We start from the raw sequence: 86574 nt of genomic DNA, 5'->3' as shown, positions 1-86574 counted from the left end.
CGGCGGTTGGCGCGAACGGTTTGGCCTGACCCGGCGACGCGATGAACCCACCCCGCCGCTCGGGCTTTATATTTACGGCGAAGTCGGGCGTGGCAAATCAATGTTGATGGATCTGTTTTATGAAACCATCGACATTGAAAAAAAGCGTCGCGTTCATTTCCATGATTTCATGCAGGACGTGCATGAACGCATGCACCGTTATCGTCAGACCAAGAAAAAAGACGATGCCGATCCGATCCCGCCAATTGCCAAGGACCTTGCCGAAGACGCATGGTTGCTGTGCTTTGACGAGATGCAGGTCACAGACATTACCGATGCCATGATCCTTGGCCGCCTGTTCGAACAGCTGTTTGATCATGGGGTGGTGATTGTGACGACATCAAACCGCGTGCCCGATGACCTGTACAAGGATGGCCTGCAACGCCAGAACTTTCTCCCCTTCATTGACATGATCAAGCAGAAGCTCGACGTGCTGGAACTGGCAAGCCCGACCGATTATCGCATGCGCAATCTGACCGCTGCCGAAGTCTTCCTGTACCCGACCACGCCTGAGGAAGCATCCCCGCGCATTACCGAGATGTTTGCCACCCTGACCGAAGGCGCGCGCGTCGCCCCGGACAGTCTGAGCATCAAGGGCCGCAAGATCGAAATCGCCGCAGCGGGTGCCGGGGTTGCTAAATTCAGCTTTGAAGAACTCTGTACCCGACCACTGGGACCGGGGGACTACATCGCGCTGGCGACGCATTTCCATACAATCGTGATTGAATTCATCCCCAAACTGCCCGACTCACGCCGGGACTGGGCAAAGCGGTTCGGCACACTGGTTGATGCGATGTATGAGCATAAAACCAAGCTGATCTGTGCGATTGAATGCGACCCTGCCGAGATCTACACCGATGGCGACTATTCGTTCGAATTCCAGCGCACGGTGTCGCGCATGACCGAGATGCGCAGTCAGGAATATCTCGATATGGCGCATCTGACCTGATGGTGAAGGTCGGGGAATGGCTATTTCCGATCAATCGGCGGGAATTGCCGCTTTCGAAGATGGATGGGAAGTCAAAGACTGACCCATGCGCAACGACTCCGATACGGCGATTTTGAATCCGCCGCAATTATTCGCCATATGGGTGCTTATCTTCACTTGAATCTTGCGTTTAACGCAGGGGAAACGCTCATTCACGCAAAATCCGTCATATTAGAAGTTTTCTCGCCCCCGAGCGGATCGCATGGCTGATAGCTGTTTTGCGCATTGCTGCGTTGGTGTAATCCGGTTCATACGCCCGAATTCGCAGCAAAGGCGCAGACTGCCTTTCATTTAGGCAGGCCTCAATCGTAAACCAGCTTTGGTTTTGCTGGACATTTGCCTGTCTTCGCAGTTGCAGCGTGAATGGTTTTTAAGCGTTTAGACGTTAGTTGCAATAAACCCCGAAGCGGCGGTTTTCCTCGTAAAAACAGTGGGGTTTCCCCTTGTCATTCGTGGCGATTCAGTTTACGACACTCGATGTTTACGAACGATTATTTCGCGTTCGCAGGTTTAAATTTTCAATAGCGCTCCCAAGTTGAGTTTCGACCCCCAGGAAGCGCAATAGGGAAGAAGGTAACGGAATGGCCCGCAACAAGATCGCGCTCGTCGGCGCCGGCAATATTGGTGGCACGCTTGCTCACCTCGTCGGCCTGAAAGAGCTTGGCGACGTCGTCCTTTTCGACATCGTTGATGGCATGCCACAGGGCAAGTCGCTTGACATTGCTGAATCCTCCCCCGTCGACATGTTTGATGCCGACCTCAAGGGTACCAGTGACTACAAAGACATCGCAGGCGCGGATGTCGTCATCGTCACCGCTGGTGTTGCTCGCAAGCCGGGCATGAGCCGCGATGATCTGATTGGTATCAACACCAAAGTCATGACCCAGGTTGGTCAGGGCATCAAGGAACATGCTCCTGACGCTTTCGTCATCGTCATTACCAACCCGCTTGATGCGATGGTCTGGGTAATGCAGCAGGCAACCGGCTTCGATCCGAAGAAAGTTGTCGGCATGGCAGGCGTTCTGGACTCCGCACGTTTCCGTTACTTCCTTGCAGAAGAATTCGACGTCTCGGTCAAAGACGTTACCGCCTTTGTCCTTGGCGGCCACGGCGACACCATGGTCCCGTCCATCCGCTATTCGACCGTTGCCGGTATCCCGGTTCCGGATCTGATCAAAATGGGCTGGACCACGCAGGAAAAAATCGACCAGATCGTTCAGCGCACCCGTGACGGTGGCGCAGAGATCGTCGGCCTGCTGAAAAACGGTTCTGCTTTCTACGCCCCGGCTGCTTCGGCAATCTCGATGGCGGAAAGCTACCTCAAAGACCAGAAGCGCGTCATGCCGGTTGCTGCTTACCTGAGCGGTGAATACGGTGTTGACGGTCTTTATGTTGGTGTCCCGGTTGTTCTGGGTGCCAACGGTGTAGAACGCATCGTCGAGATCAATCTTGACGAGTCCGAAAAGGCAAACTTCGATAATTCCGTGAATGCAGTTCGCGGCCTTGTCGATGCTGCCAAGGGCATGCTCTAAAGAACGCGGAACGGGCTGGTCATCGACCGGCCCGTTTTTCAATCATTGTTGTTTTTCAAACTTCAATGATCGCGGGCCTCTTAACAAAGTCCCTCCCGCTCGTTAAGGGACATTGAAATCCAGATTTCTGACCCACCGGAAATCGTACGGAAGGCAAGAAAGCGACCGAACATGAATATTCATGAGTACCAAGCGAAAGAAATTCTTCGCAAATACGGTGTGACCGTGCCGAACGGCAAGGTTGCATATACCGCTCAGGAAGCCATCGAAGCTGCCCAGTCCCAGGCTGGCCCGGTTTACGTGGTAAAATCCCAGATCCATGCAGGTGGCCGCGGTAAAGGCACCTTCAAGGAAGCCAAAGCAGGTGACAAAGGCGGCGTTCGCGTCGTCAAGAGCCCGGAAGAAGTCGGCGAAAACGCTGAACAGATGCTCGGCTCCACCCTGGTCACCCACCAGACCGGCCCGGACGGCAAAGAAGTCAAACGCGTTTATATCGAAGAAGGCTGCGACATCGCACGCGAACTGTATCTGTCGGTTCTCGTTGATCGCGCATCTTCGCGTGTGATCTTCATGGCGTCGACCGAAGGCGGCATGGACATCGAAGAAGTTGCCGAAGCAACCCCGGAAAAGATCGTCACCGTTGACATCGATCCGGCTGCTGGCTTCTCGGGCTTCCACGGTCGCAAGCTGGCATTTGCCCTTGGCCTCGAAGGCAAGCAGGTTTCCAAAGCTGTCAAATTCATGTCGGCAATGTACCAGTGCTTCCTCGACACCGACGCAGCCATGGTTGAAATCAACCCGCTCGTTGTGACCGGCGAAGGCGACATCATCGCGCTTGATTGCAAAATGAACTTCGACGACAACGCCCTGTTCCGCCATGCGGACATCGAAGAGCTGCGTGACGAAGACGAAGAAAACCCGGCCGAACTCGAAGCTGCAAAACACAGCCTCAACTACATCAAGCTCGATGGCACCATCGGCTGCATGGTCAACGGCGCAGGCCTTGCCATGGCAACCATGGACATCATCAAGCTGTATGGTGGCGAACCGGCTAACTTCCTTGACGTTGGTGGCGGCGCGACCAAAGAACGTGTGACCACTGCTTTCAAACTGATCCTGTCGGATCCGAATGTTGAAGGCATCCTGGTCAACATCTTTGGCGGTATCATGCGTTGTGACGTGATTGCAGACGGCGTTGTGGCAGCAGCCCGCGAAGTCAGCCTGAACGTCCCGCTGGTCGTTCGCCTTGAAGGTACCAATGTCGAACTTGGCAAGAAGATCCTCGAAGAATCGGGTCTGCCGATTGTCTCGGCTGACAACCTTGCCGATGCCGCCGAGAAGGTGGTCAAAGCTGTGAAGGAGGCCGCGTAACTATGGCTGTTCTCGTCGATAAAAACACCAAAGTTATCTGCCAGGGTTTCACTGGTTCGCAGGGCACGTTCCACAGCGAACAGGCACTGGCATACGGCACCAAGATGGTTGGCGGTGTAACCCCGGGCAAAGGCGGCTCCAAGCACCTTGACCTGCCGGTTTTCAACACTGTTGACGAAGCGGTTCACGCGACCGGCGCGAATGCCTCGGTCATCTATGTTCCGCCGCCCTTCGCAGCAGACGCAATCCTTGAAGCCATCGACGCCAAAGTCGAGCTGGCTGTCTGCATCACCGAAGGTATTCCGGTTGCTGACATGGTCCGCGTCAAGCGCGCGCTCGACGGTTCGTCGACCCGCCTGATCGGCCCGAACTGCCCGGGTATCATTACCCCGGACGAATGCAAGATCGGCATCATGCCGGGTCACATTCACCGCCGCGGTAAAATCGGTATCGTTTCACGTTCCGGTACGCTCACCTACGAAGCAGTTGCACAGACCACGGCCGCTGGCCTGGGTCAGTCGACCTGTATCGGTATCGGTGGTGACCCGGTCAACGGCACCAACTTCATCGACTGCCTCGACCTGTTCCTGAAGGATCCGGAAACCGAAGGCATCATCATGATCGGTGAAATCGGTGGTTCGGCAGAAGAAGAAGCATGTGAATTCCTGCAGGCTTCCTCGGTCAAGAAACCGGTTGCTGGCTTCATCGCCGGTGTAACCGCACCTCCGGGTAAACGCATGGGCCATGCCGGTGCGATCATCTCCGGTGGTAAAGGTACCGCGGATGCCAAAATGGAAGCCATGCGCAGCGCTGGCGTTCTTGTTGCCGATTCCCCGGCAAGCCTCGGCTCGACCATGCTGAAGGCTTTGAAGGGCTAATCTGGGTAGTCAGAGGAAAGGCAAGGGGGGGCGTGGTCCTTCTTGGGGACCATGCCTTCCAAGACCACAAATGAAACCTCAAGATCTCGACACGATTCTGAACGAGTCGAACGCAACCTACATCGCTGAACTTTACGCCCGGTATCTGGAAAGCCCGTCTGCGGTTGACCAGAGCTGGGCTGAGTTTTTTGACGGGTTGCAGGACGACGCCTCCGAACTCCTCGCAGAAATGCGTGGGCCGAGCTGGCAGCCACGGGAAACCAAGGTTGTTGGCGGCATGGAGGGATACGACGTCTCACAGGGGCACGCCGAACGCCCGGCTCCGATGGCGGGCTACGCACCGGCACCCCACGCAGCACCCACGGCAGGTCAGGTAAATTCCGACGCCATCCGTGCTGCAGCCAATGATTCCATTCGCGCGCTGATGCTGATCCGCTCCTTCCGGGTACGCGGCCATCTTGAAGCGAATCTGGATCCGCTGGGCCTTGCGCCGCGTGAACCGCATCCGGAACTTGATCCGAAAACCTATGGCTTTACCGAAGCCGACATGGATCGTCCGATCTTCATTGCCAATGTTCTTGGCCTTGAAACCGCGACCATCCGTCAGATCGTCTCGCTGGCACGCAAGACCTATTGCGGATCGATCGGCATCGAGTTCATGCACATTCAGGAACCGGAACAGAAATCCTGGATTCAGCAGCGTATCGAAAGCATCGGCAACCAGACGCAGTTCACCACCCGTGGCAAGGAAGCAATCCTTGAGCGCCTGATCGAAGCCGAAGGTTTCGAAAACTATCTTCACACCAAATATGTCGGTACCAAGCGTTTCGGTATTGATGGTGGCGAAGCCCTGATGCCGGCACTTGAACAGATCCTTAAACGCGGTAGCCAGCTTGGCATCCGCGAGGTTGTGTTCGGCATGCCGCACCGTGGCCGTCTGAACGTTCTTGCCAACGTCATGAGCAAGCCGTTCCAGGCGATCTTCTCGGAATTCATGGGCAACCCGTCCAAACCGGACGACGTGATGGGCTCTGGTGACGTTAAGTATCACCTTGGCACCTCCGCCGACCGTGAATTTGACGGTAATGTTGTTCACCTGTCGCTGACGGCAAACCCGTCGCACCTTGAAGCAGTGAACACGGTTGTTCTTGGTAAGGTCCGCGCCAAGCAGGCCCAGCGCAAAGACACCAATCGCGAGCAGGTTATGGGTATCCTCCTGCACGGTGATGCGGCCTTTGCCGGTCAGGGTCTTGTGGCGGAAACCTTCGATCTGTCGCACCTCAAGGGGTACCGTACCGGTGGTACGATCCACTTTGTGGTCAACAACCAGATCGGTTTCACGACCAAGCCGACCGATTCCCGTTCTTCGCCGTATTGCTCGGACATTGCCAAAGTCGTTCAGGCCCCGATCCTGCACGTCAATGGTGACGATCCCGAAGCTGTCGTTCACGCTGCGCGCATCGCGACCGAATTCCGTCAGGAGTTCAAGCAGGACGTTGTGATCGACATGTTCTGCTATCGCCGCTTTGGCCACAACGAAAGCGACGAGCCGGCATTCACCCAGCCCAAGATGTATGACGTGATCGGCAAACACCCGACCACCAAGGACATCTATGCACAACAGCTGGTCAAGGAAGGTCTTCTGAGCGAAGAACGCATCAAGGAACTGGACAAGTCGTTCCAGGATTACCTTGATGAAGAGTTCAAGGCGTCCGAAAACTACCGTCCGAACAAGGCTGACTGGCTTGAGGGCAAATGGTCGGGTCTGGCATCCTCGCATGGCGAAGATGCTGACTGGATCGGCCAGACGGGTGTTGAAGAAAACCTTCTTCAGGAAGTTGGTCGCGCCCTTTCAACCCCGCCGAGTGACTTTGACATCAACCGCAAGATCCTTCGTCAGCTGAAGGCCAAGGCGAAGATGTTTGAAACCGGCGAAGGCATTGATTGGGCCACAGCAGAAGCTTTGGCCTTCGGGACCCTGATGTGCGAAGGCACACCGGTGCGTCTGTCGGGTCAGGACTGCCAGCGCGGTACCTTCTCGCAGCGTCATGCCAAACTGATCGATCAGACCAACGAGGCAAAATACACCCCGCTCAATAACATCCGTACCGGTCAGGCCGAGCTTGAGGTTCTCAACTCGCCACTGTCCGAAGCTGGTGTTCTTGGCTTTGAATACGGCATCACCCTTGCAGAACCGCATTCGCTGGTTCTCTGGGAAGCTCAGTTCGGTGATTTTGCCAACGGTGCACAGGTCATTATTGACCAGTTCATCAGCTCGGGCGAAGCCAAATGGCTGCGTATGTCCGGTCTGGTGATGCTGTTGCCGCACGGTTACGAAGGCCAGGGTCCGGAACACAGTTCCGCGCGTCTGGAACGTTACCTGCAGCTTTGTGGTGAAAACAACATGCAGGTGGCGAACTGCACGACGCCGGCAAACTATTACCACATCCTGCGCCGTCAGATCCGTCGTTCGTTCCGTAAGCCACTGATCCTGATGACGCCGAAATCGCTTCTGCGTCACAAACAGTGTGTGTCGAACCTGTCCGACTTTGCATCAGGAACCAAATTCCTGACGGTGATCGGCGAAACCGGCAAGCTGGTGGACGACAAAAAGGTCAAGCGCGTCGTTCTGTCGTCGGGCAAGGTCTATTATGATCTGCTTGCCGAACGCGAAAACCGTGGCATCGAAGATGTTGCGCTTGTGCGTGTTGAACAGCTTTATCCGTGGCCGGAACAAGAACTGGCTGCTGAACTGGCCAAATACCCGAATGCTGATGTCGTCTGGTGTCAGGAAGAATCAGAGAACATGGGTTCCTGGTACTTTGTTGATCGCCGGATCGAGGCAACGCTTGCCAGCATCAAGCACAAGACGGGTCGTCCTGTTTATGTCGGTCGCGCAGCATCTGCTTCGCCGGCGACGGGCCTTCTGAAGGCTCACCTGCGTGAGCAGGCCGAATTGGTCGACAAGGCACTGAGCGTCTAACACTTTCATCGAACGGGCGAGAAATCGCCCGTTCGATCCGTTCATTTAGAATTCATTCGTATCTTGGCAGACCCACACTGCCTGATTGAAAAAACGGTCGAGGAAAAAATGGCGACTGAAGTTAAAGTTCCCGCACTGGGCGAGTCTGTTACCGAAGCCACGGTGGCCAAATGGTACAAAAAAGTCGGCGAAGCTGTTGCTGCCGATGAACCGATTGTCGAACTTGAAACCGACAAGGTCACCGTCGAAGTCAACGCCCCGGTCGCGGGTGCGATCGCCGAACTGGTTGTTGAAGAAGGCGACGAAGTTGAAGTTGGCGCACTGATCGCGCACATCGACGAAGGTGCCGAAGGCTCCGCCGAAGCACCGGCTGAAGAAAAATCCGAAGCCAAGGCAGAAGAAGCCCCGGCTGCGAAAAAAGCCGAGAAAAAAGAAGAGCCGAAAGCAGCCCCGGCTGCCGCATCGGCAGAAGCAGCCACCACCAACAGCGATCATCCGCTGGCACCGGCGGTTCGCAAACTCGTCGAAGACAAGAACCTTGACCCGTCGAAAATCCCGGCAACGGGCAAAGACGGCCGCCTGACCAAGGGCGACGTTCTGAACTTCCTTGAAGGTGGCGGATCGGCGTCCCGCGCTGCAGCACCGGCACCGAGCGCACCGGCGGCTCCGAAACCGGAACGCGAACTGCGTGACGGCGAAGAGCGCGTCAAGATGTCCAAGCTGCGCCAGACCATCGCGCGCCGCCTGAAAGAAGCCCAGAACACTGCGGCCATGCTGACCACTTATAACGAAGTGGACATGACCAACCTTCTGGCTTGCCGTAACAAGTACAAGGACGGGTTCGAGAAGAAACACGGTGTGAAGCTTGGCTTCATGTCCTTCTTCATCAAGGCCTGCACCACGGCGCTGAAAGAATGGCCGGCTGTTAACGCCGAGATCGACGGCAACAGCTTCATCTACAAGAACTACTGCGATATCGGCGTTGCCGTTGGTACCCCGCAGGGTCTGGTCGTTCCGGTTATCCGTTCGGCAGAGGAAAAAACCTTTGCTGATCTGGAAAGCACCATTGTCGATTTCGGCAAGCGTGCCCGTGACGGCAAACTTGGCATGGATGAAATGACCGGCGGTTCCTTCACCATCTCGAACGGTGGTGTCTTTGGCTCGCTGCTGTCATCGCCGATCCTGAATGCACCGCAGTCCGGTATTCTTGGCATGCACAAGACCCAGATGCGCCCGGTCGCAATCGACGGCAAAGTCGAAATTCGCCCGATGATGTATCTCGCGCTTTCCTATGACCACCGTATCATTGACGGCCGCGAAGCCGTTTCCTTCCTGGTACGCGTCAAGGAATGCATCGAGAACCCGGAACGCATTCTGCTCGACATCTGATCAGACAAAAGGATCAAAGAACTCATGAGTGAGAACTACGACGTTGTCGTGATCGGTGGCGGTCCTGGCGGTTACGTATGCGCCATCCGCGCCGCACAGCTTGGCCTTAAGGTTGCCTGCGTTGAGAAACGCGGCACACTTGGCGGCACCTGCCTCAATATTGGCTGCATTCCGTCCAAGGCCCTGCTGCATTCCTCGCACCTGTTCGAAGAAGCGACCGAGCATTTCGATACCCACGGCATCGAAGTCTCCAAGCCGAAGGTCAACATCGAAAAGATGATGGCGCGCAAGGACAAGGTCGTTGACAGCAATGTCAAGGGCATCGAATTCCTGTTCAAAAAGAACAAGATTACCTATGTCAAAGGTGCTGGCGAAATCACCTCGCCGACCTCGGTCAAGGTTGCCCTTCTTGATGGTGGCGAAGAAACCCTGAATGCCAAGAACATCGTCATCGCGACGGGTTCGGAAGTTACCCCGCTGCCGGGTGTCGAGATCGACGAAGAGAAAATCGTCTCCTCGACCGGCGCCCTGGTTCTTCCGAAAGTGCCGAAGAAGATGGTCGTGATTGGCGCTGGCGTGATCGGTCTGGAGCTTGGTTCCGTGTGGCGCCGTCTGGGTGCCGAAGTTACCGTTGTTGAATATCTTGACCGTATTCTGCCGGGCATGGATGGCGATCTGGTCAAGCAGACCCAGCGCATCTTCGCCAAGCAGGGCCTTGAATTCAAACTCGGCCACAAGGTTACCGGTGCCAAAACCACCAAGTCCGGCGTGACCCTGACTGTTGAACCGTCCAAGGGCGGCGATGCAGAGGAACTCAAAGCCGACGTGGTTCTGGTGGCCATCGGTCGCCGTCCCTACACCAATGGCCTTGGCCTGGATAATGTCGGTGTTGAACTTGACGACCGTGGTCGTGTCAAAACCGACGAACACTTCCAGACCAATGTTGGCGGCATCTTTGCGATTGGCGATACCATCGTTGGTCCGATGCTGGCCCACAAGGCCGAGGAAGATGGCGTTGCCCTGGCAGAAATGCTTGCCGGCGAAGAAGGCCATGTCGATTACGGCAAGGTCCCGGGTGTTGTTTACACTTGGCCGGAAGTTGCCGCTGTTGGCAAAACCGAAGAGCAGCTGAAGGAAGAAGGCGCAGACTACAAAGTCGGCAAATTCCCCTTCACCGCAAACGGTCGCGCCAAGGCAATGGAAAGCACCGAAGGCTTTGTCAAAATCATCGAAGACAAGAAAACGCACCGTGTTGTCGGCGCGCATATTGTCGGCCCGGCTGCGGGCGATCTGATTGCCGAAGTGGTTCTGGCGATGGAATACGGCGCGTCTGCCGAAGACATCGCACGCACCTGCCATGCCCACCCTGCCCTTGGCGAGTCCGTCAAGGAAGCAGCGCTGGACGCGGACAAACGCGCGATCCACATGTAATCGATCAGTTTCCTGATCTGCAAAAGGCCGCCTCGACTGAGGCGGCCTTTTTGTTTTGTGGTGACGGCATGAGACCGCTAAGCCTTTCAGTTCTATCTGGTTTGCGTAATTGTCGGACTTTTGGCAGGTGACGCTGGGCACGATTGCAGATTAGTATGACAAATCCTGTTTACTGGCCCGGAGAACGAAAATGGTGCTGTCTGTTGGCGTGGTTGCCCACGACCGTCGCAAACGCGAAATGGCTGACTGGCTTGAAAAACACAAGGATGTGTTTGCCAATATGCGCATCTTTGCCACCGGCACCACCGGGCGGGTTTTGCAGGAACGCTTCACCGAACTCGATGTCCAGCCGCTTAAAAGCGGCCCGTTTGGCGGCGATCAGCAATTGGGTTCGATGATTGCGCACGGCGAATTGCAGGCCATGTTCTTTTTCACCGACCCGATGACACCCCAGCCGCACGATGTTGATGTCCGTGCCCTGATCCGGCTGGCCAACATGTATGAAGTGCCGATCGCGTGCAATCAAAGCACGGCGGACCTTTTGATCAGCAATCCCAGGTTCGAGGAAATCTGCGAACAATATCGCGATCATTCCCCGGAACAGGTCTTTGCCGATTACAGCAACCGACAGGTCTAGTCGCCAAACAGCACGGCCAGAGATTCTCGCCACCGGAGCGCCCCACCCACCATGCAGCTCGCTTATGATGTCATCGCCGCGATCTTTCCGATCTTTGCCGCCATTCTGGTCGGCGCGGCGCTGAAACGATATCTGATCAAGGCGGCAGATATCTGGGCCGGGATCGACCGGCTGACCTATTATCTGTTGTTGCCATCGCTTCTGATCGTCGAGATTTACCGTGCAGATTTTTCCAGTGGCGATGCCGGGACTGCGGTTGGCGTTACCTTGGCCGCAACGCTTGGTTTATCAGCTGCGCTGCTTTTGCTGCGACCGCTGATTACGCGTGACACGCCGCTTTTCACATCAATCTTTCAGGGGTCGGTTCGCTACAACAGCTATGTCTTGCTCGCCGTTGCCGATGCGCTTTACGGGGCAGCGGGGCTTGCCCTTGCCATCATCTTTGTTGCGGTAATGGTGATTGCCACCAACATGCTTGGTGTGGTTGTCCTAAGCGCGTTCAGCAGCGGGAAAAGCAACCTTAAGCGCATCATGGGCGGGATTGTCAAAAACCCGATCATTATTGCCGCCGGAGCCGGTGCGATCCTGAATGTGAGTAATATTCACGTTCCACTGCCCATCGAAAATACGGCTGCCCTGTTCAAGACCGCAGCCCTGCCGCTGAGCCTGCTTTCGGTCGGGGCCGGGCTTCGCTTTATCATGGACAAAAAGGCGCTTGGCGCGATTGCGCTTTCGACCACCATCAAGCTTGCAGTGCTGCCGGTTATTACCGGTGTCTGCCTGTACCTTGCTGGTGTCGAGGGCATGGTTCTGGCGATGGGGGTTCTGTATGCCGGGATGCCGTGTGCGGGCAATGCCTATATCCTGGCGCGCCAACTCAATGGCGATGCCGAGGCGATGGCATCGATCATCACGCTGGAAACCTTACTCTCCGCCTTCAGCGTCGCTATCATCGCCGGTGTATTGAGCATCAATTGAGCTTGCATGCGCGGCGTAGTCGCCGTCATAGCCGCAGGCTTCGAGCCCCGGACGCATCAATTCGGGGGGCGGTGCGTCAACAATTACCGGATCACGGTCAGCATGGAACGGCACGACAATCTGACGCGATAGCAGCATCAGGGTCGGTGGCGCGCCAAAGATCGGCGGCTCATCACCACGGCCATAGAACGGATCGCCAATCACTGGATGTCCGATATGATCAAGATGCACACGCAGCTGGTGTGTCCGCCCGGTATGGGGGACAAGCTCAAGCCAGGTGATATCATTACCATCTGCGTCCTTGCCACGGCCCAGCACGGTGTATTCGGTTTTTGACGGCTGCCCATCCTCGTGGACCAGCATGGTCCAGCCGCTTTCATCATTGACCTTGCCAATCGGCGCATCAATGAAACCATGATCCTCTTCCATCGCGCCATGCACCACCGCCCAATAAGTTTTGCCGATTTTCTTTTCGGTGAACAGGCGGGTGATCTTTTTCGATGATTTCGGGTGACGGCACAGCAACAGGCAGCCGGCAGTATCGCGGTCGAGCCGATGCGCCAGCGTCGGTTCGGGCTGAATGCCAAACTTCAGATCGGGCAGATAGGCATCAACGTGAAAATAGGTCTTTGGCCCGCCATGCGATGCCAGTCCCGGCGGCTTGTTCAGCACAATGATGTTGGAATCGCGGTGCAGGACATGCGCAATCAGGTCTTCTGCAATCGGATGGAGCATGGCGTGGCCTTTCATTTCGGGGCGGGCCCGTTGAGCCCCTGCTTACCCCATCGAACGATAGCGGGCAATGATCATGATGTTTGATCCGCAGATCAGTGCAATCCGTAACAAGAAGCACGCATATCTTTTGCAACCCGGATTTGGTCATGATCATGAAGACATATAGCGCAACTCCGGTAACATCCCTGCTTGGCGGATGCACCCTTGTGGGCGGCATTGTTGTTTCTTTGACTGCGTTTGCAGCCAACGCGCAAACCGCAACGCAAGGCGATAACGCGCCCATAGAGCAAGCAAGACTGTCTCAGGCCTTCGAAGGTACTGATACCTGCCGCAAATTTGATCCGATCCAGCGGTATGGTAACGAGCTTCGTTTTCAGATCCGGCGCAACGACGCCCCGGTCGGAAGCCACGTTGTCCAGTTCAATCAGGGCCGCGATGGACTGCAGGTGGTTGCACAAAGTAACATCGATATCAGCTTTTTGGGCTTTAACGCCTATAGCTTTGCCTATCGGTCCGAAAGCCTGTGGCAAAATAACCAACTGGCTGTGCTGTCTGTGCGGGTTGATGACGATGGTGACCAAACAGAAGTTGTCGCCAAGGCTGATGATCAGGGAACACTTGTCGTCAATGGGCCGGATGGTGAGCGGGCTTTGCCAAGGGACATTTTCCCAACCGATCACTGGCATTGCGGCGTACTGGACAGCAATGCGGTCCTTAACACCATCACCGGCAAAGCAAACACAGTTGATATCCGCGCAAACGAGACTGAAATGCTGCGCACAACGGACGGAACGTTGCGGGCGACAAGGTTCACCTATGACGGCGAACTTGAAACCACCGCATGGTATGATGCTGATGGCCGTTGGGTCGGTCTGGCGTTCGATGCGCGTGATGGATCGAAAATCACCTATCGCTGTATGAGTTGCGCGACACAAACCGCGCAAAAGGATGAGGAATGAGCAAGAACTTCCAGACCATCTGGATTATCGGAGCATCGTCGGGTATCGGCGCGGCAGTGGCCCGCAAATTCCATGAAAACCCGACATCCCCGGACCAGAAAATCATCATTTCGGCACGAAATGCTGACAAACTGAACGAACTTGCGACAGAAATGCCCGATTTAACCCCGGTAGCACTCGATATCACCGATCCAAATGCGGTTAATGCCGCCTTTGGCACGGTTGAAGACAAGTTTGGCCTGCCCGATCTGGTGATTTTGGCTGCTGGTATCTATTCACCAATGAAGTTAAGCGCATTTTCGGCCGAAACCATCCGAAGCCATGTCGAGACCAACTATGTCGGTATCGTCAATTGCCTTGAGCCGCTTTTGGCCAAGATGCGGGCACGCAAATCCGGCGAGATTGCCGTAATGGCATCGGTCGCGGGCTATCGCGGCCTGCCCAATGCATCGGCCTATGGCCCGACAAAGGCCGCTTTGATCAACTTGTGTGAATCACTCCATACTGAACTTAGCGGTAGTGGTGTGTTGCTGCGTGTGATCAATCCGGGTTTTGTTAAAACGCGACTGACCGACAAAAACGATTTTGAGATGCCCTATTTGCTTGAACCGGAACAAGCAGCGGATTTCATCTATCGCGGACTAAGCGGCAGTGACAAATTCGAGATTGCCTTCCCACCGCCCTTCGTGCGGCAATTGAAGCTGACCCGAATTTTGCCCTATCCACTTTTCTTCAAACTGATGCGCAAACTGATCCGAGCATGAACGAAATCTCCGACAACAAACGCCAGTTGCTGGCGGCATATGCAGACTATTACGCGACCCTGTCGCTCGAAACGATCGATCAGCTAAACGGTCTGGTGACAGAGGATTTCGTGTTTTGCGATCCGTTCACCACGGTGCAGGGACCAAAGAATGTCTGTGCCTATCTGGCAAAGGCCTTTACCGATGCGGATCATCCGCGATTTGTGGTCACCCATCGCGCGATTGACGGTGATCGCGGTTTTTTGCGTTGGCAATTCAGTGCGCGGGTAAAGGTTATTGGTGATTGGGAATTCACCGGCATGTCGGAAGTCACCTTTAACCAGGACGGTTCGCGCCTGACATCGCATTTTGACCATTGGGATTCCGGTCAAAACTTTTATGCCAAGATTCCCGTGCTGCGCTGGTTCATTCAGCGGCTTGCACGACGGGTTGCTCCTTCGTAAAGAACAGCGTCACTTCGCCGATCTCAAAGCCCCACTTTTTCACGCGTGCCCGGTTAACCAACACACCGTCTGGCTGCAGGAACATCCAGTCATTGAAACCGACGCGCCAGGCGCCATCACCGACCTTGAGATCCATGTCATAGGACCAGTTCAGCGCATTGCCATACTGGCTGCCAATCGCGGTCCCGACAATGTCATCAGCGCGCCCTTCATAGGAGTGCTCACCGGTTTTGGTGATCTCCCACACACGGCGGTCTGTTTCGCCATCGTCATAGATAAAATCTTCTTCAAGTGTCAAAACACCGTCCTCGACCGTTCCCGTTATTTCAACGGTGAACTGACGGCGCAGCGTCCCGAACCGGTCTTCGAAAATTCCCCAAGCCCGGCTGTTGCCTTCGAAGTAATCAAACACATCGAAGCGGGGTTCCTTTTGCGCAAAATCCTGCGGTTTCATTGACCCACATCCGACTAAAAGCACCAAAAAACACAGCGCCAAGGTATTTCGCAGCATCGATTTTCTCCTGTCCTGACATCCCAAGATCAAACGGTGCGGCGTGAAAGGCGCCGACGAATGGCAACCTGATGCGTGCTGTCCAATGGAAAACGCCACATCATCCCGATTGCTCCTGCTTTCAGTACGATGGGGATTACGGCATAGATCAAAACCAGCACAACCAATGCGCCGGTTTTTTCATCCCCGCCCTCGGTCAGGCCAAAGGCCCCCAATATCGGAAGCGCAATCCCGGCCGCCAGGGCCATGGCAAGCTTGTTGGTCATGTTCCAAAGGGCAAACAAAAGGGCGGTGCGCCGTACCCCAAACCGGTATCGATCCCAATCATCCACATCGGCCTGAATGGCAGGCGGCAGGGCAAGATCCGCCCCCAATGCCGCGCCGGTGACAAGGCATATGACGGCAAAAGCGCCAAAATCACCGGCATCCAGAAGCGGGACAAAGACAAAGGCAATGATCGCCATCACCATGGCCAGACACCACACACGATGCTTGCCAATCCGGCCTGCCATGAACACCCAAAGCGGAATGGCGATGATGGCAGCCGCGAAATAAAGCAGGATCAGGATATTCTCGCTATCCTGACCCAGCTCAAGGTAATAGCGGACAAAAAGCGGAAAGCAGACCGCCGGCAAGCCAGCCGCCAGTCCATTGATCATCCATGCCGCCAGCAGGCGCATGAACAGGCGATTGTCGCGCAGGCTGCGGATGCCAAGGCGCAAAGTGACCAGAAGGTTGCCTGATCCCATTCCCGCTGCGCTTGATTTTGTGCGTTTATGCTGCGCTACCGGATCGGGCACCTGCCAGATCAAAAGAGCCACGAAGACAGCCCCCAACGTCAGCGTCACGATGGCCAGGGTTTGAATTTCGGCGGCCCGATCTGGCGCGTTAATCAGAACCGGAATGGCACCCGCCAGCACAATCCCGATCAGCCCCGCACCTTCGCGCAGGGCCGTCAGAGATGTGCGTTTTTTATAATCGCCTGAAAGATCCGCCCCCCAGGCAAGGTAAGGCACCTGAAACATCGTCCAGCCGAGAAACAGCACACTGGCCCAGATAAGAAGATAAAGCGCACTTGGCTGTGCTGGCGGGCTGAACAAATACCAAAGCCCAATCCCGGCAATCACCGCCCCAAGCCCGGTCCACAGCTTGCGATTGCCCGTTTTGTCTGACAACCAGCCGACCACCGGGTCGGTCAGCATATCGATCACACGCACCAGCAACAGGACAATGCCGGTCACCGCCAAACCAAGGCCAAGGTCATCGCCATAGTAACTGGGCAACAACACATAGGCCGGGATGGTTGGCACGGCGGCCGCCATCGCCGGAAGCGCGTAGAAAACGGACGTTCGGGTGGGGTATTCAGACGGACGCATTTTCGCGATGTTCGATCACAAAGAGGCCAACATCAATCGAGCCCTGATCAAACCCGGTTTCGCAATAGGCAAGGTAGTATTCCCACATGCGCTTGAAGCGCATGTCAAAGCCCTGTTTTGTAATACCATCCCAGGCATGCTGGAAACTGCGCTGCCATTCGGCCAGAGTCCGGGCATAGGATTTGCCGAAAAATTCCGAATGCCGCAGATCAAGCCCGGCTCTGCTGACCGCTGCTGACAATGCGGTCGGGGATGGCAACATCCCACCCGGGAAAATGTAGCGCTGAATGAAATCCGCCCCGCGACGATAGGTTTCAAAGCGGTCATCATCAATCGTGATGATCTGCAGAACGGCCTTGCCGCCCGGCTTCAGACGCTTGCGGATCATGTCGAAATAGGTCGGCCAATGTTCTTCGCCGACGGCCTCGAACATCTCGATCGAGACGATCTTGTCGTACTGGCCTTCTTCGTGACGATAGTCGCGCAGAACGATATCAGTCCGGTCATGCAGTCCCTGCAGCAACAGGCGTTCCCGTGCATAGGCATGCTGTTCGTTCGAAAGGGTCAAACCGGTGACGTTGCAGCGATACTTGCCCGCAGCCAGTTCGGCGAAACCGCCCCAGCCGCATCCGACCTCAAGGACCTTTTCACCCGGACTGAGATCAGCCAATTCACAAATGCGTTCGTACTTGGCCGATTGGGCCGCATCAAGTGACATGTCTGGTGATTGATACAAGCCCGAGGAGTAAGTCATGCTGGGGTCAAGCCATGCACGATAGAAAGCGTTGCCAAGATCATAGTGGTAGGCAATGTTGCGCTTTGATCCTTCGAGCGTATTGGCATTGCGCAGATGTCCGATCCGCGCAACCGTACGGGCCAGAAACCCGGCAGCCAGACGGGCGCGCACGATGGTTTCATTGCGCATGGCAAAGTGCATCAGATGGGTCAGATCAGGGCTGCTCCAACTGCCATCCATATAGGCCTCGGCAAAGGCAACGTCACCACCGGTGGCGAGTTTGCGGATCGCCTGCCAGTCATGGATGTGGATGGCAGCCCGCAGGTCGGTTTCCTGATCACCTGTGAAATGCAGGGTGTCGTCGTCGGGCAGGACAATGGTCAAACGTCCGTAATGCAAATGCGCCAAAACCCGCTTGAGCATGGCTTTCAAAAGGCTGCGGCTGCCCGTTACGCTGCCCAGCATCGGCAAGATGCGGTCACGCAGCGGAAGCGCGTCGGCGGATGCATTACGATTGCGGTTTGGCATTGTTTTTATCTCTTTCCTGCTTGGGCCGCTGCTGTCCCGGTTTCCAGCACATAGGTTACCGCCTGCTTTGGCGGTGCTGGTCGTTTGTGGAACGTCATACCCTTGCGCCAAAGATGGAGTGCTTCCCAATGGATGCCTGCGACGACCTTTAACGTCATAAGCGGGTAACGAATGAACGCTCCTAGAAGTTTACGGTCGGAAAGCTCGGTTCGATCACCGACAAAGGCCGCATTCAGAAATGCGCCTTTGTCGTCGGTTTCACGAATGGCGACCGCAACGTTTTGATCGGGCATCCGAATACGGAAATGATAATCTGCAACCATGTCGATAAACGGCGAGACATAAAACCCTTTCGCACAGGACTGGCGCAGCACGTTGTTGTCATCAAGTGAACCATCGGCCACCGGAATCAGATAACTGTGTCGATCCCCGAAGGTATTTGAGACTTCATACAGAACAGCGCCAACCGATCCGTCCGCCCGATGGCAGAAATAGACCGACAGCGGATTGAAAACAAAACCAAGCAAACGCGGGTAGCACAGCAACAGGATTTTGTGCGCGCAATCAGCCAACCCGTGATCGCTGAGTATTGCCTCCAACCGGGTGCGCAAATCGGCGGGACCGCCATCGGCATGATCACGATCATGGAATGAAAACAGGTTAAAGCGGTTGCGACTGAACAGTTTCAGCTTTGCTGCAAGACCATCGATTTCATCAAGATCAAGCAAGAAGGAAAACACCCGATAGCGCAGCTTGTGCTCTTTTGGGCGCAGTCGATGATGCGTGACCACGCCTTCAAACAGGGCAGATGCCGGTTTTATCGGAGAAGGGCTGTTCATGCGGCCTCGCTCGATCGCGGGCGCGCAGTATCGCCCACATGGATGCGGCCACTTTCATTTTCGACATTCCACGGACGACGCACATTGCCAAGCGCCTCGGCCACGGCAAGGCCAGACTGAATGCCGTCTTCATGGAAGCCATAGCCAAAGTAACTGCCGCAATACCAGATGTTATCGACACCCTGTATCGACCAGAGTTCCTTTTGTGCTGCCATCGCCCCGGCATCAAATAGCGGATGATCATATAAAAACGATCTGATCACGCTGCCCTCTTCGGGGTGACGCGGCGGGTTCAGGGTCACAAACAGGGGGTTGTTCTGATCAAGATGCTGAAGACGGTTCATCCAATAGGTGACACAGACTTTTTGTTCGCCGTCATGATCTTCGGCAAGGTAGTTCCAGCTTGACCAAACCTTGTGGTTCTTTGGCATCAGGCTGGCATCATTGTGCAGGATCGCAAGGTTGCGTTCATATTTAAAGGCCGACAGCAATTCCGAAACACGGGCATCAGGCGCTTCCTGCAAGGCCAGCGCCTGATCACCATGACATGCCAGCACGACGTGATCAAATTCTTCGCGCTTGCCATAGCGGTCCTCGACAAAGGCCTTGCCAGACGGCGTTTTGCCGACCTTGGAAATGGCACGATCCAGAACCACACCACCGGAAATACCAGCTGTCATCCGCTTTACATACTCACGCGATCCGCCAACCACAGTGCGCCATTGCGGGCGGTCCTTGATCTGCAAAAGCCCGTGATTCTGACAAAACCGCACGAATGCTGCCAAGGGATAAGCCATCATGGTATCGACTGGCGTGGACCAGATGGCAGCCCCCATCGGCAGCAGGTGATCATTGATAAAGGATTTGGAATACCGCTTGTCGCGCAGGTAGTCCCCCAGGCTGATATGCTCGGCCGTGCCGTCTTCAAGGGCGGCGGGCGCTTCGCGGTAAAAGCGCAGGATATCGCGCACCATCTTCCAGAAGCGCGGCCGGAACAGATTGCGTTTTTGCGCAAACAGGGCGGAAAGATCACCGCCACCATATTCCAGCCCGCCCTCATCCATGGAGGCGGCAAACGACATATCTGTTGCCGTCGTTTCGACGTTGAGGTGATCAAATAGCGCACACAGGTTTGGGTAGCATCGCGTGTTGTAAACAATGAAACCTGTATCGACGGGGGTTTGGCCCGCATCGACCGTATTGGAATGACCGCCCGGGCGGTCATCTTTTTCGTAAAGCGTTACATTGTGCGATTGGCTGAGCAGCCAGGCCGCCGACAGGCCGGATATACCGGACCCGACCACAGCGATATTGAGTTTCCCCGAGGTGACAATGTTCATATCGGCCCGGCCTGCTTGCAGTTAAAGTGTTAATCTACATATGAGTACGCATGGCGAAACCATGCAGATCACTGTGAATTATTTGTGCGGCACGATTGTAAGTATCTGGTCGAAAACATACATTTTTATGTGATCCAAACAAATGCGGCCGGCGTAGGAAGTGCATGATGAACACGATCCTGGCGCGGCCCCAAAGGGGACCTGAAACCAAAATGAGCGGCACCACATCACGACGCACCGGACCAGCAGATCCGGTCGAGGCAAAAAGATGTGCCGATTGGATTGTTTCCGTCGCAGCGTCACGCGACCGGGAAGCATTTGCGCAACTGTTTGCGCACTTTGCCCCACGCGTGAAGGCCTACATGTTCCGGTTTGGCGGCAATTCCGAAACCGCCGAGGAAATGGCACAGGAAGCAATGATGCAGGTCTGGCGCAAGGCGCACCTGTTTGACCCTTCAAAGGCAGCGGCCAGTACGTGGATATTTACCATCGCCAGGAACCTTCGCATTGACCGGTTCCGGCAACGCAAACATATCGAGGTTGATGATTCCGACCCGACTTTGATTGTCGACGAAGACCCGCTGGCAGACGATGTTGTAAATCGTGACCAAGAGGCCGTCCTTGTCAAAGCCGCGATGGCGGAATTACCAGCCGATCAGAAGGTGGTCGTAGAATTGTCGTTTTTCGAAGATTGCTCACACAGCGAAATTGCAGAGCGTCTGGATATCCCGCTAGGGACTGTGAAGTCGCGATTGCGGCTTGCGCTTGGCAAGCTGCGTGGCGGACTGGAAGGTGTCGCATGAACATCAAGCATCATCCAACCGATCAGACACTGATGGACTATGCCAGTGGTACCCTGTCGCAAGCGATGGAACTGCTGGTCGCAACCCACATGACCGTGTGCCCACACTGCCGTGACAAGGTCGATGGCTTTGAAACCATGGGCGGTGCGGCACTGGAAACCACGAACAGCATGGCAATGGCAGATCATTCTCTTGATCACGTCATGGCGATGCTTGAACGTGAAACGGCCAACGAAAACATCGTGACACAGGAACTGCCATCACTGCGCCGGGTCGCGGTCGGCGAAAGTATCACGGGCAGCGCCATGAGCGCACTTCCCCGTCCGCTTGCCGATTTGCTGCCAGACGACGTGATGTCGCTTGAAGACATCCCCTGGAAGACGCTGGCACCCGGTGTGAAGCATTTCCAGCTGAAATCAATCGAAAGCAAGGGCACCGTGCGCCTGATGAAGATCGCACCGGGTGTGTCGATCCCCGATCACGGGCATCATGGCCATGAAATGACGCTGCTGATCAAGGGATCTTACATCGATGAAATCGGCCGTTTCCGGGCGGGTGATGTTGCTGACCTTGATGATGATGTCGATCATCAACCGATTGCCGATACGGCAGAGGAATGCATCTGCCTGATCGCAACCGACGCCCCGATGAAGTTCAATCGCCTGTTGCCTAAATTACTACAGCCATTCTTTGGCATCTGATACCTCCTCCCCAAGCGTCCCAACGCACTAAGGCCCCGTCGGCATCGCGCCTTCGGGGCCTTTTTCTATGCGGCGGCAACCAGCCAGCGCATCTGATGGTTTGCAGGTCCGGGCAGCTTGCAAGTTTTCGCAAGCCAGTCACCGATTTCGCCAAGCTGATGGTCAAATTGCCAGGGCGGATTAACAACCAGAAGCCCCGTCCCGCGCATGCGTCCCTTTGCCCCACCCTGATCGGTGGCAAGCTCAGCGCATAGCACACCGCCCGATGCCCTGATCGCGCCAAATGAAGCACGAAGCTCGGCATCAAATCCGTCTTCGAGGATCGGGTACCACAACATGAAGGTCGCCGTTGGCCATTTCTCCCAGGCTTCGCGCACGGCTTTGGCGGCCTTTTGATAATCCTGTTTCACATCATAGCTTGGGTCCATCAGAACCAGTCCACGCCGAATGGCCGGTGGCATCATGCCGACCACACCTTCATAGCCATCGCGTTTGTGCAGATGAATGCGGCTGTCACGCTTGACCCGATGATGCAGCGTTTCATGTTCGCGCGGATGCAGTTCCATCAGGATCAATTCATCATCATCGCGCAACATATCGCGCACAATAAATGGTGATCCGGGATAAAAGGGTCCGTGATAGTCATCGCCTTCGCGCACGCCATAATCGCGGCCCTTTGCCAAAGGATCAAAGCCCGCGACGTAGGTTAAGAATTGCTGCAGCATTTCGGGCGCCTTGGCGGCTTCCTTGGCGCGCGCATAACCATCTTTCCACTCGCCGGTTTTGGCGGCCTGTTCACTGCCAAGATCATACCAGCCCGACCCAGCATGGGTATCAATCACGCAGAACGGCTTTTTCTTTTTGCGCAAGTGTTCAAGGATCAGCCAAAGGGCAGCATGCTTGTGCATGTCGGCAAAATTCCCGGCGTGAAAGCCGTGCAGGTAACTGAGCATTGCGGCTTATCCTTTCTTCGGGCGCGAACGGTGGCGCGCCGGTTTTGAGCGATCCGGTGTGCGTTTACCAGTACCCGAAACATTGTGCGCAGGATCGCCCGGCGCATTGCGTTGGCGCGCCGATTTATATCCCCCCTTGCGTCGGACTTTGCCGGGTTTTGCACCATCATGCTTGTCAGTGGCTTTGCTGTCGGCATTGGGCGCACTGGTAATATCAGGCAACTGATTGCGGCGCGGCGGCTTGGCCGATCCGGGGGATAGCTTGCGATGGGTGGCGGGCGGTGCATCAACCTCGATCACCTTCCATTCACCAGGAGCCAAACCATCCAGCGTCCAGTCCCCGATGGCATGCCGGATCAGACGCAAGGTCGGGAAGCCAACCGCTGCCGTCATGCGACGCACCTGCCGGTTCTTGCCCTCGGTGATCGTCAGTTCGATCCAGCTTGTCGGTATGGCCTTGCGATAGCGCACCGGTGGATCGCGTTCCCAAAGCCCGTCCGGTTCATCAATGCGCCGGGCCTTGGCAGGCAGGGTCATACCGTCTTTAAGCTCAACCCCAGCCCGCAGGGCTTCAAGCGCCTCATCGGTGGGTTCGCCGTCAACCTGCACCAGATAGGTTTTGGGTTTCTTGAATTTCGGATGGGCGATCTGGGCATTGAGCGGCCCGTTATCGGTCAGAAGCAACAAACCCTCGCTGTCGCGATCAAGACGCCCTGCAGCATAGACACCGGGCAGATCGATATAGTCAGCCAAGGTCGCCCGACCATTTTCACGGTCGGTGAACTGCGTCAAAACGCCATAGGGTTTGTTAAACAGGATCAGTTGCGCCATGGCGCGCATAAAACCAGCTTTGACGAGGCTGTCAACTCAGTTCAGCCCCTATTCGCGGATGAGATATTCCATGGTGGTGACCACCCGCACGGTCTTGTTGATCTGGTTGACCTCCATCATGTTGGGGGCGCCATCGGCGGCCAGTATCTGAAACAGGCCTTGTGTCGCGCGCCGGATACCGCCCAGTTCACCGCCGGAATCGGTGGCAAATTGCTGGGCTGCTTCGCGGGCATTGGCAGTTGCAGCCGCAATCATTTCCGGCTTGATCTCATTAAGGCCGGTGAACAGATAACTCGGCCCGGGGTTATAGCCCTGCCCGCCCAGAACCACACCGCCCTGCAAAAGTTTGCCGATATCCTGTGACGCGGCAACCACTGCATCGACATTATCGGTGCGGACCTGAATGGTCTGATTGACGATATAGCGGCTTTCAATCGGCCCGGACCGATAGGATTGGGCAAGCTGATCGGTTACCTGCAGGTTTTGCAGCTCTGTGGCTTCGCGACCAATGCCGTGGCTTGCGAGGAACTCAAACAACGTGTTGGTATCGGCATCAATCTTGGCCTGTGCATTTTGCAGGACATCATCGGTCGCAACATAAGTAATCGGCCAGACGGCCTTGTCGGCCCTCACATCGCGTTCAGCCAATCCCTTGACCGTGACATAACGATCCAGCGCGCGCATATTTTCAATGCCGGTCCCGACCAGCCAACCAGATGCCGCCAGCCCGACGGCAACAACAGTTGCCGCAACGACGTTTGCAAATCCCGATGATTGCGCCATGGTAGAGTTCCCTGTCAGGTTTCAGGCGATAAGCCAGATATAAGTTCGCACGCTGCGACTTTCACTTAATCTGCATTCTATTGATGGGAAAAACGGCGATTGCAGGGCAATTTGTGCGGGCGTCCTTAGGCAAAAGCGGCAAAAATCAAAATCATTTGAATGCATTCAAAAACTGTCGCATTCACTATCCGGGCGTGGTAAAACCCGGCTAAATCATTCGTGCCAAGCACCACCCACAATGCCACAAGAGGTCACCCATGCTGCGTTCTGAAATCAATGCCTGTATCGAGCATGCCAAGGAACTTTACGCATCCATCGCGTTCAAACTGCCGGAATGGGCCCATTACAGCCCGGCGCAGTGGGAAGCCGAACCCGATCTGGCCAAATGGTGCCGCGACCATCAGATGGGCTGGGACGTCACCGATTACGGCGAAGGCAATTTCGACAAGCGTGGCCTGATCCTGTTTTGCCTGCGCAATGGTATTCTGCGCCAGCCGGGCGAAGTGCCCTATGCTGAAAAAATCATGATCGTTGGCGAAAATCAGGAATGCCCGTGGCATTACCACAAGGTCAAAATGGAAGACATCATCGTGCGCGGTGGCGGCAACCTTGTGATCGAACTTTGCAACCTGACCGAAGATGGCCAGATGGACCGCGAAAACGACGTCCGTGTCCGCACCGATGGCAAACTCAATATCCTGCCAGCCGGTGGCAAGGTTGTTCTGGAGCCGGGTCAAAGCGTGACCCTGCCGCGTACCCTTGTGCATCGCTTCTATGGTGAAGAGGGCAAAGGTCCGGTGATCGTTGGTGAAGTTTCGCAGGTCAATGACGATCTGACCGACAACTATTTCTTTGATTGCGATGCACGCTTTACCGAAATCGAAGAAGATGTCGCGCCGATCCATCCGCTGTGGAACGAACTGCCAAGCAGCTAAGCAAAGCTATCATCCTGCATTGGAAAAGCCCTGCAGCAATGTTGCAGGGCTTTTTTGCATCGCGGGTTTGAACCGTTCCGACGTTACTCTGCTGGTGGCAAGTCTTCCTTGCTGCCAAGGATTTCGGTGAATTCCGGCATATCGCGGAGGGGTTCGAACTCTTCCTCGTTCCAGGCCGGTTGGCGCATGGAATCAGAAAGTTCGACCGCACGGCTGAGATCCGCCAGTGCTGCCTCTTTGAAACCAAGACCGGCATTGGCACAGGCCCGTTGGTAATGGCCATTGGCGCTTTCGGGTTCCTCTGCGAGCAATCGGTTGCAAAGACTTAATGCCCAGTCCCGGTCCCCAAGCTGCAACGCCGCATCGGCCTTGTAAGCCATGACTTCCGGATCGCCCGGGGCCAGTTCAAGAATCTTGTCATAAGTTTCAATCTTTGCGCGCGGATTACTAAGCTGGTTGGCTTGTAGCCAAAGGGCATGAATGGTTTGGGTTCGCTCGATCTCGTGCTGGTGTTCATTGATCAGCTTGGACTTCAGCAGAAGTTCGTTTTCAAGTGACGTCAAGCGTCCTTCGAATTCCTGTGACAGACGTTGCAGTTCCGTATTGGCCAGATTGCGCACACTTGATTTCAACTCACGCAGGGACTGCCACCCCAGCATGGTCAAAAGCGCACCGACCGCCGCCACGAAATAGAAAAAATAAGTCACGGTGTTTGAAGAATAGGAAATCGCCTTGTCGATGGCCTCCAGCTGACGGTTGACCACCTCACGCAGCAATTCGGCACGCATGCCTTGCATTTCAGTGCGGAGATTTTTCAATTCATCAAGAACATAACGTTCCATCAAGGGCGGCATGTTGGAGCGTTCTTCGGCAGATAGCGGGCGGTAATCGATTGCCGGGTTATTGGTCGTGCTGTCGGTGACCTGACCATTTACCGATGTCTGCTCAGACGAATCGCTGCTTTGCGCGACTGCGGTGCCACCATACAGGACAAACCCCAACACCACTGTCAGCGCAGCAACCAAAGCCAGATGTTTCCGCATATTGTCTTCCCGCTTTTTCTTGTCCGATTTCAGACAGTTTCCTCATTATTGAACCTATCGAACATGCTTGAACAAACCAATAAAATTACAACCTGCGCACTCTGTACGCGCATATGGCAAGACTGATATAACGCAGGTGCAAAATACGCGTTCAAGACTTAAAGAAGTGCCTACGTCCCTACGATTATGCTCCTTCAGGTTTCCCGGAATGCCGCAGCAAGAACAATACCGTCAGCGTTCATATGCGCTGTCGCGTCAAGCACTGGAATTGATCCATGAGTTGGGCTTAAGCGCAAACCCGATCAATTTCGCTGTACTCTTTGCCTATTTCGAAAAATCGAACGACGATCTTGTTGCGCTGATTGATATTTTGCGTACGAACAAGCGCGCGCTGGACGATCTGAAATGCCATGAACTGTATCTGCGGTTTATCGAGCCGGACCGGATCGAGCTTCTGCGCGAGACTGTCACAAGCGATGTGCACCAACAGGTATCCGATCTTGTGAATCGTCTGTGTGCGGGCAAAGAACAGATCAGCACCGCCGATTTGCGTCAAGCAACCAGCGACCTTTTGAGCATTGGCAAACCGTCAACCACACAACACGGCAAGACGGCTGGCAACAATGCAGAGCAGCCCCCGGCCGAAGTTACACAGTTGCTCCTTGATCTTGAGGAAATGAAGCGCGAAGCCCACACCGACGGGCTGACAGGCATCGCCAACCGCAAGGCCTTTGATGAAAGCCTGCGCGATGCTGCGATGGCAACAATGGAAGGTGGTGAATGCCTCAGCATCCTTTTGATTGATATTGATCACTTCAAACGGATCAACGACAGGCATGGGCATCAGGCAGGTGACCAGGTCATCCGAACCTTGGCCAAGTCACTGCAGGAGAACGTCAAGGGACGTGACACCACGGCCCGTTATGGTGGCGAAGAATTTGCCGTGATCCTTCCGGCCACAACCATGACGGACGCCATGCGTGTTGCCGAAAATATTCGCGCATCCATTGAATCCCTGCACCTTAAAAGCGTTAACCGCAACGAGGACCTTGGCCAAATCACCGCATCGATTGGTGTCGCGACCTATCAGCTTGGCGAACCCCTGACCCGCGTCATCGAACGCGCTGACCAGGCATTGTATCTTGCCAAAGAAAGCGGTCGAAACTGCGTCATGAACCAGAACGACCTGCAAGACGAGCCGGTCAAGCGAGCAGCAAACGCCTGAGCAAAATGACGCCTGGCCGAACCAATTTGTCGTTATGCGTTAAAATCAACGAATTCCCGACCGACTGCTGATCCATATCAAAACTTTCCCGGATCCGCTTGCATAGGATATCGCCGCAACTTTCAGCGACGTAATTCTACTGCCGGAATTCGATGACTGCTTACGGCCTTAATCACAAAAGAGTACAACAACATACCGACGCCGCACTCAAGCTGATGGCGGAACTCGGCGTGATTTCGCAACCGAGCAACTTCCAGACATTCTATACCTATGTTGCAAAGACCAATACCGACCTGTGCCGCACCATAGATATTCTGCGCAGCAACCATCGCGAGTTCGATGAGGCCCAGTGCGAAGAACTTCATGTCCGGTTCTTTAGCGATCAGCGCGAACGCGAAATCATCGAACGCATTTCAAATGACCTGCGTGAACAGTTGGGTAACATCCTTAATACCGTTCACAAGGTCGGCATTGATACGCGGAAATATAACAAGGCTCTTGATCATTTTTGTTCATATGTCGGGGACAAGGACCGCGATCTCGGCAATCTTGAACAAGCGTTGCACACGTTGCTAGGCGCCACGCGTGAAATGGAAGGTGTCAACCGTACTCTCGAAAGCAGATTGACCAACAGTTCTTCGGAAATCACCCGTCTGCGCGAGGATATGGAAAACCTGAAACGCGAAGCCCTGACCGATGGCTTGACCGGCATTGCCAATCGCAAGGCATTCGACATGCAATTGCGCGACGCCATGATGAACGCCATGGAAGACGGAAAACCGCTTAGCCTGGTTTTGCTTGATATCGATCACTTCAAGAAATTCAATGACACCTACGGCCATCTGATTGGCGATCAGGTCATCCGCCTGATGGCAGAATCCCTTAAACGCAATGTCAAAGGCCAGGACACGGCAGCACGCTTTGGCGGCGAGGAATTTGCCATCATTCTGCCAAACACCCAGCTTGGCAATGCCGTCATGTTTGGAGATCAGCTGCGCCGTTACATTGAAAGCCACAAGGTCGTCAGCAAAAGTGGCAACACCACCATCGGCAAGGTTACGGCATCGTTCGGTGTGGCAGAATTTCGCCCCGGAGAACCTGTAGCAAAGCTGATCGAACGCGCGGACAAGGCCCTTTATCTTGCCAAGGAAAACGGTCGAAATCTGGTGGTTGGCGAACAGCAACTGGAAGGCAACGACGTTGGGTCAGAAACGCAGGGACTGGACAGTCGCGACACGCAGGCCATTCCGGCCCAATAGCTATTTGCGCCGCTGGCACTGACAACAGCAAGATTTCCACGTATAAGCAGGCCCGAAACTCATATGAATGGATCTGACGGGCTTGAAAAAGATTGATGTTCTTGTCATCGGGGCGGGTGCGGCCGGCCTGATGTGTGCGATTGAAGCAGGAAAACGCGGGCGATCCGTTGTGGTGGTTGATCATTCTGCCAAACCGGCGCAGAAAATCCGCATTTCCGGCGGTGGACGCTGTAACTTCACCAATATCCATACCAGCCCGGAAAACTTTATCTCCGAGAACAAGCGTTTCTGTGTGTCAGCCTTAAAACGCTATACGCAGCATGACTTTCTTGATCTGGTAAATCGTCACAACATCAGTTGGCATGAAAAAACCTTGGGCCAGCTTTTTTGTGATGAGTCGTCGTTTCAGATCATCGACATGTTACTTGATGAATGCGATGCCGCCGATGTGACGATCAAGCTCAATACCGAGATCTCGAATATCATCAAGCGCGAGGATGGCGGCTTTGACGTCACCACACGCACTGGTGCGCAATGGACCTGTGAATCCCTTGTGGTCGCATGCGGCGGCCTGTCGATCCCGAAAATCGGTGCAACCGGCTTTGGATATCAGATTGCACGCCAGTTTGGCATCAATGTCATTCCAACTCGCGCGGCCCTTGTCCCGTTTGTATTTGATCCCGACCTGCGTGCGCGCACAGGCGAGCTTTCAGGTATCTCGGTCGATGCAATCGTGCAATGCAACAAGAAGCAATTCCGCGAAGGTTTGTTGTTTACCCATCGCGGTCTTTCCGGGCCATCGATCTTGCAAATTTCGTCTTACTGGAACGAAGGTGATGCCATTACGGTGAACCTGAACCCGGAAGAAGACGCCTTTGAAATATTGAAAGCCGCCAAGGGCGAAAATCCGAAACAGGCGGTACATACGGTTCTGTCACGCATCCTGCCCAACCGCCTTGCCCAGATGATCACCGCCACCCACGGCCTTGATCGCCCGATTGGCGAAACCGGCGACAAGGCACTGCGCAAACTTGCCATGGATGTCAATCAGTGGGCCCTGACACCAAGCGGGACAGAGGGATACCGCACCGCCGAGGTTACAATCGGCGGTGTTGATACCAAAGCCCTGTCATCAAAAACAATGGAAACCCGCGACGTGCCCGGTCTTTATTTCATCGGTGAAGTGGTGGACGTCACCGGCCACCTTGGTGGATTCAATTTCCAATGGGCGTGGTCGTCGGGCTGGTCGGCCGGACAGGTGGTTTAGAACAACTTTTACCCACTTGCGTCTGCAACCCGGTTTATGGCGCCGGGAACAACAGCGACATCCAACCGTTTAAGTTGTAAGCGCGGTGCGAATACCGCTGCAACGAATGTGAGGTTGGAACATGTTTGAATATGGTGGGATTATTGGACTTCTTGTCCTGATTGCCGACATCTGGGCCATCGTGAATATCATGGGCAGTGGTGCCAGCACCGGTTCAAAAGTCCTTTGGACTGTACTTGTTGTTATTCTGCCAGTGCTTGGCCTTATTATCTGGTTCTTAGCCGGACCGCGCAGTGGCCGCGCGACCGCTTAAGGCCAGACGCCCCTTACCTAATGACGAAAAGGCCGACAGGAAACTGTCGGCCTTTTTTTTATACGTCGCAATCCCTGCTAAATCCCGACGGCAAAAATCACCGCCGCACCAACACCGATCATCACGATCCGCATCCAGAAAGGCCGTGGGGCAATCAGGCCAAATGAAATGGCTGTCAGACCAACCGCGACCTTCAACCCGGCAAGTACCGCCCAAAGCGGGTCATTTCCAAGATCAATAAGGGTACTGTTCGCGATCATGGCCAAGGGCACAATATAAAGCCCAATGCCAAGCGCCATGGCAGATCCGGCGACCTTAAGCCAGTTTTCCTCAACCATGCCGGCGGCAATGAACACAGCCCCGCAAACCGGCGGTGTGATCGTCGACAGCAGAGCAAACCAGAAAACAAACAAATGCGCCTGAAGCGGCTCCAGTCCCAATTCAATCAAGGCCGGGCCAGCAACCGAAACACAAATGACATAGGCTGCTGTGGTCGGCACTTCCATGCCAAGGATCAGACAAGCCAGGGCAGTCAACAAAAGGGCCGGCCACAACATGCCGCCTGATCCGGAAATCAGAAGCGAGGTAATCTTGACGCCAAGCCCGGTCAGCCCAAGAACGCCGATCACAATCGACGCACAAAGAATGATCGAGCCAATCATCGCCACCTGACGTCCGGCATTCAGGCACACATTGGTGAAACGTTCCTTGCTGCGCGCAAGATCAACCGTCAGATCGGCATCAAGCAACAACAATACCGCCCCGGCCAAAAGTGCCAGACAGGCGGCATATTGCGGCGTGTAGCCACCGCCAAACATTCCCCAGAGCAATATGGTAAATGGCACAAGGAAGAAGCCTGACGTGATCAGGACTGCACGCATGTTTGGTCGGTCTTCCTTTGGCACGCCCGGCAAGTCAAAGCGCAAGGCAAAGGCATTGATGCCAACCCAGACGGCCAGGAAATAAAGAACCGCTGGCAAAATCGCCGCAACCATAATCTCGGCATAGGGCTTGCCGGTGAGCTCCACCATGACAAAGGCCCCCGCCCCCATCAAAGGTGGCATGATCTGACCGCCGCTGGATGCCACGGCCTCAACCGCCGCGGCAAGGCGCTTGGGATAGCCAAGCTTGGTCATTGCGGGCAGGGTGATCGCCCCGGTCGAGGCGACATTGGCAGATGCCGAACCCGATATAGACCCAAACAATGCAGATGATACGACCGAAACTTTTGCCGCCCCGCCCTTGAGCCGACCGGCAGCCGCACCGGCAACATTCATAAAGCCCTGACCGGCTTCACCGCCATTCAGAACAGCACCAAAAATCACAAAGATCGCAACAATATTGACCGAGACACCGGTCAGGCTCCCCCACAGGCCGCCTTCGGCAATTGTCAGAGTGCCCAGCATGCTTTCAACCGGCAGGCCTGCATGGCCGAACTCGCCGGGGATGTGTTGCCCAAACAATGCATAAAGCAAGGCAATCGCTGCTACCGTCGGCAAGGGCCAGCCAATGGCGCGCCGTGCCATTTCAAGCACGATCACAAGCAAAGACCCGGCCAGAAGAATCTGACTATTACCGATCAAGAAGCCGTATTGATCCCCAAGGGTCTGATGGTTTGCGACGATCCAGCCGCAACCAATCAACCCAATGATGGTCAGAATAATACCCGAGATTTTCTGGGCACGGGTTTTGGCGACAAAGATCAGCGCCCAGGGCAGGGCCAGCGCCATATGAACCGGCCGACTGACCAGATTGGGAACCAATCCTGAGAAAATCAGCCACAGGTGAAAAGCAATCGAAACGGCGCCAAGGGCGATCCAGAAGGGGCGAGTGGAGGCTGACATATCGTAAATGGCTTGCTTGACAAGAAATGGCCCGGCAAAACTGCCGGGCCCTGAATGTTTGATGCAATCAGCGACTAGCGCTGATCATCACGAACGGCAAAGCCGACTTCGTCATAATAACGCAGCGCACCCGGATGCATTTTGCCATTGATGTTGGACAGCATTTCCGGGGTCACACCGTTCCACCAGGATGAACTTTCACCCATTTTTGCCTTCTGCTGCCAGAAGGTTTTGGTGAGTTCATAGGCTGTATCGGCATCCATCTGCGTGGTGGAGAATGCCACGACCGACAGCGAAGCCGTGGTGATGTCGCTATCCTGACCGTTATAGGTGCCAGCCGGGATCACCGTTTTGTCACGCTTGGTTTCTGCAAGCTGATCATCGGAAAGCGAAAGCACATTCACATCGGTTCCAGCCGCGGCTTCGATCACGTTCGGGGCGGGCCAGGAACCCGCAGTGACAAAGCCATCGATCTGACCGTTCTTAAGGGCAGATACAGCGTTTGACAGTTCGGCGTCCGCCAGATCAACCTTGCCTTCAAGACCAAACAGCTTGAGGTATTTTTCCCCTTCGCGCGCGCCAAAGGACCCCTTGCCCAGCAAAACGGTTTTGCCTTCAAGGTCGGCAAAGCTGGTCGCACCCGAATCAGCACGCATAACGAAATGCATGGTCAGGGACGGAATCGGGAACAGGGCACGGACTTCGTCAAACTTTTCGGTCGGACGTCCTTCGAACGGACCTTTGCCCTTTTGGGCCAGACCAACAAGGCCGGGCGGGGAGGTAAAGACATAATTGCCCGAACGCACCATGGCTTCCATGACGTTCTGAACCGAACCCTGGCTTTCCTCGACCGTGACGATGATGTCACCATCCGTGCCGGTTTTCATTGCTTCGGCGAACTGGGCGGCCATCTGATAGTAGGATGAAGCTGCCTTTGCCGATTTAAGGGTAACGCGGGTTTCGGCCTGCGCGGCATTTGCCACGGACAGGGCCATCATACCGGCGGCAATCACGCCGAGCGTACGCATCATTTTCAAGGTTTCCTCCCCTTGTATGGTGGGTTCATCGTCGGGCTTTGATGCCGATTATTGCCGATGAACCGAAAGTCTGGTGGCGAAGCGCAAAAACCAACCCCGTTTCGCAAGGATTTTGGCAAATTGCGCCTGATTTCGGTCCATAGAAAGCATCAATCCCCCCAAGGTCAAGCAGCTTGTGCGATTTTCACAAATCAAAAGGGATTTCAGGCCGGAACTATGGTCCTTTAACACATGGCAGTTGCGCAAAACCGGCATTGTGCGCGTGCGTCAAGCTGGCTTAAAGGAAGCGGACAAATTTGACAGGAACTTCTTGTCCGTCGCCGAGTTAAGACTAAATTGTACTGTTACCCTTATCTGCCAATAGGTTGTAAGGATTGACAGGTTTCGCCCCCTTGCCGCAGGGTGCCCGCCCTGACGACGTTTAAACGAGGAAGCCATGCCGCGTTCGCCGGTCGCCCTGATCATTGCATTGTCTGCAACACTGTTTGCCGCCTTTGCCCTGAACAGTGGTTCATCCCTGCAATCATCCTTGCTGGCACTGCGTGCCTCTGCCGAGGGGTTTGCACCGGTCTATACCGGTATCATCATGGCATCTTACTATATCGGGTTTGTCGCCGGGATTGTCTGGGGCGCAAGCCTTGTGAACCGTGTTGGCCATATCCGCACGTTTGCAGCACTGGCATCAACCGGCTCGGCCATCACCCTGTTGCATGCGGTGTTTGTCGACCCGATCACCTGGTCGCTGTTTCGTGCAATGACGGGGCTTTGCCTGTCGGGGCTGTATCTGGTTGTTGAAAGCTGGCTGAACGCACAGGCTGATAACACGTCGCGCGGCAGCACCATTGCCATTTACATGACTGTATCGCTTGGCGGGCTGGCAATTGGTCAGCTGTTGCTGAATGGCGCACCGGTCAGCAGCTTTGAGCTGTTTACGGTTGCCTCTGTCTTGCTGTCCCTGTCGCTCGTACCACTTGCCCTTACCCGTCAGCCCCCACCCTCTGCGGTCAGCGGCGACCGCATGACATTTCGGCGTCTTTATAAGATTTCGCCGCTTGGCTTTGTTGCTGCATCGGGTGCGGGGGTGCTTTCCGGCGCAGTCTACGGCGTTGGGCCGGTCTTTGCGGCCGACCTTGGACTTGCGACCAATGACGTCGCCTATTTCATGTTCTTTGTCATTCTGGGCGGCATGATCATGCAGTTCCCGATTGGCAAGCTTTCAGACAGCGTACCGCGCCAGTATGTCATGATTGCCGTTCTGGTCGGACTGGCACTTTGTGGTGTTTTCCCGCTGATCGCACCCGACCTTGTGCGTGACAACCTGTCTGTCTGGGGCGGGATCACGGGTGTGTTCATCATGCCGGTTTATGGCCTGGCTGTGGCCTATGTGAATGACTATTTGGAACCCGAGGACATTGTCCCGGCGTCCGGCGGTCTTTTGATCATTTATGGCGGATCGGCGGCCAGTGGCCCGCTTCTGGGATCAAGTGCCATCGGGTATTTCGGCCCGTGGGCATTGCCGGTTCTGTTTTCCATTATCGGCGTTTCTGTTGCCAGCTTTGCGATGTATCGCGCAGGCTTTGGTCGCCGTATCTCGATCGAGGAACAAGGTCAGTTCGTTGCCGTTCCGCGTACAACGCCCATGGCATTCGAGCTTTCCCCAATTACCGATGAAATCATCACCACAGACGACGATGATGATGACGGAACCGACACTGCGCAGGATGAAGAGGCACACCCTTTTGATCCGCATGACGTTGAAGACACGCTAACGCCGGATGGAACCGCCCATCCTGACGATATCGGGCAGGTCCCCGCAACAGACAACGATGACGGTGATACTGATCAACCGGGCACCGATACCGAAAAGAAAACCTGAACTGCATCCGCCCGGCACCCACCGGGCGAGCTTCCATAATGCGGAAAACATCCCACAAATTTGAAACAGGCTGTGGACCCACCCCGGTTTCACCCCATATGTTGTGAACCAACGATAGGCGGGTGGGTTTTGCCACGCATGCTTTGATAATCGGCAAAGCACCTTGATAGCCCGCAACAGTTCCAAGTCTGGTGAGAGAAAACATGACCCAACGCATCCAAGAAGGTGGTCTTCAGATTGCAAAAGTTCTGCACGATCTGGTGGCCAATGAAGTCATTCCGGGAACAGGGATCAGTTCTGATCAATTCTGGGCATCATTTGAAAAGCTCGTCACCGAACTTGGACCCCGCAACAAGGCGCTGCTGGCAAAGCGCGACGAATTGCAGGCCAAAATCGATGAGTGGCATCTTTCCCGTCAGGATCAGGCGCGCGATCCGGCAGCATACAAGGAATTCCTGACCGAGATCGGCTATCTTCTGCCCGAGGGTGATGATCTCTATGTCTCGACCACCCATGTCGACCCGGAAATCGGCCGGGTTGCTGGCCCGCAGCTTGTCGTGCCGGTCATGAATGCGCGCTATGCCCTTAACGCTGCCAATGCGCGCTGGGGCAGCCTTTATGATGCGCTGTATGGCACGGACGTCATCGACGAAGAAGATGGCAAGGAAAAGACCAAGGCATTTAACCCGAAACGCGGTGCTGCGGTTGTTGCCTATGCAGCCGAATTCCTTGATGAAGCCGCCCCGCTTGCGAGCGGCAAACATGCCGATGCCACCAAATACGAAGTTCGCGAAGACGGGTCTGGCTGGTGGACGCTGGTTGTGACCCTGGCAGATGGCAGCGAAACGGCACTTGAATTGCCGTCGCAGTTCATCGGCTACAACGAAAAGGGCGGTGTTCTTACCGATATTCTGCTGCGCCGTCATAGCCTGCATATCGAAATCCATATTGATCCGACCCACCCGATCGGCAAGGAACATGCCGCAGGCGTGTGCGACGTGATCATGGAATCGGCTGTCAGCACTATTCAGGATTGCGAAGATTCAATCGCCGCCGTCGATGCAGAGGACAAGACTCTTGCCTATCGCAACTGGCTTGGCCTGATGAAAGGCACGCTTGAAGAAAAGTTCGAAAAGGGCGGCAAGACGATCACACGTCGTCTCAACCCGGACCGCACCTATCATGGTGTCGATGGACATGAAGTCGTCCTGCCCGGCCGCAGTCTGATGTTGATCCGCAATGTCGGTCATCTGATGACGACTGATGCGGTTCTTGATGCCAACGGCAACGAAGTCCCGGAAGGTTTCCTTGATGCCATGGTCACCAGTCTGATCGCCAAGCACGACGTGATCGGCAATAACGAACTTTCGAATTCGCGCCATGGCAGCATCTATATCGTAAAACCAAAGATGCATGGCCCCGAAGAGGTCGAGCTGACCAACGATCTGTTTGGCTTTGTCGAACAGGCGATTGATCTGCCCGAGCACACCATTAAGGTCGGCATTATGGACGAGGAACGCCGCACAACGGTGAACCTCAAGGAATGCATCCGCGCGGCAAAAGATCGCGTGGTCTTCATCAATACCGGCTTCCTTGATCGTACTGGTGACGAAATCCATACCAGCATGGAAGCAGGCCCGATGGTCCGCAAGGAAGCGATGAAAGACCAGTACTGGATCGCGGCCTATGAAAACTGGAACGTCGATATCGGTCTTGAATGCGGCATGAAGGGCGTTGCCCAAATCGGTAAGGGCATGTGGGCCAAACCGGATCGCATGGCCGAAATGATGGAAGCCAAGATCAGCCATCCCAAGGCCGGTGCAAAATGTGCCTGGGTCCCATCGCCAACCGCGGCAACCCTGCATGCCATCCACTATCATCAGGTTGATGTCCGCGCCGTTCAGGACGAAATTGGCAAACGCGAACGTGCAAGCCTTGACGACATCCTGTCGATCCCGCGTCTGGGCGACATCAAACCGATGCCAAGCGAAATCCAGGAAGAGCTTGATAACAATGCCCAGGGCATTCTGGGCTATGTCGTGCGCTGGATTGACAGCGGCATTGGCTGTTCCAAGGTGCCTGACATCAATGATGTCGGCCTGATGGAAGACCGCGCAACGCTGCGTATTTCAAGCCAGCATATCGCCAACTGGCTCCATCATGGCCTGTGCACCGAAGAGCAGGTAATGGAAACCATGAAGCGCATGGCCGCCGTCGTCGACAAACAGAATGCCGATGACCCGACCTATCGCAACATGGCCCCGGACTTTGATGACAGCGTCGCATTTGCCGCGGCCTGTGATCTGGTCTTCAAGGGCCGCGAACAGCCGAACGGTTACACCGAACCTGTTCTGCATGCGCGCCGCCGCGAAGCCAAGGCAAAATACGGTTCGTGATCGCGATATCACGCACCTGAGCCAAGCTAAAACAAAAGCCGCCCGACATGTTCGGGCGGCTTTTATGTTGCACTTTATGCTGCAGCATAAAATGCAGCATTCTCAGTCTGGGAGACTATCGATTTGCTCGAACAACTCATTGATTAATATACTTGAGATTCGGACAAAATTAAGAGCGTCACTCGAACCAAACAGGCTTTGCTTTGTTGCATGAGATGCTGAGTTGCGAATAGCACGGCTAGCATGCCACTGCTTTAAACGATCATCTGAAAACTTCAACTTCGCAGCTACCCAATCAAGCCTGTCGACATATCTAGTCTTTTTACTCGGACCTTTAAGGGCACGATAAGCATGAGAAATGGCAGCTTCCAGCACTCTAGTAATCTGTTCCTGACCTAGCGTGTAGAGAGGATAGAAGTTAAATCCATAACACATAACCGCAATTGCTACTTCTTGAAGCTCTACGATCTCGTCAGGGACACTAGCCTTGAGTGGGTATCTGAGCAACCGCTCTGCCCAGCCTGAACCTGTTAGGCAGTATTGGCTTCCGTCAAACCGATTCTGAAACTCTATAAAAGAAGAACGCTCATCCATTGCGTTCCAATTCTCGGCTGTCAGAATTTTTCCTTTCCGCATCAGCCCCCCCTGCCAAGAACGAGATCATTAACTGCCCAGCGTCATGATCTCATAACCCTTGTCGGTCACAACAAGGGTGTGTTCGTATTGCACCGTCGCATCACCGGTATCGGCATACAGTGTCCAGCCATCCTCGCTATCAAGCGCCCATTTCGCCCCGCGCGACAGGAACGGTTCGATGGTGATGACCTGCCCTTTCTTGAGCGCCCGGCGTTCCTTGGGGTCATCCCAGGTCGGGATGGTATGGGGATGTTCATGCAGCGACTTGCCAATACCGTGGCTGGCAAGGTTGCGGATCAGGGTATAACCACCCTTGCGGGCGAACGTTTCGATTTTAAGGCCAATCTCGCGGATCGGGGCCTTGTCGCGCACGACCTTGATACCTGCCCACATGGCTTTCTTGCCATCTTCGCACAGTTTGGCGATTTCGGGTCTTGCTGTGCCGCAAATAAAGCTGGCACCGGTGTCAGAAAAATACCCGTCAAGTGACGCAGACACGTCGATATTGACCAAGTCTCCATCGGCCAGAACCTGATCGCCGGGAATGCCGTGAGCTACGGCTTCATTGACACTGATACAGGTCGCACCGGGGAATTTATATTCGCTTTCCGGGGCTGAAACTGCGCCTGCATCTTCAAGAATCTTACGGCCGATCTGATCAAGCTCGGCCGTGGTGATCCCGGGAACGGCAGCTGCCCCCATCACATCGCGTGCACGGGCGCAAATGCGTCCGATCTTGCGCAGATGTTCGAGTTCTTTTTCTGATGAAACTGTCATGAAATGCTTATTGCGATGGACCGGACCAAAGTCAAGAAAACCCGCGCCTCATGCCAGTGACGACCTGCCGCCGGGCTGCACATCATCATCAGAGACAAGCACATAACAGTTCTTGCCGCGTGCCTTTGCAGCATAAAGGGCGTCATCAGCCTTATCGAGAAGGACTTCGATGGTTTTGCCATGCACCGGACAAAGGGCAATGCCGATGCTCATATGAATGGAAACGCGATTGCCGCCAGTAATGAAGGGCATCTGGATGTCATTCAAAATCCGCTCGGCCAGCATTGCGGCTTCGCTCTCGCCATTGTTTCCGACATGACACACCACCACCATCTCGTCACCGCCCAGACGCACGACCAGATCACCACCGCGCACACAGCGACGCAACCGTTTTGCGACCTCACACAGGACATCATCCCCGGCCGCGTGACCAAACTCGTCATTGATCGGTTTAAAGTCATCAAGATCAAGCATCATGACCGCAAGTTGGGTCTTGTGGCGGTCGGCATGGGCAAGTGCATGTTCGAAATAGACATCAAGCGCCAAACGGTTGCCAAGTCCGGTCAGGTTATCGTGATGGGCAATGTGTTCCATCTGGCCGAGGGCTGCGTCCTTTTCCGTCAGCTTGGCAAGCAACGCGTTCAGACTGTTTGACAGGATCTTGATTTCTCTTGCGCCGTCAATATCGGGAAGGCGTTCGATCTCACCACGTTTCATGGCCTCAATCGAATGCGCCATCCTGCCGATCGGCCCGACAAAGAAACCAGCCCCCCACCATGCAATCATGCTGGATATGATACTTAACGCCAACCCCCATGCCATAATGTCACGGCGCAGGTCATACACCGGGTCCAGCGCTTCTTCGACAGGCTGGCGCACCAGAATTGACCAGTTCAGGCCAGCATAATCCAGGTGACCGTCGGCCGGGGCATAACCCGTCAGATACTCTTCACCATCCGGCCAGGTACTGATCTTCCATCCAATATTGTTGCGCTGCGCCTGCTGAAGTGCATCAAGTTCAAGCGATGATCCGACCAGCGTTCCATCAGCCCCCAAAAGGACTGTGCCATCGGCTGATATGACGAATATATCGACATCGTGATGGATCCCCTGCCCGGCAAAAAGGGTTCTGCGGACATTATCGGCCCATTCCCAACTCAGATGAGTGGCAAGCACACCCGTGAACTGATCGTTGTTGTTAAATAGCGGAACAGCGATATCGACAAACTGGATCGGTTCCCCTTTGTAGCGCGGGAACTTTTCAGCCAGCAATTTCGCATCGTGAACATCACCGATGAACTGTCCGTTCTTGCCAAACTGAAAAACCGGGCGCTGCGCAATATTGGCGCCGAGCAACAAGTCATTCGTCGAAGCAACGATCGTGCCTTCACGATCAAGCACACCGATCCAGGTAAAGATCGGGATTTCGCGGCTAAGGCGATTGACGATACTGGAAATCTGTTCGGTATCTTTGAGTTCCCGCAGAACAGAGAGCGTGCTTAGAACCGACACCTCGCCACGGTGGGTCCACATGATACGGTCAAGCTCATCAGCCATCTGACGGGCAATATCAGAAACCCCCAACCCAATCTGCTTTTGCAGATCAGCACCGGATCGCTTTCCGACGACAAAGCTCATCAGCACAGTCAGCCCGACCAGCAGAAGCGCTGTGGCCAGCGCTACTTGCACGCGGATTCCGACCTGTAACAACTTGTTCAAGGCTGATCCTCTCACTCTCAATACTGGGGTCTTTTTTTGTTTTTGAAACCCTCAGCAGCGGTTGTTTTACCACACCGCCTTTATGATCGTGAATATAAGAATCAAGACACGTCTTTTTAAGTAGTTGATCCAACAAAAAACGCGGCAACCGCAAAGGCAGCTGCCGCATTCCCAGTACAGTTTTGCGTGTGGCTAAATGTCGAAAAACACGGTTTCGCCATCGCCCTGCAACACAATGTCAAACCGGTAAACCGGTATCGGTCCGGTATCATCACGATTGGCGATCAGCGTTTTTCGACGGGGTTGCTGTTCGATCAGATTCAGAACCGGATCTATGGCGTTTGCATCTTGTTCGTCGGAAAAATACATCCGGGTATTCAGCCCGATATTGATCCCGCGAGCGACGATCCAGAAGTTGATGTGTGGCGCCATATCCATACCATTGCGGCCCGAAACCCGACCTGGCTTGATGGTTTCAAAGCGATAAAGCGCCGTATCGAAATCCGTTCCCGTCCGGCCCCAACCGCGGAAACCCTCATCGACCTTGCCTGATTTCTGACGATCAAGTTCGTGGTTATAGCGCCCGTCCGCATTGGCCTGCCATATTTCAAGCAGCGCATCACGAAGTGGCGTTCCCGTGCCATCAATCACCCTGCCTTCGATAATGATCCTCTCCCCGCAGGTGTTTTCATCGGCCAGAATGTTGGTGAAGTTGGTTTCAAAGATGTCAAATCCGGCCTGCTTGGGAATAAGCCCGATATGCACGTATGGGCCCGCCGTCTGGGAGGCTGTTTCTTTGAGATAATCAAGGCTTTGCACCATGGATCAGTTTCCTTCCAGACGGTTTTCAAACAGGGTCGAACGACGGCCGCGCAGCACGATGTCGAACTTGTAGGCAATGGTGTCGAGCGGCACGGAGCCCTTCAGATCAATCGGCGCTATCAGGCGGTTAATCGCATCTTCGTCCGGGATGACATGCACAATCGGGCATTCCTTGATCAGCGGGTCGCCTTCGAAATACATCTGGGTGATCAGACGCTGGGCGAAACCGGATCCGAATACCGAGAAATGGATGTGTGCCGGACGCCAGCTATTGACGTAATTGCGCCACGGATACGGGCCCGGCTTGATGGTGCGAAAGAAGTAATATCCGTTTTCATCGGTGAGCGCCCGACCGCAGCCGCCAAAGTTCGGGTCAATTGGTGCAAGGTAGGTATCTTTTTTGTGGCGATAGCGCCCACCGGCATTGGCCTGCCAGAATTCGACCAGCGTGTCGGGGACCGGACGGTTGTTTTCATCGAGAACCCGTCCGTGCACGATGATGCGTTCGCCAATCGGATCGCCATCCTTGGCGTAATTGCGGATCAGGTCGTTATCAAGCGGCCCCAGTTCGTTCTGACCAAAGACCGGACCCGTGATTTCAGACAGGGATCCCTGAAGGGACAAAAGCGACTGGCGCGGTGACCGCGCGACCGACGTCTTGTAAATCGGGGTGTAGCCTGCTGGCTGCAGCGTTCTGTCACGCTGATAAAATTCCATGATGTTTCCTCCGCAGATGATGCTCCGGACAGTTCAGTGTCCGCGTTAAGGCCATCCTGCGTGGCCAATTGCATAAAATAAATGCATCATTTATCATCTTATTCATGAGTAATTTTGATCATTTGGAACTGGACGGCCATGCGCTGCGTCTGTTTCTGGCCGTTCTTGAAGAGGGGTCGGTCACGGCTGCGGCCGAACGGCTTGGCGTGACGCAATCTGCGGTCAGCCATAACCTGACCAAATTACGCCGGATCATGCGCGATCCGCTTTTCACCAAATCCGGGCGCGGGATCGTGGCCACGGCGCACGCACAAAACCTGGCCGAGCAAGCGCGGTTTCTGCTTGATCAGATGCAAGCGTTTGCCAGCGGTGCAGATTTTGAGCCCGATGGCGCATCCATGAGCCTGACAATTGCTGCCAACGATCTGCAGCGTGATCTTTTGCTGCCGACCCTGTTTCGCAATCTGGAAGGTGCGCTTGCCAGTATCCGGATGACGGTGGTGCCATCACTTCTGCCCGGACCCGCCCTGCTGCGCGAAAATCACTGTGACCTTCTGATTTCGCCGCGTCCGCCCGAAGGCGTCGATATTGTGCAAAAGCGCCTGCTGACCGATCATTACATGGTGTTTTATGATCCGGACATGCGCGACGCGCCGCAAAGCGGTGATGACTATCTTGACGCACGTCATGTCACGGTGCGCTATGGCAACAACCGCACGCTTGAATTTGATGATATGCTTGAAAAACAGGGCATTGAACGCAACATCGTTTTGCGGGTGCCAAACTTTACGGCCATTGCCGAATTCCTGCGCGGAAGCAAAATGATCGCAACCTTGCCCAGCCTTCTGCAAAAGCATGCCCTGCGCGATTTTGCCCGCGCCCCGATGCCGGTGACAGAGCTTAAAGAAGGTACGCTTGATTTACCGATTTTCATGTGTTGGCACCAACGCTATCAGCATGACCCATCACATCGCTGGTTACGCGATCAACTTGAAGATGTCGCCGCAACCCGGCTGCGCATGCCAACCAAAGAACCTGTTTCACAACCTTAGGGGCGAGCCCCGCAAAGGACGTCATGACGATTACCGAGATCATCTATTGGCTTGAACTGGCAGGGGTTGCTGTTTTTGCAATCACCGGCGCACTTGAGGCATCCCGTCGTCAGATGGACATGGTGGGGTTCATCCTGATCGCGACCTTTACCGGTATTGGCGGCGGCACAGTGCGCGATGTCATTACCGGGGAAACACCGGTGTTCTGGATCCGTGACACCACCTGGCTTGTGACCTGTGTCGGGGCTGCCGTGATCACATATTTCACCGCCCATCTGGTCGAACGACGCTATGTCGCCTTGCTGTGGCTGGATGCGCTGGGGCTGGCGATGTTCGGGGTTACCGGGGCAGCCATTGGCCTTAACCTGGGTGTATCGCCCCTGGTCGCGGTCATTCTGGGTATGATCACCGCCACCTTCGGCGGCATGGTACGTGACGTGGTGTGTAATGAAATCCCGCTGATCCTGCGCCCAGAAATCTATATCACTTGCGCCCTGGTCGGGGCGGCTATTTATGTTGTCGGCACTGCGATCCTTGAATTGCCGCGCGGGCCAATTGCCGTCATCGGCTTTTTCGCAGCCTTCGTGATGCGGGCAAGTGCGATCAAGTTCGGACTGCGTTTCCCAGTCTACAAAACCCGTCCGGGACGTGAATACTAGAAGGCCATTAATCTGTCGACGACCTATTCGACGATCAGTTGAACCCGGTCGCTTGAAAAGGCGGTGACACCGTATTCAATCGGCACGCCAGCAGAATCGACGTCTACACTTTCGGTCGAAATCACCGGTCGGTTGCGCGCCTGCTTAAGCAGGTTTGCAACCCGCGATGAGGGCAGGGTCGCGGAAATGCGGGTGGTCTTGCGGCTGTAATCATCAATCCCGAAGCGTTTAAAGGCCTCGGTCAGTGACTTGGTCTCGACAAATATCTCGACAATCCCGTCAAACCTTGCAGCTGGCAGATAACTTGTTGCCACCGCAAGTGGCACACCGTCGGCCTCTGAAACCGAGAACAGCTCAATCACCCGCGTACCAGGTTTGACGTCCAGAAACTGTGCAACTGTCGCAGTGGCCTTGAGAACTTCTGACGAAACAAGGCGTTTGTCGGGCAAGCGATGACGGCCCGATACAATTTGTGAAAAGCGGGTTTTTGAGCCCAGCGGATAATCAAGGATCTGTTCCTGAACAAATGCGCCGCGTCCCTGTTCGACACGGACCACATTGGAATCGACCAATGCGGCCATGGCGCGGCGCACCGTATGACGATTAACGCCAAAACGCCGGACCAGTTCCATCTCGGTCGGCATCTTGTCGCCGGGTGCAAAGACACCATCAGAGATGTCAGCCAGAAGCTGCTTTTCTATTTGCTTCCAGATGGATAGCCCCGGTTCCCAATCCATTGCATTTCCCGTTCATAAAACTTTCACCGCAAGACCTTTGCCAAAGGTGCTGGATCGCCTTATAACGTCAATAGGTATAGACGTCTAGACAAATTTTAGATTTGTCGACATAAGATAAAAAGGGATCAGTTTGATGACGGCGCACCCCGCCCAGAATGCCCGGACCGATCAGAACCGGAACGCAGACACCCACACCGATCCGCAAATCGCTGCGCGGCAGAAATGGATGGCGGTTCTGGCGCGCACATCGCGCGCCCGGCTTGAAACCCAGTGGTCGGAAAATCACAGCAGCGAAAGCTGGACCCACCTGCGCGAACCGCAAATTGGCATGGTGATGGTACGCGGCCGTGCCGGTGGCGCCGGGCAGCGTTTCAACCTTGGTGAAATGACCGTGACACGCTGTGCGGTGACGCTGGCTGACGGCACGGTCGGGCATTCCTACGTCAAGGGACGTGATCGTATTCAGGCACAATATGCCGCCCTGTTTGATGCGGTCATGCTGCGCGACGGATCGGCAAGCGACTTTATCGATACGCTAGCTGCCGAACAGGCCGCCGCCAAACGCGATCATGCCCGCAAGGTTGCCGCCACCAAAGTTGATTTCTTCACCCTTGTCCGCGGAGAAGACGAATGACGCCCCAACCCCAATCAACCAGCGCCCAGACAAGTGACTTGCTGCCCGGTTTTGATCATACGGCCTTTGATTCAAACGCTGTTTTTCGCGCCCTGCTTGATGCCATGTCGCGTCCGGGTCGCATTTATGATTTGCCGGTCGCCGTATCCGCCCCCGATGGCCTGAACAAAGCCGCCACTGCAACGCTTCTTGCCATGGCCGATATGGATACGACCATCTGGCTATCGCCAAGTTGCGTGACCAAGGCCGCCGGCGATCATTTGAAATTCCATTGCGGCTGCCCGATCAGCACGGATGTCAAACAGGCTGACTTTGCAATTGCGCGCATTTCCGATGATCTGTCCTTCGTCACAGACCTTGCCATTGGAAATGCGGAATATCCGGATCAATCGGCAACCCTGATCCTGATGGTCGATGAGATTTCCGATCAACCGTCCATGACCCTTAAGGGTCCGGGCATCAAGGATACGCACAGCCTTGCGGTCAAGGGGCTTCCCGAAAGCTTTCACGCATGGCGGGCAGAGAACCATCACCTGTTTCCGTGCGGCGTTGATGTGATTTTCGCAAGCGAAACCCAGATCGCCGCCCTGTCGCGCACCACCCGGATCGAGGTCAACTAATCATGTATGTTGCAGTAAAAGGTGGCGAACGCGCCATCAACAATGCGCACAAGCTTCTGGCCGAGCAGCGCCGGGGCGATACGGATATTGCCGAAATCGAAACTGATCAGATCGAACAGCAACTGTCGCTGTCCGTCACCCGCGTCATGGCCGAAGGATCGCTTTATGATCGCGATCTGGCCGCCCTTGCCATCAAGCAGGCCCGTGGCGACCTGATCGAGGCGATCTTTTTGATGCGGGCCTATCGCACGACGCTGCCGCGTTTTGCCTTTTCCAAACCGATCAAAACCGCCGAGATGGATGTTTCACGTCGCATTTCGGCAACCTTCAAGGACTTGCCCGGCGGACAGATCCTGGGCCCGACCTTTGATTACACGCACCGTCTGCTGGATTTCACCCTGATGGCCAATGGTGAAGCACCGACCGAGGCACCAAGTGGTGCACAGCCGGTCGATGAAAATATGCCTCGCGTTCTCGATGACATCCTGAACTATGAAGGTCTTATTCAGGATGAACCGGTTCCGGTTGATGAAAACGCCCCGGTCGCCGACCTGACCCGCGAGCCGGTTAAATTCCCGGCTGGTCGTGATCTGCGTTTGCAGAACCTGTCGCGCGGCGATGAAGGATTTGTTCTCGCACTCGGCTATTCCACCCAGCGCGGTTACGCCAACAGTCACGCCTTTGTCGGTGAAATCCGCTATGGCACCGTTTCGGTCGAGATCGAGCCCGAGGAACTCGGCTTTGCAATTGATATCGGTGACATCGAACTGACAGAGTGCGAGACGGTCAACAAGTTCAAGGGATCAAAAACCAAGCTGCCGCAATTCACCCGTGGCTATGGTCTTGTGTTTGGTCAGAACGAACGCAAGGCCATTTCGATGGCCCTGGTGGATCGTGCCATGCGCGCCAATGAAATGGGCGAACAGATCATGGGCCCGGCACAGGACAGCGAGTTCGTGATGGAACATAGCGACAATGTCCAGTCCACCGGCTTTGTCGAACATATCAAGCTGCCACACTATGTCGATTTCCAGGGCGAACTTGAGCTGGTGCGCCGCATGCGCGCCGAGGTCGAGGAACGTCTGGCAAAGTCCGACGCCGAAAATGGCACATCCCAACCCGAGGCCGCGGAGTAACCCCATGGAACAGACTGTCAAAAATCCGGCCGACGGGGCACCGGACTATAATTTTGCCTATCTTGATGAACAGACCAAACGCATGATACGGCGCGCCCTGCTTAAGGCCGTTGCGATCCCGGGGTATCAGGTGCCGTTTGCCGGGCGCGAAATGCCAATGCCTTATGGCTGGGGCACAGGCGGCGTTCAGGTAACAGCCGCCGTAATCGGCCCGAATGATACGCTGAAAGTCATTGACCAGGGGGCGGATGACACCACCAACGCGGTTTCCATCCGTCAGTTCTTTGCCAAGACCGCACAGGTCGCCACCACGGAAAAAACCGCCGAGGCATCGATCATTCAGACCCGCCACCGCATTCCGGAAAAGGAACTGCGCGAAGATCAGGTTCTTGTCTATCAGGTGCCAATCCCGGAACCGCTTCGCTTCCTTGTGCCGCGCGAAACCGAAACGCGCAAGATGCATGCGCTTGAAGAATACGGCCTGATGCATGTGAAGCTTTATGAAGATATCTCACGTCATGGCCATATCGCGACCACCTATGCCTATCCGGTGATGGTCGATGATCGCTATGTGATGGATCCGTCGCCAACACCAAAGTTCGACAATCCGAAAATGAACAATATGGCCGCCCTTCAGCTTTTCGGGGCTGGTCGCGAAAAGCGCATCTATGCCCTGCCGCCCTACACCAAGGTCAAAAGCCTCGATTTCGAGGACCATCCTTTCGAAGTCCAGACCTGGGAAGACAAATGCGGCATGTGCGGTGCCCGCGACAGTTACCTTGATGAAGTCATCCTCGATGATCAGGGCAACCGGATGTTTGTCTGCTCAGACACCGATTACTGCGCGGAACGACAGGAAGCAGGCCATCGCGGCCCGCAACATCACGACCAACCCCTAGGTAGCGCAGATCGCGGAAAGGCAGCAGAATAATGACCCAGATGAACGAACCGCTTCTGCGCGTTGAAGACCTGACCATGATGTATGGCGATCGGGTTGGCTGCAAGGATGTCAGCTTTGAACTCCGCCCCGGTGAAGTGCTTGGCATTGTTGGCGAATCCGGATCAGGCAAGTCCACTTTGTTGCGCAGCATTTCCGCCCAGCAGGAGCCGACCAAAGGCAAGGTTGAATACCAGACCCGCATTGATGGCGTGCGCGATGTCTATCAGATGTCCGAAGCCCAGCGTCGCCTTTTGATGCGCACCGATTGGGCCTTTGTGCATCAGAACCCGCGTGATGGTTTGCGCATGAATGTTAGTGCCGGGGCCAATATTGGCGAACGACTGATGGCGATTGGTGACCGTCATTACGGCAACATCCGCAGCAATGCGAACAGCTGGCTTGGCAAGGTTGAAATCGCGTCAGAGCGCCTTGATGACCTGCCATCGACCTTTTCGGGCGGCATGCAGCAACGTTTGCAGATTGCCCGCAACCTCGTAACCAGCCCGCGCCTCGTCTTTATGGACGAACCCACGGGTGGGCTTGATGTTTCCGTTCAGGCCAGATTGCTCGATCTGCTGCGCGGGCTGGTTCACGATCTTAATCTTGCGGTGATCATCGTCACCCACGATTTGGCAGTCGCCCGACTTCTTTCGCACCGGCTGATGGTGATGCAACAGGGCAAGGTCATTGAACATGGCCTGACCGATCAGGTTCTTGACGACCCGCAGCATCCCTATACGCAGCTGCTTGTTTCTTCCATTCTGCAAAACTGACCGGGGCGAAGAAAATGTCTGAAATGCTTCATGCTCAAAACGTCGCCAAAAGCTTTACCCTCCACACTCAGGGCAGCGTGACCATCCCGGTTTTTGAAGGTATTGAATTCATGCTTTCGGCTGGCGATTGCATCGCGCTGACCGGTGAATCCGGTTCGGGGAAAAGTACCTTCATGCGCATGCTTTATGCCAATTACACATGCTCTCAGGGGTCCATCAAGGTGTTCCATGATGACGACTGGCTTGATATCACCACCGCCAGCCCGCATTCGGTACTGGAAATCCGCAAGCGCACGCTTGGCTATGTGTCGCAGTTCCTGCGCGTGATCCCGCGGGTGCCAACCCTTGATATCGTTGCCGAACCGCTGGTGGCCCTTGGCACGGATCGGGAAACTGCAACCGAAAAGGCACGCGACCTTTTGACCCGACTGCGCATCCCCGAACGTCTTTGGCAGCTTTCGCCGCTGACCTTTTCGGGCGGGGAACAGCAACGCGTAAATATTGCGCGTGGTTTTATTGCCGACTATCCGATCATGCTACTTGATGAACCGACCGCATCGCTTGACGCCCAAAATCGCGCCACAGTTCTGGCGCTGATTGAAGAAGCCAAAAGCCGTGGTGCGGCAATTGCCGGTATTTTCCACGACCATGAAACCCGTGATGCAGTCTGCACCGGGTCGTTTGATGTGACTTCCTTTAAAGTTGGGGCCAATGACTGAACAGATTTTTACCAACGCCAAACTGGTTCTGGCAAACGAAGTCATTGAGGGCGCCGTGCAGGTCAAGGACGGAAAGATCAGCGATGTTTCTGATCGACCGTCCAACATCCCGGGTGCCGAGGACATGGGTGGCGATTATCTGATGCCGGGCCTGGTCGAGCTGCATACCGACAATCTCGACAAACATCTGACGCCGCGACCCAAGACCCGCTGGCCGGCCACAGCCGCCGTTGTCGCCCATGACAATCAGGTCGCCAGTGCCGGGATCACCACCGTATTTGATGCGGTATCCATCGGCGATGTCAACGAAGGGTCTGAACGCATTGTACGATTGATTGAATCGGTCTCCGCACTTGAACACGCGCTGGAAAATGAGTTGCTGCGCGCTGATCACAAGCTCCATCTGCGTTGCGAAACATCCTTCCCCGGCATGGTCGAGGCCCTTGGTCAACTGATTGATCTGCCACTGGTCAGCATGCTTTCGGTAATGGACCACACACCGGGTCAGCGCCAGTTCGTCAGTCTTGATGCTTATTACACCTACTATCAGGGAAAATATGGCCTGAACGACGAGGAAATGCGCAAATTCATCGCCACCCGCCGTCGCGATGCCGAGCTTTATTCCGAGAAGCATCGCCGTCATGTGGTCGAACAGGCCCATGCCAAGGGTCTGGCCCTCGCCAGCCACGATGACGCCACCGAGGCCCATGTGGCCGAGGCCGTCGCAGATAAAATGACAGTGGCCGAATTCCCCACCACGCTTAAGGCTGCCAAGGCATCGCATGAAGGTGGGCTTGGTGTCATGATGGGCGGGCCGAACCTTGTACGCGGCGGATCACATAGCGGCAATGTTGCTGCCGGTGATCTGGCAAAGCAGGGTTACCTCGACATCATTTCAAGCGACTATGTGCCGCACAGTCTTTTGCACGGCGCGATGAAGCTGTTTGACGAGTTCGAAGGCTACGACCTGCCGCGTGCCATTCGCACCGTGTCGCTTAACCCGGCGACCCAGGTCGGGCTTGATGATCGCGGTGAAATCGCACTTGGCAAGCGCGGCGACCTGATCCGCGTACACCATTCCCCGCACCATCCGATTGTGCGCGGTGTCTGGCGTGAAGGTGTGCGGGTATCATGACCGGGGGCCATGACCATAATGGCCCGACCGGATACGGACTTCTGGTCCTTGTCGTCGGCCCCAGTGGCGTTGGCAAGGACACCCTTCTTGATGCAGCCCGGGACAGACTTGCCCAAGACAAGCAATTCTGTTTCCCGCGACGCTGCATCACCCGACCGGCCGGAACAGTTGGCGAAATCCACATTCCCGTTCGCCCCGAAGATTTCGGGCAGATGGCGCGCCAAGGCGCCTTCCTTCTGAGCTGGAAGGCACATGATCTGGGGTATGGCATCCCGCGCCATGTTCTTGAGGAAGTCGAGGCGGGCAAAACCGTCATCGTCAATGTGTCACGCAGCGTGATCGAGGATGCCTGCGAGCTTGTCGGTCGGAAAAATGTCCGGGTCGTGAATATACGCGCCAGCGCTGAGGCCCTGCGCAAACGTCTTGAAGCACGGGGCCGTGAAGACGCCCTTGATATCGAACGCCGCCTTGCGCGAGCATCGGCCTATCAGGTAGACGGCGATTATGTTGTGCATGTCGATAATGACGCCGACCTTGAAACAGGTATCCTGCGCTTCATTCGGGCACTTGAACTGCCACAACCCATCGCAAATCGGGCATAGGACTGGCACTGGCACCGGCAAACAAAAATGCTGCACCCTTAAAGTGCAGCATTTTATCCATTCAACGAGAAGCGTTTGAGCAATCTGAACGGCTTCTGATCGCCCGGATCACCAAAAAGACAGACCTCACGCACGGTAAATGGTGCCTCGCAAAGCGGTACGACCTGACCCGATAATGCATCCCTCATGAACGTGACCTGATCATCCGCGAGCTTGTTGGTCAATGTCAGGTGGAAGCGGAATTCATCCATGACATAGGGGTAGCCCCAACGCACAAGATTTTCTTCCTGACGATCACTTAAACCTGCCGCCCGACGCTTGTTCATCGCCGCTTCGTCTTCGGGCTGCCGGAAGTCATCCAGTTTGCGCACGAACGACGCCGCAAGCTCCGCCAAATCTGCGACGGGTTCGGTTGGAACAAGCGCCAGAAACCGCCCAAGCGGCTTTAGCATCAACGGACCGCAAACCACCGGCGCCGTTACATCGCACAAATCGGCGATGGCCAATTCAAGATCAGAAAGATCCATACCACCAGCCAAAGAAAATGGCGGTTTTAGCGTTCCGTGAAACCCATAGCGGGTTGGCGATGTGGTTGCTGCGACGATGTCAGCTTCGGATAAGCCAGTGACCTCGGGGCGATGTAAAACATTCCCGGTTTCGGGATCCCGCCCCAACCAGGCATTCCCAAACTGCCCCAGCGCGCTTTGCGGTTCTGGCGCGAAGTAAATGCCATAGCGTTGGTATTGTTCAGTCATGAATGAACTCTGTAAACAAAAGCAGATGAGAAAACAAGAAGCGCCGGAGCGATTAGATTAACCTCCGACGCCGATCTTATCACTGGGAAAGTCAGCCCCCTTAGACCGTATCGTATCGCAGGCAAAAGTCCCGCACCGGAAGCGTTCGGAAATCCTGCAATCTTTCGCGCAGCATTTCGTGCGACCAGTCCCACCAGCGAATGCGTAACAATGACTCGATAATATCGGCCTCAAACCGCGGACGCAGCGGTGCTGCCGGAATACCCGTCACAATCGTGTAGGGCGGGACATCCTTGGTCACCACCGCACCCGATCCCACGACAGAACCGATGCCAATGGTCACTCCACCCTGGACAATTGCCCCGTGCCCGATCCAGACATCGTGTTCAAGTCGCACGCGCTTCTCACGACGCCAGTCAAAGAAGGCCGGATCATCTTCACCCAGTTCATAAGCGCTGGAGCGATATTGGAAATGATGCATCGAGGCCCGGTCCATCGGATGTTGTCCCGGGTTGATGCGTGTATGGGCAGCGATATTTACGAACTTGCCGATATCGGAATAGATGATCTCGCTGTCATTCACGACATAGGAATAATCATCCATTTTCGTTTCGCGCATCGAGGTTCGTGCACCGACTTCGGTCCAGATCCCCATTTCGCAATCAACGACAATCGCACTATCGTCAATCGTGGGCCGTTCCGACAATGCCTTCATTGCCGGTTTGGCCTGCGTGATCTTAAAGCCCATCGATCAAGTCACCAGTTTGCGAAGACGCTGGGACACCATATCCAGCAAACTGACCGAAATGATGATGATGATCATGACCGCCGCTGTTTCCGCGTAATAGAAGCCACGGATATATTCCCACAGCACCATGCCGATGCCGCCGGCCCCAACAATGCCCAGCACCGTCGCCGACCGCACATTGGATTCAAAGCGATACAGCGAATAGGAAATCCAAAGTGGCAAGACCTGCGGGATCACGCCAAAGATGACTTCCTGAAGCGCATTGGCGCCCGTTGCACGAATGCCTTCGACCGGTTCGGGATCAATCGCCTCAACAGCCTCGGAAAACAGTTTGGCCAGAACGCCCGTGGTGTGAATCCAAAGGGCCAGGACACCGGCAAATGGGCCCAGGCCGACCGCAACGACGAACAGCATGGCAAAGACCATTTCGTTGATCGCGCGGAAGGAATCCATCAGGCGACGGACCGGCTGATAGACCCAGACAGGAACGATATTTTCAGAAGAAAGAATACCGAACGGGATCGAACAAACGATGGAAAGCGCTGTGCCCCAGATCGCAATCTGGATGGTGATCCACATTTCTTCGACATACATCTTCCACATCAGGAAATCGGGCGGGAAGAAGCCCTCGGCAAAGTCGACCATGTTGCCGCTGTTTTCAAACAGCGCCATCGGGCGCATATCTGCCCCCTCCCACGACATGGCCAGAAGTCCAAGGATGATCGCCCAAAGCAGGAAGCTTGATGCAGACCGTTTAAGGTCACGCGGCGGAAGCTCCGTTGCGACAGATGATGTCGAAGAAATGCTGCTGTTCATCGTTCAAATCCCGGAATTAAAAGCAAACAGGGAGCGCACCCTTGGCGCACTCCCTGTCGAAAAGTCGGTTACTGGTAGGCAACCAGGATGTCGAGTTCAGCAAGTTTCTTGTCGATCTCGGCAACACGTTCTGCTTTTTCTTCAGCAGAAAGCTCTTCGGTGTTCTGGATTTTCAGCTTGTCCTTGAACAGGGCCAGCTGACGGATCGGGTAAAGCTGCGCGTTGGAGCTTTCCATGAAAAGACCCATGCCATCGGAGTTGTTGGCAAGAACTTCCTTGGCACTTTCAACATCACCGAAACGACCGTAACCAAGGAAGAATGCCTTGATTTCGGATTTCATTTCGCGCGACAGGTCCTTACGGTAAACCATCGGGTCAGACGGGATCAGGGGCGAGGTCCAGATGACTTTGACCTTGTCGGTGATTTCCGGCTTGTTCATCTGGGTACGGCCAAGCTGCTCGGAGTTGTTGGCAGCAACATCAACCTGTTTGTTGGCAGTCGCCATCAGGTTGGTTTCGTGGTTGGCGTTACGAACGGTCTTGAAGCACTCTTTCGGGTCAACGCCGTTTTTCGCAAACACATAATAGGACGGAACCAGGAAGCCCGAGGTCGAGTTCGGATCACCGATCCCGAAGTTCAGCGAACCGTCACATTTCAGCATGTCTTCAAGGGTTTTGACCTTGTCGTTGTCAGCCTGGGTGATGATGTGGGAATAGTAGCCGTTCGACCCATCGGATTTCGACGTCTGAACGAAAACTTCACCACCAGCGCGGTCAACGGCTTCCATTGCCGACTTGTTCCCAAACCAGCCAACATGAACCTTGCCAAAGCGCATGCCTTCGATGATGCCTGCATAATCGGGGGCAAAGAATGCCTCGACGTCTTTGCCAAGTGCTTCTTCCATGTCATCGATCAGCGGCTGCCACTGAGCTTTGAGGTTAGAGGTAGATTCGGTCGAAATGATACCAAAAACGATGGTTTCCGGATCCTGTTCGAGCGGCTTGAATTCAACATCGGCCTTGGCAACAACGGATGCCAGCATCGTGGCCGCAAATGCTGCGGATGCGATTGTCTTAACGTTCATAAGAAGTCCCCTGTCAGAATAGATTTGGACATGTTTCGAGAAGGTAAGGCAGTCATGACAACTGGCCCGGCTAGCTTGTTGCGACAGCCAGGTCCTTTTCTGCGATGGGCTTTACAACAGGCTCGGCAGCCTGTGCCGCACCATCGGCAAAAAGTTCGGAAGAATGTTCGCCGTAAAGTTCCTGAAGGAATTGCGGCGTCAGTTCGCTTGACGGTCCGTCAAAAACGACTTCACCATCGCGCATGGCGATGGTGCGTTTGCAGTAGTCTTTTGCGTAATCAACCTGATGAAGCGATACGATGACGGTGACGTTGTCTTCGCGGTTCACGCGATCAAGCGTGTTCATCACCTTGCGCGACGATGCCGGATCAAGCGATGCAATCGGCTCGTCAGCAAGAATAAGTCGGGCGCCCTGGGTAATGGTGCGCGCAATGGCCGCGCGCTGCTGCTGACCACCTGAAAGGTTACGCGCTTTCTTGGAAGCATGGGCATCAATACCAACACGCGAAAGCGCGCTCATGGCGCGCCGTTTTTCAGCCTTGGTGAACAGGCCAAGCGATCCGCGCCATGCCGGAACACGGCCCAAAAGCCCCATCAATACGTTTGTCAGAACCGACAGGCGGCTGACCAGATTGAACTGCTGGAAAACAACACCGATTTCAGTGCGCACCTTGCGCGCACCGCGGGATATTTTGCCGTTTTCCTGAATGATCTCGCCAAACACCGCGATCTTGCCGCCGTCGCGATCCCCGCGCAGCAAACCGGCAATGTGACGGATCAATGTGGATTTTCCCGAACCCGATGCGCCAATCAGCGCCACCATCTCGCCTTCCCGCACTTGCAGTTTGACATCGCTGAGTGCGCGCTTGTCACGGGTAAAGCTTTTGTTCAGTCCAGAGATATCTACAACCAGCATCAAAAAGTCGCCTGAATGTGTTTCGCTGGATGAAGAAGCTACGCACAAACGGCGACTCTACGGTGACACTGATGTTACAGTTCGATGATTACGCAGAGCATATCGCCCCGACAACAATTAAACTTGTCTATACATCAAGAATTCATCGAAGTATTTTCCTGTAATTCCCACATTATTTCTGTAACAGTCCCGACTTTCTCAGCAGAAATTTATCTGATGAATGCCCCATCTTAAATCTATAAGACAGTCAAACATTCTGCATCGACAATTTTGGCATAAATACAGACACATACACTGGGAAATTTATTTAATTTGACCGATGGCTTCCATGACGTCGTCTTCGATCTCAAGACCCTCATCTTCGGCAAGCGCACGTGCCTGCTTGCCGCGACGCCCCGGCAGACGCACGCCTTCTTCTGCGGCAATCTCGTTTGCAATATAGGCAAGGTGATCCATTACGCCCACGCCGCCGGTTGCCTTGGGGTCAATGGCAATGATCAGTTGTCCAAGCGCAGGTGGTGCGCCTTTGTCATCAAAAAGTGACGAAGACTGGTGACCGAACTGTGCGCCGGTAAGTCCAGCCGCAAGCAGTTCCACCATCATGGCAAGTGCCGCCCCTTTGACCCCACCAGCCGGGATCATCGTACCATCAAGGGCTTTCTGGGCATCAGTGGTCGGGTTGCCATCCACATCCAGTGCCCAGTCGTCGGGAATTTCCGCACCTTTCTGCTTTGCAGCCATGATTTTGCCGCGCGCAACTTTTGACAGGGCAAGGTCAATGATGATCGGATCACCGGCATCGCCCACCGGCACACCGAAGGCAATCGGGTTTGTCCCAAACATCGGACGGCGCCCGCCCCACGCTGCCATTGCCGCCGGCGCATTGGCAAACATCATTGCCGCTAGCCCCTGTTCTGCAAGACGTTCAACCGTCAGGCCCATGACGCCCGCGTGATGTGATCTGTGGATTGAGGCAATCGCAATACCCTGAGTGCGGGCCATTTCTGGCAAGTGACCCATCATCAAATCAAGCGCCGGATAGGCAAATCCATGCTGCGCGTCAATCCGCAGCACGCCGGGAGACGGCTTTTCAAAAACCGGCCGAACCGTACCATCAACTTTGCCGGCTTTTGCCTGCGCCGCATAAGCCGGCACGCGACGAAATCCGTGCCCGCCTTGTCCGGATGCCTCCGCCGCCACCAGTGCGGTTGCCACCGATGCGGCATTTTCGGCGATTACGTTGCAACGCATCAGGGTTTCACACACAAGCGTGTGGGCATCTTTAAGCGAAATCTTCATCGGTGGTGGGCCTTGATTCTAAAAACGGGAAAAGACGCAAGGATCATGCGCCAAAGGGCTTTACAACATAGCCATAAGCCATCGCCCAGCGCAAAGACGTTTTCAAGGCGAGCTCCATCTGTATGGCGCACAGGTCTTTGAAAATATGATAGGCTGAATTGCAACCATCGGCAGTAAGGCCGGGTATGATCGGGCAAGCAACACAGGATTCCACGCATGTATCGTGTAAAGTACAGGTTCGTTTCCACTTTGGCCGTCGCGGCTTTGGTATCGCTTGGAGCGTGCAGCGCGACGTCAAATGGCAATATGTCCGCTGACTGGTCGACTGTCACCGGTCAGGAGTGGCAATTGGTCAATGTGACGGAAGGCAACAGCACCCTTTCGCCAACACCGCCAGTCACGGCAACCGCAACATTTTCCGACGATGGCATGGTATCAGGCAATGCCGGGTGCAATCAGTATTCCGGCGGCTACACACAATCCGGATCGTCACTTGGCGTCGCGCAACTGGCAATGACGCGGAAAATGTGTATCGCAGAAGAAGCCATGCAGATCGAGAACGCCCTAAGTGGTGCTTTCGTTCTCGTTGACAGTTGGGATGTGACGGACGGGCACCTTGTTCTTCGGGACGTTGACGGCAAGGCCGTGATCGAATTTGCGCCCGGCAATCCCTGAGCATTCCCAACACTTTGCAAGATCTGACAAAACAAAAGGGGCACCGTTTGGTGCCCCTTTTGTTTTTGGGATGTGTCGCGGCCTATGAATGGCCGCGACACATACAAGTCTGTTTTCTAGTCCTTGCTGTTAGATGCTTCTGCACCTGCCCCGACCGCCTTGGGTTCGGAACGCAGGCCCTGAATGATCGAATAACAGGCCAACAACAGCACGATCGCGAACGGGAAGCCCGTCGAGACGGCCATGGCCTGCAATGATCCAAGACCACCGCCCAGCAACAATGCAATCGCAACCAGACCTTCGAAGGTGCACCAGAACACACGCTGGGGAACAGGTGCATCGACCTTGCCGCCTGCGGTGATGGTATCAATCACAAGCGAACCAGAGTCCGAAGACGTCACGAAGAAGACAATCACCAAGACAATCCCGATAAAGGATGTGATTGCCTGCATGGGCAACTGGTCAAGCATGGTGAACAGCTTAATCGGAAGACCTGCTTCGGCAATCGCCGAGACACCCTCGCTGACCATGTGAACCGCGGTACCGCCAAAGGCAGTCATCCACAGAACGCAAACCAGAGACGGAATGATCAGAACGCAGGTGATGAATTCACGGACCGTACGGCCACGCGAAACACGTGCGATGAACATGCCGACGAACGGTGACCAGGAAATCCACCACGCCCAATAGAAGGACGTCCAACCCTGGCTGAAGTTGGCATCTTCGCGACCGACCGGGTTCGACAGCGCAGGCAGGTATTCAACATAGGCAACCAGGCTGGTGAAGAAGCCGGTGATGATGTCCATCGTCGGACCAACCAGCACCACAAACAGCAACAGCAACGCTGCCAGCACCATGTTGATTTCCGACAGGCGTTTGACCCCGGCATCCAGACCGGCCAGCACCGAAATCAGCGCGACACCGGTAATCCCGACGATCAGGAAGACCTTCGAGGTATCGGAAACCGAAATGCCAAACAGGTAATCAAGCCCGGCATTGGCCTGTTCGGCCCCGAACCCAAGCGAGGTCGCAAGACCAAACAGGGTTGCGAAAACAGCCAGAATATCGATGAAGTGGCCGGTCCAGCCCCAGACACGCTCGCCAAAGATCGGATAGAAAATCGAACGAATGGTCAGCGGCAGGCCCTTGTTAAAGGAAAACAGTGCCAGTGCAAGAGCCACCGTGGCATAGATCGCCCACGGGTGAAGACCCCAGTGGAAAATGGTCGCAGCCATGCCAAGATCAAAGGCAGCATCGGCATCGCCAGCTGCAGCACCGAGCGGCGCCCAGTCCGAACGAAGGCCATCTTCACCAACAGCAATTCCTCCCATCGAGCTTGAGAAATGTGAAATCGGCTCAGACACGCCATAGAACATAAGACCGATGCCCATGCCTGCAGCAAACAGCATGGCAAACCAGCCAGAATAGGAATAATCCGGTGTTGCGTCCGCGCCACCGAGACGCACACGGCCCAGCGGTGAAACAATAAGGAACAGACACAACACGACGAACACGTTGGCAGCAGACAGGAAGAACCAGTCGAACGTCGATGTCAGCCAACCACGCAGGTCGTTGAACATCGGCCCGACACTTTCCTGAAAGGCCAGGGTAAGAAAGACGAATGCAACAATCGCAAGACCCGAAATCAAAAAGACCGGGTTGTGGACATCTAGTCCAAACGGCCCGATCTCTGCCTGGATATTGTCTTGCCCGATTTCATATTCTGTATCAATCGGGTTCGCAGCACCGTCCGGGCTTTCAATGCCCGTATCAGTTTCAGACCCCATTTGAAACTCCCTAGGTTAAATGAATATACAGCTACCCCTAGCCGTAAGAGTTCTTCCGCATTCCTTAACGCACCAGGAACACAGAAAGATCCGAGTGAGACGCCACATATCCGCCATGCGATGCAAAGATATGGTCGGCAACGCCGGGGACGTGCGATGCCATGACGATCACGTCAACACCAAGTTCGTCGGCCTTGGCGACAAGTTCCTTGCTGAGATCCACCGCAGGATCATGCGAAATGTGGGCGATTGCCTTGGTGCTTACACCATGCTTGGACGCCAGATCTTCGGCGAAGGCCTGAAGTTTCTGTTCAAATTCCTTTGGTGTATGCGCAACCGATGACGGCGTATTGGTACCGACACCGAGAAGGCTTATCTCGGCCTTGTAATGCTTGGCTAGATCGACCGCCGTTTTAATTGCTTTATCCAATTTTTCAACGTGGGCCAAATCGACAGGCACGAGCATCTTCTGATACATTCATTCCTCCGTTATGTGCACCACCCCCGAAGTCCATGATTTCACGAAATATCAGGGTAGCGGCAAAAGCCTAACACTGACCGTGTTCAAAATCAAAAACCGACTTTCGAAATCTCACATAAACATTGCTGCAGTATTGTGCGCACAAATCGGTGCACAAGTTTGACAATACTTGCTTATGAAACCTGCCGAATTGGCATTGGAATTCTGCGCCAAATCCCGAATCGCTTATTGAATATTTTTCGAATTCAAATACCGATTTCAGGACCTTTTTGTACCAATTTTCGATGTTCGAACCTGAAAATTTTAAAATTTTTTTCGTATACAATAATGCGGGCGAATTCAAACGACCGAGCCGGTCGTAAACCCCTTATCGGGCAAGGCATTTCTTGGAAAAATCCATCGGAAATCTATTCTATTTTCCAGAGAATTTTTAACCATAAAAATCTATTCAAGGATGCCGGATGTTGGCAGACCTGTGTGCTGTCGGCTTGATGAAGGCACCGTACTCGTGTCACGATATGCTCGATTTGTGCACTGTCTGTCCCACACACATGTGCTTTCAGCTCAGGACATCATAGGTCCTGTCTGAACATATTTGCTGGATGCGCCTTGCAAAAGGCCAACATCCATGGCCGTGCACATACCCGAAAGGGGAAATTATTGTGGCCAACGGGGGAGTTCAATAGCTGCGCAAAAGCGGTGACATGGCACAACAGCGCATCTTCACGCTGCATGCCCGTTTGTGTCCGAACGACACCCAAACCTGCTCTACCAATCAAAACCAAATCGCGGGTGGAAACTGCCACACCAATTAAATAATTCAGCAAGATCAAAAGCATCAGAGAAGGAACAGGGATGACTGACCCTATCAAGCATTTTGCGTCACGCGTCACCGCTCATGAAATGAACCGCCGCGAGTTTATCGGCCGTTCGATGGCCGCCGGCCTGACCCTTGCAGCTGCCACCAGCCTTTACGGCAAGGCAGCCATGGCACAGGAACCCAAACGCGGCGGTCATCTGAAACTTGGCCTTCAGGGCGGTTCTTCGACGGACGTAATTGATCCGGCGAAATCGTCTTCGCAATTCACCTTTGCCATGAACCGTAACTGGGGTGACACCCTGGTTGAATCACATCCGTCCAGTGGCCTTGCCGTCCCGTCCCTTGCAGAGTCCTGGGAACCGAATGCGGATGCATCGGTCTGGACATTCAAAATCCGCAAAGGTGTCGAATTCCACGATGGCTCCGAACTGACCATCGATGATGTTGTCAAAACCCTGAACCGCCACACCGACGAAAAGTCGGAATCCGGCGCACTGGGTGTTCTGGGCTCGATCAAGGGTATCGAAAACAAGGGCGGCGATCTTGTCCTGACCCTGTCCGAAGGCAACGCTGACCTTCCGCTGCTGCTAAGTGACTATCACCTCGTGATTCAGCCGGGTGGTGGGTATGACAACCCGAATGCCGGCATCGGTACCGGTCCGTTCAAGATCGACAACTTCGAAGCTGGCGTGCGCGCAACGTTTGTGAAAAACGAAAATGACTGGCGCACCGATCGCGGCTTTGTTGATTCCGTCGAAATGATCGTGATGAACGATGCGACCGCACGTATGGCAGCCCTGTCATCGGGTCAGGTTCACTTCATCAACCGTGTTGATCCGAAGACCGTTGGCCTTCTCAAACGTGCACCGAATGTCGAAATTCAGACCACTTCGGGCCGCGGCCACTATGTCTTCATCATGCATTGCAACACCGCGCCGTTCGACAATAACGACCTGCGTCTGGCGCTGAAATACGCGATGGACCGTGAAACCATGGTCGAGAAGATCCTTGGTGGTTACGGCAAGGTCGGTAACGACTTCCCGATCAACGAAACCTATGCCCTGTTCCCGGAAAGCATCGAACAGCGCACCTACGATCCGGACAAGGCGGCCTTCCACTTCAAGAAGTCCGGCCATGACGGTTCGGTTCTGCTGCGTACGTCCGATGTTGCCTTCCCGGGTGCAGTTGATGCCGCAGTCCTGTATCAGGAAACCGCCAAAAAGGCCGGCATCGACATCGAAATCAAGCGCGAGCCGGGCGACGGTTACTGGTCGAACGTCTGGAACGTTCAGCCGTTCTCGACCTCTTACTGGGGTGGTCGTCCGACCCAGGACCAGATGTACTCGACCGCCTATCTGTCGAGCGCTGACTGGAACGATACCCGCTTCTTCAATACCGAGTTCGACAAGATCCTTCTTGAAGCACGTGCGGAACTCGACCAGGCCAAGCGTAAGGAAATGTACCACGACATGGCGCTGATGGTCCGTGACACCGGTGGTCTGATCCTGCCGATGTTCAATGACTTCGTGAACGCAACCACGACAAACGTTTCCGGCTTTGTCGATGACATCGGCAACGACATGTCGAACGGTTTTGTTGCTTCGCGTCTGTGGATCAACAGCTAATCAGTTGGGATGCCCTGCATCCCGATGACTGAAGATATGCGGGATCACGACCTTATTGGTCGTGGTCCCCGTCTTGTTGTTCGCCTGTTTGTTTAAGTCACGGTCTGATCGAAATTTCCAGATGGAGGCAAATTATCCTTTGCCGTCCCACCCGTCTTGAATTTCCGTTCAGGCCACTAAGGGGGAGTATGTGTTCATGGCCAATCCCTTGGCCGGCGTGCGAGCCGCGCGACACAGACTAAAAGAAACCCATCCGTTATCGGTACTGATTGCCGAACGACTGGGCTTGAGTGTGTTGTTGCTTTGGGCTGTTTCAGTCCTGATTTTTGCTGGCGTAGAAGCCCTTCCGGGCGATTTCGCCGAAACCTATCTTGGGCAGTCTGCGACACCGCAGGCAATTGCCAATATCCGCGAAGACCTTGGTCTGGATCGTCCGATTACGACCCGCTATTTCGAATGGCTTGGCGGTGTTGTTCAAGGCGATTTCGGCAATAGCTGGGCCAGTGGTGCGCCGGTAAGTGAACAAATCACCAAGCGTCTTGGGAACTCTTTGTTCCTGGCGTTCTTTGCTGCGGCAATTTCGGTGCCGCTTGCAGTTGGTCTTGGCATGGTTGCAGTTCATTATCGCAACCGTATTCCTGATCGCGTGATTAACGTTCTGTCGCTTGCCGCGATCTCGCTGCCGGAATTCTTTATCGGTTATATCCTGATCGTGTTCTTTGCCGTGCAGATGGGCGTCGCGACTTTCCCGTCCACCGTCTATGACAATATGGGCTGGTCGGAACGACTGGGCGCAATTGCCCTGCCGACGGCAACGCTGGTGATGGTGGTGCTCGCACACATGATGCGCATGACCCGTGCAGCCATCATCAGTGTGATGTCATCGGCCTACATGGAAACCGCCGAACTCAAGGGTCTTGGCGCATTCAAGGCCATCGTCAAACACGCGGCTCCGAATGCCATTGCCCCGATTGTCAACGTTGTTGCCCTGAACCTGGCCTATCTGGTTGTGGGTGTTGTCGTGGTCGAGGTTGTCTTCGTCTATCCCGGCATGGGCCAGTATATGGTTGATGCCGTAACAGTACGTGACATGCCTGTCGTGCAGGCCTGCGGCCTGATCTTTGCGGCGGTGTATATCCTGCTCAATATGGTGGCCGATATCGTCGCCATTGTCGCCAATCCGAGACTGAGGCATCCGCGATGAGATTACGTGAAATCCCGCTGACCGCCTGGATCGGTATTCTGGGCATTCTGTTTGCTTTTGGCTGTGCCGTCCTTGCCCCGCTCATCGCGCCCTATGGGGAACGCGAAATTGTTGCGGGTGTTTGGGAACCGGCCAGTGATCTTTATCTTCTGGGCACCGACAACCTGGGCCGTGATCTGCTTTCACGCCTGATTTACGGTGCGCAGACAACCCTGTTTGTGTCGCTTGCAGCATCGATCCTGTCGTTTTCCATCGGCATTTTCCTGAGCTTCACGGCCGCTGTTTCCGGTGGTCCGATTGATCAGGGACTGTCGCGTCTGAACGATTTGATGATGTCGATCCCGACCCTGATTTTCGCGCTGGTCGTTCTGGCTGTTCTGCCGCAGAACATCTTTATCCTGATTGCCGTGATGGCCATTCTTGACTCAACGCGCGTCTATCGTCTGGGCCGGGCAGTTGCGCTTGATGTTGCGGTGATGGAGTTTGTCGAGGCTGCCAAACTGCGTGGTGAAGGCCGGATGTGGATCATCTTCCGTGAAATTCTGCCCAACACGCTTTCGCCGCTTCTGGCCGAATTCGGGCTGCGTTTCGCCTTTTCGATCCTGTTCCTGTCGACCCTTTCGTTCCTGGGTCTTGGCATTCAGCCGCCGGCTGCCGACTGGGGCGGCATGGTCAAGGACAACAAGGATGGCATCATCTTTGGCATTCAAGCCGCCCTTATTCCGGGTGGCGCGATTGCGGCCCTTGCCATCTGCGTAAACATGGTTGTCGACTGGTTGCTGAAACGTACTTCCAGCCTGAAAGGAGGCCGCGGCGATGTCTGATCTTTTATCGGTACGCGATCTGCGCATTGGCGCGACCATCTTCCCACCGGGTGAAGCACCGCAGGATATCGAGATCGTCCATGGTGTGTCCTTTGATCTGCAAAAGGGCAAGGTCCTTGGCCTGATCGGGGAATCCGGTGCGGGTAAATCCACCATCGGCCTTGCAGCCTTGGCCTATGGCCGGGGTGGTGTACGCATCACCGGTGGCGAAGTCCTGCTTGATGGCGAGGACATCCTTCCGCTGGATAAAAAGGGTATCCGCAAAATTCGCGGGGCCCGTGTTTGTTACGTTGCTCAATCGGCTGCGGCATCGTTTAACCCGGCGCACAAACTGGGTGATCAGGTGATTGAAGCCACGGTCGAACACGGCCTGATGAGCCGCGATGAGGCCCGCAAACGCGCCGACTATCTGTTTGAAATTCTGGGTCTTCCAGACCCAAAGAATTTCGGGAACCGTTTCCCCCATCAGGTATCGGGTGGACAGCTGCAACGTGCCATGACCGCCATGGCACTGTGTTCCAAACCGGAATTGATCGTCTTTGACGAACCAACCACAGCCCTTGACGTGACAACCCAGATCGACGTTCTGGCCGCGATCAAGAATGCGATTGAAATGACCGGGACAGCAGCCCTTTACATCACCCATGATCTGGCCGTTGTGGCCCAGATTTCGGATGACATCATGGTGCTGCGCAACGGCGACACCGTCGAATATGGTCCAGTTCAGCAGATCATTGAAAACCCGCGTCAGGAATACACCAAGGCGCTGGTCAATGTGCGTCAGACCAAACAGACCGAAGCCCGCGACCAGACGGACGCTTTGCTGAAGGTTGAAAACATCTCGGCTGCCTATGGCAACGGGGTGCAGGTTCTTCATGACGTATCGCTGCATGTGCCTCGCGGTCAGACACTGGCTGTGGTGGGCGAATCCGGTTCGGGCAAATCCACATTGGCGCGTGTGATCACCGGGTTGCTGCCGCCCTTCAAGGGCAGTGTCAAATTTGGTGATGACGAACTGTCCAACGCACAAAAAGACAGGTCACGCGATCATTTACGCCGTATTCAGCTGATCTATCAAATGGCTGATACCGCGATGAACCCGCGCCAGACCGTCGGCCAGATCATTGGTCGTCCGTTGCAGTTCTATTTCGGCATGCGTGGTGCTGAGCGCAGAAAAGAAGTCATCAAACTTCTTGATGAAATCGAGATGGGCGAAGCTTTCTATGACCGCTATCCGGCCGAACTTTCCGGCGGGCAAAAGCAACGTGTGGCCATCGCACGTGCCCTGGCCGCAAAACCGGAATTGATCCTGTGTGACGAGCCGACCTCGGCCCTTGATCCGCTGGTGGCCGAAGGCATCCTTGATCTTTTGCTGCGTCTGCAAAAGGAACGTCAGGTGTCCTACCTGTTCATCACCCATGACATCGCAATTGTGCGTGCAATTGCCGATTCTGTTGCGGTGATGCTGCAGGGCAAGCTGGTCGATTTCGGCCCGCGGTCCGAAGTCCTGAACCCGCCATTTGACGATTACACCGACCTTCTTTTGAAATCGGTGCCGGAAATGGAACTGGGCTGGCTGGAAAAAGTTCTGGCCACGCGCAAAATGGAAAGTGCCGGTCACTAAAAAGCCGTGCAAAAACAAAAAAAGGCGGCCCGGATCATGGGCCGCCTTTTTGAATAAGCCCCACATAACCACTCCAAAGGACCACGCCCCAATATGTCCGACAGAAATTTCACTGTTATTGAAAACACCTTTATCACCATCGCAGACGGCACCCGATTGGCTGCCCGCATGTGGATGCCCGAAAATGCTGAAAACGACCCGGTTCCTGCGGTGTTTGAGTTTCTGCCCTATCGCAAGGGCGATGGTACCTGTGCGCGCGATGAGTCGACCTATCCCGAATTTGCCAAGGCCGGCATTGCCGGCGTGCGGATTGATATTCGCGGATCGGGTGAATCAGACGGTGTGATTGACGGCGAATATACCGAACTTGAACTGGCCAATGCATGTGAACTGATTGCATGGATCGCCGATCAACCGTGGTGCAACGGATCGGTCGGCATGATGGGGATTTCCTGGGGCGGATTTAACTGCCTGCAGGTTGCTGCCCTGAACCCGCCTGCGCTCAAGGCGGTGATTTCCATCGCATCAACGGTGGACCGCTATAACGACGACATTCACTATAAAAATGGCTGTCATCTCTCGGCACAACTGTCATGGGCAGGCACAATGCTGGCCTATCAGTCACGCTCACCTGACCCGGCCTTGGTTGGTGATGACTGGCGCGCGATGTGGCTGCACCGCCTGAAGGAAGAGCCGCTCTTTTTGGAAGAATGGCTTCAACACCAGACCCGCGATGAATTCTGGAAGCATGCCTCGATCTGCGAGGATTTCGATGCCGTCAAAATCCCGTCGATGGTTCTTGCCGGGTGGGCGGATGGCTATCGCAACACGCCAATGCGCGCGATTGAAGGTATGCCAGACAGGTCCAAGGCCCTCATCGGCCCGTGGGTGCATAAATACCCGCATTTCGCCTGGCCAAAGCCGCGTGCCGACTTCACGGGCGAAGCCATCAAATGGTGGAACAAATGGCTGCGGGATGATGATAACGGTATGGATGACCTGCCCCAGATGCGCGCCTATATCCTCGATGGCCCCAAACCGGCCGCTCGGCGTGACTTTGATCCGGGCTTCTGGATCGCCAAGGACACATGGTCGGAACCCGAAACCCAAACCCTTTATGTCAATGACGGCAAGCTCGCCTTCGAGGCAGGTGACGAAAGTACCCCTGCTGCCGACATTTACCTGAAATCACCGCTCGATACCGGCACTGCATCGGGCGAATATTTCACGCTGAAACCAGATGCCGAAATGGCCATTGATCAGCGTCCGGATGACGCCGGATCGCTGGTCTTTGAAACCGCACCGCTTGAGGCCGAGATTGACCTTCTGGGGCGTCCGGTTTTGCGCGTTGATCTGGAATGCGATGCGGATTGGTCGAACCTTTGTGCACGTCTGGTCGATGTGCACCCTGATGGTACCGCGACCCGTGTGTCGTTCGGGGTTCTGAACCTTGCCCATCGTGATCTTGAAGCCAATTATAACGATCCCAAACCGATGCCGCGCGGCAAGAAGGTGACCATCACACTTGTTCTTGATGCCTGCGGCTATCGTTTCAAGCCGGGTCACCGCATGCGGCTTGCACTGTCGACATCCTATTGGCCAATGATCCTGCCAGCACCCTTTGACGCGGGACTGACTGTATCACCATCTTCTATTGCTTTTGATCTGCCGTTGCTCGGCGCGCACGAGAAGATTGAGGTCAAGGAACCGGACAATCCCGATCCGCTGCCCAAATATATCGAACACAAACCGGGCCGGACGGAACGGAGTGTTCAACGCAATCTCACGCAGAACGAAACCCGTTATCGCATCTATGAAGATACCGGGCTGTTTGAACATCCTGACTCGCGCCTGTCGACCCGCCAAGTGCGCAGCGAAACCTGGACGATCAACCCGCTTGATCCGACATCGGTCACGGGCGAGGCCGCCTGGACCTGCGATCTTGAACGCGATGACTGGTCGGTGCGCACCGATTGCCATGTGGAACTCAAATGTGATCGCGACAACTGGTATGTGTCCGCCTGGGTGATCGGCTATGAGGGCAGTGAACAGGTGTTTGAAAAGAAGTGGGAAAAGACAATCCCGCGAGACTTCATGTAGGCATCTGCAGAAACGAAAAAGGGCCGGTCATCCGGCCCTTTTCTTATTTTTGATCGACCATCGCGCTGATGGCATCACACAGATGCCCGAACGCGGTTTTGGCCCCCGGGCTCATATGCCGGGCACGCAGCCAGCCATGGATCATTTGGGGTTCTTCACGGTATTGAACGGAAATGCCCGCACGGGCAAGGCGGGCGGTATATTCGCGCCCGTCATCGCGCAGCGGATCAAAATGGGCTGCAGTAATAAAAGTCGGCGGAAGCCCACGCAGATCATCAACCGACAGCGCATGGGCAAACGGATCATCCATCGGTGCCTTCAGCACATCACGGTAGTAAATCACATCGTCAGTACTGAGCCCCGGCGCATTGGCCATCTGCCCATAGCTTGGCCAGTTCAAGTCACCGCCAAGGGCCGGATAGATCAATGCCTGCCCCAAAACGCGGTCACCAAAGCCCTCTTCGCGGGCCCGAACGGCAATCCCGGCGGCCAGCATGCCACCCGCACTGTCGCCCACCAACACAATCTTCTTGCCCGATGCCAGGATACTTTGGGTCACCCGATGGCAATCTTCGTGCTGGGCCGGCCAGATATGCTCAGGCGCCAAACGGTAATCAATTGCGATCAGTTCGGCTTTTGCCGCCTCGGATATTTCCGCACAAATCGCATCGTGGCTGTCGCGCGATCCGACCACAAAGCCACCGCCATGCATATAGACGATCTTGTGGTTAGATGTGCAATCGACCGGGCAATAATGGCGCACCGGCACATCGGCAATCACGTCATCCTCGACCTGCATGCCGTCCGGATGCGGAAAGGCAAACTCGGCACAAAGCGCATCGTACCAGCTGCGTTGCTGTTCGATTGAGGCCGCCACCGCGTCGGGCGGATAGAACCCGTCGCATTTGGCGATAAAGGCGCGAATGCCTTCTTCATCTGGCATCGGGTCATAGGTTACTTCGGAAGAAACCTGATCGGAATTGGCCATCAACGGATCCTTGGTCAAAGACGTGATGGTGCAGCCTAACGCGGATGCCCCCGCAGTTAAAGACTGCAGGGGCGTACCGCACGGTTATTGTGATCTGGTTCCGCCGAAACCAGATCAGGTGTTCCGTCTAACCGATTGCGCGGCCGAGCTGATCTGGTTTCGGCAGGCCTTCATGGCGTTTTGCCATTTCCGCAAGATTGATTGCCACCACGCCACCAGGTTCGGATGTGCGACGGGTTTTAAGGTCCACATGCAGCAACATGGTCTCAATGGTTGCCGCAACCGCACCCTCATCATTGATCAGACGATGGAAAAGATGAAGCTTCTTGCCAGCGCCATTGACCAGCTGTGTCGTAACGCGGATATGATCCCCGGCACTGACTTCCTGCAAATAGCAAACATGGGTTTCAACCGTGAAATAGCTGCCCCCCTTGGCGATGTAGTCGGCATCGGCGCCAACCATTTCCATGAAGCGGTCGCTTGCCTGTGAACTCACCTCGACATAATGGGCTTCGTTCATATGCCCGTTATAATCCGTCCAGCTTTGCGGGATCTGGCGATCCCCGGTCACGGGAAGATCATCAAGCGGGGCCGGGTCGGGCAAAGACCCTTCATGATCATTGATCGTGCCCCCTGCACCACTGCCCGATTTCTTAAGCGCGCGCATCATGCCAACAAGGTTGTAATCGCGCAGACGTTCAAGGTCACGAATGCTCATATGACCGGACTGATCATCTGATTGCTGCGCAATACGCGCGGTCAGCTCCGGGGTCAGTTCCGGCACATCCATCAGCTTCGTCCACGGCCATTTAAGGGCCGGTCCGAACTGGCCGATGAAATGCTCCATCCCGGCTTCACCGCCCGCAATGCGATAGGTCTCAAACAACCCCATCTGCGCCCAGCGCAGGCCAAAGCCATACCGGATGGCGTCATCAATTTCCTCGGTCGTGGCGACCTCGTCATGGACAAGCCACAGCCCCTCGCGCCAAACCGCTTCAAGCAGACGGTCGGCAATATGCGCATCAATTTCCTTGCGGACCACAAGTGGCTTCAGCCCGACAGACCGCAACACGTCACAACCTGCTTCAAGCGTCGCTGCGTCAGTTGCCACTGACGGCACCACTTCGATCAACGGCAACAAATAGACCGGGTTGAACGGATGGGCGACAACGATCTGACCGGGGTTGATCGAGCCTTGCTGTAGCTCGCTTGGTTTGAAACCCGATGTCGAAGACCCGATCAGGCAATCCTTGGGTGCATGCGCCTGAATTTGTGCAAGAATTTTGTGCTTAAGCGCCAGCTGTTCAGGGACACTTTCCTGAATCCACTGCGCCTCGGCAACAGCCTTTGTCATATCGTCATGGAAAGTAAGTGTGCCTTCTTCTGGCAGGGCCCGATCATAAAGGGCTGGCAGACTGCGACGTGCGTTTGCCAGCACCTCGTTGATTTTGCGCTCCGCCTGTGGATCTGGATCGAAAACCGCAACATCCCAGCCATTCAGCAAGAACCGCGCAGCCCAGCCACCACCAATGACACCACCGCCAATGATGGCAGCTTTTTTGTTGATTGCATCAGCCATCAGCGCGGCTCCCGCTTGGTCAGGCCAAGTTTCTTGCGGACTGCATCCGGGCCGATCACCGTGGCCCCCATGCCCTCAACAATACCAACCGCGCGTTCAACCAGCTGGGCATTGGTGGCAAGCACGCCCTTCGACAGATAGATATTGTCTTCCAGACCTACCCGGACATTGCCCCCGGCCAGAACCGATGCCGCAACATAGGGCATCTGATCCCGCCCGATGGAGAAGGCCGACCATTCCCAGTCAGACGGCACATTATTGACCATTGCCATAAAGGTATTGAGATCATTTGGCGCCCCCCAGGGAATGCCCATGCAAAGCTGAACGAGTGCCGGGCTTTTCAGAATACCTTCTTCCACCAATTGTTTGGCAAACCACAAGTGGCCGGTATCAAATGCCTCGATCTCGGGTTTGACACCAAGATCGGTCATCATCTGCCCCATGGCGCGCAGCATGCCCGGCGTATTGGTCATGACATAATCGGCCTCGGCGAAGTTCATGGTGCCGCAATCAAGGGTGCAAATCTCGGGCAGGCAATCGGCGATATGCGCCATGCGCTCGGACGCACCGATCATGTCGGTTGCAGCTTCATTGACCGGAAGCGGTGCCTCGGTAGAGCCAAAGACGATATCACCACCCATGCCAGCGGTCAGGTTAAGGACAACATCGACATCGGCTGCCCGCACCCGTTCGGTCAGCTCGCGATAATGTTTCCCATCGCGCGACGGTGCGCCGGTTTCAGGATCACGCACATGGCAATGCACCACGGCCGCCCCGGCCTTGGCGGCGTCAATCGCGCTGTTTGCGATCTGTTCCGGAGATCTCGGCACGTGCGGCGATTTATCCTGTGTGCCGCCCGATCCGGTCACGGCGGCGGTGATAAAGACTTCCTTGTTCATCGAAAGCGGCATGATGGCCTCGTTGTTTTTGCAATCATTCTCTGCCGTCAGAATATCCGGATTGAAGATATTGATTTTACATATCCCGTCATTTACTTTTCTGATCATGCCAAGCACACCCCAACGATTTGTCTTTGTCCTGTTTGATGGCTTTTCCAATCTGGTTCTGGCCAGTGCGCTGGAACCGTTGCGTGCGGCCGCGGGTCTGCCCAACGGGCCGGAAATCAGCTGGGACATCTGCACAATCGACGGCTCCCCGGCGACAAGTTCAAGTGATCTTGTCATAACCCCAAAGGCGGCACTCAATGCCATCGCGGATGCCACGCGAATTGATTATCTTGTCGTTATATCGGGCTATGGCATGCGCAATCATTTGTCCTCGCGCACCCGTGCCCGCCTGCAAAATGCTGCGCAACATGCGCGCGCTGTAATTGGTGTGGATACGGCGGCATGGTTGTTGGCAGCGTGCAATATGCTGGCGGGAAAATCGGCAACCATTCACTGGCAGGAACTTGATCAGTTCCGCGAACAATTCCCCGATGTCAGTGTCTTGACCGACCGGTTTGTTGAAGATGGCAAAATGATCACATCAGGCGGGGCCGCCACCGTGATGGAACTGATGCTTCATCTTCTTGCCCGGCAATTCGGGCCTGCTGTCGCCTTTGATGTCAGCAACCTGTTTGTTTATGACGCCCGCCATCAGGCACATCTTGATCCCGATCGCACGGCGCGCGGGGCGGATCGTTTGCATGGCCCCGGTGCCGAACATGTCCGGCGGGCCGTTGTCGAAATGATCGCATCAATCGAAACACCGGTTGCCCTCAAGAGCATCGCAGCACATGCAGGATGTTCATTGCGCAGTCTTGATCGTGCCTTTCAGGACAATCTGCAAATGGCACCAGGGAAGTATTATCAGATGCTGCGACTTGGCCGGGCGCGCGATCTGGCCCGGTCAACCGATTTGAAACTGGCTGATATCGCCCTTCAAACCGGGTTCAAAAGCCACGCAGCACTTAGCCGGGCATACGTGCAGGCTTTTGGCACCACTTTGCGTGCCATGCGCAGCAAACGGCAGGCAAAGCCAACACCATCCTGATCAGGACAAGCTATAACCGGATCGATTCCACGCTGTCTTTCAAAAGCCGGGCGCTTTTTTCAAGTCCTTCCCGCTCGGACGTGATCAGGTCGGGCATCAGGTCGGTTTCAATCCCCTGTGCGCCGACCACACGCGGAATTGAAAGCGCCACATCATCGACGCCAACGATTTCGGGTGTCACGCAGGATACGGTCAGAACGTCATGCTGATCCTGGCCGATGGCCTTGACGATCCGCGCCAGTCCAGCCCCGATCCCGTAATAGGTCGCGCCCTTGCCCTTGATGATTTTGTAAGCGGCATTGCGCACACCATCATCAATGGTTGCCCGAACATGCTCTGTAATCGGCGCACTGACCTGTGCAGCAATTTCAGCCAGCGACAACGACCCGACCTTGGCATTCGACCAGGCAAGAACCTCGCTATCGCCGTGTTCTCCAAGCACATAGGCATGCACCGATTGTGGTGATATCCCAAGATGCCGCCCCAAAAGGCTTCGGAAACGTGCGGTATCAAGAATAGTGCCCGAACCAATCACCCGATTTGCAGGCAGACCCGAAATACGCTGGGTAATCTGGGTCATGATATCGACCGGATTGGACGCAATCAGAAGGATTGCGTCGGGCGCAACCGAAAGAACTTTGCCGACCACATCCTTGAAAACGGCGGCGTTTCGTTCAAGCAACGCCAGCCGGGTTTCCCAGGGCTTTTGACTTACCCCGGCGGCAAGAATGATCACTGATGCACCGGCCAGCCCGCCATAGTCGGCCGCCTCGACAATGGTGGATGACATGAACGGAACCGCATGGGCGATATCTTCGGCCTGTGCCACAGCCAGATCGTGGTTCTGGTCGACGAGAACCACGGAACTTGCCAGTCCCATGACAGCCAGCGCATACCCCGCCGAACTTCCTACCATTCCGGCGCCAACAATTCCGACTTTCATGATCCGCAAATCCGTTCTGTGAGCTTGATCGTCAAAATGATGCCATCCGGGGGAAGTCACGTCAAAGGAGCGGAAGGCAATGTCAGCTGTATTGCAATCGGGATCAAGCAGTCCAAAAGCGACATGCACAGGACAAAAAATTGGTTAGTAACGATCCCAATACGGTGTGCTTCCGCCAAAATGATCGACAACAAAATCGATAAAGACACGCACCTTCATGGGCAGATATCTGCGTTCCGGGAACACCGCATATATTTCCTTTATCGGCATTTTATAACCGGACAAAACCGGCACAAGTCGACCAGCCTTGATATCCTCTCCTGCAATGAATGTTGGTATCCGACCGATACCGGCACCTTGGACGATGGCTTCGCGCAGCGCTTCACTGTTATTGACTTGATAGCTGCCGGAAACCTCAATCCGGGTTTCATCACCGTCCTTTATGAACACCCATTCATTCACCGTGGTGTGATAGCTGTAGAGCAGGCAGTTATGACGTGTCAGTTCGTCTGGCGATAATGGCGCGCCGTATTGCTCGATATATGCAGGAGATGCACACAGAACGCTGTTTAGCGGTGCCAGCTTTCGGGCGACAAGTGACGTCTCGCGGAGCTCCCCGGTTTTCAGGGCAATATCATATCCCCCTGCGACAATGTCGTGTGACAGGTCACTCAAATCCATTTGCACCTTGATCTGGGGGTATGTCGCCAGAAACTCCGGAATGACAGGCGCAACATGCAATCGACCAAAAGACATTGGTGCACTGACCCGAAGCGTTCCTTGCGGAACTTGCTGCAGCTCTGTCGCGGCAAATTCCGCGTCATCAATTGCGCGCAAAGCTTCCTGAACATGAACAAAATATCGCTGTCCGGCCTCTGTCAGGCTTAGTTTGCGCGTGGTTCGGCTAAGCAACTTAACCCCAAGACGGGATTCAAGCGCAGTAACGCGTTTGCTAACCGCCGATTTGGTCACACCAAGTCTTTCGGCAGCCCCGGAAAAGCTTCCGACTTCAACCACTGCCGCAAAGATGGATGTCGCGTTTATGTCCTTCATCACCCCTCATCATGTTGAGTTTATCTCAACAATTACTTTCTAAATAACATGATTATCGAAATTTGGGAAACAGCATACCGTATCGTCATCCCGTAAATGGAACAGGACATACGCAATGTTTTATCTGGAACACGTCAACCTGGTCGTCAAAGACATCAATGCGACACTCGACTTCATTCAAACCGCATTTCCCGACTGGAAGGTACGCGGCGAAGGAGAAGGCGACTGGTACGGTCAGAAACGCAAATGGCTGCATGTTGGTACGGATGGCCAATACATCACCCTGAACAGCGGCGATGACGCACCCAACCGCGACCTGACAAGTAACAATCCCGGCCTCGCGCATCTTGGGTTTTCTGTTGACGATGTGGATGGGATTACCCGCCGTTTGACGGAAAAGGGCTATGTCATCGGAACAATCGGCGCCGATCATCCTCATCGGAAAACCATCTATTTCACCGACCCCGCCGGGTTTGAATTCGAGTTCATCGAATATTTCAGCGACGACGTATCGGAGCGGAACATGTATGGCGGCGAAACCTCGGGCATTGTCCGTGTTGGTACCGCACTTAAGGAGGACAGGAAAATGACCGGCGAGACCTTTGTAAGAGACCTTTACCGCAATGCCGTTGACCAAAAAGACGTGACCGAGCTAGGCCGCCACCTTGCAGATGATATCCGCTTTCGCATCGGCAATCATGCGCCTGTCATCGGCAAGGACAACGTTCTTTCTGCCAACCAGTCTTTTTTTGACGGTATCGCCAGCATGTCCCACCAGATTGATACTGTTTACACTGACGGGAACGCGACCATTTGCAACGGCTCTGTGCACTATGTCCGCCTTGATGGCAGTGAACATTCAGCTGTTTTTTCAACAACACTTGTTTTCAGGGACAACCTGATCGCTGACTATCTTGTGTTCGCGGATATCTCAAAGCTGTGAACCTGAAATTCCCCTGGGTACAGTGATGTGGAAACAGTCAACGGGCGGGTGGGCATCCTTGCCCGTTGATTTTGATTCGTCCTCTGGCTCGGGCGCATGTGTTCCGTCATGTTTCGGGCTTGTCATCTGCCACCGACAAGCATGATATTTTCTCTGATTTTGCACGAATTTATAGATTCCCCGGTACAGATACGCCTTTGAAAGCGGTCACAATATCGCTACGTCGCAAAACTACTGCCCAATTGACTTAACTTTTCTCCCTTAGCACCCACATTCCGAAATAGATTTTCTGATCGCTCACTCTATGCCGTGGGCGTGCCAAAGAGCAGGTTACCTGCCGGCGGAGAAGAGGGAGACTTTGGGTGCAACTGACAGCCCGCCATCCAGCACGTACATCGTACGTGAACCACTGTTCGTATTCGCTTTTGGATGCGAATACCAATCGTGACGGCAACCATCGCGTTGCGGGAACTGGATTGCTGCGTTTGACGTCATCGCGTGATGTACGGACGCAAATACGGACGCAAAACTGCCAGCTACCTCGGCTATACCAACTCTCTCGCGCGCAGATATCCACCGAAGACGTCCAGGAAATAAGCCAGAAACCGGAAACAACCGGTTTCAAATGTTTGTACACCGACCATTACGTTCGGTGATATGCTTACGCCCTGATGCAAACGGCTAGCCCTGCACAGGATTCCATCCAGATACCATTGAGAGAAGCCGAGGTATCCGACCATGCATTCTTCTGACATACAAAAACTTGTTGCCCGCCGCGAGAAATTCAAAAGTCTCGAAGCACCCTTCTATAGTGCCCAGGAAATTCTGGATCTCGATCTTGATGTCATTTTTGGGCAGAACTGGATCTTTGTTGGTGTTGAACCGGAACTTCCCGAGCCGGGCGATTGCATCACAGTCGAGATTGGCGGTGCATCCATCCTGATCCTGCGTGGCGACGACATGGGCATCCGTGCATTCCATAACGTTTGCCGTCATCGCGGCGCCAAGCTGATTGACGAACGCCAGACGACGATTGGCAACATCGTCTGCCGCTATCATGGTTGGACCTATAACGAGGATGGCGACCTCATCCTTGCCGAACACATGGGATCGGGCTTTGACAAAAGCTGTCATGGCCTCAAGACCGTTCACGTCCGTTCCATCGCGGGCCTGATCTTTATCTGCCTGGCCAAGGAGGCCCCGGCTGATATCGAGGAAATGGCCAAGATAATGGAACCCTATCTTGCGCCGCATGACATCGCGAACTGCAAGGTCGCCCATGTTTCCGAACTGATCGAGGAAGGAAACTGGAAGCTGACCATGGAAAACAACCGCGAGTGCTATCACTGCGAAGGCAACCACCCGCAACTGACCGTGCCACTTTCGGAATTCGGTTTTGGCTTCTCGCCCGATGAACTGGATCAACGTCGTTCCGAAGACGTTGCAAAATATTCAGACACCATCGCCAACGATCATGCCCGTTGGGAAGCCTGCGGCCTGCCATCTGCCGAACAGGATCACCTTTCAAACATCACCGGTTTCCGCACCATGCGCCTGCCGCTGATGCGCGAAGGTGAGTCACACACACTTGATACGAAATCGGCATCAAAGAAACTGCTGGGCAACTTCACCGATGCCAAACTTGGCGGTCTGAGTTTCTGGACGCACCCGAACTCCTGGCACCACTTCATGGCCGACCATATCGTGACCTTCAGCGTTCTGCCGCTGTCGCCGACCAGAACGCTGGTCCGGACCACATGGCTGGTTCACAAGGACGCGCATGAGAACGAGGACTACAACCTTGATAACCTCACCCATGTGTGGAACATGACCAATCAGCAGGACGCCGATCTTGTGCGCTTGGCCCAGATTGGCAGTGAGCAGCCTGCATACGAACCGGGCCCGTACTCCCAGTTCACCGAACCGCATGTTGAGGCGTTCTGTGACTGGTACATCAAACGCCTGGAAGACCACTACGCAACGACTAAAGCCGGGATTGCCGCAGAATGAATGAGAAGAACCCGAACGAGGACGCGAAGGGTAAAGACCAGCCCGTCGAAGAAATCGTGACCGAAGTCAACCGGGTCCCCTTGTGGGACCCGGAGCATGACGATGTCCTTGTTTGTCGGCAAGTTCGTCAGGAAACCCACGACGTGAAAACCTTTGTGTTTTCCGCGCGTGAGCCGCGTGCATTCCGCTTCTACCCTGGTCAATTCATGACCTTCGAACTACCGGTCGAAGGCATGGTCACGCGCAGCTATACGATCTCGGCATCGGCAGCACGCCCATACCGCGTGGAAATCACGGTCAAACGTGTTCCGGGCGGACCGGGCTCAAACTGGCTGCATGACTATATGGTCCCGGGCAAAGAAGTGAATGTGACCGGACCTGCCGGTGACTTCACGACCGATGCAACAGCAGATCAGAAATTGCTGTTCATTTCCGCAGGCAGCGGCATCACGCCGATGATGTCGATGACGCGGACGGCCTGTGACCTGTCGGAACCAACCGACCTGCATTTCGTGCATGCGGCACGGACCCCGTCCGACCTGATCTTCCGCGATGAACTGGCATTGCTGGCGTCGCAGAATCCGGGACTTAAGGTTTCAATGACCTGTGACAGCACGTCGGCAAGTCATCGCTGGACCGGTTACACTGGTCGTCTGAGCCTGCCGATGCTGTCGCTGATGTCGCCTGACTTCAAGGACCGCAAGGTCTTCTGTTGTGGCCCGGCCCGCTTCATGGAGGGCGTGCGCAACATGCTTTGCGAAGCTGGCTTTGACATGGAAAAATACTACGAGGAAAGCTTCGATTTCGGCGCCGAAACCGCTGGCACCCTCGAAGAACATGAATCCGTTGCACCGGAAATCAGCGACCAGAAATTCCGGGTCAGCTTTATTAAAAGCGGCCATGTTGTTGAATGCAATCCGGGGATGACCATCCTGTCAGCCGCCAAAGAAGCTGGCCTGCTGCCGATGTCATCCTGTCAGCGCGGCATTTGCGGCACCTGCAAGTCCAAACTGAATTCGGGCGAAGTTGACATGCAACATGGCGGCGGCATTCGCCAACGCGAAATCGACCAGGGCAAGATCCTGATTTGCTGCTCGACCCCGCTGTCTGATGTCGAGGTCGAACTCTAGGTTCGCCTGAAATCGCGACAAGATTTTAAAAGCCCTGCTCACGATCAAATGTGAGCGGGGCTTTTCTTTATGCGGGGGCGTCAAGTTGAGGCGCTTCTTCGACCATGGCACTGGTCGCAAGCGAATCAGGGATCGGTCGCCGCAAGGCCTGTGGCGTGCAGCCATAGCGACGCCGGAACATACGGCTAAGATGTGACGAATCGCAAAAGCCGCAATCAACCGCAATCTGGGCGACGGACTTGTCGCTTTTCTCGATCAGGTGCTGGGCCAGATCAAGGCGGATATTCAGGAACGCCACCTGTGGCGACGTATCAAGCGCCAACCTGAAATGCCGTTCGATTTGGCGCTTGCTGTTGCCCATGCGGCGGGCAATTTCCTGAACCGAAATCGGCATGTCGATATTCTGCTGCATGATCAAAAGCGCACGCTGCACAATCTGGTCCTGGGTCTTCAGATCCAGTGGAATCCCCGGCTGCGGCTTTTCGGCCTGAAGCGCATCATCGATGATCATGATATGCAGGCTTTTATTGGCCTGTGCCCGGCCAACATGCTTGTCGACCAAATAGGCTGCCAGATGCGCCGAACTCACCCCGCCCGAACAGGTCAACCGGTCACGGTCCACGACAAAAATTTGCTCGGTAACCGGATCAAGTCCTTCGAATTGCTCGACGACTTCGGAATGGTGGAACCAGCTGACACAGCAGCGATATCCGTCAAGCAGACCCGCCTCATGCAACATGAAAACCCCGGTGCAAACACCGACAAGCGGCACCCCGGCGGCGGCGGCTTCATGCAAAAATTTCTGGTAGGCGGGGTTGAGCTTTTCAGCGTCATCCATCAGACCGCCGACAACCACGATATAATTAAAGCGCCGCGGATCTCCCAACCGTTCCTTCGGATGTACCGCAATACCACTACTTGATGTGATCGGGTCCATCGTATCGGACAGAACCGTCCATTTGCACAAGATCGGACGACTTCGATCACCCTCATCCGCGGCAAGCCGCAAGACATCGACAAAGTTCGCAAAAGCACACAGCGTAAAGCGCTTTGCAAGGATAAAACCGACGTTCAAACGCGGTGCGGGCTGGGCACGGGAATCAGTCTTCTTGAGCATCGGTTCCTCCGATACAGGCAAGGTTGTCAGGTTTGTCGTAGCGGTAATCTCACTTTGACGCAAACATTCTATTTTTTGGCGCAAAAAGTCGCCAGATTAATTTTCATGATACCGAAGGGTATATCGGGGAAGCAAGAGAAACACAGGGTCTGGGAAGAATCAACAATCGGATTGCGATGAAGATGCCAAAATCGGCAAACAGTACATTCGCGCCCCGAAGGTTGTCCGAAAATGTGTAGCAATTGTCCCGTTCCCGGAAATCGGCATCCCGAATTGCACCAAGTTAAATGTCGCCTCCGGTAGTGTCACATCACGTAACGCTTCCAGTCTTTGAAACTTAAATCGGGTCGCTTTTGCCAGCGACCACCCCGGACCAGCCAAATCTGATCCGGATTTCGTCAGAGAGGGAAATGATGAAGGTTCTCGTACCTGTTAAACGGGTCGTCGACTACAACGTGAAAATCCGCGTCAAGGCGGATGGTTCCGGTGTTGACCTTGCCAATGTCAAAATGTCGATGAACCCCTTCGACGAAATCGCTGTCGAGGAAGCTATCCGTCTTAAGGAAGCAGGTCAGGCTGACGAAATCGTCGCTGTCTCGATTGGCCCGGCACAGGCACAGGAAACCTTGCGTACCGCCCTTGCCATGGGTGCAGATCGCGCCATCCTGATCACGGTCGATGGTCCGGTAGAACCGCTTGATGTCGCAAAAATCCTCAAGGGCGTTGTTGAAGCCGAGGAACCCGGCCTTGTCATTCTTGGCAAACAGGCAATTGATGATGACGCCAACCAGACCGGCCAGATGCTCTCGGCCCTGCTCGGATGGTCACAGGCAACCTTTGCCTCCAAGCTCGAACTCTCGGCAGACCATGCAAAAGTCACCCGCGAGGTGGATGGCGGCCTTCAGGCCCTCAGCGTCAGTCTGCCGGCAATTGTCACGGCCGATTTGCGTTTGAATGAACCGCGCTATGCGTCGCTTCCAAACATCATGAAAGCCAAGAAAAAGCCGCTTGATACCAAAACCGCCGCCGACTTCGGCGTAACCGTTGCTTCGCGTTTGCGTGTGATCCGGGTTGAAGAACCCGCACAACGACAGGCGGGCATCAGGGTTGCCGACGTTGCTGAACTTACCGACAAACTCAAGAATGAAGCTGGCGTCATCTGACCCAGGCGGAGATTGAAAACATGGCTATTCTTCTTTTTGCCGAACACGATAATGCCACTCTGTCTGAACAGACTGCAAAGGCCCTGAGTGCTGCCGCCCAGATCGGCGGTGATGTTGATATTCTGGTCGCAGGTGCCGGTGTTAGTGCCGTTGCCGAACAGGCATCCAAGCTTCCGGGTGTTCGTGGTGTTCTGGTTGCCGAAGACGACGCACTGGCAAACCATCTTGCTGAAAATGCTGCAAACCTGATCGTCTCGCTTGCCGGCGATTATGACACCATCGTTGCTGCTGCAACCGCAAACGGCAAGAACATCCTGCCGCGCGTTGCCGCCCTGCTCGATGTCATGCAGGTTTCCGAGGTGATGGAAGTTGTCGATGCCGATACCTTCAAACGCCCGATCTATGCCGGTAACGCCATCGAAGTTGTTCAAAGCACCGATGCGAAGAAAGTCTTGACCATCCGTACCTCAAGCTTCGGCGCGGTCGAAGCAGGCGACAGCGTTGCCGAAATCAAATCGATTGATGCCGGAAGCACCAATAACGGGAAATCTTCCTTCCTTGAAAACATTCTGTCGGAAAATGATCGTCCGGAACTCGGTTCCGCCAAGATTATTGTTTCCGGTGGTCGTGCGCTTGGGTCGGAAGAAAAGTTCAAATCCGTCATCACGCCGCTGGCTGACAAGCTTGGTGCGGCTGTGGGGGCGTCGCGCGCAGCTGTTGATGCCGGCTACGCGCCAAATGATCTTCAGGTCGGTCAAACGGGTAAAGTTGTTGCCCCGGACCTATATATCGCATGTGGCATTTCCGGTGCGATCCAGCATCTGGCAGGCATGAAGGATTCCAAGATCATCGTTGCCATCAATACAGATGAAGAAGCACCAATCTTCCAGGTCGCGGATTATGGCATTGTCGGTGATCTGTTTGACATTCTGCCGCAGCTGGAAAACCAGCTTTAAGCTCACCAGAGAAATCGAAACGGAACCAAACCAGTGAACGATACCTCATATATCCTGCGTATTGCCTGCGACGATCAGCCGGGCATCGTTGCGACCGTTACCTCTGCTCTGGCCACGCGCGGCGCCAATATCGCCGAGTCCAACCAGTTCTGGGACCGCCACACCAACAAATTCTTCCTGCGTGTTGCGGTCATCACACCGTCAGATATCGACAAGGAATCCATTGCCCTGTCGCTGAACCCGGCTGTTGATCGCTTTAACCTGAAGCTCAAGATTGATGAAGTTGCACGCCGTCCGAGAATCATCATCATGGTTTCGAAATTCGACCATGCGATGCTGCACCTTCTTTACCAAATCAAGGTGGGCTGGCTCGATGCCGAAGTTGCGGCCATCGTTTCCAACCACGAAGACGCCCGCAAAGTTGCCGATCAGGAAGGCATCCCATTCTATCACTGGCCGGTGAACAAGGAAAACAAGGCTGAACAGGAAGCCAAGCTTGCGGACCTGATCAAGGAAACCAAGTCAGAACTGGTGGTCCTTGCCCGTTACATGCAGGTCCTGACCAACGAGCTTTCCAGCCAGTTCTATGGCATGATCATCAACATTCACCACTCGTTCCTGCCATCCTTTAAGGGGGCAAAGCCGTATCATCAGGCTTATGAGCGTGGCGTAAAACTGATCGGTGCGACCGCACACTATGTCACACCGGATCTGGATGAAGGCCCGATCATTGAACAGGAAACCGAACGCGTGAACCACGCCATGTCGGCGGAAGACTTCGTCGCGGCGGGCCGCGATATCGAATCAAGGGTTCTCGCCCGCGCGGTCAAATACCATCTTGAAGGCCGGGTGATGCTCAACGATCACCGAACGGTTGTCTTCACTTTATAGTAAACTCCTGCAAGGGGGCCGGCTTTGACCGGTCCCTGACGCGTTTTCGCCATGCCGAGCACTGACAAACATCTCGGAAAGAAGGATTGAGAGAAATGAGCACATTTCCAAGCAAGGCCAAAGTTGTCATCGTCGGTCTCGGCGGTATTGTTGGCTCCTCGGTGGCACATCACCTGATTGAAAATGGCTGGGATGATATTGTCGGCATCGATAAATCGGGCATCCCGACTGATATCGGCTCGACCGCACACGCATCGGACTTCTGCTATGCCACCAGCCACGACCTGCTGACCACTTGGACCACCATGTATTCCATGGACTTCTATGAAAAGATGGGCCATTACGCGCGCATCGGCGGTCTGGAAGTTGCACGTGTCGGTGATGACGAACGCATGGGCGAACTCAAGCGCCGCGTTGATTCCGGCAAGGCATTTGGCACCAACGTCAAAATGATCTCGGCAGCCGAGGCCAAGGAAAAATTCCCGCTTCTCGAAGAAGACCAGATCCAGGGTGCGATGTGGGACCCGGATGCCGGTCTCGTCACCCCGCGCTCCCAGACCGTTGCCGGCAAATTGATCGATCAGGCCGAAGCAACCGGCAAGCTCAAGATCTTTGCCAACACCTCCGCCCTGGAGCTCATCACCGAAGATGGCCGCATCAAGGGTGTCGTCACCGAACGCGGCACGGTCCATGCGGACTATGTTGTTGTCTGTGCCGGTCTGTGGGGCCGTTTGATTGCTGAAATGGCGGGTGAAGACCTTCCCGTAATGCCGGTCGACCATCCGCTGACATTCTTCGGACCGTATAACGAGTTCGAAGGCACGGGTGTTGAAATCGGTTACCCGTTGCTCCGTGATCAGGGCAACTCGGCCTATATGCGCGACACGGGCGATCCCAAAAGCACCGAGGGCGGCCAGATCGAATGGGGTTACTACTATGAGGAAAACCCGCGTCTGGTCCATCCGCGCGACATCCTTGAAAAGGATCAGGCGCGCCTGTCCCCGTCCCAGCGCGACCTCGAGCTCGAAGACGTGATCGAGCCGCTTGAGCGCGCCATGCAACTGACCCCGATCCTGACCGAGCTTGGCTTTAACGAAAGCCACTCGTTCAACGGCCTGTTGCAGTCCTCTGCTGACGGGGGTCCGTCCATGGGGGAAAGCCAGAACCTGCGCGGCCTTTGGTACGCTGTTGGCATCTGGATCAAAGACGGCCCGGGCATGGGCAAACTGATTGCTGACTGGATGACCCATGGCCGCACCCATGTTGACCATGCATCCGTCGATTTCTCGCGCTTTAACAAGTTCCAGCTGAACGAACAGTATATCCATGACCGTTGCTATGAGACGGCGAAAAAGATCTACAACCCGCCGGTCCACCCGCGCGAGCCGTTCGCCAATGCCCGTGGCATTCGCCGTTCACCGTTCTACGATCGCGAAGTCGAACTGGGCGGCTACTTCATGGAGCTCGGCGGCTGGGAACGTGCCCATGGCTATGCCGCCAACGAGCACCTTCTGGAAAAATACGCAGATCGTGTGCCCGTTCGTGAAAATGAATGGGACAACCGCCACTTCTGGCGTGTGTCGAACGCCGAACAGCTGGCCATGAGTGACGATTGCGGCATCATCAACCTGTCGCACTTCCACATGACCGACATTTCAGGCCCCGACCATGTCGAACTGATGGAATGGCTTTGTGCCGCCAAGATCGGTGGTGATGCCAATATCGGCAAGGGTATCTATACCCATATGCTTGATGACGAAGGCATGGTCCGTGCTGACTTCACCGTCTTCCGCATGGAAGACCGCTGCCGTCTGGTCAATGGTGCCGATGCCGGCCCGCGCGACCTGACCTATATGCGCCGCATGGCTCAGGATAAAGGCTGGGACGTCACGATCACCGATGTGACCGAAGACTACACCACCATCGGTATCTGGGGGCCGAACGCGCGTGAGAACCTCAAAAAGGTTGTCGAAGATCCAGAAGCTCTGAACCTTGAAAACTTCCCGTTTGCCGCCATCCGTCAGATCAAGATTGCCGGCAAGACCGTTTCGGCCTTCCGCATTTCCTATGTCGGCGAACAGGGCTGGGAACTTCACATGCGCTACGAAGACGGCCTTGCTGTCTGGGATGCGCTGCGGGGTATCGGCGTTTTGGCGGTTGGTGTTGAAACCTATGCCAACTCGCGCCGACTGGAAAAGTCACTGCGCCTGCAGAACGCTGATCTGCACACCCAGTACAACCTGTTGGAAGCCGATTTGGCCCGCCCGAAGGTCAAGGAAGCCGACTTCCGCGGCAAGGCAAAGCATGTTGAATACCGCGAACGCGATCATCAACCGGCAATGCTCTGCACGCTTATCATGACCGACAATGTCGATGCCAACGGTGTCGCCCGCTACCCGGTCGGAAGCCTGCCGGTGATGGATCCGGAAACGGGCAAGACCCTGATTGATGAGCTGGGGCGTCGTTCCTACACCACCTCGATCGCCTTTGGCCCGAGTGTTGGCAAAAACATCGCCCTTGCTTACCTGCCATGGGACTACTGTCAGGAAGGTCGCAAACTGACTGTGTCCTATATGGACGAGATTTACCCGGTCGAAGTCTATGGCATCGGCTACAAACCGATCTACGACCCGGAAAACCTCAAGCCACGCAGCTAAGGCGCCACAGTTGGTCAGATACTTAAAACACAACAACCCCGCCATTTGCGGGGTTGTTGTGTTGGTGACCTAACAGGAACAATCGCTAACCTTTCGGTAAATCGCGATCATTCTGCGACAACGACCGTCGGTTCAATCTCGACGAGAAACTCCTCACGTGCCAATCTCGGCACACCTATCCAGGTTGCACACGGTAGCTCCTCACCAAAGACCTCGATCAGGCCCCGACTTATGGCAGCGCTGTCATCAATGTGGCTTTCCTTGATATAAATTCGGAGTGCCACAACGTCAGTCAGAGCCGCAGACGCATGTTGCAGAGCAGTTTCAAGGTTCCTCAAGCTCTGAAGAACTTGTTTATAGAGGTCGCCCTCGCCAGTAATTTCCCTGTCCGCGTTCCATGCCACTTGTCCTGACACGTGGATGGATTTTCCGCTGCCTTTTTTCACGACGACCTGGGAAAATCCTAATGCGCGACTGTCAAACAGGCTGGGTGGATTTATTCTCGATGTCCTCATTTTATGCTCATCCCGCTTTGTAGCTCGGTTCAAACGTGATCCCGAAAGGGTCGTGTTTCCAAATCACAGGTTCAATGACAAACTGTATCTTAGCTGTGACGTCCTAAAATACGTTGTCACCTTTAGTAGATGACCGTAGCGAAAATCTGCAACAGTGATTAGCCCACTGGTTTGTCTTGGAATAGTGAATTGGACTCATTAGAGCGGGAATTTGGACTGGGATAAAGTTACGGGGCCAGGATTAGCGCTCGCTTTGCTCGCTCAGCTCCGGCCTTTGGCCTTCGCAAAGAACCTGCAAACAGGCTTTGGCCTGTTTGCGATGTTCCCATCCGTATGCACCCGGCAATCAAACATTAAAAAAGCCCGCCACAAGGGCGAGCTTTATTAATGTTGGTTGCGGGGGCAGGATTTGAACCTGCGACCTTCAGGTTATGAGCCTGACGAGCTACCGGGCTGCTCCACCCCGCGTCAGTG

General features: G+C 54.9%; 78 protein-coding genes and 1 tRNA gene. 45 read left to right on the top strand and 34 right to left on the bottom strand.

Annotated features, from left to right (window positions below; translation table 11 throughout):
* From zapE to AUQ43_RS01630, 9 genes are all read left to right on the top strand, one after another.
* The coding region (zapE, locus tag AUQ43_RS01670; RefSeq protein ID WP_062953898.1) for a cell division protein ZapE at positions 1-988 on the top strand (988 nt) is incomplete at its 5' end.
* Between the two features lie 620 nt (positions 989-1608).
* Positions 1609-2559 carry a malate dehydrogenase gene (gene mdh / locus AUQ43_RS01665; protein WP_062953897.1) on the top strand — a complete coding sequence of 317 codons (951 nt, stop codon included), beginning with the start codon at positions 1609-1611 and terminating at the stop codon, positions 2557-2559.
* Positions 2560-2700: 141 nt separating this feature from the next.
* Entirely contained in the window at positions 2701-3930 is a 1230-nt protein-coding gene (sucC, locus tag AUQ43_RS01660) for an ADP-forming succinate--CoA ligase subunit beta (RefSeq protein WP_255356084.1), read from the top strand.
* A 2-nt stretch (positions 3931-3932) separates the two neighbouring features.
* Positions 3933-4808: a succinate--CoA ligase subunit alpha gene (gene sucD / locus AUQ43_RS01655; protein WP_062953895.1), complete on the top strand. Its 876-nt coding sequence runs from the start codon at positions 3933-3935 to the stop codon at positions 4806-4808.
* Between the two features lie 70 nt (positions 4809-4878).
* Positions 4879-7791: a 2-oxoglutarate dehydrogenase E1 component gene (locus AUQ43_RS01650; protein WP_062953894.1), complete on the top strand. Its 2913-nt coding sequence runs from the start codon at positions 4879-4881 to the stop codon at positions 7789-7791.
* 108 nt (positions 7792-7899) lie between these two features.
* Positions 7900-9180, top strand: a complete 1281-nt coding sequence (odhB, locus tag AUQ43_RS01645) for a 2-oxoglutarate dehydrogenase complex dihydrolipoyllysine-residue succinyltransferase (protein ID WP_062953903.1) — start codon at positions 7900-7902, stop codon at positions 9178-9180.
* Between the two features lie 24 nt (positions 9181-9204).
* Positions 9205-10611 (top strand): dihydrolipoyl dehydrogenase, encoded by a 1407-nt coding sequence (gene lpdA / locus AUQ43_RS01640; protein ID WP_062953893.1) that lies wholly within the window; start codon positions 9205-9207, stop codon positions 10609-10611.
* 190 nt (positions 10612-10801) lie between these two features.
* Positions 10802-11248 carry a methylglyoxal synthase gene (locus tag AUQ43_RS01635; RefSeq protein WP_062953892.1) on the top strand — a complete coding sequence of 149 codons (447 nt, stop codon included), beginning with the start codon at positions 10802-10804 and terminating at the stop codon, positions 11246-11248.
* A gap of 51 nt (positions 11249-11299) precedes the next feature.
* A complete protein-coding gene (locus tag AUQ43_RS01630) occupies positions 11300-12226 on the top strand; it encodes an AEC family transporter (RefSeq protein ID WP_062953891.1) in 927 nt (308 codons plus the stop codon).
* Here the strand turns inward: AUQ43_RS01630 and AUQ43_RS01625 are convergent.
* A complete protein-coding gene (locus AUQ43_RS01625) occupies positions 12173-12961 on the bottom strand; it encodes an RluA family pseudouridine synthase (protein WP_232310553.1) in 789 nt (262 codons plus the stop codon). The genes AUQ43_RS01630 and AUQ43_RS01625 overlap by 54 nt on opposite strands.
* A gap of 146 nt (positions 12962-13107) precedes the next feature.
* Between AUQ43_RS01625 and AUQ43_RS01620 the strand changes: the two genes are divergently transcribed.
* Genes AUQ43_RS01620 through AUQ43_RS01610 form a run of 3 tightly spaced genes read left to right on the top strand, consistent with a single transcriptional unit; the run spans position 13108 to position 15127 of the window.
* Complete coding sequence (locus tag AUQ43_RS01620) at positions 13108-13920, top strand: DUF6134 family protein (RefSeq protein WP_232310552.1); 813 nt, start codon at positions 13108-13110, stop codon at positions 13918-13920.
* Positions 13917-14684, top strand: coding sequence for an SDR family oxidoreductase (locus AUQ43_RS01615; RefSeq protein ID WP_062953888.1), 768 nt, complete (start codon positions 13917-13919; stop codon positions 14682-14684). The genes AUQ43_RS01620 and AUQ43_RS01615 overlap by 4 nt, the downstream gene beginning before the upstream one ends.
* A complete protein-coding gene (locus AUQ43_RS01610) occupies positions 14681-15127 on the top strand; it encodes a nuclear transport factor 2 family protein (RefSeq protein ID WP_062953887.1) in 447 nt (148 codons plus the stop codon). The genes AUQ43_RS01615 and AUQ43_RS01610 overlap by 4 nt, the downstream gene beginning before the upstream one ends.
* Here AUQ43_RS01610 and AUQ43_RS01605 read toward each other — a convergent pair.
* The 5 genes from AUQ43_RS01605 to AUQ43_RS01585 form a co-directional block, all read right to left on the bottom strand.
* Positions 15090-15581 (bottom strand): DUF3833 domain-containing protein, encoded by a 492-nt coding sequence (locus tag AUQ43_RS01605; RefSeq protein WP_062953886.1) that lies wholly within the window; start codon positions 15579-15581, stop codon positions 15090-15092. The two genes, AUQ43_RS01610 and AUQ43_RS01605, sit on opposite strands and share 38 nt — an antisense overlap.
* A gap of 86 nt (positions 15582-15667) precedes the next feature.
* The gene (locus tag AUQ43_RS01600) at positions 15668-17014 is read right to left on the bottom strand and encodes an MFS transporter (protein ID WP_062953885.1); all 1347 of its coding nucleotides are present in this window, start codon (positions 17012-17014) and stop codon (positions 15668-15670) included.
* Complete coding sequence (locus AUQ43_RS01595; RefSeq protein ID WP_062953884.1) at positions 17001-18278, bottom strand: cyclopropane-fatty-acyl-phospholipid synthase family protein; 1278 nt, start codon at positions 18276-18278, stop codon at positions 17001-17003. The genes AUQ43_RS01600 and AUQ43_RS01595 overlap by 14 nt, the downstream gene beginning before the upstream one ends.
* Positions 18279-18283: 5 nt before the next feature.
* Positions 18284-19117, bottom strand: a complete 834-nt coding sequence (locus AUQ43_RS01590; protein WP_062953883.1) for a DUF1365 domain-containing protein — start codon at positions 19115-19117, stop codon at positions 18284-18286.
* Positions 19114-20457, bottom strand: coding sequence for an NAD(P)/FAD-dependent oxidoreductase (locus AUQ43_RS01585; protein ID WP_062953882.1), 1344 nt, complete (start codon positions 20455-20457; stop codon positions 19114-19116). Before AUQ43_RS01585 ends, AUQ43_RS01590 begins: the two co-directional genes overlap by 4 nt.
* Before the next feature lie 212 nt (positions 20458-20669).
* Between AUQ43_RS01585 and AUQ43_RS01580 the strand changes: the two genes are divergently transcribed.
* Positions 20670-21260 (top strand): sigma-70 family RNA polymerase sigma factor, encoded by a 591-nt coding sequence (locus tag AUQ43_RS01580; RefSeq protein WP_062953902.1) that lies wholly within the window; start codon positions 20670-20672, stop codon positions 21258-21260.
* Complete coding sequence (locus AUQ43_RS01575; protein WP_062953881.1) at positions 21257-21961, top strand: ChrR family anti-sigma-E factor; 705 nt, start codon at positions 21257-21259, stop codon at positions 21959-21961. Before AUQ43_RS01580 ends, AUQ43_RS01575 begins: the two co-directional genes overlap by 4 nt.
* A gap of 65 nt (positions 21962-22026) precedes the next feature.
* Here AUQ43_RS01575 and AUQ43_RS01570 read toward each other — a convergent pair whose 3' ends face one another.
* From AUQ43_RS01570 to AUQ43_RS01560, 3 genes are read right to left on the bottom strand one after another with little or no spacing between them, the layout of a single operon-like run.
* Positions 22027-22914 carry a 23S rRNA (adenine(2030)-N(6))-methyltransferase RlmJ gene (locus tag AUQ43_RS01570; protein WP_062953880.1) on the bottom strand — a complete coding sequence of 296 codons (888 nt, stop codon included), beginning with the start codon at positions 22912-22914 and terminating at the stop codon, positions 22027-22029.
* A gap of 6 nt (positions 22915-22920) precedes the next feature.
* Positions 22921-23745 (bottom strand): rRNA large subunit pseudouridine synthase E, encoded by an 825-nt coding sequence (locus AUQ43_RS01565; RefSeq protein WP_232310551.1) that lies wholly within the window; start codon positions 23743-23745, stop codon positions 22921-22923.
* A 48-nt stretch (positions 23746-23793) separates the two neighbouring features.
* Complete coding sequence (locus AUQ43_RS01560; protein ID WP_062953879.1) at positions 23794-24528, bottom strand: SIMPL domain-containing protein; 735 nt, start codon at positions 24526-24528, stop codon at positions 23794-23796.
* A 257-nt stretch (positions 24529-24785) separates the two neighbouring features.
* Here AUQ43_RS01560 and AUQ43_RS01555 point away from each other — a divergent pair, with 257 nt between their 5' ends.
* Positions 24786-25463 carry a D-lyxose/D-mannose family sugar isomerase gene (locus AUQ43_RS01555; RefSeq protein ID WP_062953878.1) on the top strand — a complete coding sequence of 226 codons (678 nt, stop codon included), beginning with the start codon at positions 24786-24788 and terminating at the stop codon, positions 25461-25463.
* Positions 25464-25546: 83 nt separating this feature from the next.
* Here AUQ43_RS01555 and AUQ43_RS01550 read toward each other — a convergent pair whose 3' ends face one another.
* On the bottom strand, positions 25547-26506 hold the full coding sequence (locus AUQ43_RS01550) for a tetratricopeptide repeat protein (protein ID WP_062953877.1): 960 nt from the start codon (positions 26504-26506) through the stop codon (positions 25547-25549).
* 208 nt (positions 26507-26714) lie between these two features.
* On the opposite strand from AUQ43_RS01550, the gene AUQ43_RS01545 reads away from it, so the two are divergent.
* The 4 genes from AUQ43_RS01545 (at position 26715) to AUQ43_RS01530 (ending at position 30570) form a co-directional block, all read left to right on the top strand.
* Entirely contained in the window at positions 26715-27731 is a 1017-nt protein-coding gene (locus AUQ43_RS01545; protein WP_062953876.1) for a GGDEF domain-containing protein, read from the top strand.
* A gap of 152 nt (positions 27732-27883) precedes the next feature.
* Positions 27884-28990 carry a GGDEF domain-containing protein gene (locus tag AUQ43_RS01540; protein ID WP_232310550.1) on the top strand — a complete coding sequence of 369 codons (1107 nt, stop codon included), beginning with the start codon at positions 27884-27886 and terminating at the stop codon, positions 28988-28990.
* An 82-nt stretch (positions 28991-29072) separates the two neighbouring features.
* Entirely contained in the window at positions 29073-30257 is a 1185-nt protein-coding gene (locus AUQ43_RS01535) for an NAD(P)/FAD-dependent oxidoreductase (RefSeq protein WP_062953901.1), read from the top strand.
* A 121-nt stretch (positions 30258-30378) separates the two neighbouring features.
* Entirely contained in the window at positions 30379-30570 is a 192-nt protein-coding gene (locus AUQ43_RS01530; RefSeq protein WP_062953875.1) for a PLD nuclease N-terminal domain-containing protein, read from the top strand.
* 77 nt (positions 30571-30647) lie between these two features.
* On the opposite strand, the gene AUQ43_RS01525 is transcribed toward AUQ43_RS01530, so the two are convergent.
* On the bottom strand, positions 30648-32414 hold the full coding sequence (locus tag AUQ43_RS01525; RefSeq protein WP_062953874.1) for a TRAP transporter fused permease subunit: 1767 nt from the start codon (positions 32412-32414) through the stop codon (positions 30648-30650).
* A 74-nt stretch (positions 32415-32488) separates the two neighbouring features.
* A complete protein-coding gene (locus tag AUQ43_RS01520; RefSeq protein ID WP_062953873.1) occupies positions 32489-33445 on the bottom strand; it encodes a TAXI family TRAP transporter solute-binding subunit in 957 nt (318 codons plus the stop codon).
* 442 nt (positions 33446-33887) lie between these two features.
* Between AUQ43_RS01520 and AUQ43_RS01510 the strand changes: the two genes are divergently transcribed.
* Positions 33888-35327: an MFS transporter gene (locus AUQ43_RS01510; RefSeq protein ID WP_062953871.1), complete on the top strand. Its 1440-nt coding sequence runs from the start codon at positions 33888-33890 to the stop codon at positions 35325-35327.
* 203 nt (positions 35328-35530) lie between these two features.
* Positions 35531-37723, top strand: coding sequence for a malate synthase G (locus AUQ43_RS01505; protein WP_062953870.1), 2193 nt, complete (start codon positions 35531-35533; stop codon positions 37721-37723).
* A 102-nt stretch (positions 37724-37825) separates the two neighbouring features.
* Here the strand turns inward: AUQ43_RS01505 and AUQ43_RS01500 are convergent, their stop codons facing one another.
* The 5 genes from AUQ43_RS01500 to pcaH all read right to left on the bottom strand — a co-directional run bounded on the left by AUQ43_RS01500 (position 37826) and on the right by pcaH (position 42394).
* Positions 37826-38359 (bottom strand): hypothetical protein, encoded by a 534-nt coding sequence (locus AUQ43_RS01500; protein ID WP_062953869.1) that lies wholly within the window; start codon positions 38357-38359, stop codon positions 37826-37828.
* Positions 38360-38386: 27 nt separating this feature from the next.
* Positions 38387-39136, bottom strand: a complete 750-nt coding sequence (map, locus tag AUQ43_RS01495) for a type I methionyl aminopeptidase (RefSeq protein WP_062953868.1) — start codon at positions 39134-39136, stop codon at positions 38387-38389.
* 48 nt (positions 39137-39184) lie between these two features.
* Positions 39185-40855: a GGDEF domain-containing protein gene (locus tag AUQ43_RS01490; protein ID WP_062953867.1), complete on the bottom strand. Its 1671-nt coding sequence runs from the start codon at positions 40853-40855 to the stop codon at positions 39185-39187.
* Between the two features lie 192 nt (positions 40856-41047).
* A complete protein-coding gene (gene pcaG, locus AUQ43_RS01485) occupies positions 41048-41677 on the bottom strand; it encodes a protocatechuate 3,4-dioxygenase subunit alpha (RefSeq protein ID WP_062953866.1) in 630 nt (209 codons plus the stop codon).
* A gap of 3 nt (positions 41678-41680) precedes the next feature.
* The gene (pcaH, locus tag AUQ43_RS01480) at positions 41681-42394 is read right to left on the bottom strand and encodes a protocatechuate 3,4-dioxygenase subunit beta (protein WP_114129850.1); all 714 of its coding nucleotides are present in this window, start codon (positions 42392-42394) and stop codon (positions 41681-41683) included.
* Positions 42395-42498: 104 nt separating this feature from the next.
* Between pcaH and AUQ43_RS01475 the strand changes: the two genes are divergently transcribed.
* Together AUQ43_RS01475 and AUQ43_RS01470 are read left to right on the top strand one after the other, a co-directional pair.
* On the top strand, positions 42499-43446 hold the full coding sequence (locus AUQ43_RS01475) for a LysR family transcriptional regulator (RefSeq protein WP_062953864.1): 948 nt from the start codon (positions 42499-42501) through the stop codon (positions 43444-43446).
* Between the two features lie 23 nt (positions 43447-43469).
* Positions 43470-44105, top strand: a complete 636-nt coding sequence (locus tag AUQ43_RS01470; protein WP_062953863.1) for a trimeric intracellular cation channel family protein — start codon at positions 43470-43472, stop codon at positions 44103-44105.
* A gap of 23 nt (positions 44106-44128) precedes the next feature.
* Here AUQ43_RS01470 and phnF read toward each other — a convergent pair whose 3' ends face one another.
* Positions 44129-44842, bottom strand: a complete 714-nt coding sequence (gene phnF, locus AUQ43_RS01465) for a phosphonate metabolism transcriptional regulator PhnF (RefSeq protein WP_062953862.1) — start codon at positions 44840-44842, stop codon at positions 44129-44131.
* A gap of 133 nt (positions 44843-44975) precedes the next feature.
* Here phnF and phnG point away from each other — a divergent pair, with 133 nt between their 5' ends.
* Genes phnG through phnN form a run of 8 tightly spaced genes read left to right on the top strand, consistent with a single transcriptional unit; the run spans position 44976 to position 51401 of the window.
* Positions 44976-45476, top strand: coding sequence for a phosphonate C-P lyase system protein PhnG (gene phnG / locus AUQ43_RS01460; protein ID WP_062953861.1), 501 nt, complete (start codon positions 44976-44978; stop codon positions 45474-45476).
* Complete coding sequence (gene phnH / locus AUQ43_RS01455) at positions 45473-46096, top strand: phosphonate C-P lyase system protein PhnH (protein ID WP_062953860.1); 624 nt, start codon at positions 45473-45475, stop codon at positions 46094-46096. The genes phnG and phnH overlap by 4 nt, the downstream gene beginning before the upstream one ends.
* Before the next feature lie 2 nt (positions 46097-46098).
* Positions 46099-47232: a carbon-phosphorus lyase complex subunit PhnI gene (locus tag AUQ43_RS01450; RefSeq protein WP_062953859.1), complete on the top strand. Its 1134-nt coding sequence runs from the start codon at positions 46099-46101 to the stop codon at positions 47230-47232.
* A gap of 4 nt (positions 47233-47236) precedes the next feature.
* Positions 47237-48163 carry an alpha-D-ribose 1-methylphosphonate 5-phosphate C-P-lyase PhnJ gene (locus AUQ43_RS01445; RefSeq protein WP_062953858.1) on the top strand — a complete coding sequence of 309 codons (927 nt, stop codon included), beginning with the start codon at positions 47237-47239 and terminating at the stop codon, positions 48161-48163.
* 8 nt (positions 48164-48171) lie between these two features.
* Positions 48172-48945, top strand: a complete 774-nt coding sequence (phnK, locus tag AUQ43_RS01440; protein WP_198157131.1) for a phosphonate C-P lyase system protein PhnK — start codon at positions 48172-48174, stop codon at positions 48943-48945.
* Positions 48946-48959: 14 nt separating this feature from the next.
* The gene (phnL, locus tag AUQ43_RS01435; RefSeq protein ID WP_062953856.1) at positions 48960-49664 is read left to right on the top strand and encodes a phosphonate C-P lyase system protein PhnL; all 705 of its coding nucleotides are present in this window, start codon (positions 48960-48962) and stop codon (positions 49662-49664) included.
* On the top strand, positions 49657-50799 hold the full coding sequence (locus AUQ43_RS01430) for an alpha-D-ribose 1-methylphosphonate 5-triphosphate diphosphatase (RefSeq protein WP_062953855.1): 1143 nt from the start codon (positions 49657-49659) through the stop codon (positions 50797-50799). The genes phnL and AUQ43_RS01430 overlap by 8 nt, the downstream gene beginning before the upstream one ends.
* Complete coding sequence (gene phnN / locus AUQ43_RS01425; protein WP_062953854.1) at positions 50796-51401, top strand: phosphonate metabolism protein/1,5-bisphosphokinase (PRPP-forming) PhnN; 606 nt, start codon at positions 50796-50798, stop codon at positions 51399-51401. The genes AUQ43_RS01430 and phnN overlap by 4 nt, the downstream gene beginning before the upstream one ends.
* A 53-nt stretch (positions 51402-51454) precedes the next feature.
* Here the strand turns inward: phnN and AUQ43_RS01420 are convergent, their stop codons facing one another.
* The 6 genes from AUQ43_RS01420 to AUQ43_RS01395 all read right to left on the bottom strand — a co-directional run bounded on the left by AUQ43_RS01420 (position 51455) and on the right by AUQ43_RS01395 (position 57020).
* On the bottom strand, positions 51455-52156 hold the full coding sequence (locus AUQ43_RS01420) for a DUF1045 domain-containing protein (RefSeq protein WP_062953853.1): 702 nt from the start codon (positions 52154-52156) through the stop codon (positions 51455-51457).
* A 100-nt stretch (positions 52157-52256) separates the two neighbouring features.
* On the bottom strand, positions 52257-52904 hold the full coding sequence (locus tag AUQ43_RS01415) for a chloramphenicol acetyltransferase (protein WP_062953852.1): 648 nt from the start codon (positions 52902-52904) through the stop codon (positions 52257-52259).
* 3 nt (positions 52905-52907) lie between these two features.
* On the bottom strand, positions 52908-53720 hold the full coding sequence (phnE, locus tag AUQ43_RS01410; RefSeq protein ID WP_062953851.1) for a phosphonate ABC transporter, permease protein PhnE: 813 nt from the start codon (positions 53718-53720) through the stop codon (positions 52908-52910).
* 68 nt (positions 53721-53788) lie between these two features.
* Positions 53789-54805, bottom strand: coding sequence for a phosphonate ABC transporter substrate-binding protein (phnD, locus tag AUQ43_RS01405; protein ID WP_062953850.1), 1017 nt, complete (start codon positions 54803-54805; stop codon positions 53789-53791).
* 70 nt (positions 54806-54875) lie between these two features.
* A complete protein-coding gene (gene phnC, locus AUQ43_RS01400; RefSeq protein ID WP_062953849.1) occupies positions 54876-55721 on the bottom strand; it encodes a phosphonate ABC transporter ATP-binding protein in 846 nt (281 codons plus the stop codon).
* Positions 55722-56024: 303 nt separating this feature from the next.
* The gene (locus tag AUQ43_RS01395) at positions 56025-57020 is read right to left on the bottom strand and encodes an Ldh family oxidoreductase (protein ID WP_062953848.1); all 996 of its coding nucleotides are present in this window, start codon (positions 57018-57020) and stop codon (positions 56025-56027) included.
* A 216-nt stretch (positions 57021-57236) separates the two neighbouring features.
* Between AUQ43_RS01395 and AUQ43_RS01390 the strand changes: the two genes are divergently transcribed.
* On the top strand, positions 57237-57695 hold the full coding sequence (locus AUQ43_RS01390) for an META domain-containing protein (RefSeq protein ID WP_084271943.1): 459 nt from the start codon (positions 57237-57239) through the stop codon (positions 57693-57695).
* Between the two features lie 116 nt (positions 57696-57811).
* Here AUQ43_RS01390 and AUQ43_RS01385 read toward each other — a convergent pair whose 3' ends face one another.
* Both AUQ43_RS01385 and AUQ43_RS01380 read right to left on the bottom strand, forming a co-directional pair.
* Positions 57812-59482 (bottom strand): BCCT family transporter, encoded by a 1671-nt coding sequence (locus AUQ43_RS01385; RefSeq protein ID WP_062953846.1) that lies wholly within the window; start codon positions 59480-59482, stop codon positions 57812-57814.
* A gap of 64 nt (positions 59483-59546) precedes the next feature.
* Positions 59547-59960, bottom strand: a complete 414-nt coding sequence (locus tag AUQ43_RS01380) for a universal stress protein (protein WP_062953845.1) — start codon at positions 59958-59960, stop codon at positions 59547-59549.
* Positions 59961-60818: 858 nt separating this feature from the next.
* On the opposite strand from AUQ43_RS01380, the gene AUQ43_RS01375 reads away from it, so the two are divergent.
* The 5 genes from AUQ43_RS01375 (at position 60819) to AUQ43_RS01355 (ending at position 68160) form a co-directional block, all read left to right on the top strand.
* Positions 60819-62408, top strand: a complete 1590-nt coding sequence (locus AUQ43_RS01375; protein WP_062953844.1) for an ABC transporter substrate-binding protein — start codon at positions 60819-60821, stop codon at positions 62406-62408.
* 196 nt (positions 62409-62604) lie between these two features.
* Complete coding sequence (locus AUQ43_RS01370) at positions 62605-63612, top strand: ABC transporter permease (RefSeq protein ID WP_062953843.1); 1008 nt, start codon at positions 62605-62607, stop codon at positions 63610-63612.
* Complete coding sequence (locus AUQ43_RS01365; protein WP_062953841.1) at positions 63609-64436, top strand: ABC transporter permease; 828 nt, start codon at positions 63609-63611, stop codon at positions 64434-64436. The genes AUQ43_RS01370 and AUQ43_RS01365 overlap by 4 nt, the downstream gene beginning before the upstream one ends.
* A complete protein-coding gene (locus AUQ43_RS01360; protein WP_062953839.1) occupies positions 64429-66060 on the top strand; it encodes an ABC transporter ATP-binding protein in 1632 nt (543 codons plus the stop codon). The genes AUQ43_RS01365 and AUQ43_RS01360 overlap by 8 nt, the downstream gene beginning before the upstream one ends.
* Positions 66061-66153: 93 nt before the next feature.
* Positions 66154-68160, top strand: coding sequence for a CocE/NonD family hydrolase (locus AUQ43_RS01355; RefSeq protein WP_062953837.1), 2007 nt, complete (start codon positions 66154-66156; stop codon positions 68158-68160).
* Positions 68161-68203: 43 nt separating this feature from the next.
* Here the strand turns inward: AUQ43_RS01355 and AUQ43_RS01350 are convergent, their stop codons facing one another.
* From AUQ43_RS01350 to AUQ43_RS01340, 3 genes are all read right to left on the bottom strand, one after another.
* Positions 68204-69148 carry an alpha/beta hydrolase gene (locus AUQ43_RS01350; RefSeq protein WP_062953836.1) on the bottom strand — a complete coding sequence of 315 codons (945 nt, stop codon included), beginning with the start codon at positions 69146-69148 and terminating at the stop codon, positions 68204-68206.
* A 127-nt stretch (positions 69149-69275) separates the two neighbouring features.
* On the bottom strand, positions 69276-70727 hold the full coding sequence (locus AUQ43_RS01345) for a carnitine 3-dehydrogenase (protein ID WP_062953835.1): 1452 nt from the start codon (positions 70725-70727) through the stop codon (positions 69276-69278).
* Positions 70727-71734, bottom strand: a complete 1008-nt coding sequence (locus AUQ43_RS01340; RefSeq protein ID WP_232310549.1) for a 3-keto-5-aminohexanoate cleavage protein — start codon at positions 71732-71734, stop codon at positions 70727-70729. Before AUQ43_RS01340 ends, AUQ43_RS01345 begins: the two co-directional genes overlap by 1 nt.
* Between AUQ43_RS01340 and AUQ43_RS01335 the strand changes: the two genes are divergently transcribed.
* Positions 71733-72722, top strand: coding sequence for a GlxA family transcriptional regulator (locus AUQ43_RS01335; protein WP_062953834.1), 990 nt, complete (start codon positions 71733-71735; stop codon positions 72720-72722). The two genes, AUQ43_RS01340 and AUQ43_RS01335, sit on opposite strands and share 2 nt — an antisense overlap.
* 10 nt (positions 72723-72732) lie before the next feature.
* On the opposite strand, the gene AUQ43_RS01330 is transcribed toward AUQ43_RS01335, so the two are convergent.
* Together AUQ43_RS01330 and AUQ43_RS01325 are read right to left on the bottom strand one after the other, a co-directional pair.
* Positions 72733-73665 (bottom strand): L-lactate dehydrogenase, encoded by a 933-nt coding sequence (locus tag AUQ43_RS01330; RefSeq protein WP_062953833.1) that lies wholly within the window; start codon positions 73663-73665, stop codon positions 72733-72735.
* Positions 73666-73809: 144 nt separating this feature from the next.
* The gene (locus tag AUQ43_RS01325) at positions 73810-74718 is read right to left on the bottom strand and encodes a LysR family transcriptional regulator (protein ID WP_062953832.1); all 909 of its coding nucleotides are present in this window, start codon (positions 74716-74718) and stop codon (positions 73810-73812) included.
* 115 nt (positions 74719-74833) lie between these two features.
* Between AUQ43_RS01325 and AUQ43_RS20030 the strand changes: the two genes are divergently transcribed.
* The 3 genes from AUQ43_RS20030 to AUQ43_RS01305 all read left to right on the top strand — a co-directional run bounded on the left by AUQ43_RS20030 (position 74834) and on the right by AUQ43_RS01305 (position 78801).
* Positions 74834-75661: a VOC family protein gene (locus AUQ43_RS20030; protein WP_084271941.1), complete on the top strand. Its 828-nt coding sequence runs from the start codon at positions 74834-74836 to the stop codon at positions 75659-75661.
* A gap of 738 nt (positions 75662-76399) precedes the next feature.
* Positions 76400-77671, top strand: coding sequence for an SRPBCC family protein (locus tag AUQ43_RS01310; RefSeq protein ID WP_062953830.1), 1272 nt, complete (start codon positions 76400-76402; stop codon positions 77669-77671).
* Positions 77668-78801, top strand: coding sequence for a hybrid-cluster NAD(P)-dependent oxidoreductase (locus AUQ43_RS01305; protein ID WP_062953829.1), 1134 nt, complete (start codon positions 77668-77670; stop codon positions 78799-78801). Before AUQ43_RS01310 ends, AUQ43_RS01305 begins: the two co-directional genes overlap by 4 nt.
* A 67-nt stretch (positions 78802-78868) precedes the next feature.
* On the opposite strand, the gene AUQ43_RS01300 is transcribed toward AUQ43_RS01305, so the two are convergent.
* Positions 78869-79918, bottom strand: a complete 1050-nt coding sequence (locus tag AUQ43_RS01300; RefSeq protein WP_062953828.1) for a GlxA family transcriptional regulator — start codon at positions 79916-79918, stop codon at positions 78869-78871.
* A 413-nt stretch (positions 79919-80331) separates the two neighbouring features.
* Here AUQ43_RS01300 and AUQ43_RS01295 point away from each other — a divergent pair, with 413 nt between their 5' ends.
* The 4 genes from AUQ43_RS01295 (at position 80332) to AUQ43_RS01280 (ending at position 85585) form a co-directional block, all read left to right on the top strand.
* Positions 80332-81081 carry an electron transfer flavoprotein subunit beta/FixA family protein gene (locus AUQ43_RS01295; RefSeq protein ID WP_062953899.1) on the top strand — a complete coding sequence of 250 codons (750 nt, stop codon included), beginning with the start codon at positions 80332-80334 and terminating at the stop codon, positions 81079-81081.
* A gap of 20 nt (positions 81082-81101) precedes the next feature.
* Complete coding sequence (locus AUQ43_RS01290; RefSeq protein ID WP_062953827.1) at positions 81102-82037, top strand: electron transfer flavoprotein subunit alpha/FixB family protein; 936 nt, start codon at positions 81102-81104, stop codon at positions 82035-82037.
* Positions 82038-82070: 33 nt separating this feature from the next.
* Complete coding sequence (gene purU / locus AUQ43_RS01285) at positions 82071-82928, top strand: formyltetrahydrofolate deformylase (RefSeq protein WP_062953826.1); 858 nt, start codon at positions 82071-82073, stop codon at positions 82926-82928.
* 95 nt (positions 82929-83023) lie between these two features.
* The gene (locus AUQ43_RS01280) at positions 83024-85585 is read left to right on the top strand and encodes an FAD-dependent oxidoreductase (RefSeq protein ID WP_062953825.1); all 2562 of its coding nucleotides are present in this window, start codon (positions 83024-83026) and stop codon (positions 85583-85585) included.
* A 107-nt stretch (positions 85586-85692) separates the two neighbouring features.
* On the opposite strand, the gene AUQ43_RS01275 is transcribed toward AUQ43_RS01280, so the two are convergent.
* Both AUQ43_RS01275 and AUQ43_RS01270 read right to left on the bottom strand, forming a co-directional pair.
* Positions 85693-86100 carry a RidA family protein gene (locus AUQ43_RS01275; protein WP_062953824.1) on the bottom strand — a complete coding sequence of 136 codons (408 nt, stop codon included), beginning with the start codon at positions 86098-86100 and terminating at the stop codon, positions 85693-85695.
* A gap of 391 nt (positions 86101-86491) precedes the next feature.
* Positions 86492-86568: transfer RNA gene (locus tag AUQ43_RS01270), tRNA-Met, on the bottom strand.
* Positions 86569-86574 lie beyond the last annotated feature (6 nt).

Origin of the sequence: Thalassospira sp. MCCC 1A01148 (assembly GCF_001613795.1) — a bacterium.
In the GTDB taxonomy this organism is placed as follows: Bacteria; Pseudomonadota; Alphaproteobacteria; order Rhodospirillales; family Thalassospiraceae; genus Thalassospira.
This window is presented reverse-complemented; position numbering and strand designations above follow the sequence as displayed.

Coding starts and splice junctions, on each gene's coding strand:
- mdh (WP_062953897.1), top strand. CDS start 1,609: ATGGCCCGCAACAAGATCGCGCTCGTCGGCGCCGGCAATATTGGTGGC.
- sucD (WP_062953895.1), top strand. CDS start 3,933: ATGGCTGTTCTCGTCGATAAAAACACCAAAGTTATCTGCCAGGGTTTC.
- AUQ43_RS01650 (WP_062953894.1), top strand. CDS start 4,879: ATGAAACCTCAAGATCTCGACACGATTCTGAACGAGTCGAACGCAACC.
- odhB (WP_062953903.1), top strand. CDS start 7,900: ATGGCGACTGAAGTTAAAGTTCCCGCACTGGGCGAGTCTGTTACCGAA.
- lpdA (WP_062953893.1), top strand. CDS start 9,205: ATGAGTGAGAACTACGACGTTGTCGTGATCGGTGGCGGTCCTGGCGGT.
- AUQ43_RS01635 (WP_062953892.1), top strand. CDS start 10,802: ATGGTGCTGTCTGTTGGCGTGGTTGCCCACGACCGTCGCAAACGCGAA.
- AUQ43_RS01630 (WP_062953891.1), top strand. CDS start 11,300: ATGCAGCTCGCTTATGATGTCATCGCCGCGATCTTTCCGATCTTTGCC.
- AUQ43_RS01625 (WP_232310553.1), bottom strand. CDS start 12,961: ATGCTCCATCCGATTGCAGAAGACCTGATTGCGCATGTCCTGCACCGC.
- AUQ43_RS01620 (WP_232310552.1), top strand. CDS start 13,108: ATGATCATGAAGACATATAGCGCAACTCCGGTAACATCCCTGCTTGGC.
- AUQ43_RS01615 (WP_062953888.1), top strand. CDS start 13,917: ATGAGCAAGAACTTCCAGACCATCTGGATTATCGGAGCATCGTCGGGT.
- AUQ43_RS01610 (WP_062953887.1), top strand. CDS start 14,681: ATGAACGAAATCTCCGACAACAAACGCCAGTTGCTGGCGGCATATGCA.
- AUQ43_RS01605 (WP_062953886.1), bottom strand. CDS start 15,581: ATGAAACCGCAGGATTTTGCGCAAAAGGAACCCCGCTTCGATGTGTTT.
- AUQ43_RS01600 (WP_062953885.1), bottom strand. CDS start 17,014: ATGCGTCCGTCTGAATACCCCACCCGAACGTCCGTTTTCTACGCGCTT.
- AUQ43_RS01595 (WP_062953884.1), bottom strand. CDS start 18,278: ATGCCAAACCGCAATCGTAATGCATCCGCCGACGCGCTTCCGCTGCGT.
- AUQ43_RS01590 (WP_062953883.1), bottom strand. CDS start 19,117: ATGAACAGCCCTTCTCCGATAAAACCGGCATCTGCCCTGTTTGAAGGC.
- AUQ43_RS01585 (WP_062953882.1), bottom strand. CDS start 20,457: ATGAACATTGTCACCTCGGGGAAACTCAATATCGCTGTGGTCGGGTCC.
- AUQ43_RS01580 (WP_062953902.1), top strand. CDS start 20,670: ATGAGCGGCACCACATCACGACGCACCGGACCAGCAGATCCGGTCGAG.
- AUQ43_RS01575 (WP_062953881.1), top strand. CDS start 21,257: ATGAACATCAAGCATCATCCAACCGATCAGACACTGATGGACTATGCC.
- AUQ43_RS01570 (WP_062953880.1), bottom strand. CDS start 22,914: ATGCTCAGTTACCTGCACGGCTTTCACGCCGGGAATTTTGCCGACATG.
- AUQ43_RS01565 (WP_232310551.1), bottom strand. CDS start 23,745: ATGGCGCAACTGATCCTGTTTAACAAACCCTATGGCGTTTTGACGCAG.
- AUQ43_RS01560 (WP_062953879.1), bottom strand. CDS start 24,528: ATGGCGCAATCATCGGGATTTGCAAACGTCGTTGCGGCAACTGTTGTT.
- AUQ43_RS01555 (WP_062953878.1), top strand. CDS start 24,786: ATGCTGCGTTCTGAAATCAATGCCTGTATCGAGCATGCCAAGGAACTT.
- AUQ43_RS01550 (WP_062953877.1), bottom strand. CDS start 26,506: ATGCGGAAACATCTGGCTTTGGTTGCTGCGCTGACAGTGGTGTTGGGG.
- AUQ43_RS01545 (WP_062953876.1), top strand. CDS start 26,715: ATGCCGCAGCAAGAACAATACCGTCAGCGTTCATATGCGCTGTCGCGT.
- AUQ43_RS01540 (WP_232310550.1), top strand. CDS start 27,884: ATGACTGCTTACGGCCTTAATCACAAAAGAGTACAACAACATACCGAC.
- AUQ43_RS01530 (WP_062953875.1), top strand. CDS start 30,379: ATGTTTGAATATGGTGGGATTATTGGACTTCTTGTCCTGATTGCCGAC.
- AUQ43_RS01525 (WP_062953874.1), bottom strand. CDS start 32,414: ATGTCAGCCTCCACTCGCCCCTTCTGGATCGCCCTTGGCGCCGTTTCG.
- AUQ43_RS01520 (WP_062953873.1), bottom strand. CDS start 33,445: ATGATGCGTACGCTCGGCGTGATTGCCGCCGGTATGATGGCCCTGTCC.
- AUQ43_RS01510 (WP_062953871.1), top strand. CDS start 33,888: ATGCCGCGTTCGCCGGTCGCCCTGATCATTGCATTGTCTGCAACACTG.
- AUQ43_RS01505 (WP_062953870.1), top strand. CDS start 35,531: ATGACCCAACGCATCCAAGAAGGTGGTCTTCAGATTGCAAAAGTTCTG.
- AUQ43_RS01500 (WP_062953869.1), bottom strand. CDS start 38,359: ATGCGGAAAGGAAAAATTCTGACAGCCGAGAATTGGAACGCAATGGAT.
- map (WP_062953868.1), bottom strand. CDS start 39,136: ATGACAGTTTCATCAGAAAAAGAACTCGAACATCTGCGCAAGATCGGA.
- pcaG (WP_062953866.1), bottom strand. CDS start 41,677: ATGGTGCAAAGCCTTGATTATCTCAAAGAAACAGCCTCCCAGACGGCG.
- pcaH (WP_114129850.1), bottom strand. CDS start 42,394: ATGGAATTTTATCAGCGTGACAGAACGCTGCAGCCAGCAGGCTACACC.
- AUQ43_RS01475 (WP_062953864.1), top strand. CDS start 42,499: ATGAGTAATTTTGATCATTTGGAACTGGACGGCCATGCGCTGCGTCTG.
- AUQ43_RS01470 (WP_062953863.1), top strand. CDS start 43,470: ATGACGATTACCGAGATCATCTATTGGCTTGAACTGGCAGGGGTTGCT.
- phnF (WP_062953862.1), bottom strand. CDS start 44,842: ATGGATTGGGAACCGGGGCTATCCATCTGGAAGCAAATAGAAAAGCAG.
- phnG (WP_062953861.1), top strand. CDS start 44,976: ATGACGGCGCACCCCGCCCAGAATGCCCGGACCGATCAGAACCGGAAC.
- phnH (WP_062953860.1), top strand. CDS start 45,473: ATGACGCCCCAACCCCAATCAACCAGCGCCCAGACAAGTGACTTGCTG.
- AUQ43_RS01450 (WP_062953859.1), top strand. CDS start 46,099: ATGTATGTTGCAGTAAAAGGTGGCGAACGCGCCATCAACAATGCGCAC.
- AUQ43_RS01445 (WP_062953858.1), top strand. CDS start 47,237: ATGGAACAGACTGTCAAAAATCCGGCCGACGGGGCACCGGACTATAAT.
- phnK (WP_198157131.1), top strand. CDS start 48,172: ATGAACGAACCGCTTCTGCGCGTTGAAGACCTGACCATGATGTATGGC.
- phnL (WP_062953856.1), top strand. CDS start 48,960: ATGTCTGAAATGCTTCATGCTCAAAACGTCGCCAAAAGCTTTACCCTC.
- AUQ43_RS01430 (WP_062953855.1), top strand. CDS start 49,657: ATGACTGAACAGATTTTTACCAACGCCAAACTGGTTCTGGCAAACGAA.
- phnN (WP_062953854.1), top strand. CDS start 50,796: ATGACCGGGGGCCATGACCATAATGGCCCGACCGGATACGGACTTCTG.
- AUQ43_RS01420 (WP_062953853.1), bottom strand. CDS start 52,156: ATGACTGAACAATACCAACGCTATGGCATTTACTTCGCGCCAGAACCG.
- AUQ43_RS01415 (WP_062953852.1), bottom strand. CDS start 52,904: ATGGGCTTTAAGATCACGCAGGCCAAACCGGCAATGAAGGCATTGTCG.
- phnE (WP_062953851.1), bottom strand. CDS start 53,720: ATGAACAGCAGCATTTCTTCGACATCATCTGTCGCAACGGAGCTTCCG.
- phnD (WP_062953850.1), bottom strand. CDS start 54,805: ATGAACGTTAAGACAATCGCATCCGCAGCATTTGCGGCCACGATGCTG.
- phnC (WP_062953849.1), bottom strand. CDS start 55,721: ATGCTGGTTGTAGATATCTCTGGACTGAACAAAAGCTTTACCCGTGAC.
- AUQ43_RS01395 (WP_062953848.1), bottom strand. CDS start 57,020: ATGAAGATTTCGCTTAAAGATGCCCACACGCTTGTGTGTGAAACCCTG.
- AUQ43_RS01390 (WP_084271943.1), top strand. CDS start 57,237: ATGTATCGTGTAAAGTACAGGTTCGTTTCCACTTTGGCCGTCGCGGCT.
- AUQ43_RS01385 (WP_062953846.1), bottom strand. CDS start 59,482: ATGGGGTCTGAAACTGATACGGGCATTGAAAGCCCGGACGGTGCTGCG.
- AUQ43_RS01380 (WP_062953845.1), bottom strand. CDS start 59,960: ATGTATCAGAAGATGCTCGTGCCTGTCGATTTGGCCCACGTTGAAAAA.
- AUQ43_RS01375 (WP_062953844.1), top strand. CDS start 60,819: ATGACTGACCCTATCAAGCATTTTGCGTCACGCGTCACCGCTCATGAA.
- AUQ43_RS01370 (WP_062953843.1), top strand. CDS start 62,605: ATGGCCAATCCCTTGGCCGGCGTGCGAGCCGCGCGACACAGACTAAAA.
- AUQ43_RS01365 (WP_062953841.1), top strand. CDS start 63,609: ATGAGATTACGTGAAATCCCGCTGACCGCCTGGATCGGTATTCTGGGC.
- AUQ43_RS01360 (WP_062953839.1), top strand. CDS start 64,429: ATGTCTGATCTTTTATCGGTACGCGATCTGCGCATTGGCGCGACCATC.
- AUQ43_RS01355 (WP_062953837.1), top strand. CDS start 66,154: ATGTCCGACAGAAATTTCACTGTTATTGAAAACACCTTTATCACCATC.
- AUQ43_RS01350 (WP_062953836.1), bottom strand. CDS start 69,148: ATGGCCAATTCCGATCAGGTTTCTTCCGAAGTAACCTATGACCCGATG.
- AUQ43_RS01345 (WP_062953835.1), bottom strand. CDS start 70,727: ATGGCTGATGCAATCAACAAAAAAGCTGCCATCATTGGCGGTGGTGTC.
- AUQ43_RS01335 (WP_062953834.1), top strand. CDS start 71,733: ATGCCAAGCACACCCCAACGATTTGTCTTTGTCCTGTTTGATGGCTTT.
- AUQ43_RS01340 (WP_232310549.1), bottom strand. CDS start 71,734: ATGATCAGAAAAGTAAATGACGGGATATGTAAAATCAATATCTTCAAT.
- AUQ43_RS01330 (WP_062953833.1), bottom strand. CDS start 73,665: ATGAAAGTCGGAATTGTTGGCGCCGGAATGGTAGGAAGTTCGGCGGGG.
- AUQ43_RS01325 (WP_062953832.1), bottom strand. CDS start 74,718: ATGAAGGACATAAACGCGACATCCATCTTTGCGGCAGTGGTTGAAGTC.
- AUQ43_RS20030 (WP_084271941.1), top strand. CDS start 74,834: ATGTTTTATCTGGAACACGTCAACCTGGTCGTCAAAGACATCAATGCG.
- AUQ43_RS01310 (WP_062953830.1), top strand. CDS start 76,400: ATGCATTCTTCTGACATACAAAAACTTGTTGCCCGCCGCGAGAAATTC.
- AUQ43_RS01305 (WP_062953829.1), top strand. CDS start 77,668: ATGAATGAGAAGAACCCGAACGAGGACGCGAAGGGTAAAGACCAGCCC.
- AUQ43_RS01300 (WP_062953828.1), bottom strand. CDS start 79,918: ATGCTCAAGAAGACTGATTCCCGTGCCCAGCCCGCACCGCGTTTGAAC.
- AUQ43_RS01295 (WP_062953899.1), top strand. CDS start 80,332: ATGAAGGTTCTCGTACCTGTTAAACGGGTCGTCGACTACAACGTGAAA.
- AUQ43_RS01290 (WP_062953827.1), top strand. CDS start 81,102: ATGGCTATTCTTCTTTTTGCCGAACACGATAATGCCACTCTGTCTGAA.
- AUQ43_RS01280 (WP_062953825.1), top strand. CDS start 83,024: ATGAGCACATTTCCAAGCAAGGCCAAAGTTGTCATCGTCGGTCTCGGC.
- AUQ43_RS01275 (WP_062953824.1), bottom strand. CDS start 86,100: ATGAGGACATCGAGAATAAATCCACCCAGCCTGTTTGACAGTCGCGCA.